The 113,027-nt window shown below is 67.3% G+C and carries 103 protein-coding genes, 4 tRNA genes and 1 riboswitch (2 of these 108 running past the window's edge); of the genes, 66 read left to right on the top strand and 41 right to left on the bottom strand.

Features of this window, described 5'->3' with window-relative positions; genetic code table 11:
- Together ACV4UZ_RS12775 and ACV4UZ_RS12770 are read left to right on the top strand one after the other, a co-directional pair.
- Window positions 1-702: the 3' portion of a cytochrome-c peroxidase gene (locus tag ACV4UZ_RS12775; RefSeq protein ID WP_491601197.1), read on the top strand. It extends 294 nt beyond the left edge of the window; the window shows 702 of its 996 coding nt (coding positions 295-996); the start codon falls outside the window, past its left edge; the stop codon is at window positions 700-702.
- Window positions 703-763: 61 nt separating this feature from the next.
- Window positions 764-1,873 carry a NapC/NirT family cytochrome c gene (locus tag ACV4UZ_RS12770; protein ID WP_491601196.1) on the top strand — a complete coding sequence of 370 codons (1,110 nt, stop codon included), beginning with the start codon at window positions 764-766 and terminating at the stop codon, window positions 1,871-1,873.
- Window positions 1,874-1,880: 7 nt separating this feature from the next.
- Here the strand turns inward: ACV4UZ_RS12770 and ACV4UZ_RS12765 are convergent, their stop codons facing one another.
- Both ACV4UZ_RS12765 and rpsU read right to left on the bottom strand, forming a co-directional pair.
- Window positions 1,881-3,926: a methyl-accepting chemotaxis protein gene (locus tag ACV4UZ_RS12765; RefSeq protein WP_491601195.1), complete on the bottom strand. Its 2,046-nt coding sequence runs from the start codon at window positions 3,924-3,926 to the stop codon at window positions 1,881-1,883.
- A gap of 189 nt (window positions 3,927-4,115) precedes the next feature.
- Complete coding sequence (gene rpsU / locus ACV4UZ_RS12760) at window positions 4,116-4,319, bottom strand: 30S ribosomal protein S21 (RefSeq protein ID WP_002726599.1); 204 nt, start codon at window positions 4,317-4,319, stop codon at window positions 4,116-4,118.
- Between the two features lie 161 nt (window positions 4,320-4,480).
- Here rpsU and ACV4UZ_RS12755 point away from each other — a divergent pair, with 161 nt between their 5' ends.
- Window positions 4,481-5,122, top strand: a complete 642-nt coding sequence (locus tag ACV4UZ_RS12755; RefSeq protein ID WP_491601194.1) for a COQ9 family protein — start codon at window positions 4,481-4,483, stop codon at window positions 5,120-5,122.
- On the opposite strand, the gene ACV4UZ_RS12750 is transcribed toward ACV4UZ_RS12755, so the two are convergent.
- Both ACV4UZ_RS12750 and ACV4UZ_RS12745 read right to left on the bottom strand, forming a co-directional pair.
- On the bottom strand, window positions 5,123-5,971 hold the full coding sequence (locus tag ACV4UZ_RS12750; RefSeq protein ID WP_491601193.1) for an EF-hand domain-containing protein: 849 nt from the start codon (window positions 5,969-5,971) through the stop codon (window positions 5,123-5,125).
- Between the two features lie 124 nt (window positions 5,972-6,095).
- On the bottom strand, window positions 6,096-6,737 hold the full coding sequence (locus tag ACV4UZ_RS12745) for an EF-hand domain-containing protein (protein WP_491601192.1): 642 nt from the start codon (window positions 6,735-6,737) through the stop codon (window positions 6,096-6,098).
- 375 nt (window positions 6,738-7,112) lie between these two features.
- Between ACV4UZ_RS12745 and ACV4UZ_RS12740 the strand changes: the two genes are divergently transcribed.
- The 7 genes from ACV4UZ_RS12740 to ACV4UZ_RS12710 all read left to right on the top strand — a co-directional run bounded on the left by ACV4UZ_RS12740 (window position 7,113) and on the right by ACV4UZ_RS12710 (window position 12,910).
- Window positions 7,113-7,709 (top strand): RNA polymerase sigma factor, encoded by a 597-nt coding sequence (locus ACV4UZ_RS12740; RefSeq protein ID WP_491601191.1) that lies wholly within the window; start codon window positions 7,113-7,115, stop codon window positions 7,707-7,709.
- Window positions 7,706-8,005, top strand: coding sequence for a hypothetical protein (locus tag ACV4UZ_RS12735; protein WP_491601190.1), 300 nt, complete (start codon window positions 7,706-7,708; stop codon window positions 8,003-8,005). Before ACV4UZ_RS12740 ends, ACV4UZ_RS12735 begins: the two co-directional genes overlap by 4 nt.
- The gene (locus tag ACV4UZ_RS12730) at window positions 8,005-8,472 is read left to right on the top strand and encodes a periplasmic heavy metal sensor (protein ID WP_491601189.1); all 468 of its coding nucleotides are present in this window, start codon (window positions 8,005-8,007) and stop codon (window positions 8,470-8,472) included. The genes ACV4UZ_RS12735 and ACV4UZ_RS12730 overlap by 1 nt, the downstream gene beginning before the upstream one ends.
- 178 nt (window positions 8,473-8,650) lie before the next feature.
- Complete coding sequence (gene prfB / locus ACV4UZ_RS12725; protein ID WP_491601188.1) at window positions 8,651-9,766, top strand: peptide chain release factor 2; 1,116 nt, start codon at window positions 8,651-8,653, stop codon at window positions 9,764-9,766.
- A gap of 177 nt (window positions 9,767-9,943) precedes the next feature.
- Complete coding sequence (locus ACV4UZ_RS12720; protein WP_491601187.1) at window positions 9,944-10,966, top strand: Tim44 domain-containing protein; 1,023 nt, start codon at window positions 9,944-9,946, stop codon at window positions 10,964-10,966.
- A gap of 236 nt (window positions 10,967-11,202) precedes the next feature.
- A complete protein-coding gene (locus tag ACV4UZ_RS12715; RefSeq protein ID WP_491601186.1) occupies window positions 11,203-12,543 on the top strand; it encodes an NAD(P)/FAD-dependent oxidoreductase in 1,341 nt (446 codons plus the stop codon).
- A 16-nt stretch (window positions 12,544-12,559) separates the two neighbouring features.
- Window positions 12,560-12,910 carry a DUF5368 domain-containing protein gene (locus ACV4UZ_RS12710; protein ID WP_491601185.1) on the top strand — a complete coding sequence of 117 codons (351 nt, stop codon included), beginning with the start codon at window positions 12,560-12,562 and terminating at the stop codon, window positions 12,908-12,910.
- 37 nt (window positions 12,911-12,947) lie between these two features.
- On the opposite strand, the gene ACV4UZ_RS12705 is transcribed toward ACV4UZ_RS12710, so the two are convergent.
- From ACV4UZ_RS12705 to ACV4UZ_RS12695, 3 genes are all read right to left on the bottom strand, one after another.
- Window positions 12,948-13,235, bottom strand: a complete 288-nt coding sequence (locus ACV4UZ_RS12705; protein ID WP_491601184.1) for a hypothetical protein — start codon at window positions 13,233-13,235, stop codon at window positions 12,948-12,950.
- 66 nt (window positions 13,236-13,301) lie between these two features.
- On the bottom strand, window positions 13,302-14,021 hold the full coding sequence (locus tag ACV4UZ_RS12700; protein WP_491601183.1) for a TetR/AcrR family transcriptional regulator: 720 nt from the start codon (window positions 14,019-14,021) through the stop codon (window positions 13,302-13,304).
- A 56-nt stretch (window positions 14,022-14,077) separates the two neighbouring features.
- Window positions 14,078-14,539 (bottom strand): SRPBCC family protein, encoded by a 462-nt coding sequence (locus tag ACV4UZ_RS12695; RefSeq protein WP_491601182.1) that lies wholly within the window; start codon window positions 14,537-14,539, stop codon window positions 14,078-14,080.
- Between the two features lie 88 nt (window positions 14,540-14,627).
- Between ACV4UZ_RS12695 and ACV4UZ_RS12690 the strand changes: the two genes are divergently transcribed.
- On the top strand, window positions 14,628-15,524 hold the full coding sequence (locus ACV4UZ_RS12690) for a DMT family transporter (RefSeq protein WP_491601181.1): 897 nt from the start codon (window positions 14,628-14,630) through the stop codon (window positions 15,522-15,524).
- A gap of 511 nt (window positions 15,525-16,035) precedes the next feature.
- Window positions 16,036-16,914 (top strand): RNA polymerase sigma factor RpoH, encoded by an 879-nt coding sequence (gene rpoH / locus ACV4UZ_RS12685; protein WP_491601180.1) that lies wholly within the window; start codon window positions 16,036-16,038, stop codon window positions 16,912-16,914.
- Window positions 16,915-17,017: 103 nt separating this feature from the next.
- Here rpoH and ACV4UZ_RS12680 read toward each other — a convergent pair whose 3' ends face one another.
- The 3 genes from ACV4UZ_RS12680 to gltX form a co-directional block, all read right to left on the bottom strand.
- Window positions 17,018-17,359 carry a cyclic nucleotide-binding domain-containing protein gene (locus ACV4UZ_RS12680; protein ID WP_491601179.1) on the bottom strand — a complete coding sequence of 114 codons (342 nt, stop codon included), beginning with the start codon at window positions 17,357-17,359 and terminating at the stop codon, window positions 17,018-17,020.
- A gap of 344 nt (window positions 17,360-17,703) precedes the next feature.
- Window positions 17,704-19,020: a citrate synthase gene (gene gltA, locus ACV4UZ_RS12675; protein ID WP_491601178.1), complete on the bottom strand. Its 1,317-nt coding sequence runs from the start codon at window positions 19,018-19,020 to the stop codon at window positions 17,704-17,706.
- 30 nt (window positions 19,021-19,050) lie between these two features.
- Window positions 19,051-20,505 (bottom strand): glutamate--tRNA ligase, encoded by a 1,455-nt coding sequence (gene gltX, locus ACV4UZ_RS12670; RefSeq protein WP_491601177.1) that lies wholly within the window; start codon window positions 20,503-20,505, stop codon window positions 19,051-19,053.
- Between the two features lie 176 nt (window positions 20,506-20,681).
- Here gltX and ACV4UZ_RS12665 point away from each other — a divergent pair, with 176 nt between their 5' ends.
- Window positions 20,682-22,823 (top strand): ComEC/Rec2 family competence protein, encoded by a 2,142-nt coding sequence (locus ACV4UZ_RS12665; RefSeq protein ID WP_491601176.1) that lies wholly within the window; start codon window positions 20,682-20,684, stop codon window positions 22,821-22,823.
- 63 nt (window positions 22,824-22,886) lie between these two features.
- Here the strand turns inward: ACV4UZ_RS12665 and ACV4UZ_RS12660 are convergent, their stop codons facing one another.
- The 3 genes from ACV4UZ_RS12660 to ACV4UZ_RS12650 form a co-directional block, all read right to left on the bottom strand.
- Entirely contained in the window at window positions 22,887-24,605 is a 1,719-nt protein-coding gene (locus tag ACV4UZ_RS12660; protein ID WP_491601175.1) for a sensor histidine kinase, read from the bottom strand.
- Between the two features lie 64 nt (window positions 24,606-24,669).
- The gene (locus ACV4UZ_RS12655; RefSeq protein ID WP_491601174.1) at window positions 24,670-25,086 is read right to left on the bottom strand and encodes a bacteriohemerythrin; all 417 of its coding nucleotides are present in this window, start codon (window positions 25,084-25,086) and stop codon (window positions 24,670-24,672) included.
- Between the two features lie 60 nt (window positions 25,087-25,146).
- A complete protein-coding gene (locus ACV4UZ_RS12650) occupies window positions 25,147-26,412 on the bottom strand; it encodes a D-amino acid dehydrogenase (RefSeq protein WP_491601173.1) in 1,266 nt (421 codons plus the stop codon).
- An 82-nt stretch (window positions 26,413-26,494) separates the two neighbouring features.
- On the opposite strand from ACV4UZ_RS12650, the gene ACV4UZ_RS12645 reads away from it, so the two are divergent.
- Window positions 26,495-27,949: an NAD(P)H-hydrate dehydratase gene (locus ACV4UZ_RS12645; RefSeq protein WP_491601172.1), complete on the top strand. Its 1,455-nt coding sequence runs from the start codon at window positions 26,495-26,497 to the stop codon at window positions 27,947-27,949.
- Window positions 27,942-29,357: a malonyl-CoA decarboxylase gene (locus ACV4UZ_RS12640; RefSeq protein ID WP_491601171.1), complete on the top strand. Its 1,416-nt coding sequence runs from the start codon at window positions 27,942-27,944 to the stop codon at window positions 29,355-29,357. Before ACV4UZ_RS12645 ends, ACV4UZ_RS12640 begins: the two co-directional genes overlap by 8 nt.
- 113 nt (window positions 29,358-29,470) lie before the next feature.
- Here ACV4UZ_RS12640 and ACV4UZ_RS12635 read toward each other — a convergent pair whose 3' ends face one another.
- A complete protein-coding gene (locus ACV4UZ_RS12635) occupies window positions 29,471-30,802 on the bottom strand; it encodes a protoglobin domain-containing protein (protein WP_491601170.1) in 1,332 nt (443 codons plus the stop codon).
- Between the two features lie 245 nt (window positions 30,803-31,047).
- Between ACV4UZ_RS12635 and ACV4UZ_RS12630 the strand changes: the two genes are divergently transcribed.
- From ACV4UZ_RS12630 to ACV4UZ_RS12595, 8 genes are all read left to right on the top strand, one after another.
- Window positions 31,048-31,132: transfer RNA gene (locus ACV4UZ_RS12630), tRNA-Leu, on the top strand.
- A gap of 84 nt (window positions 31,133-31,216) precedes the next feature.
- Entirely contained in the window at window positions 31,217-32,605 is a 1,389-nt protein-coding gene (tig, locus tag ACV4UZ_RS12625; RefSeq protein ID WP_491601169.1) for a trigger factor, read from the top strand.
- 110 nt (window positions 32,606-32,715) lie between these two features.
- Window positions 32,716-33,357: an ATP-dependent Clp endopeptidase proteolytic subunit ClpP gene (gene clpP / locus ACV4UZ_RS12620; protein WP_491601168.1), complete on the top strand. Its 642-nt coding sequence runs from the start codon at window positions 32,716-32,718 to the stop codon at window positions 33,355-33,357.
- 159 nt (window positions 33,358-33,516) lie between these two features.
- Window positions 33,517-34,782, top strand: coding sequence for an ATP-dependent Clp protease ATP-binding subunit ClpX (gene clpX / locus ACV4UZ_RS12615; protein ID WP_491601167.1), 1,266 nt, complete (start codon window positions 33,517-33,519; stop codon window positions 34,780-34,782).
- Window positions 34,783-35,033: 251 nt separating this feature from the next.
- Entirely contained in the window at window positions 35,034-37,445 is a 2,412-nt protein-coding gene (gene lon / locus ACV4UZ_RS12610; RefSeq protein ID WP_491601166.1) for an endopeptidase La, read from the top strand.
- A 225-nt stretch (window positions 37,446-37,670) separates the two neighbouring features.
- Window positions 37,671-37,943 carry an HU family DNA-binding protein gene (locus tag ACV4UZ_RS12605; RefSeq protein WP_008617506.1) on the top strand — a complete coding sequence of 91 codons (273 nt, stop codon included), beginning with the start codon at window positions 37,671-37,673 and terminating at the stop codon, window positions 37,941-37,943.
- A gap of 100 nt (window positions 37,944-38,043) precedes the next feature.
- Window positions 38,044-38,119 (top strand) — tRNA-Val (locus tag ACV4UZ_RS12600).
- Window positions 38,120-38,594: 475 nt separating this feature from the next.
- Complete coding sequence (locus tag ACV4UZ_RS12595) at window positions 38,595-40,709, top strand: tetratricopeptide repeat protein (protein WP_491601165.1); 2,115 nt, start codon at window positions 38,595-38,597, stop codon at window positions 40,707-40,709.
- A 3-nt stretch (window positions 40,710-40,712) separates the two neighbouring features.
- Here the strand turns inward: ACV4UZ_RS12595 and ACV4UZ_RS12590 are convergent.
- Window positions 40,713-40,788 (bottom strand) — tRNA-Lys (locus ACV4UZ_RS12590).
- 173 nt (window positions 40,789-40,961) lie between these two features.
- On the opposite strand from ACV4UZ_RS12590, the gene ACV4UZ_RS12585 reads away from it, so the two are divergent.
- Window positions 40,962-42,320: a TrpB-like pyridoxal phosphate-dependent enzyme gene (locus ACV4UZ_RS12585; protein WP_491601164.1), complete on the top strand. Its 1,359-nt coding sequence runs from the start codon at window positions 40,962-40,964 to the stop codon at window positions 42,318-42,320.
- 48 nt (window positions 42,321-42,368) lie between these two features.
- Here ACV4UZ_RS12585 and ACV4UZ_RS12580 read toward each other — a convergent pair whose 3' ends face one another.
- The 5 genes from ACV4UZ_RS12580 to argC form a co-directional block, all read right to left on the bottom strand.
- Window positions 42,369-45,011 (bottom strand): AsmA family protein, encoded by a 2,643-nt coding sequence (locus tag ACV4UZ_RS12580; protein ID WP_491601163.1) that lies wholly within the window; start codon window positions 45,009-45,011, stop codon window positions 42,369-42,371.
- A gap of 8 nt (window positions 45,012-45,019) precedes the next feature.
- Window positions 45,020-46,429: a hypothetical protein gene (locus ACV4UZ_RS12575; RefSeq protein ID WP_491601162.1), complete on the bottom strand. Its 1,410-nt coding sequence runs from the start codon at window positions 46,427-46,429 to the stop codon at window positions 45,020-45,022.
- Window positions 46,426-47,994, bottom strand: a complete 1,569-nt coding sequence (locus ACV4UZ_RS12570; RefSeq protein ID WP_491601161.1) for a hypothetical protein — start codon at window positions 47,992-47,994, stop codon at window positions 46,426-46,428. The genes ACV4UZ_RS12575 and ACV4UZ_RS12570 overlap by 4 nt, the downstream gene beginning before the upstream one ends.
- Window positions 47,995-48,071: 77 nt before the next feature.
- Entirely contained in the window at window positions 48,072-48,590 is a 519-nt protein-coding gene (locus ACV4UZ_RS12565) for a gamma carbonic anhydrase family protein (protein WP_491601160.1), read from the bottom strand.
- Between the two features lie 9 nt (window positions 48,591-48,599).
- On the bottom strand, window positions 48,600-49,643 hold the full coding sequence (gene argC, locus ACV4UZ_RS12560) for an N-acetyl-gamma-glutamyl-phosphate reductase (RefSeq protein ID WP_491601333.1): 1,044 nt from the start codon (window positions 49,641-49,643) through the stop codon (window positions 48,600-48,602).
- Window positions 49,644-49,715: 72 nt separating this feature from the next.
- Window positions 49,716-49,914: riboswitch (cobalamin riboswitch) on the top strand.
- Window positions 49,915-50,003: 89 nt separating this feature from the next.
- Here argC and cbpA point away from each other — a divergent pair.
- Both cbpA and cbpB read left to right on the top strand, forming a co-directional pair.
- A complete protein-coding gene (gene cbpA, locus ACV4UZ_RS12555) occupies window positions 50,004-50,120 on the top strand; it encodes a modified peptide precursor CbpA (RefSeq protein ID WP_082700568.1) in 117 nt (38 codons plus the stop codon).
- Window positions 50,117-51,496 (top strand): peptide-modifying radical SAM enzyme CbpB, encoded by a 1,380-nt coding sequence (gene cbpB / locus ACV4UZ_RS12550; RefSeq protein WP_491601159.1) that lies wholly within the window; start codon window positions 50,117-50,119, stop codon window positions 51,494-51,496. Before cbpA ends, cbpB begins: the two co-directional genes overlap by 4 nt.
- A 44-nt stretch (window positions 51,497-51,540) precedes the next feature.
- Here the strand turns inward: cbpB and ACV4UZ_RS12545 are convergent, their stop codons facing one another.
- The 5 genes from ACV4UZ_RS12545 to ACV4UZ_RS12525 all read right to left on the bottom strand — a co-directional run bounded on the left by ACV4UZ_RS12545 (window position 51,541) and on the right by ACV4UZ_RS12525 (window position 56,639).
- Window positions 51,541-52,830 carry a lipase family protein gene (locus tag ACV4UZ_RS12545; protein ID WP_491601158.1) on the bottom strand — a complete coding sequence of 430 codons (1,290 nt, stop codon included), beginning with the start codon at window positions 52,828-52,830 and terminating at the stop codon, window positions 51,541-51,543.
- Between the two features lie 189 nt (window positions 52,831-53,019).
- A complete protein-coding gene (locus ACV4UZ_RS12540; protein WP_491601157.1) occupies window positions 53,020-54,159 on the bottom strand; it encodes a hypothetical protein in 1,140 nt (379 codons plus the stop codon).
- The gene (locus ACV4UZ_RS12535; protein WP_491601156.1) at window positions 54,156-54,623 is read right to left on the bottom strand and encodes a putative periplasmic lipoprotein; all 468 of its coding nucleotides are present in this window, start codon (window positions 54,621-54,623) and stop codon (window positions 54,156-54,158) included. The genes ACV4UZ_RS12540 and ACV4UZ_RS12535 overlap by 4 nt, the downstream gene beginning before the upstream one ends.
- Window positions 54,620-55,990, bottom strand: coding sequence for a COG3014 family protein (locus ACV4UZ_RS12530; RefSeq protein WP_491601155.1), 1,371 nt, complete (start codon window positions 55,988-55,990; stop codon window positions 54,620-54,622). Before ACV4UZ_RS12530 ends, ACV4UZ_RS12535 begins: the two co-directional genes overlap by 4 nt.
- Before the next feature lie 19 nt (window positions 55,991-56,009).
- A complete protein-coding gene (locus tag ACV4UZ_RS12525; RefSeq protein ID WP_491601154.1) occupies window positions 56,010-56,639 on the bottom strand; it encodes an LpoB-related protein in 630 nt (209 codons plus the stop codon).
- Between the two features lie 180 nt (window positions 56,640-56,819).
- On the opposite strand from ACV4UZ_RS12525, the gene ACV4UZ_RS12520 reads away from it, so the two are divergent.
- Window positions 56,820-58,142 (top strand): sensor domain-containing diguanylate cyclase, encoded by a 1,323-nt coding sequence (locus ACV4UZ_RS12520; RefSeq protein ID WP_491601153.1) that lies wholly within the window; start codon window positions 56,820-56,822, stop codon window positions 58,140-58,142.
- A 139-nt stretch (window positions 58,143-58,281) separates the two neighbouring features.
- Here the strand turns inward: ACV4UZ_RS12520 and ACV4UZ_RS12515 are convergent, their stop codons facing one another.
- From ACV4UZ_RS12515 to ACV4UZ_RS12495, 5 genes are read right to left on the bottom strand one after another with little or no spacing between them, the layout of a single operon-like run.
- Window positions 58,282-58,608, bottom strand: coding sequence for a DUF6867 family protein (locus ACV4UZ_RS12515; RefSeq protein WP_491601152.1), 327 nt, complete (start codon window positions 58,606-58,608; stop codon window positions 58,282-58,284).
- Entirely contained in the window at window positions 58,605-59,318 is a 714-nt protein-coding gene (locus ACV4UZ_RS12510; RefSeq protein WP_491601151.1) for an ABC transporter ATP-binding protein, read from the bottom strand. Before ACV4UZ_RS12510 ends, ACV4UZ_RS12515 begins: the two co-directional genes overlap by 4 nt.
- Complete coding sequence (locus tag ACV4UZ_RS12505) at window positions 59,318-60,127, bottom strand: ABC transporter ATP-binding protein (protein ID WP_491601150.1); 810 nt, start codon at window positions 60,125-60,127, stop codon at window positions 59,318-59,320. The genes ACV4UZ_RS12510 and ACV4UZ_RS12505 overlap by 1 nt, the downstream gene beginning before the upstream one ends.
- Entirely contained in the window at window positions 60,124-61,371 is a 1,248-nt protein-coding gene (livM, locus tag ACV4UZ_RS12500) for a high-affinity branched-chain amino acid ABC transporter permease LivM (protein WP_491601149.1), read from the bottom strand. Before livM ends, ACV4UZ_RS12505 begins: the two co-directional genes overlap by 4 nt.
- A 1-nt stretch (window position 61,372) precedes the next feature.
- Window positions 61,373-62,287, bottom strand: a complete 915-nt coding sequence (locus ACV4UZ_RS12495; RefSeq protein WP_491601148.1) for an ABC transporter permease subunit — start codon at window positions 62,285-62,287, stop codon at window positions 61,373-61,375.
- Between the two features lie 234 nt (window positions 62,288-62,521).
- Here ACV4UZ_RS12495 and ACV4UZ_RS12490 point away from each other — a divergent pair, with 234 nt between their 5' ends.
- From ACV4UZ_RS12490 to ACV4UZ_RS12470, 5 genes are all read left to right on the top strand, one after another.
- Window positions 62,522-64,207, top strand: coding sequence for a methyl-accepting chemotaxis protein (locus ACV4UZ_RS12490; protein ID WP_491601147.1), 1,686 nt, complete (start codon window positions 62,522-62,524; stop codon window positions 64,205-64,207).
- A 225-nt stretch (window positions 64,208-64,432) separates the two neighbouring features.
- Window positions 64,433-66,607 carry a heavy metal translocating P-type ATPase gene (locus tag ACV4UZ_RS12485; RefSeq protein WP_491601146.1) on the top strand — a complete coding sequence of 725 codons (2,175 nt, stop codon included), beginning with the start codon at window positions 64,433-64,435 and terminating at the stop codon, window positions 66,605-66,607.
- Window positions 66,604-66,990 carry a Cu(I)-responsive transcriptional regulator gene (cueR, locus tag ACV4UZ_RS12480; RefSeq protein WP_491601145.1) on the top strand — a complete coding sequence of 129 codons (387 nt, stop codon included), beginning with the start codon at window positions 66,604-66,606 and terminating at the stop codon, window positions 66,988-66,990. Before ACV4UZ_RS12485 ends, cueR begins: the two co-directional genes overlap by 4 nt.
- A 503-nt stretch (window positions 66,991-67,493) precedes the next feature.
- A complete protein-coding gene (locus tag ACV4UZ_RS12475; protein ID WP_491601144.1) occupies window positions 67,494-68,606 on the top strand; it encodes a divergent polysaccharide deacetylase family protein in 1,113 nt (370 codons plus the stop codon).
- A 71-nt stretch (window positions 68,607-68,677) separates the two neighbouring features.
- A complete protein-coding gene (locus ACV4UZ_RS12470) occupies window positions 68,678-68,878 on the top strand; it encodes a heavy-metal-associated domain-containing protein (RefSeq protein WP_491601143.1) in 201 nt (66 codons plus the stop codon).
- On the opposite strand, the gene ACV4UZ_RS12465 is transcribed toward ACV4UZ_RS12470, so the two are convergent.
- The 3 genes from ACV4UZ_RS12465 to ACV4UZ_RS12455 form a co-directional block, all read right to left on the bottom strand.
- Window positions 68,875-69,444, bottom strand: a complete 570-nt coding sequence (locus tag ACV4UZ_RS12465) for a hypothetical protein (protein WP_491601142.1) — start codon at window positions 69,442-69,444, stop codon at window positions 68,875-68,877. The two genes, ACV4UZ_RS12470 and ACV4UZ_RS12465, sit on opposite strands and share 4 nt — an antisense overlap.
- A gap of 302 nt (window positions 69,445-69,746) precedes the next feature.
- A complete protein-coding gene (gene trpE / locus ACV4UZ_RS12460) occupies window positions 69,747-71,267 on the bottom strand; it encodes an anthranilate synthase component I (RefSeq protein WP_491601141.1) in 1,521 nt (506 codons plus the stop codon).
- 10 nt (window positions 71,268-71,277) lie between these two features.
- Window positions 71,278-73,149, bottom strand: coding sequence for a peptidyl-prolyl cis-trans isomerase (locus ACV4UZ_RS12455; protein WP_491601140.1), 1,872 nt, complete (start codon window positions 73,147-73,149; stop codon window positions 71,278-71,280).
- 278 nt (window positions 73,150-73,427) lie between these two features.
- Here ACV4UZ_RS12455 and ACV4UZ_RS12450 point away from each other — a divergent pair, with 278 nt between their 5' ends.
- From ACV4UZ_RS12450 to ACV4UZ_RS12290, 33 genes are all read left to right on the top strand, one after another.
- Window positions 73,428-73,829 carry a hypothetical protein gene (locus tag ACV4UZ_RS12450; protein WP_491601139.1) on the top strand — a complete coding sequence of 134 codons (402 nt, stop codon included), beginning with the start codon at window positions 73,428-73,430 and terminating at the stop codon, window positions 73,827-73,829.
- 25 nt (window positions 73,830-73,854) lie between these two features.
- The gene (locus ACV4UZ_RS12445; protein ID WP_011384221.1) at window positions 73,855-74,085 is read left to right on the top strand and encodes a sulfurtransferase TusA family protein; all 231 of its coding nucleotides are present in this window, start codon (window positions 73,855-73,857) and stop codon (window positions 74,083-74,085) included.
- A 104-nt stretch (window positions 74,086-74,189) separates the two neighbouring features.
- Window positions 74,190-75,329 carry an NAD(P)/FAD-dependent oxidoreductase gene (locus ACV4UZ_RS12440; RefSeq protein WP_491601138.1) on the top strand — a complete coding sequence of 380 codons (1,140 nt, stop codon included), beginning with the start codon at window positions 74,190-74,192 and terminating at the stop codon, window positions 75,327-75,329.
- Window positions 75,330-75,339: 10 nt separating this feature from the next.
- Window positions 75,340-75,885 carry a helical membrane plugin domain-containing protein gene (locus ACV4UZ_RS12435; protein WP_491601137.1) on the top strand — a complete coding sequence of 182 codons (546 nt, stop codon included), beginning with the start codon at window positions 75,340-75,342 and terminating at the stop codon, window positions 75,883-75,885.
- Window positions 75,886-76,035: 150 nt separating this feature from the next.
- Window positions 76,036-76,935, top strand: coding sequence for a hypothetical protein (locus tag ACV4UZ_RS12430; protein ID WP_491601136.1), 900 nt, complete (start codon window positions 76,036-76,038; stop codon window positions 76,933-76,935).
- 113 nt (window positions 76,936-77,048) lie between these two features.
- Window positions 77,049-77,804, top strand: coding sequence for a triose-phosphate isomerase (gene tpiA, locus ACV4UZ_RS12425; protein ID WP_491601135.1), 756 nt, complete (start codon window positions 77,049-77,051; stop codon window positions 77,802-77,804).
- A gap of 344 nt (window positions 77,805-78,148) precedes the next feature.
- Entirely contained in the window at window positions 78,149-78,484 is a 336-nt protein-coding gene (gene secG, locus ACV4UZ_RS12420) for a preprotein translocase subunit SecG (protein WP_491601134.1), read from the top strand.
- 92 nt (window positions 78,485-78,576) lie between these two features.
- Entirely contained in the window at window positions 78,577-80,202 is a 1,626-nt protein-coding gene (pyrG, locus tag ACV4UZ_RS12415) for a CTP synthase (RefSeq protein WP_491601133.1), read from the top strand.
- 11 nt (window positions 80,203-80,213) lie between these two features.
- Window positions 80,214-81,062, top strand: coding sequence for a 3-deoxy-8-phosphooctulonate synthase (kdsA, locus tag ACV4UZ_RS12410; protein ID WP_491601132.1), 849 nt, complete (start codon window positions 80,214-80,216; stop codon window positions 81,060-81,062).
- Between the two features lie 27 nt (window positions 81,063-81,089).
- Window positions 81,090-82,367 (top strand): phosphopyruvate hydratase, encoded by a 1,278-nt coding sequence (gene eno, locus ACV4UZ_RS12405; RefSeq protein ID WP_491601131.1) that lies wholly within the window; start codon window positions 81,090-81,092, stop codon window positions 82,365-82,367.
- A 680-nt stretch (window positions 82,368-83,047) separates the two neighbouring features.
- Window positions 83,048-83,124 (top strand) — tRNA-Asp (locus ACV4UZ_RS12400).
- 246 nt (window positions 83,125-83,370) lie between these two features.
- Window positions 83,371-83,736, top strand: a complete 366-nt coding sequence (locus ACV4UZ_RS12395) for an NADH-quinone oxidoreductase subunit A (RefSeq protein WP_491601130.1) — start codon at window positions 83,371-83,373, stop codon at window positions 83,734-83,736.
- Window positions 83,727-84,293 (top strand): NuoB/complex I 20 kDa subunit family protein, encoded by a 567-nt coding sequence (locus tag ACV4UZ_RS12390; protein ID WP_068435425.1) that lies wholly within the window; start codon window positions 83,727-83,729, stop codon window positions 84,291-84,293. The genes ACV4UZ_RS12395 and ACV4UZ_RS12390 overlap by 10 nt, the downstream gene beginning before the upstream one ends.
- 22 nt (window positions 84,294-84,315) lie before the next feature.
- On the top strand, window positions 84,316-84,915 hold the full coding sequence (locus tag ACV4UZ_RS12385; protein ID WP_491601129.1) for an NADH-quinone oxidoreductase subunit C: 600 nt from the start codon (window positions 84,316-84,318) through the stop codon (window positions 84,913-84,915).
- Window position 84,916: 1 nt separating this feature from the next.
- Window positions 84,917-86,095, top strand: a complete 1,179-nt coding sequence (locus ACV4UZ_RS12380; protein WP_491601128.1) for an NADH-quinone oxidoreductase subunit D — start codon at window positions 84,917-84,919, stop codon at window positions 86,093-86,095.
- Window positions 86,092-86,700: an NADH-quinone oxidoreductase subunit NuoE gene (nuoE, locus tag ACV4UZ_RS12375; protein ID WP_491601127.1), complete on the top strand. Its 609-nt coding sequence runs from the start codon at window positions 86,092-86,094 to the stop codon at window positions 86,698-86,700. Before ACV4UZ_RS12380 ends, nuoE begins: the two co-directional genes overlap by 4 nt.
- On the top strand, window positions 86,700-87,983 hold the full coding sequence (gene nuoF / locus ACV4UZ_RS12370; protein WP_491601126.1) for an NADH-quinone oxidoreductase subunit NuoF: 1,284 nt from the start codon (window positions 86,700-86,702) through the stop codon (window positions 87,981-87,983). Before nuoE ends, nuoF begins: the two co-directional genes overlap by 1 nt.
- Window positions 87,984-87,999: 16 nt before the next feature.
- Complete coding sequence (gene nuoG / locus ACV4UZ_RS12365; protein WP_491601125.1) at window positions 88,000-90,072, top strand: NADH-quinone oxidoreductase subunit NuoG; 2,073 nt, start codon at window positions 88,000-88,002, stop codon at window positions 90,070-90,072.
- Window positions 90,065-91,090 carry an NADH-quinone oxidoreductase subunit NuoH gene (gene nuoH, locus ACV4UZ_RS12360; RefSeq protein ID WP_491601124.1) on the top strand — a complete coding sequence of 342 codons (1,026 nt, stop codon included), beginning with the start codon at window positions 90,065-90,067 and terminating at the stop codon, window positions 91,088-91,090. The genes nuoG and nuoH overlap by 8 nt, the downstream gene beginning before the upstream one ends.
- A gap of 13 nt (window positions 91,091-91,103) precedes the next feature.
- Window positions 91,104-91,592, top strand: coding sequence for an NADH-quinone oxidoreductase subunit NuoI (gene nuoI / locus ACV4UZ_RS12355; protein WP_068435409.1), 489 nt, complete (start codon window positions 91,104-91,106; stop codon window positions 91,590-91,592).
- A gap of 13 nt (window positions 91,593-91,605) precedes the next feature.
- Window positions 91,606-92,214, top strand: coding sequence for an NADH-quinone oxidoreductase subunit J (locus tag ACV4UZ_RS12350; protein WP_491601123.1), 609 nt, complete (start codon window positions 91,606-91,608; stop codon window positions 92,212-92,214).
- On the top strand, window positions 92,214-92,525 hold the full coding sequence (gene nuoK / locus ACV4UZ_RS12345; RefSeq protein ID WP_068435407.1) for an NADH-quinone oxidoreductase subunit NuoK: 312 nt from the start codon (window positions 92,214-92,216) through the stop codon (window positions 92,523-92,525). The genes ACV4UZ_RS12350 and nuoK overlap by 1 nt, the downstream gene beginning before the upstream one ends.
- Before the next feature lie 4 nt (window positions 92,526-92,529).
- On the top strand, window positions 92,530-94,458 hold the full coding sequence (gene nuoL / locus ACV4UZ_RS12340) for an NADH-quinone oxidoreductase subunit L (RefSeq protein WP_491601122.1): 1,929 nt from the start codon (window positions 92,530-92,532) through the stop codon (window positions 94,456-94,458).
- A gap of 18 nt (window positions 94,459-94,476) precedes the next feature.
- Window positions 94,477-95,991: an NADH-quinone oxidoreductase subunit M gene (locus ACV4UZ_RS12335; RefSeq protein ID WP_491601121.1), complete on the top strand. Its 1,515-nt coding sequence runs from the start codon at window positions 94,477-94,479 to the stop codon at window positions 95,989-95,991.
- Window positions 95,992-96,005: 14 nt separating this feature from the next.
- On the top strand, window positions 96,006-97,469 hold the full coding sequence (nuoN, locus tag ACV4UZ_RS12330) for an NADH-quinone oxidoreductase subunit NuoN (protein WP_491601120.1): 1,464 nt from the start codon (window positions 96,006-96,008) through the stop codon (window positions 97,467-97,469).
- Complete coding sequence (locus ACV4UZ_RS12325; protein ID WP_491601119.1) at window positions 97,466-98,212, top strand: biotin--[acetyl-CoA-carboxylase] ligase; 747 nt, start codon at window positions 97,466-97,468, stop codon at window positions 98,210-98,212. The genes nuoN and ACV4UZ_RS12325 overlap by 4 nt, the downstream gene beginning before the upstream one ends.
- 12 nt (window positions 98,213-98,224) lie before the next feature.
- Window positions 98,225-99,007, top strand: coding sequence for a type III pantothenate kinase (locus ACV4UZ_RS12320; RefSeq protein ID WP_491601118.1), 783 nt, complete (start codon window positions 98,225-98,227; stop codon window positions 99,005-99,007).
- Window positions 99,004-100,653 carry a ribonuclease J gene (locus ACV4UZ_RS12315; RefSeq protein ID WP_491601117.1) on the top strand — a complete coding sequence of 550 codons (1,650 nt, stop codon included), beginning with the start codon at window positions 99,004-99,006 and terminating at the stop codon, window positions 100,651-100,653. Before ACV4UZ_RS12320 ends, ACV4UZ_RS12315 begins: the two co-directional genes overlap by 4 nt.
- Before the next feature lie 143 nt (window positions 100,654-100,796).
- Entirely contained in the window at window positions 100,797-101,279 is a 483-nt protein-coding gene (gene fldA / locus ACV4UZ_RS12310; protein WP_491601116.1) for a flavodoxin FldA, read from the top strand.
- A complete protein-coding gene (locus ACV4UZ_RS12305) occupies window positions 101,276-101,635 on the top strand; it encodes a DUF2023 family protein (protein WP_491601115.1) in 360 nt (119 codons plus the stop codon). The genes fldA and ACV4UZ_RS12305 overlap by 4 nt, the downstream gene beginning before the upstream one ends.
- Window positions 101,636-101,728: 93 nt before the next feature.
- Window positions 101,729-103,798, top strand: coding sequence for a methyl-accepting chemotaxis protein (locus ACV4UZ_RS12300; protein ID WP_491601114.1), 2,070 nt, complete (start codon window positions 101,729-101,731; stop codon window positions 103,796-103,798).
- Window positions 103,799-103,837: 39 nt separating this feature from the next.
- On the top strand, window positions 103,838-104,329 hold the full coding sequence (gene mobB / locus ACV4UZ_RS12295) for a molybdopterin-guanine dinucleotide biosynthesis protein B (RefSeq protein WP_491601113.1): 492 nt from the start codon (window positions 103,838-103,840) through the stop codon (window positions 104,327-104,329).
- A 418-nt stretch (window positions 104,330-104,747) separates the two neighbouring features.
- A complete protein-coding gene (locus ACV4UZ_RS12290) occupies window positions 104,748-105,383 on the top strand; it encodes a response regulator (RefSeq protein WP_491601112.1) in 636 nt (211 codons plus the stop codon).
- Window positions 105,384-105,439: 56 nt separating this feature from the next.
- On the opposite strand, the gene ACV4UZ_RS12285 is transcribed toward ACV4UZ_RS12290, so the two are convergent.
- The 8 genes from ACV4UZ_RS12285 to ACV4UZ_RS12250 are packed head-to-tail and all read right to left on the bottom strand — an operon-like array spanning window position 105,440 to window position 112,843.
- Window positions 105,440-106,114: an ABC transporter ATP-binding protein gene (locus ACV4UZ_RS12285; protein ID WP_491601111.1), complete on the bottom strand. Its 675-nt coding sequence runs from the start codon at window positions 106,112-106,114 to the stop codon at window positions 105,440-105,442.
- Window positions 106,114-107,361 carry an ABC transporter permease gene (locus ACV4UZ_RS12280; protein ID WP_491601110.1) on the bottom strand — a complete coding sequence of 416 codons (1,248 nt, stop codon included), beginning with the start codon at window positions 107,359-107,361 and terminating at the stop codon, window positions 106,114-106,116. The genes ACV4UZ_RS12285 and ACV4UZ_RS12280 overlap by 1 nt, the downstream gene beginning before the upstream one ends.
- On the bottom strand, window positions 107,362-108,372 hold the full coding sequence (locus ACV4UZ_RS12275; RefSeq protein ID WP_491601109.1) for an efflux RND transporter periplasmic adaptor subunit: 1,011 nt from the start codon (window positions 108,370-108,372) through the stop codon (window positions 107,362-107,364).
- On the bottom strand, window positions 108,369-109,688 hold the full coding sequence (gene bioA / locus ACV4UZ_RS12270) for an adenosylmethionine--8-amino-7-oxononanoate transaminase (protein ID WP_491601108.1): 1,320 nt from the start codon (window positions 109,686-109,688) through the stop codon (window positions 108,369-108,371). Before bioA ends, ACV4UZ_RS12275 begins: the two co-directional genes overlap by 4 nt.
- Window positions 109,685-110,302 (bottom strand): dethiobiotin synthase, encoded by a 618-nt coding sequence (gene bioD / locus ACV4UZ_RS12265; protein ID WP_491601107.1) that lies wholly within the window; start codon window positions 110,300-110,302, stop codon window positions 109,685-109,687. The genes bioA and bioD overlap by 4 nt, the downstream gene beginning before the upstream one ends.
- Window positions 110,299-111,033 carry a methyltransferase domain-containing protein gene (locus ACV4UZ_RS12260; protein ID WP_491601106.1) on the bottom strand — a complete coding sequence of 245 codons (735 nt, stop codon included), beginning with the start codon at window positions 111,031-111,033 and terminating at the stop codon, window positions 110,299-110,301. The genes bioD and ACV4UZ_RS12260 overlap by 4 nt, the downstream gene beginning before the upstream one ends.
- Window positions 111,030-111,668: an alpha/beta fold hydrolase gene (locus ACV4UZ_RS12255; protein ID WP_491601105.1), complete on the bottom strand. Its 639-nt coding sequence runs from the start codon at window positions 111,666-111,668 to the stop codon at window positions 111,030-111,032. Before ACV4UZ_RS12255 ends, ACV4UZ_RS12260 begins: the two co-directional genes overlap by 4 nt.
- Window positions 111,665-112,843 carry an aminotransferase class I/II-fold pyridoxal phosphate-dependent enzyme gene (locus ACV4UZ_RS12250; protein ID WP_491601104.1) on the bottom strand — a complete coding sequence of 393 codons (1,179 nt, stop codon included), beginning with the start codon at window positions 112,841-112,843 and terminating at the stop codon, window positions 111,665-111,667. The genes ACV4UZ_RS12255 and ACV4UZ_RS12250 overlap by 4 nt, the downstream gene beginning before the upstream one ends.
- A 141-nt stretch (window positions 112,844-112,984) precedes the next feature.
- Between ACV4UZ_RS12250 and bioB the strand changes: the two genes are divergently transcribed.
- Window positions 112,985-113,027, top strand: the beginning of a protein-coding gene (gene bioB, locus ACV4UZ_RS12245; protein ID WP_491601103.1) for a biotin synthase BioB. The gene runs 914 nt beyond the window's last position; only the first 43 of its 957 coding nucleotides appear in the window; it begins with the start codon at window positions 112,985-112,987; the stop codon falls past the right edge of the window.

Below are 113,027 nucleotides of genomic sequence, written 5' to 3'. Positions count from 1 at the left end.
AATCTGGCCCAGTTCTGGGATGGCCGGGCGCTGACCCTGCAGGATCAGGCGGGCGGCCCCATCGCCAATCCCGGCGAGATGGCCTCGACCCACACCCTGGCGCTGTCGGTGCTGCAGTCCATCCCGGCCTATGTGGACGAGTACAAGAAGGTGTTCAAGTCGGACAAGATCACCGTGGACGGCGTCACCAAGGCGATCGCTGCCTTCGAGGAGACCCTGGTCACCCCCAACTCCCGCTTCGACAAGTGGCTGAAGGGCGACAAGAAGGCGCTCTCCGCCCAGGAAGTGGCCGGCTACGAGCTGTTCAAGGACTCGGGCTGCACCGGCTGCCACAACGGCGCTGCCGCCGGCGGCAACACCTACCAGAAGATGGGCGTGGTCGAGCCCTACAAGTCCAGCAGCCCGGCCGAGGGCCGCGTGGCGGTGACCAAGGAGGAGGCCGACCGCTTCTTCTTCAAGGTGCCGACGCTGCGTAACGCCGAACTGACCTATCCCTACTTCCATGACGGCGAGGCCGCCACCCTGGCCGACGCGGTGGACACCATGGGCCGCATTCAGTTGGGCAAGAAGTTCACCAAGGACGAGAACGACAAGATCGTCGCCTTCCTCAAGAGCCTGACCGGCGACCAGCCCAGCTTCGCGCTGCCCATCCTGCCGCCGTCCAACGAGAACACCCCGCGTCCGCAGCCTTTCGACAAGTAAGGACTCTAATACAGGGGCCGGATCATCTCCGGCCCCTTCCTTATCGACGGGGGAGGCGGCGTTGCGCGGACTCTGGTGGTTCAGCCTGTTCTGGCTGGCGGCGGGCATCACGGCCTGGGGCGGCTTCAACACCCTGCTGGAGGCCACCAACACCACGTCGTTCTGTATTTCATGTCACGTGATGCGTGATACCGTCTACGTGGAATACCAGCAATCCCCCCATTTCCAGAACCGCTCCGGGGTGCGGGCGGGGTGCCCGGACTGCCATGTGCCCCGCGACTGGACGCACAAGCTGCTCCGCAAGGTTCAGGCCTCCACCGAGCTGTTCCACTGGGCGCGGGGCTCCATCGACACCCCGGAGAAGTTCGAGAGCCGCCGCCACGATCTGGCGGCGCGGGAATGGGAGCGCATGCGGGCCAGCGATTCGCGCGAATGCCGCAATTGCCATTCCTTCGAGGCCATGGCCTTCCACAAGCAATCCATGAAGGCGGCCCGCGCCATGCGGGAAGCCGCCAAGGCGGGCAAGACCTGCATCGACTGCCACAAGGCGATCGCCCACAGGATGCCCGACGTCACCCTGAAGCACCGGGCCATGTTCGCCGCCCTGTCGGCCGAGGCGCGGAACACGATTCCGGCGGTGGGTGACGTCGTCTATGCCCTCGAAGCCCGGCCTCTGCGGCCCCGGCCCGATTCCGAGCCGATGGGGGAACTGGCGGCGGCGGTTCCGGTGCGCGTGGTGGGCGTGGTGGGCGATGCGGTGAAGATCGAGATCGCCGCCTGGGCCCGTGACGACACGCCGGCCATCCTCTACGGCCGCTTCGGCAAGCGCATGACCGTCGTCAGCCTGAAGGAGGCCGCCCGGTCCCTGCTGGAAAGCGGGGAGACGAAGGAAGATACCGAGACGGGCCAGACCTGGACGGCGCAACGCCTGCGGGGCTGGGTGCCGGCGGCCGGCCTGCTGCGCGACCCGGCCCCCCTGTGGGCCTATGGCGAGCGCATGTATCAGGACAACTGCACCCTGTGCCACGTCCGGCGGCGGCCCGAGGAGTATACGGCCGATTCCTGGATCGGCCATTTCAACATGATGCGCCGCCTGGTGCCGCTGAACGAGTCCGAGGCCGCCTTCCTGCTGACCTACCTGCAGGGGCGGGCGGGGGACATGACGCCCTGACGGGCCGTCAGGCCCGCTCCACCCCCGCCAGGAAGCGCTGCACCGAGGTGCTGAGGGTCTCGGACTGGCGGCCCAGGGCGTGGACGGCGCCCAGCACGTCGGCGGCGGTCTTGCCGGTTTCCCCCGCCTCGCTGGTGACGTCGGAGACGTGGCGCGACACGTCGCGGGTGCCGTCGGCGGCCTCGGCCACGTTGCGGGCGATGTCGCGGGTGGTGGCGTCCTGTTCCTCCACCGCCGCCGCGATGGCCGACGAGACCTGATTGATGCGCTCGATGATGGCGCCGATGCTCTGGATGGCCGAGACCGCCTGATCGGTGGCCGACTGGACGGCGCTGACCTGCTCGGTGATCTGGCTGGTGGCCTTGCCGGTCTGGGTGGCGAGGTTCTTGACCTCGTTGGCCACCACGGCGAAGCCCTTGCCGGCCTCGCCGGCCCGCGCCGCCTCGATGGTGGCGTTGAGCGCCAGAAGGTTGGTCTGGCCGGCGATGTCGCCGATCATGGTGACCACCTCGCCGATGTTGCGCGCCGCGTCGGCCAGCCCGTGGACCAGGGCGTTGGTACGCTCGGCCTCGGCCACCGCTTCCTGGGATACCTGGGCCGAGGTGGCGACCTGCCGGCTGATCTCGTTGATGGAGGCGGCCAGTTCCTCGGCGGCGCCGGCCACGGTCTCGACGTTGATGCTGGCCTCCTCGGCGGCGGCGGCCACGGCGGCCGCGTGGCCCTCCATGCTCTGGGCCGAGGCGCCCAGCGAGTTGGCGGAATTGTCCAGAAGGCGGGTGGCGTCGCCCACCGCCGCCAGGGCGCCGTTGACCTCCTGGCGGAAGGCGGCGGTGAGCTGCTCGATGGCCTGGCGCCGGCGTTCCTTGGCCTCCTGCTCCGCCTTCTGCTCGGCGGCCAGCGCCTCGGCGGCGATGCGGTTGTTGCGGAAGACCTCGACGGCCCTGGCCATCTCGCCTTCCTCGGTCTCGAGGTCGAGGCCCTGCACCGATATGGAGGTGTCGCCGGTGGCCAGGCGGCTCATGGCCTGGGTGATGTGGGCGATGGGGCCGGTGATGCCCCGGGCCAGCACGCCGGCGGCGGCGAAGGTGATGCCCAGGCCGCCGACCACCGCGATGATCTGGCCCCACAGGAACAGCCGGGCATCGCTGCTGGTCTTGGTGGCCGAGGCCACCAGATCCGAGGCGATGCGGTCCTCGACCACCTTCATCAGGTCGATGCGCTTGGTGGTGGCCTCGAACCATTTGGGGGCGGGGACGCCCTCGCCGCCGGCCAGGGCCTTGGCGTGGGCGGCTTCCCGCATGGCGTTGACCTCGGCGACGATGGGGTCGCTCATCTTCTCGCGGAAGAAGGCCACCAGATCGGGCGACGCGGTGCGGATGAAATGGGAGAACAGCATCTCCTGGTCGGCGATCAGCGAGACCAGGCGGCGATAGATGACCGGATCGAAGGTCCCGGCGAAGCCGGCCGAGCCGGTGGCCCGCTCCTGGCCGGCCCGCTCCTTGGCCTCCATGAAGGCGAGATAGGCGCTGACCGCCTCGGCGGCCTTCTTGTCGGGAGTCTGGCGCGCCAGTTGGCCGACCATGTCCAGCTGGACCTTGATCATGGCGGTGTAGGACTGGAACACCACGTTGCGGTCCAGGGCACCCGCCTCGATGTCGGCGCGCAGCTTGGCGCGCCCGGCCAGCGCCTCCTTGGCCTTGGCCAGCGAGGCGGCGAAATCGGCGCCCAGCGCCGTGGCGGATTCGGTACTCTGCGTCTCGTAGCGCCCGATGGACTCGTCGGAGAGCTTGCGCTGGGCCTCGACCCGGTCGCCGAACTGCTTGCGGCCGCTGGCCACGTAAAGCGACGAGGCGCCGCGCTCCTTCTGCAGTTCATGGACGACGGCGCTGACGCTGTTGGCCATGGCGGCCATGCGGATCAGACCGCTGGTGTCATCGACCACCAGCCAGCGCAGGACGATCACGTAGCCGGAGAAGGCCATCAGGCCGAATACCGGAAGTAGAAAGGCCAGAAGAATTCGTCGCCCAATCCTAAGATTACGCAGAAATTCCATGGCCGAAAGCCCCCTAGATAGTCCAATCCCGTATTCAGGCTACTAGTATGAGGCTTCGGGAGCAAGGTGCCAAATTTGGCAAACATCAAGACCGAAAGGCGCCATGACACGAGGTCATGGCGCCAGCGATGGCGACGCTTGAATTTCCGGTCCGGCCGCGCCCTTTGACGGTGCGGCCGAAAGCAGGCTTTAGAAGCCTTCGCGCTCCAGGCGCTTGCGCTCCAGCTTGCGGGCGCGGCGCACGGCCTCGGCCTTTTCGCGGGCGCGACGCTCGGACGGCTTTTCGTAGTTCCGACGAAGCTTCATCTCACGGAAGACCCCCTCGCGCTGCATCTTCTTCTTGAGCGCCTTCAGGGCCTGATCGACATTGTTGTCACGAACGAGAACTTGCACGTTTCGCCACCGCTCCTCTACGCTTGAAAACCCTCCCGACGGTCGGCATCTCTGCCGTCCGGGGAGGTGGGTTGATAGCACAGTGCCGCCCCCTTGTGAAGGGGTTAGGCGCGGCCTATAACCCGGAAAGTGCTTTTGTCCGCGCCCGGGGAGATTTGGATATGGAAACACGCCCGCTCAAGGATGCCCTGGTGGGCGCCATGCTGCCCCATGCCGCCTTCGACGGCTGGTCGGCGGCCACCCTGGCGGCGGCGGCCGACGATCTGGGGGTGGAGCGGGCGCTGCTGCCGCGCCTGTTCCCCCAGGGGGCCGTCGACGCGGTGGCCCATTTCGTCGACCACGCCAACCGCGCCATGGAGGACGACCTGGCCGAGGCTGGCCTGGACGGGCGGGGCGTGGGGGAAAAGGTGTTCCTGGCGGTGAAGCTGCGTCTCGAGCGCTGGGGCGAGCATCGCGAGGCCATCCGCCGCGCCACCTCGCTGTTGGCCTTGCCCGGGAATCTGCCCCTGGCGGCCCGCCTGACCTGGGGCACCGCCGGCGCCATCTGGCTGGCGGTGGGCGACCGCTCCCATGATTTCTCGTGGTATTCCAAGCGCGCCACCCTGGCGGCGGTCTATTCCGCCACCCTGCTGTACTGGCTGGACGATGAGTCCGAGGGCTCGGCCGACACCTGGGGCTTCCTGCGCCGGCGGCTGGCCGAAATCCGCTCGTTGCCGCAATGGCGCCAGAAGCTCGAAGGGCTGGCGGGCGGCCCGAAGGCCGCCCTGTTGCGCCGGTTCAGATCGCCGCTGTCCGGCTGCTGATCACGCCACCGTGTCGATCAGGCCGCCCGATAGCAGCTTGGCCAGATAGGATGAGGTGGTATTGGCGTCCGAACTGTTCTTGGTCAGCGATTTGAGGATCGACTGCAGCGCGTCGGCGCTGGACGCATCCGCCTGACCATAGGTCACCGAGGTGGAACTGGAGCCGTCGGCGTATTTGGTGACGGTGGTCTTGGTGCCGTCGGGCGAGGTGGTGGTGGTCACCGAAACCACTTCGTCGGAGGATTGGCTCGACCCGACTCCCGCCGAACCGCCGCCGCCGCCGCCCGCCGGGGGAGCGCCGCCGCCGCCGGCCGGCGGTCCGGCGTTCTGCAGGCCGGTGGCGAACTGCTCCTGGCTGAGCCCGTTGGCGCCGTCGCCGCCGCTGTTTTCGGCGATCTTGTCGTAGAAGGCGCCGGCATCTTCCTCGCTGACCTCGTCGGGGCGGCCGGCGACGAATTCGTCGCGGGTCACCGTGCCGTCGCCGTCGCCGTCCAGCGTGGCGAACAGCTCTGACGGGTCGGGGCCGCCCCGGCCTCCGCTTGCCAGGCTTCCGCCAGGGCCGCCCGATTGCCGAATCCGGCTTTCGAATTCGTCCAGGGCCTGGATCACCGCATCGGCCTGCTCCTGGGTCAGGGAGCCCGAGGCGACATCCTCGGTCAACTTGGCCTCGATGGCGGCGCGCATGTCGGTGGGCGAGGGACGCTGGCCCGACGATTCCCGGGAACTGGCGATGGAATGGATTTCAGACTCGACCTGCGACGCCACGTCCGAGGACAGGCCGTTCTTCCTGAGGTCGTTCAGCAGCAGTGACTGGATGGAGGATTGGTTCCCCACGGAGGCGATGGACATGGCCGTTCTCCTTCTGAGACTTGTGTTCTGTCGGGTTCAACGGGAATGCGGCGGGATTCCCTGCGGAAAAAAGCGCCTCCATGCCGAAGGATATGGCCGGCATGGAGGCAGGGACCGCTTCCCGTCAGGCCGCCAGACTGGTATTGGCGACGCTCAGCAGGCTGGCCTTCTGATAGGAGCCGGTGGCCTTGAGCAGGTCCTGCAGCAGCAGGTCGCCGCTTGAGGATTGCGCCGAGGCCGTCTGGCTGGCTGTCGCCTGATCCGGCGGCCCGGCCTTCTTCATGCCTTCGGCCAGCTGGTCCTGGCTGAGGCCGGTGGCGGAATCCGCCCCGGCGGCCGAGGCGATCTTGTCGTAGAAGGCGCCGGCCTGCTCCTCGCCGACCTCGTCGGGCCGTTCCGCCACGAATTCGTCGCGGGTGACGGTGCCGTCGCCGTCGCTGTCCAGATCCTCGAACATCTCGTCCGGGTTGGGCGGGCCGCTCCGCCGGGCGCCCTGGACTTCCTGGGACTGCAGCAGCACCGCCTGCATGCCCGACGCCATCTGCCGGAAGGCGGAACTCAGCGCATCCTGGCCGAGCGACCCGCTGCCCGACGAATCCAGCTTGTCGAACAGGGCGCCGGCCTGATCCTCGCTGACGTCATCCGGCTTGCCGATAATGAACTCGTCACGGCTGACACTGTTGTCTGAGTTAGTGTCAAGCTTCTTGAATATGGAACTGATGTTCTGTTGGGATTGTGAGGCGGATGTACCTAGTCCGTGTAGCATGGTGACTCTCCATCAGTCATGAACTGATCGGATAAAACTCCGGTCGAGTCGTTCCACGCTTGGCTTGATGCTCTACATGCGTTGAAATATTAAAAATATTTCTTATCTTTTTCTTGAAAAGACATGCCGCACCGCTCTATTCCTATGCGGTGTCGTCCGATTCGTTCTGTTGCAAGGTGGAGGCCAGGGGCGGCGCCATCCATAACGCCTTGATTTGGTGCGAAATGCTTCTTGCCCGTGCTCCATCATCGCTCTTCACCCGGCAAGTCCTGCCGGGTCGGGCGGCAGTTTCTGCCGGGTGAGCGCATGATTTTCCGCATGGATCGCCTCTTCCGCGCCGTTCTATCCAGCGATGACGGTTGTCGCGGAGGTGGCGTGGACCAGGGCGGGCGGGCGTGTCCCCAAGGGGATGCGGCCAGTGACGACGATCTGCTGCGTTCCATCGCGGAAGGGGACCGCCGGTGCTTCCGGCGGCTGATGGAGCGGCATGTCCGCGCCATGCTGGCGCTTTCCACCCGGGTACTGCGCAATGCCGACGATGCCGACGAGGTGGTGCAGGAGGCATTCTTGAAGGTGTGGACCATGGCGCCCAGGTGGCGGTCGGACCGCGACGCCAAGTTTTCCACCTGGCTGTACCGGGTGGTGCTGAACGCCAGCCTCGACCGCCTGCGCCGTGCCCGCTACGTGGCGGAAGACGAGGCGGAAGAGCAGGCCGATCCCGCCCCGGGCGGGCTGGAGCGCGCCATGATCCGCCAGAGGGAGCGGCTGGTCTCGGCGGCCATGGCCGAGATGCCGTCCAGACAACGCCAGGCGTTGTCGCTATACTATTTCAGCGACTTGAGCGCCCCGGAGGCGGCGCGGGTGCTGGACCTGTCGCTGGGCGCCATGGAGGCCCTGCTGGTGCGGGGCAAGCGCAGCCTGAGGACCGCCCTGGCCCGCCTGGGCATCCGGGGCATCGGAGACGTGACATGAGGCCCGACGACGATCTGGATGAAGTGATGCGCAGGTTGACGCCGCCGCTGGAGGTGTCGCCCGATCGCGCCGAGCGCGTCATGCGGGGGGTGATGGCCCGCCTGGACCAGCGCCAACCGGCGGCGGGGCCGGGTCGATGGCTCGCCCGCCTGCTGCCGTTGTCCCGCTTCGCCCTGCCCATGGCCGCCGCCGCCCTGCTGGGTGTGGTGATCGGCCATGACCTCCGCGCCGAGAGCGAGGCCGTCGCCCTGGGCCGAGACCTTGTCACCACTTACTATTCGGGGCTGGGCTATTGATGGGGCGCGCATTCCTTTCCCGCTGGGCCTTGCCGGTTTCGCTGGCCCTCAACGTCTTTCTGGTCACCGTCCTGGTCATGCGCGAGCCGGGGCCGCCGCCACGCCCGCCGGGCGGCGGGCCACCCAGTCCGCTGCACATCGCCGAGCGGCTGGCCGCCGATCTGCCGGCGGCCGACGCCGCCATCCTGCGGGCCGCCATCGCCCGGCATGCCCGGGAGGTGGAGGTCCGGAACAGCATCTGGACCGGAGTTCCTGCACGGATCGGCACGGCGCTGGCCGCTCCCGATTTCGACGTGGACGGCTTGCGTGCCATATTGGCGGAGGGGCGCGAGGCCCATGCCGCCATGGATGAGGCCCTCGCCCGGGTGATTCTCGAGGCGGCGTCCGGCATGTCGGCGGAAGGCCGCCAGGCCGTGGCCCGCTGGCGTCCGCCCCATCCGCCCAAGGGCGGGCCGCCGCCGCGGTAAGTCATTATGTTTGCCCCTCTGCCTCAGCGCGGCCCTCCGGCCGCTTGGCCGCCGCCGCAATGGCGGCTGATCGCGATGCGCGCCGGATTTGGCGCGCATCGCTCCAATCTCTCGGGTTGCCAGTGCGGGCGGACTTCCTTACAAAGGGCGCCTCCATAATGCCTTTAGGGGAACAGCCATGCGGGCCGAGATCGAGGCGCTCGCCCAGGATATCCGGCGCTCCGCCGCCCTGTTGAAGCGTCATCTCAATTGGGACGAAGCCTTGATGCGGCTCGACGAGCTCAACGCCTCGGCCGAGAATCCCGATCTGTGGAACGACGCCGCCGCCGCCCAGAAGATCATGCGCGAGCGCACCGAGCTGGACAACGCCATCCAGGGCTGCCGCGCCCTGGAGCGCGAGCTGGCCGACCTGCTGGAGCTGATCGAGCTGGGCGAGATGGAGGGCGACCAGGGTGTGGTCGACGACGCCGAGGAGCAGGTCCGCGCCCTGAAGGAGCGCGCCGCCAAGATGGAGCTGGAGACCCTGCTCTCGGGCGAGGCCGACCACAACGACTGCTATCTGGAAATCAATGCCGGCGCCGGCGGCACCGAGTCCCAGGACTGGGCCGAGATGCTGCTGCGCATGTACACCCGCTGGGCCGAGAAGCACGGCTACAAGGTGGAATGGCTGGAAGAAAGCGCCGGCGAGCAGGCGGGCATCAAGTCGGCCACCGTGCGCATCCTGGGCCACAACGCCTATGGCTGGCTGAAGACCGAAAGCGGCGTCCACCGGCTGGTGCGCATCTCGCCCTACGACAGCGCGGCGCGGCGCCACACCAGCTTCTCGTCGGCCTGGGTCTATCCGGTGATCGACGACACCATCGACATCCAGATCAACGAGAGCGAGTGCCGCATCGACACCTACCGGGCGTCCGGCGCCGGCGGCCAGCACATCAACAAGACCGATTCGGCGGTGCGCATCACCCACATTCCCACCGGCATCGCCGTGGCCTGCCAGATGGAGCGTTCGCAGCATCAGAACCGGGCCCGGGCCTGGGACATGCTGCGCGCGCGGCTGTACGAGGCCGAGCTGCAGAAGCGCGAAGCCGCCGCCCAGGCGCTGGAGGACCAGAAGACCGACATCGGCTGGGGCCACCAGATCCGCTCCTACGTGCTGCAGCCCTACCAGATGGTCAAGGACCTGCGCACCAACGTGGAGACCTCGGACACCCAGGGCGTTCTCGACGGCGACCTGGACATGTTCATGGCCGCCTCGCTGGCCGCCAGGGTTCAGGGCGATTCCGATCAGGGGTAAGAGGTCGGGGGAAGATGCGGGCGTCCCGCCCGCCTTCCCGATGACGCCAAATCCCGGAGCGCGGGCGTCCCGCCCGCCTTCCCATTAGGTTAAATTTTCGTAGCCGGTTTGCTTTCTCCCCGGGGCACCCTATAAGAAGGGGGTGATTCCTTGGGAGGAACGATCGATATGAGGCATATGATGATTTCGGCCGCGGTGGCCCTGGTGCTGGTCCTGGCCGGCGCGGGCGATGCCCTGGCCAAGGCCGGCAAGTCGGGCGGCGGCGGTTTCGGGTCGCGCGGCTCCCGGACCCACGATGCGCCCATGGAGCGCACCCTGGCCCCGCCGCCGGCCCAGACCAAGCCCGCCGGCCCGCCGCCGCCGCCCCAGGCCGCGCCGCGTCCCGGCGCGGTGGATTCGGCGCCGCTGGCTCCGGCCGGCGCCGGCGCCGCCGCCATGCGTCCGGCGACCCCCATGGGGGCTCCCATGGGCCAGCCCAGCTTCTTTCAGCGCAACCCCATGATGGCGGGAATCGCCGGCGGCCTGTTGGGGGCCGGCATCGGTTCCATGCTGTTCGGCCATTCGCCGGCCCTGGCCGCAGCGTCGGAGGCCTCGCCCGGCGCCAGCATGCTGGGCCTGCTGCTCCAGCTGGCCATCATCGGCGGGCTGGTGTGGCTGGCTATCCGGCTGTTCCGCGGACGCTCGCAGCCGGCGGTGCCGGCGGGCAATCCCTACATGGCCCGGCATGCCGAGGGCCAGCATGTGGAGCCCATGATCGCCGCTCCCCCGGCCCAGCCGCGCATCGAGCGGGAATTCGACGCCTCGGGCAACGACCAGGATGCCTTCACCGAGATCCTGCTCGGCGTGCAGCAGGCGTGGAGCGAGGGCAACCTGATGCAGCTCAAGCGCTTCGCCACCCCCGAAGTGGTGTCCTACCTGTCCGAGGACATGAGCCGCAACGCCAGCGAGGGTCTGGCCAACAAGGTGGAGAACGTCACCCTGTTGAAGGGCGACGTCAGCGAATCGTGGAGCGAGGGCGGCTTCGACTACCTGACCGCCATCCTGACCTTCTCGTGCAACGACTACATGGTCCGCCTGGATACCGGCGCGGTGGCCGATGGCGACCCGCGCGCCACGGTGACCCATACCGAGGCCTGGACCTTCGTGCGCAGCTCCAACGGTGGCCGCTGGCTGCTGTCGGCGGTGCAGCAGGTGAACTGACGCGCCACGTCATCGTCGCGGCGCCACGTATCGCGGGGGAGGGCCTGGACGGGCCTTCCCCCGTTTGCCGTTCCAGGTCCTCTCGACGCAACCGCTCCTGAGTCCGGGGGTGTTTTGTAACGCAACCAAGAATTGTTCAAAAACCCTCTTCCTGACAACTTGCTTACACGCTAATATAAGCCAATCATTATGTATTGGCCCCCGGCGTGGGGATGGTGTGGTGAGGAGGGTGCTGAATGCCATTGGATTTTGATCCGCGCCTGGGACGGCGTGACCTGTTCCGGCTGTTGGGGCTTGGCGGCGCGGCTCTGGCCGGCAGCGCCGTGTCGTCGCCCGTCCGCGCCGCGTCTGTGGGACCCGTGGCGGCCAAGGGGGCGCGAATCGTCATCGTCGGAGCGGGGGCCGCCGGCCTGGCGACCGCCGCGCGTCTGAGCCAGCGGCTGGACGGGGCTTCCGTCACCATCATCGACGGGCGCAAGGCCCATTACTATCAGCCCGGATTCACCCTGGTGGCGGGCGGCATCAAGCCCCTGGACTACCCCGTCTCGACCACCGCCGAGTACCTGACGCGGGGCGTCGATTGGGTCGAGGAAGCCGTGGCCGAGATCGATCCCGAGGGCAACAAGGTGGTGACCGCTTCGGGCAAGGCGGTTCCCTACGACTTCCTGGTGGTGGCCTGCGGCCTGCATCTGGACTATGCCGCCATCGAGGGCATGGAGGTCGGGCGCATCGGCCAGGACGGGCTGGGCAGCGTCTATGCCGGACCGGAGGCGGCCTTCGCCACCTGGGGCGCCATGTCGAAATTCGCCGACCAGGGCGGTGTCGGGCTGTTCCTTCGCCCCAACACCGAGATGAAGTGCGCGGGCGCGCCGCTCAAATACGCCTTCATCACCGACGACCACCTGCGCCGCCGCGACAATCGGGCCAAGGCCGAACTGATCTATGCCGCCAACAACAAGGTATTGTTCTCGGTGCCCATCGTCTCGGAGAAGGTGCGGATGCTGTTCCGCGACCGGAATATCGGCGTGCGCTACGAGCATGTCCAGACCGGCATCGATCTGGGCCGCAAGACGGCGACCTTCAGCACGCCCAACGGCCCGACGGAAATCCGCTGGGATTTCATCAACGTGGTGCCGCCCATGCGGGCTCCGGCGGCGGTCCGCAACTCTCCGCTGGGCTGGCGGGAGGGTCCCTTCGCCGCCGACGGCTGGATGGAGGTGGACAAGGCCACCCTGCGGCACAAGCGCTATCCCAACGTCTTCGGGGTGGGCGACGTGGCGGGCGTGCCCAAGGGCAAGACGGCGGCCAGCGTCAAATGGCAGGTTCCGGTGGCGGTCGATCATCTGGTCGCTTCCATTTCCGGCGGCAAGTCGGACAGCGCCTACAACGGCTATACCTCCTGCCCGCTGATCACCCGTCTGGGCCAGGCCATGCTGGTTGAGTTCGACTACGACAACAATCTGGTGCCGTCCTTCCCCGGGCTCATCGCGCCCCTGGAGGAGCTGTGGATCACCTGGGTGATGAAGACCATGGCGTTGAAGCCGACCTATCTCACCATGCTGCGCGGCCAGGCCTGACGAGGAGACTCGAGCCATGAAGGATATGGATCCCATTGTTCTCCTGGTGGTGTTCCAGGAAATGCTCGGCCCGGTGCTGTGGCTGCTGCTGGCCCTGGCGGCCTTCGGCCTGATCGGCTTCGCCGTGGTCTTCCTGCGTGAGCGGCGGCTGGACAGCCGGCGTCTGGTCCGCTCCGAGCTGGTCGGCCTGATCGGCGGGGCGCTGGCCCTGGTCCTGGCGGCCAAGTTCACCGTCTCGGGCTTCACCGACGCGGGCGGCCCGGTGGACTGGCTGCTGGTCGGCCTGATCTGGGGCATCGGGCTGGCGGGCACCACCATCCTGGCCTACGCGGTCCAGGGCCTGTTCCGCCGGCGGGCCTGCGGCTGAGCTTTGGGAGGGGGGGCGGGTCCGGCCCGCCCCGTCCTCAGTATCCGAAGCCGTAGCGGCCGCAGCGGAAGGCGGCCACTTCCGGGGTGAGGACGCCGCACTTGAACGGCGCCCAGCTCTGGCCCAGCAGGCCGCGCACTTCCATGCCGGCGCCACGGCACTGGCGCTCGGCGATGGCGCGGACCTCCGCGGGCTCGGACAGCCACGAGCTGTAGCAGACATAGCTGGCCGGTCCCTCGGGCGTGTCGGGCACCAGCGGCTTGGGCGAGCTGGAACAGGCCCCCAGGGCCAGGGTCACGGTAACGGCCAGAACTGCCTTGCGCATGCTCGAAATCCCCCTTTGGACTGCCACCGACTGGTAGCCTTCCCGGGGTCGGCTTGGCAAGCGGTTTTACTTGGCGGGCGCCATGGCGAAGCGCCGGTAGCTGTCGGCGATGCCGGCCAGATAGGTGCGGACCAGTTCGGTGAACACCGGGACCAGATCGGCGGGGGTCTGGGCGTGATAGACCCAGCGGCGCACGCCCACATAGGCGATGGCCCCGTGCAGGCCGGCCACCATCTCGATCTCCTCCAGGCTGATCGGGGCATCGCTGGCGATACCGAGATGGGCGCGCAACTCGCGGCACATGGGAACGAAAAGCTGCTCGCGCACATGCAGCATGTAGCGGTTGGCGATGGAGCCGTCCTTCAGCCCGGCGAACATGAACAGCCGCACCCGCTCGTAGCTGAAATTCGCTTTGGTATATGCAAGATAGAAATCAATCAGGCGATCGACCAGGGGACGGGTGCGATCCTGCAGCGTGGCGATCCAGGCCGGCTCCCAGGTATTGAGGAAGACCTCCTTGTAGACCCGCTCGATCAGGGCCTCCTTGTCGGGAAAGTAGCGGTAGAGCAGGGGCTGGGTGACGCCCAGACGCTCGGCCAGCGCCCGGGTCTGGCCCTCGAAGCCCACCTCGGCGAAAAAGCGGATGGCTTCGGTGACGATCAGCTTTTCCCGCTCCTTGCGGGGCAGGCGGCGGCGAATCCTGTCGTCGGAGGAAGAGGTGGGGGCGGGGCGGGGCCGTTCCCGGTTGAAGGCCGATTCCTGGCCGGCGGTGCGTGTTTCCATCATCCCCCCTCGACGCCAACTGATGACGTAATGTAACAATATGTAATACGTAGCGATCCCTACCGCGAACTGCAATCGGGTTGCGACCCGAGTTTGGTGTTCAAACGAGAAAAAAACTCGTTCGCCGTCTTCACCGCGAATCCATGCAGCAGCCGCCCGCCCACCGAGGCCAGGCGGCCGCCGATTTCGCCGGCCGCCTTCCAGCGCAGCAGGGTCGCCTCTCCGTCATCCTCGAGCACGACGCGGGCCGAGCCCGACACGAATCCGGCCACGCCGCCCTGGCCCTGACCCTTCAGGGTGTAGGCCTGGGCCTCGACCACGTCGTCGAGGGTGAGGAGCCCGGAAAAGCGGGCCGACAGGGCACCGACCCGGATGGCCACCGTGGCGGTGTAGGCCCCGGGGCCGGTGGAGGCCAGGGTCTCGCATCCCGGTATGCAGGCGGCCAGCAAATCGGGATCGTTGAGGGCCTGCCAGACCGTTACGCGCGGCGCGGCGATGCGGTGCTCTCCGTCGAAATCCAACGCCTTTCTCCTTATCCGCCGGAAGTGATGGATCATGCCATGGCCGGCATGGCAAAGTCTGTCTCCGGAAACAGTGGTATGACCAGAGATGCGCGCATTTGTTCTGCTGGCCCTGCTGGTCCTGGTATGGGGCGGCAACTGGCCGATCATGAAGATCGGGCTGACCCACATCCAGCCCTTGTGGTTCTGCACCCTGCGGCTGGCCGTGGGGCTGGTCAGCATGGTGCTGATCCTGGCGCCCATGGGAAAGCTCCGCCTGCCGCCCCGGGGGGACTGGCCGGTGATGATCTCGCTGGGCCTCTTCAACATGGCGCTGTTCATGGTGCTGACCAACCTGGCGCTGCTGGTGGTGCCGGCCGGGCGCTCGGCCATCCTGGCCTATTCCACGCCCCTGTGGGTGGCGCCGGGGGCGGCCCTGTTCCTGGGGGAAAAGCTGACCCGGGGGCGTCTGGCGGGGCTGGCGCTCGGCCTGGGCGGCATCGTCGTGCTGTTCAATCCCCTGACCTTCGACTGGAGCGACCGGGCGGCGGTGGTCGGCAACCTGATGCTGCTGACGGCGGCGCTGGTCTGGGCGGGGGTGATCCTGCACATCCGGGGGCACCGCTGGCACGCCTCGCCCCTGGAACTGGTGCCGTGGCAGATGGTGATCGGTCTGGTGCCGGTGGCGGCGGCGGCGGCGCTGATCGAAGGCGCCCCGGCGCCCGACGGCAGTTTCGAACTGGCCTGGACCCTGCTCTACAACGGCACCCTGGCCACCGCCTTCGCCTATTGGGCGGCGGTGACCGTCAACCGGCTGCTGCCGGCCCTCACCGTGTCGCTCAGTTTCCTGGCGGTGCCGGCCTTCGGTCTGGTGATCTCGTCGCTGCTGCTGGGCGAGAGGCTGTCGCTCACCAATATGGGCGGGCTGGCCCTGATCGCCGGTGGAGTGGGGGTGGTCGCCCTGGCCGGCGCGCGGGAACGGGGCGGCGGCGGGAGCAAGGCCTGAAAACACACAACCCCGCCCCGGCAGGGAGGGCGGGGCGGGGTCCGTGTACACCGGCCATTCGGAGGGTTGGCCGGTGTCTTACCTTATCGTTCGTCCGGCGGAAACAACCTCTCCTCGCCGGGGGAGAACTCCATAATGACTCAGTTTTCGCCCGCCGGATTCGCAGGTTCGGAATGGCGGCCATGCAGCCGGCGAAGGTTGCCACATTCCCGCCACGATCGCCTGTTTAGCTGATCCCGTGAGCAAAAGGCGAAGCGGTTCGCCCCCTTGATTTCGGCCGGGTCTTGCCGCCATAATGGTGATGGTGGAATCGGCCGGTGCCCATGATGGGGCCGAGCCGACCGCCCGATCGGAGTGCTGCCGCCAAGGCGGGCTCCGGGTCATGTTGCTCGATGGAGGATGTGACGATGCGTATGAACATTCAGGGCTACGACTAGCGGTCTTTTCCGGTTTTCGGACTTTTTTCCGGCGTGTTGGACGCCGGGAAGGCACAAACTGGAGGGATCAGATCATGTCGCTTGCCAAACTTCCGGTCGTCGCCGATGACGACGGCCTTGCCAAATATCTCAGGAGCATCAAGGAATTTCCCGTCCTCGCGCCCGAGGAGGAATTCATGCTGGCCAAGCGCTGGGTGGATTACGGCGACAAGGACGCCGCCCATCGGCTGGTGACCAGCCATCTGCGTCTGGTCGCCAAGATCGCGCTGGGCTATCGCCATTACGGCCTGCCGGTGGCCGACCTGATCAGCGAGGGCAATATCGGCCTGATGCGGGCCGTCAAGAAATTCGAGCCTGATCGCGGCTTCCGCCTGGCCACCTACGCCATGTGGTGGATCAAGGCCTCGCTCAACGAGTTCGTGCTGAATTCCTGGTCCATGGTCAAGATCGGCACCCTGGCGGCGCAGAAGAAGCTGTTCTTCAACCTGCGGCGCATCAAGTCGCGGCTGCGTCTGCTGGAGGCGGGCGATCTGGCCCCCGAGCACGTCACCACCATCGCCCGCGAGCTGGATGTGGACGAAAGCGACGTGATCGCCATGAACCGCCGCATGGCGGGGCGCGATTCCTCGCTCAACACCCCCGTGGGCGAGGGCGGCACCGAGATTCAGGACCTGATGGCCGACGAGGCCGACAACCAGGAAACCGCCCTGGCCAAGCGCGAGGAGCTGTCCAAGGGCCGCGCCCTGATCGCCCGGGCGCTGGACACCCTGACCGAACGCGAGCGCGAGGTGTTCATCGAGCGCCGCCTCAGGGACGACCCCGTGACCCTGGAGGAACTGGGCGGCCGCTACGGCGTGTCGCGCGAACGCATCCGTCAGATCGAGGTCAAGGCCTTCGAGAAGGTGCGCGGGTTGGTGCAGGCCGGCTTCCTGCCGGCACCGGCGCGCGCCTGACCCTTGGGGATATTGCCCCGGACCCTTTTTGATATTCATCGAATGGGGTTCGGGGCCCACGGCCCCGAGCGGGTACGGGCGGCAGCCCGCGTTTTCTTCCCCCTCAGCCCAACTTGCCGGCCATGGACCGGACATTCTGGACCAGGATGCCCAGCAGCTTGGTGACGAAGGGATCGACGCCCTTTAGCTTGGACTCCACCACCGCGCGGGGAATGACGATCAGGGTGGTCTCGGTCTTGGCCCGTGCCGTGGCCATTCGGGGAGCGCCGTCGATCAGGGCCATCTCGCCGAAGATGGTGTTGACGCCCAGTTCGGCGAAGACCTTTTGGCCCTTCAGCAGTTCCACGGTTCCCGACTGGATGATGAAGGCCTGATCGCCGCTGTCGCCTTCCTTGAAGACGTGGCCGCCGGCATGGACGACGCGGCGGTCGAGGAAATTCATCATGGCGGCGTCTCCCGGCTTGGGCAAGAGCGGCGAGCCTCATACCTGAAACACAGTGTCATCCTGAGCGCAGCGAAGGATCTTTCAACCGCAATTGGTCGCCGGTGTTGGTGAAAGACCCTTCGGCCATGCCTCAGGGTGACAGACTGTTTCTGATTAAACGCACGACGCTCTAACGCCAGCCTGTCATACTTATGGCCAGGAGTGCCAGTGCGGAAAGGGCCAGGGCCGCCACGGCCATCATCAGGCGGCGTTTCGCCTCGGGATGGACGTTGTCGTTGGCGGGACGGGGAATGCGTTGGGGCGACGCCTTGCGGCGCCGCCCCTCCGGTTCTTTCTGACCTGCCTTAGTCACGCGCGGCGAGCGGGAGGAACGCCCGCTGCGCCGGGCCGACATACAGCTGGCGCGGACGGCCGATCTTCTGATCGGGGTCGGTCAGCATCTCGTTCCACTGGGCGATCCAGCCCACGGTGCGGGCCAGGGCGAACAGGCAGGTGAACACCTGGGTGGGGATGCCCATGGCGCGGAAGATGATGCCCGAGTAGAAGTCCACGTTCGGGAACAGCTTGCGGCTGACGAAGTAATCGTCCTCCAGGGCGATGCGCTCCAGCTCCATGGCCAGCTTCAGCAGCGGCTCGTCGTGGTTGCCCAGCTCGTTCAGCACTTCATGGCAGGTCTTGGCCATGATCTTGGCGCGCGGGTCGTAGTTCTTGTACACGCGGTGGCCGAAGCCCATCAGACGGAAGGGATCGTCCTTGTCCTTGGCCTTCTTGATGTACTCGGGGATACGATCCACCGAGCCGATCTCGTGCAGCATGGTCAGCACCGCCTCGTTGGCGCCGCCATGGGCGGGACCCCACAGCGAGGCGATGCCGGCGGCGATGCAGGCGAAGGGGTTGGCGCCCGACGAACCGGCCAGACGGACGGTGGAGGTCGAGGCGTTCTGCTCGTGGTCGGCGTGCAGGATCAGGATGCGGTCCATGGCCCGCGCCAGGACCGGGCTGACCTTGTACTCCTCGCACGGCGTGGCGAACATCATGTGCAGGAAGTTCTCGGCGTAGGAGAGCTTGTTCTGCGGATACATGAAGGGCTGGCCCTGGGAGTACTTGTAGGCCCAGGCGACGATGGTCGGCATCTTGGCGACCAGGCGGTAGCTGGCGATCATCCGCTGGTGCGGATCATTGATGTCGGTGGAATCGTGGTAGAAGGCGGCCATGGCGCCCACCACGCCGCACATCACGGCCATGGGGTGCGAGTCGCGGCGGAAGCCGCGGAAGAAGAACGAGATCTGCTCGTTCAGCATGGAGTGACGGGTGATGTCGCTCTCGAACTTGGCCTTCTGCTCGGCGTTGGGCAGCTCGCCCTTGAGGATGGCGTAGGCCACTTCCAGGAACGAGCAGTTCTCGGCCAGGTCGGAGATGGCGTAGCCGCGGTGCAGCAGAACGCCGGCATCGCCGTCGATGTAGGTGATGGCCGATTTGCACGAGCCGGTGGACATGTAGCCGGGGTCATAGGTGAAGATGTCCTGGCTGGCGTAAAGGGAGCGGATATCCGCCACCTTGGGGCCGATGGAGCCGGACAGCAGCGGGAATTCCGTGGTCTTGCCGGTGCTGTTGTTGATCAGCGTGACGGATTCCTTGGGAGTCTTGTTCTCGTTCGTCATGTCTTCATACCCCGTGGTCTACTTCACTGTTTAAACGTGTCCGGCGTCCCTCAGGCCGCCGATGATTCCGTGGGCCGGGTCGCGGCCGAGGGCGTCCTCGATGCGGCCCAGCGATTCCTCGCGGCCCAGCACTTCCATCACTTCGAAGATGGGAGGCGAGACCGAGGAACCGGCAAGCGCCGCCCGCAAGGGCTGGGCGATCTTGCCGAGCTTCTGCCCCCGCGCCTCGGCCAGGCGGCGGGCGGATTCCTCCAGAGTGTCGCGCGTCCAGGCGTCCACTCCCTTGACTTCGGCCATGTAGGCGGCGAGATCGGCGGCGGCGGTGGAATCGGCCATGGTCCTGGCCGCCTTCTCGTCGAGCGCCAGCGGCCGCTCGGTCACGTAGAACAGCGCCGAATCGGCCAGTTCCAGCATGGTCTTGGCCCGTTCCTTCAGGCCGGTCATGCCGGTGCGCAGACGGGCGACGGCCTCGCCGTTCAGAACCTTGCCGCTCTTGCTCTCCAGCAGGGGGACCAGCAGCTCGGTCAGGCGGCCATCATCGGCCTGGCGCATGTAATGGCCGTTGAGATTGGTCAGTTTGACGAAGTCGAAGCGCGACGGCGAACGGCCCACCGAATCCAGGTTGAACCACTCGATCGCCTGCTCGGTGGAGATGATCTCGTCGTCGCCGTGGCTCCAGCCCAGGCGCAGCAGGTAATTGCGCATGGCCTCGGGCAGGAAGCCCATGTCGCGGTAGGCATCCACGCCCAGGGCGCCGTGGCGCTTGGACAGCTTGGCGCCGTCGGGGCCGTGGATCAGCGGGATATGGGCGAAGACCGGAACCTCCCAGCCGCAGGCCTTGTACAGCTGGTACTGGCGGAAGGCGTTGGTCAGGTGGTCGTCGCCACGGATGACGTGGGTGATGCCCATGTCGTGGTCGTCCACCACCACCGACAGCATGTAGGTGGGCGTGCCGTCGGCGCGCAGCAGCACCATGTCGTCCAGCTGGTCGTTGGCGACGCGAACGTCGCCCTGGACCAGATCGGCGATGACGGTCTCGCCCTCGGTCGGAGCCTTGAGGCGGACCACGAAGGGGGCGCCGGCCGGAGCCTCGGAGGCGGGGCGGTCGCGCCAGATGCCGGGATAGCGCATGGGCAGGCCCTTGGCGCGCTGCTCCTCGCGGATGGCGGCCAGCTCGTCCTGGGTACAGTAGCAGCGATAGGCCTTGCCCTCGTCCAGCAGCTGGCGCGCCACCTCGGCATGGCGGCCGGCGCGGGCGAACTGCATCACCGCCTCGCCGTCCCAGTCCAGGCCCAGCCACCTGATGCCGTCGAAGATGGCCTCCACCGCCGCCTCGGTCGAGCGGGCGCGGTCGGTATCCTCGATGCGCAGCAGGAATTTGCCGCCGAAATGGCGGGCGAACAGCCAGTTGAACAGGGCCGTGCGCCCTCCGCCAATGTGGAGGTAGCCGGTGGGGGAGGGGGCGAAACGGGTAACGACGGTCATGACGGTGCTTTCGGCGTCCTTTATGCCGAGGGGGACAAGGCTGCCTTGTGTAGCATATCTTTATGCCCCTGACAGCCCGGTGTTGGGGGTGGATGGCAAAAAACCCGCCCGATTGGATAGGGGTTTTCCCGACCGCACGCTCCGGATCGGAGGCGGCGGCGAGTCTCCTGCGCGTAATGGAAGAGCGCCTGCTGGCCGAGCGGGGGCGCTGGCCCTTGTGGGCGCCGGTTTTCCTGGGGGTGGGGATCGGTCTTTATTTCTCCCTACCCGCCGAGCCCGCCCTGGCCTGGGGCATGGCCGGGGTGGCGGCGGCCCTGGGCGGAGTGCTGCTGGCCCGGCGCGGCTCCCTGGCCCTGCTGCTGGCGGCCGTATGCCTGCTGGCGGTGGCGCTGGGCTTCGCAATCGCCCAGTTCCGCAGCCTGCGCCTGGCCGCCCCGGTGGTGGAGCGCCCCACCGGCGCCCTGATGCTGGAAGGGGTGGTGGTGGAGGTGGAGGCCCTGCCCGATGGCGGCAGCCGCCTGACGCTGGACCGGGTGGCCCATGACCGCGACGACGTGCTGGTTCCCCTGAAGGCGCGCATCAAGGCCAAGGCCGGCCTTTCCCCGGCCGGCGTCGGCGACCGGGTGCGGGTGCGCGCCATGCTGATGCCGCCGGCCCAGCCGGCCATGCCCGGCGCCTTCGACTTCGCCCGTTTCGCCTGGTTCCGGCAATTGGGAGCCATCGGCACGGCCCTGGGGCCGGTGACGGTCATCGAGCCGGGAGCCGCCGGAGGTTGGCGGGCCGAGACGGCCATCGCCATCAACGACCTCCGCCACGCCATGGCGAGGCGCATCCTGGCGGTGCTGCAGGGCGACCGGGGCGCGGTGGCGGTGGCGCTGACCACCGGCGACCAGATGCCCATCTCGGCGCCCATGATGCAGGCCTACCGGGATTCGGGGCTGGCCCACATCCTGTCCATCTCGGGCCTGCACATCACCATGGCGGCCGGACTGGTGTTCGTGGGGCTGAGGGCGCTGCTGGCGCTGGTTCCGCCGGTGGCGCTGCGTTACCCCATCAAGAAATGGGCGGCGGCCCTGGCCATCGTCTTCGCCGGCTTCTACACCCTGCTGGCCGGGGCGCCGGTCCCGGCCCAGCGCGCCTTCTTCATGACCGGGCTGGTGCTGCTGGCCGTGCTGCTGGACCGCATGGCGCTGTCCATGCGTCTGGTGGCCTGGGCGGCGGTGGTGATCCTGCTGTGGGCGCCCGAGGAACTGATCGGTCCCAGCTTCCAGATGTCCTTCGCCGCCGTGGTGGCCATGATCGCCGCCTACGAGACGCTGACGCCCCGCCAGGGCGCCTGGCGGGCCGCCCATCCCGGCTGGCTGCCGCTGGTCGGGCTGTACGTCTTCGGCGTGGTGGCGAGCACCCTGATCGCCGGCTTCGCCACGGCGGTCTACGGCATTTTCCACTTCAACCGCTTCGCCGTGTGGTCGGTGGCCGCCAACATGATCGCCGTGCCGCTCACCGGCTTCTGGGTGATGCCCTGGGCGCTGGTGATGTTCCTGCTGATGCCCCTGGGGCTGGAGGCGCTGGCCCTGGCGCCCCTGGGCTGGGGCGTCGAGGGTGTCAACCGGGTGGCGCTGTGGGTGGCGTCGTGGCCCAGTTCGGCGGTGACCCTGCCCATCCTGCCGCTATGGGCCATGGTGACCTTCACCCTGGGCGGCAGCTGGCTGTGCCTGTGGCGGGGGCGGTGGCGCTGGTGGGGGGTGCTGCCCATGGCCGTCGCCCTGGCCTCCATGGCCTTGGCGCGGCCGCCGGACCTGCTGGTGGACGGCCGGGGCGAAGGCTTGGCGGTGCGGACCGGCGACGGCACCTTGTTGCTCAACGGCAAGGGCGGGCGGATTCTCAAGGAGACCTGGAGCCGCCGGGCCGGACCCGCGACGCCCGAACGCTGGCCGAAGAAAAGCTCGTCCCGCGACGGAAGGCTGCGCTGCGACGAGACCGGCTGCCTGTGGCGGGTGGAGAACCTGGTGGTCGCCCTGGTCAGGGACGAGGATGCCCCGGAAAAGGCCTGCGCCGGGGCCGACATCGTGGTCAGCAGCGTGCCGCTGCGCGGCGCCTGCCGGGGGCCGAAGGTGCTGATCGACCGCTTCGACCTGTGGCGGCGCGGGCCGCATGCCCTGTGGCTGGAGCCGGGGGGCGTGCGAGTGGAGACGGTGGCCGGATGGCAGGGCGACCGCCCTTGGGCCTGGCATCCCCATCCCCGCAGGAAGGCCAAGGCGCCGGCGCAGGCCGCCCCGCGCGAGCCGCAGGAACGCAAGGACGAAGAGGAGGAATAGGGGGAAGCGGGCGGGACGCCCGCGCTCCAACAATGCGGGAGCGCGGGCGTCCCGCCCGCATGTTCAATCGCCCTCGGCGTCGCGGGCGGTGAAGAAGAAGGTGGAGCCCTCGCCCGGCTTGGATTCGACCCAGATGCGGCCGCCCAGGCGGGTGACGATGCGCTGGCACAGCGCCAGGCCGATGCCGGTGCCCTCATAGGCGGAATCGGCGTGCAGGCGCTGGAAGATGACGAAGATGCGCTCGAAATGCTCGGGTTCGATGCCGATCCCGTTGTCCTTGACCGCAAAGCGCCAGATGGAGCTGGACAGCCGCACCGCCTCGATCCGGATGGCCGGGGGGCGGTCGGGGTGGCGATATTTCAGCGCGTTGCCCAGCAGGTTCTGGAACAGGCTGGACAGCTGGCTTTCATCGGCCTGGATGGTGGGCAGGGGGGCGATGGCCACCGAGGCGCCGCATTCCTCGATCACCGCCTTCAGGTTGGCTACGGCGATGTCGGCGGCGCGGGCCGCCGAGACCGGCTGCAGCGGCCGGGCCTGGCTGTTGATGCGCGAATAGTGCAGCAGATCGGTGATCAGCCGGTACATGCGCTTGGTGCCGGCGGTGAGGAAGGCGATGTATTCGTTGGCCTCGTCGTCCAGCTTGTCGCGGTAGCGGCGGTCGAGCATCTGGGCATAGCCGGTGATGACCCGAAGCGGCGTCTTCAGGTCGTGGGAGGCCACATAGGCGAAGCGCTCGAGATCGGCGTTGGAGCGTTCCAGCATCTCGGCGGTGGCGCGGCTGGCCTGTTCCGCCGCGCTCAGGCGGCGGTTGCGCGCGTCCAGCACCAGCACCAGCACGGCGAAGGCGACGATGGCCAGGGTGAACAGGGTGGTCTCGATCACCTCCGACTGCTCGGCCGCCTCCAGGCCGGCGGCGATGTCGGAATCGGCGAAGCCGATCACCGCCACCAGGGGGTAATCGGCAAGCCGCTTGTAGAGGAAGGTCCGCTCCACCCCGTCCAGCAGCGAGCGCTTGCGGAACCGGCCTTCCTCCCTGATCTCCGTCTCGGCCCAGATCTGCAGGTTCGAAAGCGGCGCCGCGTCGGCCACCGGTGGCGGCTGGCGGGCGATCAGGGTGCGGTCCAGGCCGAAGATGGCGGCCGAGGAGTTCGGCCCCAATGTCATGTCCCGGTAGAAGGCGGCGATCTGGCTGGCGTGGACGTTGAGGATGACGACGCCGGCCAGGGACTTGCCGTTCAGCAATGGCCGCGCCACGTGGAAGTACTGGCGGTCCGGCAAGGTGCTGATGTTGTTGGTTCCGATCAGCAGGTCGTCGCGGGGGGCGGCCTGGAAATGGAGGAAGATCGGCTGGTCGGAGACATCGGAGCCGCGCGGCTGGGCCGGATCTGTGCTGAAGGCGACGCGGCCGCGCTGGTCCAGGATGGTCAGGGTGCTGGAATAGAGATTCGACCTGGGCGGCGTCACCCGGTCGAGGAAGTCGCCGAGGCGGCCGATTCCCTCGCGCTCGACGAAATCACGCGCCGAGCGCAGATAGACGTCGGCCAGATCGAACAGCCGGACGGTATGGGTCTCGAAGGACAGCAGGATCTTGCGCGCCTGCAATTCGGCGAATGCGGCGCGTTCGCGCTCCAGCTGGCCGAGATTGCCGAGGATCACGCCGACATAGGTGCCGATCAGCACCACGGCGGCGGCGATGACGCCAATCCGGCGGATGTCGATGATCCGGGGCCTTTCGTCTTTTGCCGGGGGCGGTTTGGTCCTGCCGCGGAAACTCTGAAACAACGATGGCCTGCCTGTGGCGATGGCGAAGAATGGCGGCAAAGCTTATCGCGGAAATACGCCCCTGTCACGGGCGAGCCCGAAGGGGCCGGGACGGCGGCTGGTGGGGAGCGTAGCGGCGCAGCATGACGTCGCTTTGCACCATGTGGTGCGACACCCAGTCCTTGATCAGGGCGGCCAGGTCCCTGAGCATGGCGCCGTGGTCGGCCTTGTGGGGCGTCGCCTGATAAAGGTTCTGCAGGTCGGCCAGCCGGCCCAGCAGGGCCTGATGCTCACGGTGGTGGGCATCCTGGAACGGGAAGCCGTATTCCCGCTGGACCTTTTCCTCGCGGCCGAAATTGATGGACGCCTGTTCGTACAATCCGGTGAGGAACATGCCGATGGCGGCGTCCGCGCCCGAATTGCGCAGCGTCGTCTCGAATTCGTTCACATGGGCGATGAACTGCTTTTGCGCCTTGTCGACCTCCGGGTGTCCGGTGCTCATCGCCTCGCGCCACACCAACATTGCTGCCTCCGAGCGTGACCCTCACGCCCATGCCCTCTACTACAGGTAGGATGCGAAACGGGCGATGCCCAGTCCATCCATACCGATGTCCGGTTGCAGCCCCGACACAAGGTCGGCGATCACCCGCCCCGAGCCGCAGGACATGGTCCAGCCCAGCGTGCCGTGTCCGGTGTTCAGCCACAGGTTGGACAGCGGCGTGGCGCCCAGGAGCGGGACACTGTCGGGGGTGACGGGGCGCAGGCCCGCCCAGGGCTCGGCGCGCTCGAAATCGCCGCCGTCGGGAAACAGGCGCCGGGCATTCTCCAGGATCAGGCGGGCGCGCACAGGGTTGAGCGAGCGGTCGTAGCCGGCCATCTCGGCGGTGCCGGCGGCGCGCAGGCGGTCGCCCAGGCGGGAATAGACCATCTTGTGCTCGTCATCGGTGACCGAGACGAAGGGTGCGCCGGCATGGTTGGCCACCGGCACGGTGACGGAATAGCCCTTGGCCGGAATGATGGGCAGCTTCAGCCCCAGCGGCCGGGCCAGCAGGGGCGAGTCGCAGCCGGCGGCCAGGACATAGGCGTCGGCGGTGATGGTCTCGGCCCCGGCGACCAGGGCGCTCACCCGGCCGCCGTCGCGGAGCAGGCCCTGGATGGGGACGTTCCAGCGGAACTCCACCCCCCGGGCCGCCGCCAGTTCCGCCAGCCGGCGGGTGAATTTGTGGGCGTCGCCGCTTTCGTCGTCGGGGGTGTAGATGCCGCCGGCCAGTTCCCCCCCCACGGCGGCCAAAGCGGGCTCGATGCCGACGCATTCGTCCGCATTCTTGGGCTGGCGGCGCAGTCCGTGGCGGATCATCACCTCGGCGGCGCGGCAGGCGTGCTCGAACTCGGCGCCGTCGCGGTAGACGTGGAGGATGCCCCTGGTCTGCTGGTCGTAGTCGATGCCGGTCTCGGCCCTCAGCTCACTCAGGCAGGCGCGGGAATAAAGGGCGACGCGCAGCGTGCGCTCGGTGTTGATCTCGGCGCGCGAGCGCGGGCAATTGGCCAGGAAGCGCAGGCCCCAGGCCCACAGGGCGGGGTCCCAGCGGTTCCAGCGGAACAGCAGCGGCGCATCCTCGCGGCCCAGCCATTTCAGCACCTTGGGCAGGACGGACGGGTTGGCCCACGGCTCGGCATGGCAGGGCGAGATCTGGCCGCCGTTGGCGAAGCTGGTCTCGAGACCCGCGCCCTCGCGCCGGTCGACCACGGTTACCTCGTGGCCGGCCCTGGCGAGATACCAGGCGCTGGCGGTGCCGACCACCCCGGCTCCGATGACCACGACCTTCACTTCCGTCCTCCGTGCGAGCCCGAAACATCTAATGCAGCCGCTCTGCGTTGGCAAATGGGCAGTTGCGCATTACCCTTTGGGGATGGACGACGAGATCCTCAGCGTTGAGCAGATGTACCGGGCCGATGGCCTCGCCATGGCGGCGGGGGTCAGGGGCGAGCGGCTGATGGAGGCCGCCGGCTGGGCGGTGGCCCGCGCCGCGCGGCGCCTGCTGCCCAAAGGCCGCGTCGCCATCCTGTGCGGCCCCGGCAACAACGGCGGCGACGGCTTCGTGGCGGCAAGGCTGCTGGCCCGCGACGGCTGGGCGGTGCGACTCGCCCTGCTGGGCGATGTGGGGCGGCTGAAGGGCGACGCCGCCCTGATGGCCGGTCGCTGGCGAGGGCGGGTCGAGCCCCTGGGGCCGGCCATCCTCGACGGCTGCGCCGGGGTGATCGATGCCCTGTTCGGCGCCGGCCTGGCCCGGCCGCTGGAGGGCGAGGCCCGATCGGTCATCGAGGAGATCGGCCGGCGCAAGCTGCCGGTGATCGCCGTCGACGTCCCCTCGGGGGTGCATGGCGACAGCGGCCAGGTGCTGGGCATCGCCCCCGACTGCCTCGCCACCGTGACCTTCTTCCGCCCCAAGCCCGGTCATTGCCTGGTTCCCGGGCGGCTGAAATGCGGCGAGGTGGTCGTCGCCGACATCGGCATTCCGGCCGGAGTGCTGGACGAGATCAAGCCGACCCTTCGCCGCAACGGTCCCGGGGCCTGGGTACTGCCTTCCCCCGCCGCCCTGGGGCATAAATATTCCAGGGGCCATGCCCTGATCCTGGGCGGGGCGGACATGACCGGTGCCGCCCGGCTGGCGGCGCGCGCCGCGCGGCGGGTGGGAGCCGGCCTCGTCACGATCGCCGCTCCGCCCCAGGCGCTGGAGGTCTACCGCGCCGGCGATCCCGGCCTGCTGGTGGCTTCGGCCGAGCCCTTCGCCGCCCTGCTGGCCGATTCGCGGCGCAACGCCCTGGCTCTCGGCCCCGGCGGCGGAGTGGGGGAGGCCATGGCGGCCAAGGTGGAGGCGGCGCTGGCCACCGGGCGGCCCTGCGTGCTGGACGCCGACGCGCTTTCCAGTTTCGAGGGGCGCGGGCCGGACCTGTTCCGGCATCTGTCCGACAGGGTGGTTCTTACTCCCCATGACGGCGAGTTCCGCCGGCTGTTCGGCGAGGCGGCGGGCAGCCGTCTGGAGCGGGCGCGCTACGGGGCCTGGGTCTCGGGGGCGGTGGTGCTGCTGAAGGGGCCGGACACCGTGGTGGCCCATCCCGACGGGCGGGCCACCATCACCACCATTGCCCCGCCCTCCCTGGCCACCGCCGGGTCGGGCGACGTGCTGGCCGGGCTGGTCGTCGGGCTGCTGGCCCAGGGCATGGAGCCTTTCGCCGCCGCCTCGGCCGCCGCCTGGGTGCACGGGCGGGCGGCGGCGCGATTCGGCCCCGGCCTGATCGCCGAGGACCTGTCCGAACGAGTTCCCTTGATCCTGGCCGAGTTGGAGAGGAAGGCCCATGAATGAAGTCCAGGCCACCGCGGCCACCCTGCTGTCCCGGCTGAAGGGATTGTGGCGCGACATCGCCGGGGCGGATGGGGCGGGCAAGGTTCCCGCCCTGGCCCCTACCTTGCCCGAGGGCGATCTGGCCCGGCTGCGCGCCCAGATGGAGGCCTGTCTGGTGGCCAAGGGCGGCGAGGTGTCGGCCCGTGCCCGGGCGGCGGCCCTGGGGCGGGCCTATCTGTCGCTGTCGGCCGAGGGCCGCGTACGCTTCCTCACCCTGCTGGCCACGGAATTCGGGCCGGACCGCGCGTCGGTGGACGCCGCCGTCGCCGCCCTGGCCGGGGCGGCGGGCGGGGAGGAGCGCGCCCGGGCGGAAATGGCCCTGCGCCAGGCGCTGGAACCGCCCCGCCTCAAGCTGCTCACCCAGTTCAACGCCCTGCCCGAGGGCGTCAAGTTCCTGGTGGACATGCGGGCCGAGCTGATGGGTCTGACCCGCGAGCATCCCCAGCTGGCGCCGCTGGAGGGCGACCTCAGGGGGCTGCTGGCCTCGTGGTTCGACGTGGGTTTCCTGGTGCTGGAGCGCGTCACCTGGCGCTCTCCCGCCGCCGTCCTGGAAAAGATCATGCAGTACGAGGCGGTGCACGCCATCCAGGGCTGGGCAGACCTGAAGAACCGCCTGGATTCCGACCGCCGCCTCTATGCCTTCTTCCACCCCCGCATGCCCGACGAGCCGCTGATCTTCGTCGAGGTCGCCCTGGTCCGCGACATGGCCGGCAACGTCCAGGACCTGCTGGACCCCAATGCGCCCTTGGGCGACGTGGACAAGGCCGACACCGCCATCTTCTATTCCATCAACAACGCCCAGCGGGGACTGGCGGGAATCAGCTTCGGCAATTTCCTGATCAAGCGGGTGGTGGACGATCTGTCGCGGGAGTTCAAGCATATCCGGACCTTCGCCACCCTCTCGCCCATTCCCGGCTTCCGCCGCTGGCTCGACGGCCGCCTGACCCAGGGCGAGCCGGGTCTGCTGACCGCCGCCGAGCACAAGGCGCTGACCCGGGTCAGCGGCCTGGGAGCCAAGGGGGGCCTCAAGGCGCTGCTGGCTGAGCCCGACTGGACGGCGGAGCCGCTGCTGGCCGAGGCGCTGGAAGGGCCGCTGACCCGGCTTGCCGCCCGCTACCTCGCCCGCGAGAAACGCCCTGACGGCATGGCGGCGCTGGACCCGGTGGCCCATTTCCACCTGTCCAACGGCGCCCGCGTCGAGCGGATCAACTGGATGGCCGACATGTCGGCCAATGGTCTGGCGCAGTCGGCGGGGCTGATGGTCAACTACCTCTACGACCTGGACGACATCGATTCCAACCACGAAGCCTATTCGGCCAGCGGCAAGGTGGCGGTGTCGGGACGGGTCAAGGCGCTGATGAAAGGGTAGGATGCGGGCGGGACGCCCGCGCTCCGTTATTATGGGGAGCGCGGGCGTTCCGCCCGCATTCCCGACTCATCCGTTATTATAGGGAGCGCGGGCGTCCCGCCCGCATTCCCGACTCATCCGGCGCGGATCTGCGACACGAAGCGGTCCACCTGGGTTTCCAGCTGGGCGGAATCGCGCGACAGGGCGGAGGCGGCGTCCAGCACCTGGCGGGCCGCTCCGCCGGTTTCGGCGGCGGCGGTGTTGACGCGGGTGATGGTCTCGGTGACCTCCGAGGTGCCCTGGGCCGCCTGCTGGACGTTGCGGGCGATTTCGCCGGTGGCGGCGCCCTGTTCCTCCACCGCCGCGGCGATGGAGCCCGAGATCTGGTTGATCTGGCCGATGGTGCTGGCGATGCCGCCGATGGCGGTGACCGCGTCGCGGGTGGCCGACTGCACGGCGGAAATCTGGGCGGCGATCTCCTCGGTGGCCTTGCCGGTCTGGTTGGCCAGGCTCTTGACCTCGTTGGCGACGACGGCGAAACCTTTTCCGGCGTCGCCGGCCCTGGCCGCCTCGATGGTGGCGTTGAGCGCCAGCAGGTTGGTCTGCGACGCGATGTCGTTGATCAGCTTCACCACCTGGCCGATCTTGCTGGCGGCTTCCGCCAGGCTTTGCACCATCTGGTTGGTGCGGTCGGCCTCGACCATGGCGTTGGCGGCGATCTGGGCCGACTGGGCGACCTGACGGCTGATCTCGGTGATGGAGGAGGACAGCTCCTCGGCCGCCGCCGCCACGGTCTGGATGTTGACGGTGGCCTCTTCCGCCGCCGCCGCAACGGTGGTGGACTGGCGCGAGGTTTCCTCGGCGGTGGCGGTCATGGTCTTGGCGGTGGATTCCATCTGGCCGGCCGACGAGGCCACCGAAGCCACCAGCCCCTTGACCTCGCGCTCGAAGACGTCGGCCTTGGCCCCCAGCTCGCGGGCGATGATGGCGGCGGTGTTGGTCTCGATATACACCGAGGTGGCCAGATCCATGTCGAGGAAGGCGGCCTTGTTGACGGCGCTCAGCACCTGGGTCAGGCGGCGCGGGTCCTTGCGGTAGGTGTCAACCGCGACCGCGATCACCATGTTCAGCACGAAGCAGTAGCCGGCGGTGTACCACTTGGGCTCCAGGCCGATGCGCTGGTGGACCTTGCCGATCTCGGTGACCTGGGCGAAATAGCGGTCGTCGAACTGGCCGAGGAACACGCTTTCCATCCAATGCTTCTTCTGCATGGCGCGCGCGTGGGCCATGCGCTCGGGGCTGGCGAACATCTTGGCCGTGGCCGGATTGTTGCTCACATGGCGGTAGAAGGTATCCAGAACCCCGTCGATGTGTCGTGCCAGGACATCGCGGAACTCCCGCAATGCGCGCTTGGTCTCTTCGTCGATCTGCAGGAAGGCGATGCTTGAGGTGCGGTCGAGGTTCATTATGTCACCTGATCCCCAATAATACGTATGCTGCGAGTATGGGCCAGGGGGGAGTGGGTTTCAAACCGATTCCAGTCTCGGCCCAACGAAAGACTCGACTTTTTTCTCATCCCCGCCCCGGGTGGTGGGCTGTGCGGCTTTTCCCTGTTTCCCTGGAAACGAACATGCTATAGACAGGACCCTCCCGACGGGGCGGCCCCAGGGCGCGCTGTTGCGCGCGCGGGGCAGCCGGCGTGTTTGGCCGTGCGGGCGTGGTGGAATTGGTAGACACACTGGATTTAGGTTCCAGCGGCGCAAGCCATGGGGGTTCAAGTCCCTTCGCCCGCACCAGCCACCGTCGCCGCCGCCGCTTGAAGCAGGCCGACCGGCGGGAGCAGCGATTTCAACTCACTCGATTCGATTGGCGATAGACTGATGCAGGTAACCGAGATCAATGCCGAAGGCCTGAAGCGCGAATTCAAGGTCGTCGTTCCCGCCCAGCAGCTGGAAACCCGGATGCAGGACAAGCTGGCGGAGATCGCCCGCAACGTGGCCATGCCGGGCTTCCGCCCCGGCAAGGTGCCGATGAACATCGTGCGCAAGAAGTACGGCGGCGCGGTGATGGGCGAGATTCTGGAGAACGCCGTCAACGACGGCGCCGGCAAGGCCATCGCCGACGGCAGCCTGCGTCCCGCCATGCAGCCCAAGATCGAGATCACCAAGTACGAGGAAGGCTCGGACCTGGAGTTCACCGTGGCGGTGGAAGTGCTGCCCGAGATCAAGACCATGGATTTCGGCACCATCAACCTGGTGCGCGACAAGGCCGTGGTGCCGGATGCCGAGGTGGACGACGCCCTGGCCAAGATCGCCGAGCGCAACGAGACCTCCGAGCCGGTCAAGCGCGCGTCCAAGTCCGGCGACGTGGTGGTCATCGACTTCGTGGGCAAGGTGGACGGCGTGGCCTTCCCCGGCGGCACCGCCGAGGGCTATTCCCTGAAGCTGGGCTCCAACACCTTCATTCCCGGCTTCGAGGACCAGCTGATCGGCAAGAAGGCCGAGAGCGACGTCGAGGTCAACGTGACCTTCCCCGAGGGCTACGGCAACGAATCCCTGGCCGGCAAGCCCGCTTTGTTCGAGGTCAAGATCAAGGAAGTGCGCGCCCCCAAGGCCGCCACCGTGGATGACGAGCTGGCCAAGTCGGTGGGCCTGGAAAGCCTCGACGCCCTCAAGACCGCCATCAAGGACGAGATCGCCCGCGAACTGGACGGCGTGTCGCGCATCAAGCTGAAGCGCGCCCTGCTGGACGCCCTGTCGGCCGGCCACGACTTCCCGGTTCCCCCGGGCATGCTCGACGCCGAGTTCGAGGCCATCTGGAAGCAGGTGGAGGCCGACAAGGAAGCCGGCCGCGCCGATCCCGCCGACGCCGCCAAGTCCGAGGACGAGCTGAAGGCCGAGTATCGCACCCTGGCCGAGCGCCGCGTGCGCCTGGGCCTGCTGCTGGCCGAGGTCGGCCGGGTCAACGAGATCAACGTGACCCAGGAAGACCTCAACCGCGGCATCATGATGGAAGCCCGCCGTTACCCCGGCCAGGAGCATCTGGTGCTGCAGTACTACCAGAAGAACGCCGAAGCCCTGGAATCGCTGCGTGCTCCCCTCTACGAGGAGAAGGTGGTCGATTTCATCCTGGAGCTGGCCAAGATCACCGACAAGGAAGTGTCGGTGGACGACCTGCGCAAGGATCCCGACGAGGCCGGTTCCGAGGGCGAGGCCGCCCCGGCCAAGCCGAAGAAGAAGGCCGCCGCCAAGAAGAAGGCGGCCGAGTAGGTCCTAGACTCGATGTGCAAAGCCCGCGACATTCACCATATGTAATGTCGCGGGCGGCCAATCTCCTCGGCGTCCGCCCCCGCCGTTGCCAAATCCACAAAGGACGGAACATGCGCGAAAGAGACCCGATCGACCTCTACATGAACACCCTGGTTCCCATGGTGGTCGAGCAGACCAACCGGGGCGAGCGGTCCTACGACATCTATTCGCGCCTCCTGAAGGAGCGGATCATCTTCCTGACCGGACAGGTGTACGACGAGGTCGCCAGCCTGATCTGCGCCCAGCTCCTGTTCCTGGAATCCGAGAATCCCAGCAAGGACATCGCCTTCTACATCAACTCGCCGGGCGGCGTGGTGACGTCGGGCCTGGCCATCTACGACACCATGCAGTACATCCGCCCCGCCGTCTCCACCGTGTGCATCGGCCAGGCGGCGTCCATGGGCTCGCTGCTGATGACCGCCGGCGAGAAGGGCAAGCGCTTCTCGCTGCCCAATTCCCGCATCATGGTCCACCAGCCGTCGGGCGGCGCCCAGGGCCAGGCCACCGACATCGAGATCCAGGCGCGCGAGATCCTTGCGCTCAGGGCCCGGCTCAACAACATCTATGTGGAGCACACCGGCCAGCCGCTGGAAGTGATCGAGAAGGTGATGGAGCGCGACAAGTTCATGACCGCCGAGGAGGCCAAGGAATTCGGCCTGATCGACGAGGTGGTGAACAAGCGTCCCGCCGCCGAGGGCGACAGCGCGTCCTGAACTTATCCACGCGACAGCGGCCGGGCCGGTTCCTGACGGGGACCCGCCCGGCCGTTTGCTTATGCGCTCATGACAGAATTGTCGTTGTCTGGCGTGGCGGGCTGTGTCTAACATGACTTCGCGGGTGCGATGCGGCCGTTTTGATCCAATGGAGTTTCGATGACCAAGTCCTCTAGCGGCGATTCCAAGAACACCCTCTACTGCTCGTTCTGCGGCAAGAGCCAGCACGAGGTGAGGAAGCTCATCGCCGGGCCGACCGTGTTCATCTGCGATGAATGCGTCGAGCTGTGCATGGACATCATCCGCGAAGAGCACAAGACCCACATGGTCCGCTCGCGCGATGGCGTGCCGACCCCCAAGGACATCTGTGCCGTGCTCGATGACTACGTCATCGGCCAGGGCCATGCCAAGAAGGTGCTGTCGGTCGCCGTCCACAACCACTACAAGCGCCTTCAGCACGGCGGCAAGAACAACGAAGTCGAGCTGGCCAAGTCCAACATCCTGCTGATCGGCCCCACCGGCTGCGGCAAGACCCTGCTGGCCCAGACGCTGGCCCGCATCCTCGACGTGCCCTTCACCATGGCCGACGCAACCACCCTGACCGAAGCCGGTTACGTGGGCGAGGACGTGGAGAACATCATCCTCAAGCTGCTGCAGGCCGCCGAGTACAATGTGGAACGGGCCCAGCGCGGCATCGTCTACATCGACGAGGTGGACAAGATCAGCCGCAAGTCCGACAACCCCTCCATCACCCGCGACGTGTCGGGCGAGGGGGTGCAGCAGGCCCTGCTGAAGATCATGGAAGGCACCGTCGCCTCGGTGCCGCCCCAGGGCGGGCGCAAGCATCCCCAGCAGGAATTCCTGCAGGTGGACACCACCAACATCCTGTTCATCTGCGGCGGCGCCTTCGCCGGTCTGGAAAAGATCATCGGCTCGCGCGGGCGGGGCACCTCCATCGGCTTCGGCGCCGACGTGCGCGGCCCGGACGAGCGGCGCACCGGCGAGATCCTGCGCGAGGTCGAGCCCGAGGATCTGCTGAAGTTCGGCCTGATCCCCGAATTCGTCGGCCGCCTGCCGGTGCTCGCCACCCTCGAGGATCTGGACGTCGACGCCCTGATCGACATCCTGTCCAAGCCCAAGAACGCCCTGGTCAAGCAGTACCAGCGCCTGTTCGAGATGGAGGACGTGCGCCTCACCTTCTCCGACGACGCGCTGAAGGCCATCGCCGAGAAGGCCATCGCGCGCAAGACCGGCGCGCGCGGCCTGCGCTCCATCATGGAATCCATCCTGCTCGACACCATGTTCGACCTGCCCGGCCTCGACGCCGTGGACGAGGTGGTGATCAACAAGGAAGTGGTCGAGGGCCGCGCCAAGCCGCTCTACATCTACGCCGAACGGCGCGAGGACACCGGCGCCAGCGCCTGAGTCCGGAACGGGTGAAAAGCGGGCGGGTTTCCCTGATCGAGGGGCCCGCCCGTTGCTTTTCATACAATTCCTAGTGTTCCGCTACGGCCTAAGGCCAAAATCTGCATTGCTCTCCCCCCCGACAAGACACTAGAATCATCGGATGTGGCTTGACGAGGGGCGGAGTCCGCCCCAGCTAGAGCCTGTTACGGTTTTAAAGTCCAAAGACGGGCCGACCCGGTCGGGTGGCCCGCCGGCGTGAACGAGGCAGCATGGTCGATATTCCTTCTGGCGACGTCTTTCCGGTCCTTCCGCTCCGGGACATCGTCGTCTTCCCCCACATGATCGTCCCGCTGTTCGTCGGCCGGGAGAAATCCGTGCGGGCCCTGGAAGACGTGATGCGGGAGGACAAGCAGATCCTGCTGGTCGCCCAGAAGAACGCCGCCCAGGACGACCCCACCACCGAGGACATCTATTCGGTGGGCACGGTGTCCACGGTGCTGCAGCTGCTCAAGCTGCCCGACGGCACGGTGAAGGTGCTGGTCGAGGGCGGCAAGCGCGCCAGGATCACCGGCTTCACCGACAACGAGAACTTCTTCCAGGCCACCGCCGAGGTGGTTGACGAGCGCGAGGGCGACCAGCAGGAGCTGGAAGCGCTGTCGCGCTCGGTGGTCAGCCAGTTCGAGCAGTACATCAAGCTGAACAAGAAGATTCCGCCCGAGGTGCTGGTCTCGGTCAACCAGATCGAGGATTCGGCCAAGCTGGCCGACACCGTGGCGTCTCATCTGGCGCTGAAGATCGCCGAGAAGCAGGAACTCCTCGAGATCGAGGTGGTCTCCGAGCGGCTGGAGCGGGTCTATTCCTACATGGAGGGCGAGATCGGCGTCCTGCAGGTGGAAAAGAAGATCCGTAACCGCGTCAAGCGGCAGATGGAGAAGACCCAGCGCGAGTACTATCTGAACGAGCAGCTGAAGGCCATTCAGAAGGAGCTGGGCGAGGGCGACGACGGCAAGGACGAGACCGCCGAGCTGGAAGAGCGCATCGCCAAGACCAAGCTGACCGTCGAGGCCCGCGAGAAGGCCCTGGCCGAGCTGAAGAAGCTCAAGTCCATGAGCCCCATGTCGGCCGAGGCCACCGTGGTGCGCAACTATCTCGACTGGCTGCTGACCATTCCGTGGAAGAAGCGCACCAAGGTCAAGAAGGACGTGGTGCTGGCCGAGAAGGTGCTCAACGCCGACCATTACGGCCTGGAGAAGGTCAAGGAGCGTATTCTCGAATACCTGGCCGTGCAGATCCGCACCGACAAGGTCCGGGGTCCGATCCTCTGCCTGGTCGGCCCGCCCGGCGTGGGCAAGACCTCGCTCGGCAAGTCCATCGCCAAGGCGACGGGGCGCAACTTCGTGCGCATGAGCCTGGGCGGCGTCCGCGACGAGGCCGAGGTGCGCGGCCACCGCCGCACCTATATCGGCTCCATGCCCGGCAAGATCGTCCAGGGCATGAAGAAGGCCAAGTCGTCCAATCCGCTGTTCCTGCTGGACGAGATCGACAAGCTGGGCGCCGACTGGCGCGGCGATCCGGCCTCGGCGCTGCTCGAGGTGCTGGACCCCGAGCAGAACGCCACCTTCAACGACCATTACCTGGAGGTGGATTACGACCTCTCCGACGTGATGTTCGTCACCACCGCCAACACCATGCGCATGCCCCAGCCCCTGCTGGACCGCATGGAGATCATCCGCCTGTCCGGCTACACCGAGGACGAGAAGGTGGAAATCTCCAAGCGCCACCTGCTGCCCAAGGTGATCAAGGCCGCCGGCCTGAAGAAGGGCGAGTGGTCCATCTCGGACGAGGCGCTGCGCCACATCGTGCGCTACTATACCCGCGAGGCCGGCGTGCGCAACATGGAGCGCGAACTGGCCAACCTGGCCCGCAAGGCGGTCAAGGAGATCGTTTCCACCCGCAAGACCAAGGTGGCCGTCACGCCGCGCAATCTGGAAAAGTATGCCGGTGTCCACCGTTACCGCTTCGGCGAGGTGGAGGAGCAGGATCTGGTCGGCGTCGTCACCGGTCTGGCCTGGACCGAGGTGGGCGGCGAATTGCTGACCATCGAGGCGGTCAGCATGCCGGGCAAGGGCACCTTCAGCCATACCGGCAAGCTGGGCGACGTCATGCAGGAATCCGTGCAGGCGGCCCGCTCCTACGTGCGCTCGCGCTCGGTCAGCCTGGGCATCAAGCCGACCGTGTTCGAGAAGCGCGACATCCACGTCCACGTCCCCGAGGGCGCCACGCCCAAGGACGGCCCCTCGGCTGGCGTCGCCATGTGCACCACCATCGTCTCGGTGCTGACCGGCATTCCGGTGCGCCGCGACGTGGCCATGACCGGCGAGATCACGCTTCGCGGCCGGGTGCTGCCCATCGGCGGGCTGAAGGAAAAGCTGCTGGCGGCGCTCAGGGGCGGCATCAAGACCGTTCTGATCCCCAAGGAGAACGAGAAGGACCTGGCCGAGATTCCCGACAACGTCAAGAAGGGCCTGGACATCATTCCGGTCTCCACCGTCGACGAGGTCCTGGCCCTGGCCCTGGTCCGCAAGCCGGTGGCCATCGAGTGGGACGAGCCCGAGGACGTGGCCGAAGCCAAGCCGGCCAAGGACGGCGAGGCGGTGGCCGGCGGACTGGTCACCCATTGAACGTAATAAGGGGATTTCCCTAGCAAAAACCGGCGTATTCCTTCGGGAATCGCCGGTTCTGCATATGTGATCTCGTGGCCTCGGGAGCGTGGACGCCAGCAAATCCGCCATTTCTCGGCGATTGCGCATTGACGCTATCCAATGGGCTGAATTAGACTGGCCCCGTCTAATGCGATAGGCGGTGTTGCCGGCTATCAATGTCGGTATAACGAAGGGGGTCCTCAGGTGAACAAGAACGATCTCGTGACGGCCGTGGCGGGTGCCGCTGGTCTGTCCAAGGCCGATGCGGCTAAGGCCGTGGACGGTGTTTTCGAAGCCATCACCTCCGCGCTGAAGGGCGGCGACGAGGTTCGTCTGGTCGGTTTCGGTACCTTCGCGGTCGCGTCGCGCGCGGCGTCCGAGGGTCGTAATCCCCGCACCGGCGAGAAGATCAAGATTCCGGCGTCCAAGCAGCCGAAGTTCAAGGCCGGCAAGGGCCTGAAGGACGGCATCCAGTAAGGATGCCCTCACGGTTCATGCTGCCGGCCGCCCCATCGGGCGGCCGGTTCTGTTTTGGGGGCTTGCCCAAACGTCGTCGGCGTCCTAGAACCTGCCTATGGGGCGGTTAGCTCAGCTGGCAGAGCATCTCGTTTACACCGAGAGGGTCGGCGGTTCGATCCCGTCACCGCCCACCAAGCCTTCAAGGCCTTGATTTCACTGTGATCCCAAGTGTGGGGGTGTACTCCGTTAGCACAGGTTCACGTCACACGTGATGATGCGTGGCCGGCGCCCCGAGGCGTGGCCCCGCCGGTTTCTGACCTCGTGAACCGCAATCGGTTCATGGGGACATCGGTCAGAGGCCGTTGAACAGCGGATTGCGGCCCCCTAATACCAAACTGCGATGAGCGTGACTCATCGCAGTTTGGATAGGCCCAAAGGGCCGCGCCGCTTATGCGGCGGGAGCCCAGCCGCCACAGGTGGCGCCCGGCGATTGAGGGCGATGCACTGATCGGTTCCGATCAGTGCATCTTGGTATAAGATGGCGCGCCGCCCGACCTCTCCGACGTTGTCGCGAGGGTTCGCCGTTCGGGCCGTCCACGTCCGGGGGCATTTGGCGGTAGAACAGTATCGACCAACGACCTTTGCTGCGAAACTTTGGTTCGAGTACGAATGGGCGTCGTGGCGAACGATTCAAATGCTGTCGAGAACGACAGCCGTCGGCTGTTCGCCGCTGCTCTCGACCATCATCAGGCGGGGCGACTGGCGGATGCGGCCTCGCTCTACCAAATTCTTCTTGCTGAGGCCCCGGACCATTCAGACGCCCTCCATCTCCATGGGGTGATCGCCTACCAGCAAGGGGACGACGAGGCTGCCGAGGAGCGAATTCGTCGCGCCATTGCCCTGCGCGGCGACAGCGCCTCCTACCATTCCAATCTCGGCAATGTCCTGCGGCGCCGAGGCCGCCTGCAGGAGGCCGCCGAGCGCTATCGGCGCGCGGTGAACCTGAAACCCGATTTCACGGATGCTCACAATAATCTGGGAACCGTGCTGTTCGATCTCGGCCATTTCAACGAAGCCCGGCTGGCTTACCAGAACGCCCTCTCCCTACAGCCCGATCATGTGGAAGCCCTGAACAATCTCGGCAGTCTACTCCGAACCATGGGGCTGATGGACGAGGCCCGCCCGCTCTATGAGAGGGCGTTGTCGCTGCGCCCCGGGCACGTTGGAGCATCGGTCGGCCTCGGCGCGATCCTGCGTGAGAACGGCGATCCGCAGACCGGAGAGAGTCACTTCCGGGCGGCACTTGCCACCGAACCCAGGCAGGCCGAGGCATTGAACGGCTTGGGGAACTGCCTCTTGGCCAAAGATCGGCTGATGGAGGCCTCGGAGCTATACCGGCAAGCGCTGGCGATTCAGCCGGACTTTTTCGAGGCCCACTGCAATCTCGGCAAGGCCTGCCAGTCCCTGGGGCAATTGGATGAAGCGGAAGTTCTCCTGCGCCGGGCATTGGCGCTGCGCCCGTCTCAGCCGGAGGCCATGGCCAGCCTGGGACTGTTCTTGTTGCAGACGGGCCGGTTTGAGGAGGGCTGGCCGCTTTACGAGGCCCGATGGCGGAACAGGGGGATGAAGGGGCATGGCCTGACCCTGCCGCCCTGGGACGGTGGAGATCTGTCCGGCCGGACCATTCTGCTTCATTGCGAGCAGGGGCTGGGCGACAACATCCAGTTCATCCGCTACGCCCCCCTGATCAAGGCCAAGGGGGCCCAGGTCATCCTGCGCACCCCGTCTGCGCTGCTGGACCTGTTTCGTGGGGCGGAGGGGATCGACTCCTTGCTGTCGAATGGCGACGCGTCGCCCGAATGCCATTGCCGGGCGGCGCTGCTCAGCCTGCCCGGTCTCCTGGGCACCACCGTGGAGACCATTCCCGGCCGCGTCCCCTATCTGCGGGCGGACCCCGCTAAAATGACCCAGTGGAGGGGACGTCTCGCCGCCATGACCGGGCCTCGCATCGGCATCGTCTGGCGCGGCAATCCGACTCATCTCAATGATCGCAACCGATCCCTCTCCGCCGAGACGTTCTCTCAGTTTCTCCCCCAGGGACATGGCGTGGTGAGCCTGCAGAAAGAGGCGACGGCGGCCGAGATCGCCGCCCTGTCGGCGGCGCGGCCGGTCCTGAATGCCGGTCCCGACTTGGCCGATTTGACCGATACGGCGGCGTTGATCGCCTGCCTCGACCTGGTGGTGTCGGTGGATACCTCCGTCTGCCATCTGGCCGGGGCGCTGGCGGTGCCGGTCTGGACCCTGCTGCCGTTCTCGCCCGACTGGCGCTGGCTGCTGGGGCGGGGAGACAGCCCGTGGTATCCGACCATGCGGCTGGTCCGCCAGCCCCGGCCAGGGGATTGGGGGACGGTCATCAAGAGGGTCGGTGAGGATCTCGCCACCTTGGTCGGAGGAGAGGTCTCCGCCGGCCGGATGTACTCCCAGGCTCTCGCCCATCATGGCGAGAACCGCCTGGACGAGGCGCAAGCCCTTCTCGACCGTCTCCTGGCGAGCCAGCCAGGCCACTCGGACGCCCTTCACCTTTCCGGCCTCATCGCCTTGCGGCGTGGCCGCATGGAGGATGCCATCGCCCTCATCCGGCGGGCAATCATCGCCAGGGGCGATGTGGCCGCCTACCATTCCAATCTCGCCGAGGCGCTGCGATCCAAAGACAGCCTTGCTGACCAATCCTGGGCCGGCCCAAAAGTCAAAGGCCCCGGAAGCGCTGGCTTCCGGGGCCCCTGAATTTGGTGGGCGCACAAGGACTCGAACCTTGGACCAGCTGATTAAGAGTCAGCTGCTCTACCAACTGAGCTATACGCCCTCAGTGTCTCCGGTTTCGGCCGCAGCCCCCGCCGGAGGGCCGCTTTATAGGTCGAACGAGGGGTCTGTGCAAGCGGAAAATTCACTTAGCAGCGCACTCTTTGCAACGGCGTTCACACAGCGTAAAACCATCCCCGCACTATCACATCCCGCAAGGGGAGAGGGAACGCCGCCATGACCGAGAGCACCAAGTACCTGCTGTCCGAAGATCGCCTGCCCAAGGCCTGGTACAACCTCAACGCCGATCTGGCCGTCCCCGCGCCGCCGCCGCTGCATCCCGGCACCGGCCAGCCCATCGGCCCCGACGATCTGGCCCCCATCTTCCCCATGGCGGTGATCGCCCAGGAGGTGACGCAGGAACGCTGGGTCGAGATTCCCGAGCCGGTGCGCGAGGTCTACCGCCTGTGGCGGCCCAGCCCGCTGATCCGCGCCCGCCGTCTGGAAAAGGCCCTGGGCACGCCCGCCAAGATCTATTTCAAGTACGAGGGCGTCAGCCCCGCCGGCAGCCACAAGCCCAACACCTCGGTGCCCCAGGCCTTCTACAACAAGCAGGAGGGCGTCAAGCGCATCGCCACCGAGACCGGCGCCGGCCAGTGGGGGTCGTCCATGGCCTTCGCCGGCTCGCTGTTCGGCCTCGACGTCGAGGTGTTCATGGTCAAGGTCTCCTACGATCAGAAGCCCTATCGCCGGGCCCTGATGGAGACCTACGGCGCCAAGTGCATCGCCAGCCCGTCCAACCTGACCCATGCCGGCCGCGCCATCCTGGAGAAGGATCCCGATTCCAACGGGTCGCTGGGCATCGCCATCTCCGAGGCGGTGGAAGTCGCCGCCTCGCGCGACGACACCAAGTACGCGCTGGGCAGCGTGCTCAACCACGTCTGTCTGCACCAGACCATCATCGGCGAGGAAGCCATCCTGCAGATGGAGATGGCCGACGATTATCCGGACGTGGTCATCGCCTGCACCGGCGGCGGCTCCAACTTCGCCGGCCTGGCCTTCCCCTATATCCGCGAGAACCTGAAGGGGGGCAAGACCCGCGTCATCGGCGTCGAGCCGGCCTCCTGCCCGACCCTGACCAAGGGCCTCTATGCCTATGATTTCGGCGATACCGGCAAGCTGACCCCGCTGGTCAAGATGCACACCCTGGGCGCCACCTTCATGCCGCCGGGCTCGCACGCCGGCGGGCTGCGCTATCACGGCATGGCCCCCATGGTCAGCCATGTGAAGGAGCAGGGCCTGATGGAGGCGCGCGCCTATCACCAGACCGAGTGCTTCGCCGCCGCCGTGCAGTTCGCCCGGTCGGAAGGCATCGTCCCCGCCCCGGAATCGTCCCACGCCGTCAAGGGCGCCATCGACGAGGCACTGCGCTGCAAGGCCGAGGGCAAGGCCGAGACCATCCTGTTCAACCTGTCGGGCCACGGCCATTTCGACATGCAGGCCTATACCGACTTCTTCTCGGGCAAGCTGAAGGACAACACCTACACCCAGGCCGATTTGGACGCCGCCCTGGCGGAACTGCCCAAGGTGGGGTGAGGATCAGGCGGGCGGGACGCCCGCGCTCCGAAAAGGGGGGCGGGCGTCCTACTCCGCCTTCTTCTTGCCGAAGGCGGAGAACAGGCCGCGCAACGCGTCGCCGGCCTTGAGCTTCCTGGGGGCGTCGGAGTTCTCTCCGGCGCCCTTGGGATTCAGGGCCTTGCCCAATCCCTTTTCCACCAGCCAGCGCTGCAGGTCGTTGACGTCCACCGCCTTGACCGGCGCGGCCAGGGGGCCTTCCAGCCGCAGCCCCAAAGCGGGGGCGTCGGGGGCGGCCAGCCGGAAGGCAATCTTCGACGAGATGGTCTCCCTGGGCAGGTCAACCGTGGCGGTCCCGGTGGCGCCGCCGCCATCGGCCACCAGGGCGAGGTCGCGGCTGGCGACGATGCCCTTCTCGGCGGTGAAGGTGCCCGACAGGCTGGAAAAGCGCGAACTTCCCCCCGACAGGCCGGCCTGGACCAGTCCCAGCAGACTGCCCAGGTTCTCGATGTTGCGCATGCGGGCATCCATGGCGGCGAGGTCGAAGCCGCTGACCTCGCCATCGGCCACCGCCACCTTGCCGTTGCCCGACAGGCTGGCGGCCAGGGCGGCGGGCGAGGTTCCGGCGGCGGCAAGCCGCATCTCGCCCCCCATGCGGCCCTTCTCCAGCCGCAATCCTCCGGCGGCGGGCCTGATCTGGGCGAGGTCGGCGCCGTTCAGGGTGGCCGACAGGGTCATGGCGTTGGCGGCCAGGCGGCCGGCGGCGGCCAATTCGCCGCCCAGCAGGCGGCCGGACAGGCGGTCGAGGTCGAGGACACCCTTGGCCAGTCCCAGATGGGCGCGGAGCTGATCGAGCTGCCAGCCTTCCAGGCTGATCGCCTTGGCCTCCAGGGTGAGGTCGGCGTCCAGCCCCTGCAGCCATCCCAGGTCGAGCGGAACGCGCGACCAGGCGGTGCCGGACGAAAGCGCGGCGGGAATGACGGGCGGGGGCGGCGGGGCGGCGTATCCGGTCCGGCGGCGCGGCTTGGCCTCCTCCTTGCCCTCGGCGGGCAGGAACGGGGCCAGCGCGATGGAATTGCCCGAGAGGGTGGCGGTCAGCCTGGGCCGGTCGTCCAGGACCAGGGTTCCCTGGCCGGTGACCGTCGCCTCGCCGGCCTTGGCCTGGACGTCGCTGAAGGCGATGCGGCCGTCCCGGCTTTCGATGCGGGCGCTGGCCGCCAGTTCGCCGTTGCCGCGCGGGCGATAGCCGGGGGAAAGGGTGCGCAGGGCCTGGGCGAAGCCGGCGGCGCGCAGGGATGCGGCTCCCTCCACCCGTCCATTGTCCCAGATTCCGTCGAAGCCGAAGGCCAGCCCCGGCAGCCCCAGTTCCGCCATGACCGGCATCGGCCACGCCAACCCGGCCCCGATCATGCCGGTGACGCGGCGCTCGTCCAGGTCGAGCGTCAGGGCGTTGAGCGACAGCCGGTTGTCGGCAAGGCGCAGCTTGCCCTCGAGCCGGGCCTTGGCGGGGGAGGGCGAGGCGCCGAGTCCCAACCACTTTCGTAGTTCGGGCAGGTTGCGGCCCTCGGCCTTCAGATTTCCGTCGAAACGGGGCCGGCCCTCGGGCGTGGTCAGGGCGCCGGTCAGCTTGACCGAACCGCCGCCGGGCAGCCGGGCCGAGGCCTGGGACAGGGTCAGGCGTCCGCCGTCGAGCAGGGCGTTGAGCTGGATGCCGGAGACCGTCCCGCCCCGCCAGATCAGGCGCCCGATGCCGAGATCGATGTTGGCCGCCAGATCCGGCGGCAACTCGAAAGGCTGCGCGGCGGCGGGAACGGGCTGGCCCGGCGGTGTCTGGCCCGGCGGTGTCTGGCCCGGCGGTGTCTGGGCCGACGGCGGCGCGGCGGGGGCGGGGGCGGGTGCCTTGGCGGGTGCCGGGCCGGCCATGGGCGGCGGGCGGCGGGCGTCCAGGTCGAAGCTGTCGGCCCTGAGCGTCACGTCCATCAGGGCGGGGCTGCCGCCCCGGCTGGCCACCACGCTGCCGGTGATGGTGGACTCGCCCAGGATCACTCCCAGGTCCGAGATCACGACCTCGTCCGGGGTCAGGCGCAGTCCGGCCTGGGCCGACAGGGGGGCGTCGGGCAGCTGGCCCGATCCGGCGGCGCGGGCCAGGGAGTCCAGCGACACCTCGACCTTGCCGTCCAGCCCGGCCTTGCCGAAGGTGCCTTCGAACCCGGCGGTTCCATCCAGCGAGGGCAGGGCCAGGGTGGCCTTCAGCGTGCCGTTCCGGCGATCTCCGCCGGCCTCCAGGGTGACGGGCCTGCCCCACAGCAGGCCGCCGCCGCCGATGGTGAAGGACTCCCCCGCCGCCGAGGCGCGAAGGGTCAGCCCGCTCAGGGGGCCGGCGCGGCCGCCCTCGACGGCCACGTCGGACAGTTCGGGCTTGCCGGCCAGCAGGGCGCCCAGCGGCAGGCCCAGGCGCACCCGGTCCAGGGCGGCGGCATCCTCCACCGCCACCGCCGCCATGGTCACGGCGGGAGACGGCAGGAGACGCAGCGTGATGGGGCCGGCGACGGTGACCTTGCGGCCGACCAGGGCGGAGGCCTCGGCCTCGATGCGCCCGCGCCAGAGCTCGCCGTCCGTCAGCAGAGGGACGGCCAGGGCGAGCGCCAGCCCGGCGGCCGCGACTGCGGCGGCGACGGTGGCGACGGGCTTGGCGACCGGCAGGCGGGACAAGGGCGGCCTCACAGGATCAGGGACAGGGCCACCATCCATACTCCGAGAAGCAGGGCGCCGACCACAACGAACCGCCGGTTCCAGGTATGCGACACCGTCCTGACCGGCACTTCCGCCACCCTTGCCACCGACATCACCGCCGCTCCCACGGGCGTGGTGCAGATGGACAGCGCCCAGGCCCCCAGCATGCCGCTGGCCAGGACCAGGGGATCGATGCCGGTGGCGGCAAGGCTGCCCAGCGCGCTGCCCAGCAAGGTGATGGTGACCAGCTGCGAGATGCCCACATGGGCGGCCACCATCACGCCCCAGGCCAGCAGCACCGCCACGGCGACGGGGGGCAGGGGGATCAGGGCGATGGCCCGCGCCGTGTCCTCGGGGGTGACGAAGGCCGCCACCACGGTGCCCAGGAACATGGCCCCGCCCAGCATGGCCACCTCGGAACGGAAGCCGGGCAGGCTGTCGCCCAGATGACGGAGGAACAGACCGGCGGTCAGCCGCAAGCGGGGCGGCATCGCTCCCGCTTGCTGGGCGTACAGCCAGATCACCGCCGCGACGGGAACCACCACCATGGCGCCCACCACCAGGCGCACCTCCAGAACTTCGGCCAGGGCGACGGCGCCGGCCACCACGGCGGCCACCAGCAGGAACAGGCCGAGAAAGGGGCGGAACTCGGTCTTGTGCCGGTGGGGGGGCAGGCGGTGGGCATGGGGGGGAAAGTCCAGGCGGTCCAGCGCCCAGCCCCAGCCCATCAGGATCAGGGCCAGGACGATCTGCAACGGGACGAGGCGCCACCACGCCAGATCGGGCACCACCTGCTGGATCACGGCGAACGACACCGCCAGGGGCGACCACACAGTCATCAGGGCGAAGCCGCGCAGGATGGCGGTCATCATGCGGCGCTTGCGGATGCCCTTGACCACCTCGTCGCCGTTGGCGGCGCTCAAGGTGTTGCCCTTGGCGACCATCATGCCCAGAAGGGCCAGCACCCCGAAATTGAGCACCAGCGAGATCAGGTGGCTGCCCAGCGACAGCGCGGCATAGCGGCGGCCGGGGCGCTGGCGCACCATCTGCTCGCCGCAGCGGCGGATCAGGGGCGAGGTCCGGGCGCTGTCCCTCAGCATGCCCAGCGTGGTGAACAGCCCGACCAGGAAGACGGCTTCGGCGAGGCCGCGCCGCAGCACCGGAACCGGCTGGGGCAGCAATGTCGCCGCGGCCAGGGCGGCCAGCAGGGCGGCGGCCAGCATGCGCCGTCCGCCGGCCGAGATGCGGGACCATTCCAGCCCCACGTAGAGCAGCAGGGCGGCCCCGGCGGTATCGCTGGCCCAAGACCAGCGGAACAGCGCCCAGCCGATGGCGCCGTTGATGACCACGATGATGGCCAGGGTGGACAGCGCCACCCTGGACGCCTTGCCGGTCACGACGGGCCGGCGGCGAAGCGCGAGCGCGGCGCGGGCAGGACCTTGGCCGGACGGGGCAGGTCCTTCATCAGGCCCGGCCCGTTCATCATGGCGAAACCGCCCAGCACGGTGCCCACCACCACCTTGCGCCGCCGGACGCCCCAGACGCAGACTCCCAGGCCCAGGGCCTCCGCCTGACGGCGAAGCTGTTGCAACGCGGCCAGCAGGTGGTCGTCGTCGGTCTTGTCGGCGTTGGGCAATTCGGCCAGATCGATGCTGACCAGCCTTACCCCGGCCAGGGCCACGCGATTCAGGGCGGGATGGCCGAGCGGTTCGCGGATCATGATCTCGCGGCACAGGGGGCGGATGGCGGTGACCGCCTCGGACAGGGCGATGGGGGCCAGATTGGCGGGCAGGCCGAACAGGTCGATGATCAGCCCCCGACTGCGCGCCGCCTCGGGAATGTCGGCGAAGGGGGCCAGCACCGACATGCGGGCCGAGGTGCCGAGCGAGCCCCAATGCAGCGGCACCACCATGCAAGCGGGGCTGCCGTCGGACAGGGCCGCCTTGATGCCGCGCACCGCCGCGCCGGCCACGAAGCGGTCGAGCCGGACGATGGACTCGCCGTCGGTGGCGGGATAGGCGCGGCTGCCCTCGTAGGCGGGCTGGCCCGGCTCGTCCACCCGCTGCGCGTTGGCGCGGTAGGCGCCGATCACCTCGCCCTCTTCCATCCAGGTGGGGCGCCAGACCAGGGACAGGGCCGCGTCGCCGGGAAGCGGCGGCGCCATGTCCAGGCCGGGAGCGACGTCTTCGGCCGGGCGTCCGGCGGCGACCGGTTGCCAATTGGGGTCGCTCTTGCTCCGGGCGGCGCCGTCCACGGGGGCGTCGCGCCAGTTGGGATCGATCCGGTTGCGTTCGGCCACGCTCATGGCCTCCCATTGCGGTCCCCTGTCGCGCCGGGGGGCGTCCTCCTCGGGAGAGGCGATGGGAGGGCGGGCAGGGACCTGCTCGGCGATCACCGCCCGGGTTTCGGTCACGGCGGCGGCCAGGGCCTCCAGGTTCAGCTCGCCGTCGTCGTCCAGGGCGTCGGCCAGGGTGATCTCGGCCGCCAGCGCCAGGGGGCGGTCGTGCCCGGCGAACTGGCTGCCCACCAGCCTTGTGCCCAGGTCCTGGGCGATGCGCACGGCACGGCGGCGCGCCTCGGGCGCGGGGGTGTTGCGGAAGACCAGGACGAACAGGTCGGGGCCCTTGCGGCCGAAGACGTTGCCGGCTCCCAGATGCAGGTTGATGACGCCCTCGGCGATCAGCATGACCTTTTCGGCGATGCGGGCCCATTTGTCGCCCACCGCCTCGTGGAACTCCACCAGCGAGATCAGGTGCAGCTTGGTCTGGTACTGGCCGTCATCCTCGGCCAGCAGCCCTTCCAGCGCCAGGGTGAAGGAATCGTCCACCAGGGAGGTCGGGGCGGTCTCCCTGGCCTTGGCGGCGGGCGCCGGCTTGCCGCCGCCGCCCATCAGCCGGCCGAGAACCGCCAGAGGGCGGGCCAGCGCCGTCTTCAGGCCACCCTTGTTCCGCTTCTCAGCCATCACCACCCCATCTCGTCCCCAGGCCGGCAAGAGTAGGAGGGCGCCAGTCCCTGCGCAAGTATGGCGCCGGGCCAGCCTCAGCCCTTGATATACTTGGCGGCGAGTTCCACGTACTTTTCAGCCGAGACCGGGAAGAAGGCGATCTCCTCGTCGCTCAACCGGCGCAGCATCCTGGCCGGGTTGCCGCCCCACAATTCGCCCTTCTGAACCCGCTTGCCCGGCGTCACCACCGCGCCCGCCGCCACCATGGCCCCCGATTCCACCACGGCGCCGTCCAGCACCACGGCGCCCATGCCGATGAAGCAGGCGTCTTCCAGGGTGCAGGCGTGCAGGATGGCGCCGTGGCCGATGGTGATGTCCGAGCCGATATAGGTGCCCAGCTTGCCGCCGGTGACGTGGACGATGGTGCCGTCCTGGATGTTGGTGCGTTCGCCGATGCGGATCTCGTGGACGTCGCCGCGGATGACGCAGTTGAACCACACCGAGGTGCCGGCGCCGATCACCGTGTCGCCGATCACCGTGGCGGTGGGCGCGATGAAGACGTTTTCGCCGATGGTCGGGCTGACGCCCTGGAAGGGCATGACGTTGCCGCTCATTTCAGGTCCTCACGGGAACAGGGGTTGCTGTTCGAGACCCAGGGTCTCGGGCAGGCCGAACATCAGGTTCATGTTCTGCAGCGCCTGACCCGAGGCGCCCTTGACCAGATTGTCGATCACCGAGGTGATGATGATCCGCCCGGGCACCCGGTCGTCGAACACGCTCATCAGGCAATGGTTGGAGCCGCGCACGTGCCGCGTGTGGGGCACCACGCCCTCGGAACACACCCGGACGAAGGCCTCGTCCTTGTAGGTGGCGGCCAGCCGGGCGCGCAGGTCGGCGGCCTTGGCCCCGCCCCTGGTCTTGACGTAGATGGTCGACAGCATGCCCCGGCTCATGGGGATCAGGTGGGGGGTGAAGGTCACCAGCACCGGAGCGCCGGCGGCCTCGGACAGGCCCTGCTCGATCTCGGGGGAATGGCGGTGGCTGGCCACGCCATAGGCATGCATGCCCTCGGTCACCTCGGTGTAGAGGTTGGCCTCCTTGGCGGCGCGCCCGGCGCCCGACACGCCCGACTTGGCGTCGATGACGATGTCGGTGGCCTCGATCAGCCCGGCGCGGAGCAGCGGAATCAGGGGCAGCTGCACCGAGGTGGGATAGCAGCCGGGATTGGCCACCAGCCGCGCCTTGGTAACCGCGCCGCGCGCCAGCTCGGTCAGGCCGTAGACCGCCTGCTTCTGGAGTTCCGGCGCCCGGTGCTCGTGGCCGTACCACTGGGCGTAGGTGTCCACGTCGAACAGCCGGAAATCGGCCGACAGGTCCACCACCTTGACCGAAGCGGGCAGGGCGGCGATCACCTCCTGGGTGGTGCCGTGGGGCAGGCAGCAGAACACCGCGTCCACACTCTTGAAATCCACCTGGTCGATGGCGACCAGATCGGGAAGCTTCAGCCCGCCCAGATGGGGGAAGACCGAATCCATGGACTGGCCCGCCTTGCGGTCGCCGGTCATCACCTTGATCTTGAAGGCCGGATGCAGCGCCAGCAGGCGCACGAGCTCGGCGCCGGTATAGCCGCTGGCTCCCAGGATGGCGACGGAGACGTCCTTCATGATGACCCTGCTTCCTTGAATATGGGGGAGCGGACGATAGCAGGCCCCATTCGGCGCGACAACCGCCGGAACTTGACGTCTCCATTGCGGTATTGTAGAGCCATGTTCGTCCTGCATCCCGGAACACGGTGAAATTCCGTGGCGGTCCCGCCGCTGTAATCGGGGACACGGACCACAGGGCCCTTGCGGGCCCGGCCACTGGCGACGAGCCGGGAAGGCGTGGTTTCGTGGCTGATCCGAAAGCCAGAAGACCTGCAAGACGATGGTTGAACGAGGGGCGAAATCCGATGGCAAAGGGTTTCGGCTGGTGCGCGTCCGCGCCCCGGCCGGAAAGCCCCTTTGGCATACGCAAGGATTATCGCCATGACCAAGACCGACACCAAGAAGCGTCCCTCCGTCATCGCCGTTCGCAAGACCTGCGACGCCGAGGGCACCGGCCTGTCCCATTACGTCCTGATGGATAAGCAGGTGAAGCGGTGAACCAGGCGGCCCCCTTTCGTGGGGGCCGTCTTCCCGACGGCCTCCAGACCTTCGAGATCGGCCACGCCGATTACACCGCCCTGATCGACGCGGACACCGCCTTCTGGGCGCTGGTGCGCAGGGACGAGATGGACACCGTCCTGGACGACGGCGCCTTGGAGCGCGACTGGCGGGCCAAGCGCGGCGATTTCGTCCGCGAGATGGACATGCTGCGCTTCCATCTCAAGCCCTCGGCGGTCTATTTCAACCCCACCGAACGCTGCAACCTGGATTGCTCGTACTGCTACATCCCGCCGAAAATGCGCAAGAGCGGCGAGCATATGAGCCGCGACAGGATGATGGAGGCCATGGCGCGCCTCGACGCGTACTTCGCCCGCACCGTGCCGGAAGGCAGGAAGCCGCAGATCATCTTCCACGGCGCCGAGCCGCTGCTCAACCGTGACGCCATGTTCGCGGCAATCGACCGCTATTCCGACCGTTTCCGCTTCGGGGTGCAGACCAACGCCACCTTGCTGGACGACGAGGCGGTGGCGTTCCTGACCTCGCGCGGCTGTGGCATCGGCCTGTCGCTGGACGCGCCGACGCCAGAGGTGGCCGACCGCTCGCGCAAGCGCTGGAGCGGCGACGGCGTCTTCGCCTCGACGGTGGACGCCATCCGCCGCCTCAAGGGCTATGCCGGCTTCAACGTCATCTGCACCATGAACCGCGAGAATCTCGGCCAGCTGACCGAGATGGTGGAGTTCCTCCACGCCGAGGAGGTGCCCGCCTGCATGCTGAACGTGGTCCGCTGCACCCAGCCGGGCGGGCAGGACTCGTGGGCCGAGGATCAGGCGGTGTCCAGGGCCTATCTGGTGGCCTTGGACCGCACCCACCAGCTCTACCGCGAGACGGGGCGCAAGCTGGTGGTGGCCAATTTCGTCAACATCCTGATCTCCATCCTGGCGCCGACGGCACGGCGGCTGATGTGCGACATCTCGCCCTGCGGCGGCGGGCGGTCGTTCTTCGCCCTGGCCCCCGACGGCTCGCTGTTTCCCTGCTCGGAATTCATCGGCCTGCCCGCCTTCGCCAGCGGCAACCTGTTCACCGATAGGGTGGAGGACGTGCTGGACAGTCCGGCCTTCAAGCTGGTGACCGGGCGCAAGGTGGAGGACATCAAGGCCTGCTCCACCTGTCCGGTGCGGCATTTCTGCGGTTCGCCCTGTCCGGCCGAGGCGCATGAGGCCAATGGCGGCATGGCGGAGATCGGGGCCTATTGCGGCTTCTATCTCGATCAGGCCCGCTACGCCTTCCGCCTGATCGCCGACGGCATCGCCGAGGATTACATGTGGGACGGCTGGGACGACGGCACCGAGACCGCCTTCGCCTTCGGCTGCTGAACCAACAGGCCCCCGGAGGAATCCGGGGGCCTGCCTTGGTCCGGCTACAGGCTGCCGGCGGTCTGCACCGGGGCACCCAGGATGGCTTCGCCATAGGCGTGGGTGTGCTGGAAGCCGATCTGCTCCAGCCAGGGCAGCAATTGCGGGTTGGCGATCTGCTGGGAATTGGTGGTGTTGTAGGCGGCGATCTGGGCCTCGGTCATGGTCAGGACCGTGTTGATGCCGGGAATGGCCGCGTTGTAGGCCAGGGAATTGTTCCACGAGCTTCCGGGACCGAATCCCGTGTTGAACGACGCCCGCAGCGGCCCCCAGGAGCCGTAGAGGGCCGTCCAGTCGCCGGCCGCCTTGATCACCGTCCCCATGACATCGTTGAAATCACCGATGCCGACGGCTCCCGAATAGGCCGAATCGTAGTTGGACTGGATGGTGTTCAGGGTCGCCGGGACCCAGGCGTTGGGCACCAGATCGTAGGTGTTGTAGATCACGGCATTCCAGGTTTGCCAGGGTTGGCTGCCGCCGCTCACCGGCTTGAAGGTGCCGTCGAACAGCGACGCCAGGGCGGCGTTGCCGGGCGTGGCTCCGGCGGTGGCGTAGACCTGGACCTGGGAGGCGCCGAGGCCGGTCAGCGGGCCGGCGGTGTTGCTGGAGGCGAATTCCTTGGCCTGGGCCACCAGGGCGAGCGCCAGGGTGGGCGACAGGGCGCCGCCCAGGGAGTGGCCGGTGACCGTCAGGGTCTGGCCGGTGGTCAGCTTCAGCTTGTTCTGCAGGTAGGACAGCAGGGTGGTCTGGCTGGCGGGATCGACCAGCGACAGCACGTTCATCACCCCCAGGACCGTGCCTTTGGTCAGGCTGGGCGCCGCCGCCAGGCCGTCTCCCAAAGTGGGCAACTGGGCCAGGGTGCCGTTCCAGTAGCGCATGGCGGTGTAGTAGCCGTAGGCCGGAACGATCTGGAAGTCCTCGTTCACCCAGTCGAAGGTACTGAGCGGGTCGGTGGCGGCAATGGCCAGCACGTAGCGCTCCAGGGACGGGCTGAAGGCCACGTAGGCGGCGTTGGCCGCCAGATAGCTGCCGGCCAGATTGGCACCCTCCACATAGACCGCCGGCCCCCAGGTCACCGTCCAGTCGCTGGCCATCAGGCCGGACGCCTGGGCCAGCCCCAGGCCGTTGCTGATCTTGGATGCCAGCATGTCGGCCAGGATGATCTGGGAATCGCCCACCGCCGTCGAATTGGGCGCCAGCGGGAAGGTTACCGGGATGGCGATGTCCGATACCGCATTGGCCAGGTTGGAGAGAAAGAAGGTGGTTTGCCACTGATCGTATGGTGTAGTTGCCATGACGCGACCTCGCAAAGAGTCATAGGAAGTGACTATGCGTGCAAAGATCATGTCAAACTGCAACAAGTGCAATCTATCCGATAGTAATGTCGCGAGTAATATCCTCTATCATTCAGATAAATACACGGAAAAGTCGTTGTTGCGGCCCGGGTGCTCACACGCCGTCGGCGCCGCTGCCGGCCTTTCGCTTCAGTCCCGTGTCGGTTTGGGCATGGGCGGTTCCTCGCCCTCGCCCCCCGCCTTGGCCGCCTTGCCGGGGGCGGGCAGGGGCTTGGTTTCCACCTCGGGCAGCGGCACGGCGCTGTCGTTGGGAACGGGTTTGGCCGTGGGCGCCGGGGCGGCGGGCGGTGGCGTGATGGGGGTAGGAGCGGCCGGCTCGGCCTTGGCCACCGGCTGCACACCGCCTTCCAGGCGCGGCAGCATGGCGCTCATCACGTTGGTGGCCAGGTTGTGGGCGATCACCGCAGGCTTGGGCGGCTTGCGTTTCCGCTCGAAGCCCGACGGCGTCGCCTTGTAGCGCTGGTCGGCGCGTTCGGGGCCGAAGCTCTCGTCGTCCTCGTCGGGCAGGTCGAAGCCCTTGGAGGTGGCGGTGGCCTTGTCGCCCTTTTGCCATTCCTTCAGGCCCCGGCTGTTGACCATGGCCAGCACCCGTCCGGTCCTGACGTCCAGGATGCGGGCGCGCAGTTCGTAGCCGGTGGTGGACTGGGCGGAATCGGCCACCAGCACCTCGACCAGCAGGTCGGCCATGGTCTGCATGGCCATCACCTCGACGGTCTTGGGGTCGATCTCCTCGGCCCCGGCGCCCATGATGCGGGTAATCATGGTTCGGTCGACCACCTGCGCGTCGGCCTGCAGGAAGGGGGCAAGGAAGCCGTCCTGGAACTCCCATTCCCAGGTCTCGCCCCGAGAGGGACGTTCGGCCGAATCGCCGGAGCGGCGTTGGGTCTCGGTGACGCTTTGCTTGCCGCCCGATTGCTTGAGGGTGAGGTCGCCCTCGGTGGAATTGCGGGTCTTGTCGGCGGTGACGGTGCGGGTCTCGGAATACCACTGGGCCAGGGTGTCCGACAGCTGCCGGTTCCACCACAAGGCCAGGCGCGGCCGCCCGCCCTGGACGTAGGCATCCCTGAAGCGGGCGATGACGTCGTCCTGGGGCTTGAACGGGTTGGGCCTGGCCGTTGCGGTGTCCAGGGCCTCGGTCCCGTCGCGGGCGGGCGGGGCGACCTTGGCCGGGGCCTGATAGGGCGGAACCTTGGGCCCGACGGTCTGGGCCTCGGCCATGACGGGGACCAGCAAGGCGAGGGCCGATACGGCCAGGAGACGGGTGATCATTTGCCTTCCCTCATCTCGATCATGTAGCCGTCCACGGCCTTGTCGCCCAAGGACAGCTCGCGGTAGGTGACCGACGTGCGCGGCCCGAACTGCATGCGGCGCCAGGCGCTGACCGGCTCGGACGCCGCGCCGTCGGCGGCGTAGAACTGGGTGCGGGCCTCGGCGTTCTGCGGGTAATCGGTGCAGTTGACCACCTGGGCCAGCACCTCCACCGTTCCCGTCTCGGTTCGCCTTGCGGCGATGGAGCGCACGTAGAGCTTCCGGATGATGTTGGGATCGGTGATGTTCACCGAGTTCATGGGCATTTCCTTCAAGGGCGAGGACGCCCCCTCCACCATGGCCGGACCGGCGACCAGATCGCGCTGGCCGGCGACGCGGCTCATGTCGCAATGGGGCGCGGGGTCCAGCGAGGCGCAGCCGCCCAGCAGCAGCACTCCGAAGGCGGGAACGAGCAGGCGCTTCATGGCGATGACTCCTTGGATTTGGACTCCGGGGCTTTGGCTTCGGCCGCCGGAATGATGACCGGGGACACCATCACCTCGGCGGGAACGGAATTGGGGGCGCGCGGGTTGCGGGGAACGGCCGAGCCGTGCCGCGCCCACACCAGGCCGCATCTGCCCGCCCGCTGGATGGGCCGTTCCACCGTTTCCAGCGGCGTGCCGCCGGGGGATTGGAATGTGATGGTCAGGGTGGCGACCTTGTCGGGCAGAGCCAGGGTCAGGCCCTGCACCCGGTCGGAAAGGTTGTCCCAGTAGCGGGTGTCGGCCTGGGCCTCGATGGTGCTGGCGAACAGCTTGGACAGGCCGCCGATCACCGCCAGCCCGGCTCCCACCAGGGCGGCGCCGGCCTGGGCCTGCTGGCGGGCCTCGCGCTGTTCCCTGGTCTCGCGGCGCCTCGGGCGTTCGGTGGCGACCTTGGCGGCCACCGCCGCGCCGATCAGGGCGACGTTGCCCACGGTGTCGGCGGCGTCCTTGTATTCGGCCTTGCCCTCCAGGATGGCGTCGAAGGGCCGCCCGCCCCGGGTCGAGGCCTGGCGGAAGATGTCCTCCAGCAGCACGGCGTTGCCGCTGGGATGGTCCTTGGGGCGGTCGGGATCGCTCCAGGCGATGCTGGCCGTCTCGGTGGCGCCGCTGCGCTTGATCTTGAGGCGCGGCCCGTCGGAGATCTTCACCGGGGCGGCGCCGGTCTCCACCAGCACCAGCACGTTGTCGTGATCGCGCGGCAGGGGCGCGTCCTTGTTGATGGCGCGGAATTCCCTGAAATCCTCGGCGGCCAGCGATTCGTTGCCCGAGCAATGGGCGGCCCAGCCCTGCAGGAAGGGCATCAGGGCGAAATCGGCGCGGTACTGGTCCTCCTCGGCGAAGGCATCCTGCAGCAGGCCGCCCTTGAAGCTGGCCCGCGCATTCTCGTAATCGCCGGCCTTCAGGTAGAGCAGGCCGCGATAGTAATAGGCCATCACCCGCTCGTAGGGCTCGCCCTTGAAGTCCTTGACCGCTTCCTTGACCCACAGGCCGCGCGCCTTGCGGGCTTCCTCGTTGTCGGCGTAGATGGCCTCGATGCCGGCCAGGGCGTCGTCGAACAGCTGTTCGGCCAGCCGGTCGCGGCCCATGGCGAAGCTGGCCAGCCCCAGGCGCATGTGGTTGAGCACCCGGTTGCGGTCGCCTTGGGCCTGGGCGATGAAGAAGTGACGGCGCAGCTCCGCCGGCTTGTCGTCCAGATAGGCCTGGACCACCGAGGGGGCCGGGCTGACCTCCTGCTCGCGGGCCGTCACGCAGCCGGACAGCAATCCGGCGGTGACGATCACGCTCAACCAGGAAGGCCGGGCGGCCATGGGAGTGTTTCCCCTCGGGCTAGCGATAGATGATGTCGTCCTGGGCGGCCTTGGCGAATTCGTAGATGCCGCTCCAGACGATTTCCGAGGTTTCCAGATCGACCATCTCGAAGACGATCTGGTTGTAGCGCTGCATCATGCCGCTCTTGGGGTCGCGGGAATCCAGCGAGGTGATGCGTCCGCCCAGACGGTAGTCGCCGCCCTTGGGGGCGCGGGCGGCGGGCAGGGTGGCCTTGTCCACCACACCCTGGCGCTTCAGGTCGCGCTCCTTGGCCACCATGTCGGCGTAGTTGCGCCCGACGAACTGCATGCGGCCGGCGGCGGCGCGGTTCAGGCCCACCCGCAGGCGGTCGGTGATGGAGTTCTTGTTCAGGCGCGACGAGCTTTCGTTGTAGAAATATTCCGAATCGATGATGACGTTGGGCGGCGTCTGGGCGTTGGCCAGGCGCGGCTGGCTCAGCATGTCGCGCATCATCTGGTCGGTCATGCCGATGATGTCCTGGGATTCGATGCCCACGCCCTTCACCGGCCCGACGCTGCCCGGATCGATATAGACGCTGGGACTGCCGGCGGTGTTGTCGACGTTCTGGCAGGCGGCGAGGGCCAGTCCCGCGAGCAGGACGGAGGCGAGGGCGGGCAGGCTGCGCATGGTGGAAGTCCTCGAGGCTCAGGGAACCGATGATAGAATCACCCGGAATTGGGGCGATGATATGGCATTCCTCCGTAACACGCATCACGCTTCCGCAAACCGACTTAGCCGGTTAGTATTGCGGCAACGGACCAGGGCGAGTCCGGTACTTTCGGGGATGGCCTTACCTTGTCGGAAACCATGTTCGCACTGCTGGTCGAGGATTCGCCGACCCAGGCCCTGCTGACTCTTGCCGAGCTTGAAAAGGTTCCCAACGTCAAGGTCGATCACGCCGTGTCGCTGGCCTCGGCGCTGGAATTCATCCAGCGCAAGCGCTACCACGTGATCTTCCTCGACCTGACCCTGCCCGATTCCGTCGGGGACGAGACGGTGCGCCGCTTTTGCGGCGCGGCGCCGGAACTGGCGGTGGTGGTGCTCACCAACCACGACGACGACCAGCAGGCGCTGATGGCCCTGGAGCAGGGCGCCCAGGATTATCTGCTGAAGGCCAAGATCGACGCCGCCTCGCTGTCGCGCTCGTTCCGCTACGCCATTCACCGCAAGCGCGCCGAGATTCTGGTGCGCGAGGCCCGCGACGCGGCGCTGGAGGCCAATCGCCAGCTGGAACGGCGCATGCGCCAGATCGACTGCATGTACGGCGTGTCGCGCATCCTGGAATCGCCCGAACTGCCGCTGCAGGTGGCGCTGGAGCAGGTGGTGGCCAAGGCCCCCGCCGCCTGGCTGAAGCCGGAGACCATCTGCGTCCGCCTGACCTGTCTGCCGGGCCTGCTGCCCAGCGGCATCGTCCAGACTCCCGGCTTCGTCGAGACCGCCTGCCGCCTGGAGGCCCAGGTGTTCGCCGGTTCCCGTCCGGCCGGGCGCATCGAGATCTGCTGGACCGAAACCCCGCCGGCCGAGGGTGACGAGGCCTTTTCCACCTCGGAGCGGGAACTGGTGCGCGAACTGGCGCGCCGCATCGGCCTTGCCCTGGAGCGGGCCTGCGTCCAGAAGGAACTGGTGCAGCTGGCCACCACCGACTTCCTCACCGACGCCTGCAACCGGCGGCATTTCATGCAATCCACGGCGGCGGAGATTCAGCGGGCGGGACGTTACGGCCGGCCCCTGTCGCTGCTGATGATCGATCTCGACCACTTCAAGCGCATCAACGACGAACGCGGCCACGCCGCCGGCGACGAGGCGCTGAAGGCCTTCGTGGTCATGGCCCGCGACCTCTTGCGCGATCAGGACATCATCGGCCGCATGGGCGGCGAGGAATTCGCCATCGCCCTGCCGGAAACCTCGCTCAATCCCGCCCTGGTGGTGGCCGAGCGGCTGCGTATCCGGCTGGCCGGGCTGCAGGTGCCGGTGGGCGGCGGCGAGCCCATCACCCTCAGCGCCAGCTTCGGCGTCGCCGAATGCCGGGTGGGGGCGGGCGAGGGGCTGGAAGCCTGCCTGGGCCGCGCCGACGCGGCGCTCTACCGCGCCAAGGCCATGGGCCGCAATCGGGTCGAACCCGCCGAGTAGCTCATGCCAGCGGTTCGAAAGAACCGACTCTTCCTGTCATCCCGAGCGAAGCCGAGGGATCTTTCAGCCGCTTGCCGCTGAAAGATCCTTCCTCCCTGCGGTCGTCAGGATGACAGGTCGGTTCAAATGACGGCCGGTATCAGAGCTTGCGCAGGCTGAACGGTCCGGTCCTGACGTAGAGCCAGGGATACTGGTCGGCCATGCGGCGCACCTGGGTGTATCGCCAGGCGACCAGTCCGATGGCCACCAGGATGGCGCTGTCCAGTACCCAGCCGGCCGGCGACAGCAACTCGCCGCCGAACAGGGCGAAGCCGAGGAAGCGGTCGGCGGCGCCCAGCATCAGCGCATAGGGGATCACCTGCCACGCCGGCCGCCAGGTGTTTGCCAGGGCCTGGCCGGTCATGTAGGCGCAGCCGCCGAACAGCACGAGGGTCAGGCCGATGAAGACGGGGACCGAGGTGATCATCCGTGGCCTCCTCCCAGGTAGTGGGCGCGGATTTCCTCGTTGGCCAGCAATTCGGCGCCGGTGCCGCTCAGGGTGACCCGCCCGTTGACCATGACGTAGCCGCGATGGGCCAGTTTCAGGGCATGGAAGGCGTTCTGCTCCACCAGGAAGACGGTGACGCCCTGCTCGCGGTTGATCTCGGCGACGATCTCGAAGATCTGGCGGACCACCAGGGGGGCCAGCCCCAAAGACGGCTCGTCCAGCAGCAGGATCTTGGGGCGGCTCATCAGGGCGCGGCCGATGGCCAGCATCTGCTGCTCCCCCCCCGACAGGGTGCCGCCGCGCTGGGACAGGCGTTCGGCGAGGCGGGGGAACAGGCCCAGCACCCGCTCCAGGTCCTGGTCGAAATGGGCGGGGTTGGCGCGCGCCGCCCCCATCTGCAGGTTTTCCAGCACGCTCATGCGCGGGAAGATGCGGCGCCCCTCGGGCGAATGGGCCAGGCCCCGGCGCATGATGTGGTGGGTGGCAAGACCGGTGATATCCTCGCCGGCCAGCCAGACCTTGCCGGCACTGGCCCGCGGATTGCCGCAGATGGTCATCAGAAGGGTGGTCTTGCCCGCCCCGTTGGCGCCCACCAGGGCGACGATCTCGCCCTCGGCCACGTTGATGTCGACGCCGTGCAGCGCCTGGATGCGGCCATAGCCGGAGTGAAGGCCCTCGATCCGGAGCATCAGCCGGCCTCCTCTTCGTCGGGCTCGCCCAGATAGGCGCGGATCACCGCCGGGTCGGCCTTGACGGCGGCCGGCGGGCCTTCGGAAATCTTGCGGCCGTAATCCAGCACGACGATGTGGTCGGAAATCTCCATCACCACGCTCATGTCGTGTTCGATCAGCAGCAGGCCGATACCGTTCTCGGCGCGGATGTCCAGCAGCAGGCGGTTCAGTTCCGCCGATTCCTTGGGGTTGAGGCCGGCGGCGGGCTCGTCCAGGCACAGCAGCACCGGTCCGGTACACATGGCGCGCGCGATCTCCAGGCGGCGCTGATGGCCGTAGGGCAGGCTGCCCGCCTCCTCGTCGGCGAAGGCGGTCAACCCCACCTTGTCCAGCCAGTGCCGCGCCCGCGCCACCGCCCTTGCCTCGGCCTGGGCGTAGCGGGCAAGGCCCAGCAATCCGGCCAGCGAGAAGGACGAGGCGCGCATCAGTTCGGTGTGCTGGGCGACGATCAGGTTTTCCAGGACGCTCATGCGGGCGAACAGGCGGATGTTCTGGAAGGTGCGCGCCACCCCGGCCTTGCGGGTGATGGTGTAGTCGTCCAGGCGCTCCAGCAGCATCGGTCCCGACGGGTGGTTCAGAGTGATGCGCCCCACCTGCGGCTTGTAGAAGCCGGTGATGCAGTTGAACAGGGTGGTCTTGCCCGCCCCGTTGGGGCCGATCACCGCGGTGATCTCCTTGGGCCGGGCGGAGAACGACAGGTCGTTGACGGCGAACAGGCCGCCGAAGCGCATGGTCACGTGCTCGACGTTTAACAAAGGCGCGCTCATTTCGCCTCTCCCAGGCGAATGGTGGGCTCGCGCGTCGAGAGCAGGCCGCTGGGCTTCCACAGCATGATCAGCACCATGGCGGCGCCGAAGGCCAGCATGCGGAACTGCTGCAGCTCGCGGAACCATTCCGGCAGGCCCACCAGCAGCAGGGCGGCCAGCACGATGCCGATCTGGCTGCCCATGCCGCCCAGCACCACGATGGCCAGGATCACCGCCGATTCGATGAAGGTGAAGCTTTCCGGGCTGATGAAGCCCTGCCTGGTGGCGAAGAACGACCCGGCGAAACCGGCGAACATGGCTCCGGTGGCGAAGGCCGACAGCTTGACGGTGGTGGGGTTGATGCCCAGCGAGCGGCAGGCGATCTCGTCTTCCCGCAGCGCCTCCCAGGCGCGGCCCACCGGCAGGCGGCGGATGCGCAGCGTGAAGAGGTTGGTGAGCAGCGCCAGCGCCAGGATCAGGAAGTAGAGGAAGATCACCCGGTGGTCGGCGGAATAGTCCAGGCCGAAGAACTCGGCGAAGCCCTGCTGTCCCTCGGGCGGGACCATCTTGAACGACAGGCCGAAGAAGGACGGGCGCTCGATCCCCGAGATGCCGTTGGGGCCGCCGGTGACGTCCTGCCAGTTCTGCAGCACCACGCGGATGATCTCGCCCAGGCCCATGGTGACGATGGCGATGTAGTCGCCCCTAAGGCGCAGCACGGGAAAGCCCAGGATCATGCCGAACAGGGCGGCCAGCACTCCGGCCAGGGGCAGGCAGACCCAGAACGACAGGCCGAAGGTCTGGCTGAGCAGGGCGTAGGAATAGGCCCCCACGGCGTAGAAGGCGACGAAGCCCAGGTCCAGCAGTCCGGCCAGCCCCACCACGATGTTGAGCCCCCAGCCCAGCATGACGTAGATCAGCACCAGGGTCGCCTTGTCCACCACGTTGCGGCCGGCGAAGGGCAGGAAGGGCAGGACCAGGGCGAAGGCCACCATGGCCCAGCCCACATAGACCATGACGGCGCGCGGCGGGGCCGGCGGACTGGGAACCTTTCCGGCCAGCGCATGGCGGAAGATGCCGATCAGGAACCGGCCGCCGGCGACGATGGCCACCGACCACAGAACCCAGTCCATGCGGCTGGACAGGCTGAGCCCGCTGGCCGAATCCTCCAGGCGCACGCCCAGCATGGGCAGCGCCATGGCGGCGGCCACCAGCCCGCCCAGGCCGGCATCTACCAGAGCCGCGCGCAACTCGGCCGCCCGCATCTCAGATCTTCTCCACGTCGGGCTTGCCCAGGAGCCCGGTGGGACGGAAGACCAGCACCGCCACCAGGATGGAGAAGGTGGCGACGTCCTTGTATTCGATGGAGAAATAGGCCGACCAGAAGGCCTCGATCAGGCCGATCAGCAGCCCGCCCAGCATGGCGCCGGGCAGCGAGCCGATGCCGCCCAGCACGGCCGCCGTGAACGCCTTGATGCCGGCCAGAAAGCCGATGTAGAAGTCGATCACCCCGTAATAGAGGGTGACCATCATGCCGGCCACCCCGGCCAGCCCGGCGCCGATGACGAAGGTGGTGGAGATCACCCGGTCCACGTCGATGCCCAGCAGCGACGCCATCTTCATATCCTGCTCGCAGGCGCGCTGGGCGCGGCCCAGCGCGGTCCGCGTGATCACCCAGGTGAACACCGCCATCAGGCCGAGCGTCAGGGCCATGATGACCATCTGCATCCAGCTGAGGCTGACCACGAAATCGCCGCCCTCCATCAGGGTGATGCCGCCCCGGAACACGGGGGGCAGCGGCTTGGCGCGCGCGCCCTGGGCCTGGGCGACGAAGTTCTGCAGGATGATGGACACCCCGATGGCCGAGATCAGCGGCGCCAGCCTGGGGGCGGCGCGCAAGGGGCGATAGGCCACCCGTTCCGCCGTCCAGCCCCACAGGGCGGTCAGCCCCATGGCGGCGAACAGGGTGGCCACCAGGGCCAGCGGCACCGAGGTGCCCAGGACGGTGGTGCAGGCCAGGAAGGTGATCAGGGAAATGAACGCACCCACCATGTAGATCGTGCCGTGGGCGAAATTGATCATGCCCAGCACGCCGTAAACCATGGTGTAGCCAAGGGCGACCAGACCATAGATGGCGCCCAGCGTTAATCCATTTATCAATTGCTGGAGAAAATACTCCATTCCCCCACCCTGGCCCCACCTTGGCCGATGAATTCAATTCAATCGAGTCGCAAGAAACCTACTCGGACGGGCGGGCGTGTCAACTGCCAAGGCGGCCAGGGGGCAGGATGACCGCGCTTTTTACCGACGCTTGCGAATCCGGTAATCCCCCCCATTTCGATAGCGCTCGTATTGCTTAGGTCGAGAAATGTAGCGGTCGTTGATGGAGAGGCCGCTTTGCAGATAGGAGACATCATGAGGGCGCTTGATCGCTATGACGTCGCTCAGAAGCTCTTGATTTCCTTTGGAATGGTTCTTGCGGTGGTGGCCGGTCTGTCGGCTTTCGCCGTCAACCGCATGGCGGCCATGAACCTGGCGACGCTGGAGGTTGCCGAAGTCTGGCTGCCGGGCCTTGACGCCGCCCGCGAGGTCGACGGATTGCTGGCCAAGCAACGGGCCACCTTATTTCGCCACGTTCTGACCACCGACGAGAAGCAGATGGCCGAGGTGGAGCGGCTGCTGGAAGGGCAGATGAAGGACTACAATGCCGCCAAGCAGCGCTACGCCGATCATCTGGTCACCCCCGAGGAGCGGGCCAATTATGAAGCCTGGACCAAGGTGATGGCCGATTACGATTCCATGGTCGCCAAGGTGCTGGAGTTGTCGCGCCGGAACCACAACGACGCCGCCCGCGATCTGGTGCTGGCCAACATCAGGCTCTACTACGATTCCCAGACCCACGCCGCCAAGGCGGTGCGGATCAATGAGGACGGCGCGAAGCAGGCGTCCCGGACCGCCGCCGACCTCTATTCCTGGTCGCGGGCGGTCCTGATCGGCGCGGTGGTGGTGGTGATCGCCCTGGTGGCGGTATTCGGCCTGATGCTGCGCAACAGCATCGCCACTCCCGTCATCGCCATGACCGCCGCCATGAACCGGCTGGCCGACAAGGACCTGTCGGTGGAAATTCCGGCACAGGGACGGACCGACGAGGTGGGCCGCATGGCGGCGGCCATGCAGACCTTCAAGGAGAACATGATCCGCTCGGAACAGCTGGAAGCCGAGCAGAAGGCGGCGCAGGAGCGCAATCTGGCGCGTGGCCGCGCCATCGAGGCCCTCACCCGCGATTTCGATGCCGCCGTTTCGCGCATGCTGGGCGAGGTTTCCACCGCGTCCCACAGCATGGAGCAGGCGGCCCAGGGTATGAGCGCCACGGCGCAGCAGACCAGCCGCCAGGCCATTCTGGTGGCTGCCGCCACCGAGGAGGCGTCGTCCAGTGTCCAGACCGTGGCCTCCGCCGCCGAGGAACTGGCCGCTTCCATCCACGAGATCGGCCGTCAGGTCACCCAGTCCTCGACCGTGGCCCGTCAGGCCGCCGACGAGGCGTCGCAAACCAACCAGACGGTCACGGGTTTGGCCGAGAGTTCCGCTCGCATCGGCGACGTGGTCAAGCTGATCAACGACATCGCCAGCCAGACCAACCTTCTTGCCCTCAACGCCACTATCGAGGCGGCCCGGGCCGGGGATGCCGGCAAGGGCTTCGCCGTGGTGGCCGGCGAGGTCAAGAACCTCGCCAATCAGACGGCGCGGGCCACCGACGAGATCAGCCAGCAGATCGCCGCCGTGCAGCAGGCCACTCTTCAGGCGGTCGACGCCATCGGCGGCATCGTCAGGCGCATCGAGGATATCAACCAGATCTCGGCGGCCATCGCCTCGGCGGTGGAGGAGCAGAGCGCCGCCACGGCGGAAATCGCCCGCAACGTCCAGCAGGCGGCGTCCGGCACCCAGGAGGTGTCGGCCAATATCGGCGGCGTCACCCAGGCCGCCGAGGAGACCGGCGAGGTGGCGAGCTCGGTGCTGACCTCGGTCCAGGCGCTCAACCGTCAGGCCGATACCCTGAAGGGCGTGGTGGCCGACTTCCTCGGCAACGTCAAGTCGGCCTGAGACGGTCCGCCGATAAAACCTTCATGTCATCCCGAGCCGTGGCGAGGGATCTTTCACGCGAAGACGGCCGCCGCCTCAAGCTGAAAGATCCTTCCTCCCTGCGGTCGTCGGGATGACACGCCAATTCAAGTGACGGCCAGCATGAGACCGTTGAAAACAGGTGTTGACCTTCCAGTCGCTGGAAGGTCAACACTGGCGGCACCCTATGAAGTGCGAGGTGCCGCCATGACCAGCCAAAGCCTGTCCCTGCCCGTCAAGGGGATGACCTGCGCCGCCTGCTCCACCCGGCTGGAGCGGGTGCTGGGCAAGGTGGCCGGCGTCGAGCAGGCGCTGGTCAGCCTAGCGGCCGAGCGCGCCGACATCCGCTTCGACGCCGAGCGGGCGCGGCCCGAGGACCTGGTTTCGGCCATCGTCAAGGCCGGGTTCCAGGCCGATCTCGCCCACAGCGGCGACGAGGACCTGGACCGGGAAGAGGCCGAGCATGCCGCCGAATCCGCCCGCCACCTGCGCCTGCTCATCCTTTCCACCCTGCTGACCCTGCCGCTGGTCGGCCAGATGGTCCTCGACCTGGCCGGGCTGCACATCATGATTCCGGGGGAAATCCAGCTGCTGCTGGCCGCTCCCGTACAGTTCTGGATCGGGGCGCGCTTCTATTCCGGCGCCTGGGCCTCGCTGAAGGGCGGGGCGGGCAACATGGACGTGCTGGTGGTGCTGGGCACCACCGCCGCCTTCGGCCTGTCGGCCTGGCATGTGCTCACCGGCGAGGCCCATCACGGCAATCTCTATTTCGAGGGCGCTTCGGTGGTGATCACCCTGGTGCTGCTGGGAAAGCTCCTGGAAGGCCGTGCCAAGCGCTCGGCGGCCGGCGCCATCCGCGCCCTGATGCGGCTGAAGCCCGACACCGCCAGGGTGGAGCGCGACGGGCTGGTGATCGAGGTTCCCGCCGCCCTGGTGGCGGTGGGCGAGGTGGTGCTGGTCCGCCCCGGCGAGCGTGCCCCCGTCGATGGCGTGGTGGTGGACGGCGACTCCCAGATGGACGAATCCCTGATCACCGGGGAAAGCCTGTCGGTGGCCAAGGGCGCCGGCGACGAGGTGGTGGCCGGCGCGGTCAACGGCGAGGGGCTGCTCCGCGTCGAGGCGACGCGGGTCGGCGCGCAGTCCACCATCAGCCGCATCATCCGCATGGTCCAGGGCGCCCAGGCCGCCAAGGCCCCGGTGCAGAAGCTGGTGGACCGCATCTCGGCGGTGTTCGTGCCGGTGGTGACGGTGATCGCCGTGTTCAGTTTCCTCGGCTGGTGGCTGATCGGCGGTGACATTCAGACCGCCTTCGTGGCGGCGGTGTCGGTGCTGGTCATCGCCTGCCCCTGCGCTCTCGGCCTCGCCACCCCCACCGGCATCATGGTCGGCACCGGGCTGGCGGCGCGGCACGGGATTCTCATCAAGGACGCCGAGGCGCTGGAACTGGCCCACAAGGTCCAGGTGGTGGTGTTCGACAAGACCGGCACCCTGACCGAGGGCCGCCCGGCGGTGGCCGCCATCACGTCCGCCGATGGGGACGAGGCCGCTCTGCTGCGCCTTGCCGCCTCGGCCCAGCAGGGCAGCGAGCATCCCCTGGCCCGCGCCCTGCTGGCCGCGGCCGGTGAAGGGCTTGCGCCGCTGGGAGCCTTCCGCTCGCTGCCCGGCCGGGGCCTGGAGGCCGAGGTGGAGGGCCGCGCCCTGCTGATCGGCAGCCGCCGCCTGATGAATGAGCGCGGCATCGATCCCGGCTCCCTGGCCGAGACGGCCGAGGCCGAGGAGGCCCGGGGCCGCACCCTGATGTGGGTCGCCGAAGGCGCCCGCATGCTGGGCTTCGTCGCGGTGGCCGATCCGGTCAAGCCCAGCGCGGCCCAGGCGGTGGCGCGGCTGAAATCCCTGGGCCTCGAGACGGTGATGCTGACCGGCGACAACGCCCGCGCCGCCGCCGCCGTGGCCGGGGCGGCCGGGGTGGACCGGGTGCTGGCCGAGGTGCTGCCCGAGGACAAGGAGGCGGAAATCCGCCGCCTCAAGGACGAAGGCAAGGTGGTGGCCATGGTGGGCGACGGCATCAACGACGCCCCGGCCCTGGCCGCCGCCCATATCGGCATCGCCATGGGCACCGGCACCGACGTGGCCATGCAGGCGGCGGGCATCACCCTGGTCAAGGGCGACCCCGCCCGGCTGCCCGAGGCCATCGGCATCTCGCGCGCCACCACGTCCAAGATCCGCCAGAACCTGTTTTGGGCCTTCGCCTACAACGTGGTGGCCATTCCCGCCGCCGCCCTGGGGCTGCTGACTCCGGTGATCGCCGGGGCGGCCATGGCCATGTCGTCGGTGTCGGTGGTCTCCAACTCGCTGCTGCTGCGCCGCTGGAGGATGAAATGAACATCGGCGAGGCGGCCCGGCGCTCCGGCGTCTCGGCCAAGACCATCCGCTATTACGAATCCGTCGGCCTGATTCCGGCGGCCGGGCGCACGGCCTCGGGCTATCGCGCCTATACCGCCAACGAGGTGGAGACCCTGCGCTTCATCCACCGGGCGCGGTCGCTGGGCTTTTCGGTGGGCGACGTGAGCGGCTTGCTGGAACTGTGGCGCGACCGTTCGCGGGCCAGCGCCGACGTCAAGGCCATCGCCCTGAAGCACGTGGCCGACATCGAGCGCAAGATCGCCGAACTGGACACCATCCGCCGCACCCTGCTGGACCTGACCACGCGATGCTGCGGCGACGACCACCCGGAATGCCCCATTCTGGAAGAACTGGCGACATGAATGGAGTGTCATCCCGAGCATGGCGAGGGATCTCCGTCTGACGGGGAGGTGCCAATTCTGAACGGGCGGAGCAGGAGGAGATCCTTCCTCCCGCAGGTCGCACTGCCATTCGGTTCAATTGCCTGGGTGCTGGCGGACGGGATTTTTCACCACCAAGACACCAAGGACACCAAGAGGACATTCCAGGTGCGTCGTGCCCGGACTTGTTCCGGGCATCCACGCCCATCCGCAGGGACTATTGTGTCATAAGGCATTCCAGCGGATCCGCGTGGATGGCCGGGACGATGCCCGGCCATGACGATGAGGTTGGGCGGGGCGATCCGCTCCGTCCTCTTGGTGTCCCTGGTGTCTTGGTGGTTGAAGAGGCTTTTCCGTATCCCCATTCCGGTGGAGCCATCTCAAACCAAGCCCGGGCAAGGCGTCAGGATGACGGGTGGCATAGCCTTTGCGCCCCCGGCCATTTGGCCTTACAACGGGGGCGGCTTCAACTGGGGTGGTGAGACGTGGGTCGGCGAGACGTCAGGCGCATGCTGATGGGCAACAGGACGCCCCTGTGGGAGCGTCCCGCCGTGCTGGTCGGCCTGATGGTCGCCGTGCTGGTGCTCGGCGTCGGCATCGGCATGGCGCTCGGCCTGTGGTCGGGCAAGTCGTCCAAACCGCTCCCCGGCGCCGAGCAGGCGCCCGCCCCGGTGATCGCCGCCACTCCCCCGCCGCCGCCATCGCCTTCCGCCGCTCCCGATGACGACGAGGGCCGGCCGCTGCTGGCCCCGCCGCCGCCGCGCCCCGATCCCGGTTCGTCCGAGGCCCTGGAATTCAGTCACGCCTCCGACGTGGTGGCACTGGCTCCCGTGCCGCCACCGCCCATGCCCGAGGCCAAGCTGCCCCCGGCCGGGGCGGCGGTGTGGCTGCGGAACGCCCTGCCGACCCCCAAGACCGGCGGGCGGCCGGTGATCGCCATCGTCATCGACGACCTGGGCGTCGATCGCCGCCGCAGCGAGCGCATGGCCCAGCTGAAGGGGCCGCTGACGCTGTCCTACATGACCTATGCCGAGGATGTGGCGCGTCAGGCCCACGACGCCAGGGCCAAGGGCCACGAGCTGATGGTCCACGTGCCCATGCAGCCGCAGAGCCACAGCTATGACCCGGGGCCGGAAGTGCTGGAGGTCGGCCTCCCGGCCGAGGAAATCCGCCGCCGCCTGGATTGGGGCCTGTCGCGTTTCGACGGCTATGTGGGCATCAACAACCACATGGGCTCGCGCTTCACCTCGGACCCGGCGGGCATGCGGGTGGTGATGGGGGAATTGCGCCGGCGCGGTCTGGCCTTTCTCGATTCGGTGACCTCGGAGCGCACGGTGGGCGCCCAGACGGCGCGCCATTACGGCGTGCCCTTCGCCGCCCGCCACGTCTTCCTCGACAACGACCAGGGCGTCGCCCATGTGAGGGCCCAGCTGGCCAAGACCGAGGCCTATGCCCGCAAGCACGGCGCCGCCATCGCCATCGGCCATCCCCACGACGGCACCATCGAGGCCCTGGCCGGATGGCTGCCCGGACTGGAAGCCCGGGGCTTCGTGCTGGTGCCGGTCAGCACCATCATCCGCATGGGGAATGGGGGATGAATCCCCCTTGACCTTCCATCGGCTGGAAGGTTCACACTTTCGCCAGCGCAATCCTCATGGAGAAACACACCATGTCCACCACCTATCGCGTCACCGGCATGAGCTGCGGCGGCTGTTCCAAGTCGGTGACGGCGGCCATCCAGGAACTGGCCCCCAACGCCAAGGTCGAGGTGGATCTGGGCAACAAGGCGGTGACCGTGGACGGCGCCGACGAGGCCCAGGTCAGGCAGGCGGTGGACGCGGCCGGCTTCGGCTTCGAGGGGCGGGTTTAGCCCTCGGCCATGGCGGCGCCCTCGGCCCGCGCCAGGCGGCGCAGCACCTCGGCGGTTTCCTCCAGCGCGTCCACCTGATGGTCCAGCCACACCCGGCCCAGCGCGCCGTTCAGCGCCCAGGCCGGGCAGGACGAGGTGCGGGTGGACAGCTCGCAATCGCATGAGCGCAGCAGGGCATCGATCTGGCGCCGGCGCACCGCCGGCGGGACAAGGTCGAGGAAGGCCAGCTTGAGGCGGATGCCCACCTGGCCGAAGGTGGAAAGCGGGGCGGCGAGGGGCTGGGCGATCAGGTCGTGCAGCCGCCGCCGTCCGTCGCCGGTGATGGCGAGGCGCGACGAGCGCTCCACCGGATTGAGCAATCCCTCCTCCAGCATCTGGTCCATGGCGTCGAACACCAGCTGCGACACCGGCGCCCAGGCCGGGCCGGTCAGGGCGCCGACCGCCCCGATGGCGTCGTCCACGGACAGGGGCGCGCGCTCGACGGCGCCCAGCACCGCCAGCCAGATGTAGTCCCTGGCGGTCATGGCCTGCCGGTTCAGGATCGTCCGGCCCTCGATGAACCCCATCACGCCCTCCAAATGCAAATGCGAATGACTCGCAATATGCGGGAGAGCGAGACGGATTGCAACCTCTTCGTTGGAAAAGAGGGCAACGGGTCAGAATTTCAAATTGCTAGATTCCTTCGTCCTGGCCGGGCTTGTCCCGGCCATCCACGCCCACCCGTCTGGCAGGATGCCGCCGTAACGGCGTGGATACGCGGGACAAGCCCGCGCATGACGGCTATCGCCGGCTGGCGCAGCGTTCGCTTCGAGCGAGGCAGTGCCCCGCCAAACCTGGCGACGTTGCCGTGGTCTGGAAAAGGGGCGGCCTACTGCTTGACCAGGGTGTAGTCGATGGCGTCCTCGGCGGCGCGCACCAGGGCGCGGGCCTTGTTCATGCACTCCTCGTGCTCGGAGAGCGGCACCGAATCGGCGACGATGCCGGCACCGGCCTGGACGTACATGGTGCCGTCCTTGACCAGGGTGGTGCGGAGCGCGATGCAGGTGTCCATGTTGCCGTTGCCGTCGAAATAGCCGATGGCCCCGGCATAGAACGAGCGCCGCTCGGTCTCCAGCTCGTCGATGATCTCCATGGCCCGGATCTTGGGGGCGCCCGAGGTGGTGCCCGCCGGGAAGCCGGCCATCAGGGCGTCCATGGCGTCGCAGCCCTCGCGGATCTTGCCCTCGACGTTGGAGACGATGTGCATGACGTGGGAATAGTATTCCACCGCCATCTTCTTGGTGACCTCCACCGAGCCGATGGAGGCTACCCGGCCCACGTCGTTGCGGCCCAGATCCAGCAGCATCAGGTGCTCGGCCAGCTCCTTGGGATCGGCCAGCAGGTCGGCGGCCAGTTCCTCGTCCTCGGCGGGCGTCTTGCCCCGGCGGCGGGTGCCGGCGATGGGGCGGATGGTGACCTTTTGGTCGCGCAGGCGGACCAGGATTTCCGGGCTGGAGCCCACCAGCTGGAACTCGCCCAGGTCCAGGAAGAACAGGAACGGGCTGGGGTTGAGCCGGCGCAGCGAGCGGTACAGCGAGAAGGGCGGCAGCCGGAAGGGGACCGCCAGGCGCTGGGACAGCACCACCTGGAAGATGTCGCCGGCGGCGATGTATTCCTGGGCCTTCTCCACCATGCGGCAGTAATGCTCGGGCGACACGCTGGGTACCGGCACGGGCTGGTGCTCGTTCCGGGGGAAGCCGAGATAGGTGTGGGGCAGGGGGGATTCCAGGGATTCCACCACGTGCTCGAGCCGCTCCCAGGCCAGGTCCCAGGCCGCCTGGGCGTCCATGCCGGGACGCGGCCAGACCGGGGCCACGGCGGTCAGCGTGCCGTTGACGTTGTCGAACACCGCCATGATGGTGGGGCGCATGAAGATGCCGTCGGGCACCTGGATGGGGTCGGGATTGTTGTCGGGCAGCTTTTCGGCCAGCCGGACCATGTCGTAGCTCATATAGCCGATCAGGCCGGCCGACATGGGGGGCAGGTGGGGCGGCGTGTCGATGCCGCATTCGGCCACCAGGGCGCGCAAGCTGTCCAGGGCGCCCGACTTGGCCGCCACCGGGCAGGGCTGGTACGTCCCGGTCTTGGAGCGGGCGTTGCGGTTGATCCACGCCTGGTTGCCCACGCACTTCCACAACAGGTCGGGCTTCATGCCGAGGATGGAATAGCGTCCGCGCACCGCGCCGCCTTCCACCGATTCCAGCAGGAAGGCGTTGGGCTGGCCGCTGGCCAGCTTCAGGAAGGCGGAAACCGGCGTCTCCAGATCGGCCACCAGGACCCGCCAGACCACCTGGGGCCTGCCGCTGTCATAGGCTTCGGCGAAGGCGGAGAAGTCGGGCTGATGGCTCATGATGGGACGATTACTCTTCGCGGGTCAGCTGGGGACGATCGACCTTGACGCCGATGGAGGCGTTCAGCGCGGCGATGTACTGGTCGGCGATGTCGGTGGCCACCGCCTGCGACACCCGCTGGCGGGCCGCCTGGGTGACGGCGGGATTGGCGTTGACGTCGAAGGTCATCACGCTGGTCAGGCGGGCCACCAGGGTGCCGCCCTGGACGGGGGCCAGCGCGACGCCGCCCGGCTGGGCCTTGAACAGCTCGGCGATGACGCTGACCGGCAGGGTGGTGCCTTCACCCGGCTCGCGGACGAAGGGCTTGGAGGTCTCCAGCTTGGCTCCGGCCGACTGGGCCACCTGGGCGGCGCTCTCGCCGGCCTTGATGCGGTCGGCCAGCTTCTGGGCCTTGTCGCGGGCCTGTTCCTGCCGGCGTTCGGCCTGCCAGGTGGCGACCACCTCGGCCTTGATGTCGGCCAGGGGCTTGGGAGCCGGCGGGGTGACGCCATCGACGCGCAGCAGGAAATAGCCGTTGTTGGGCACTTCGGTCAGCGGGCTTTCGGTGCTCTGGTCGGTGTGGAAGGCCACGTCGAGGAACTGGTCCGACTTGGGCAGGTCGGCCACCGGCTTGCCGTTCAGGCCGCGTCCCTGGGCGTCGACCGCCGGAAAGGTGACGGTCTTGAGGTTGTGGCGCTTGGCCGCCTCCTCCAGGGTGGCGCCGCCGCCCAAGGCATCCTCAACCTTGTTGGCCAGTTCGGCCAGGCCGTCCATGGACTTTTCCTTGCGCAGGTCCTGCTCCAGCTGGGCCTTGACCTCGGCGAGAGTGCGGGTGCGGCCCGGCTGGACCTGGGTCACCTTGACCACGTGCCAGCCCAGCGCCGACTTGACCGGCTGGCCGGTGGCGCCGGCCGACAGCTTGAACACCGCCTCGGCCAGCCCCTCGGGCAGGTCGCCCTTTTCCACCGTGCCCAGATCGATGATCTCGGCATTGAGCGCCTTGGCCACGGCGGCGAGGTCCTTGCCCTGGGTCACCATGTCGGTGGCCTTGGCGGCGGACGAGGATTCGTCGAAGACGATCTGCGACACGGCGCGGCGCTCGGGCGTGGAGAACTCGTCCTGGCGCTGCTGATAGGCCTCCTGCACCATGGCCTCGTCGATGTCGATGCCGCCGGCCACGTCGGCGGGGCGCAGCAGCAGCACGGTCAGCGCCCGGTATTCCGGGGCCATGAAGCGGCTGACGTTGTCCTTGTAATAGGCTTCCAGATGGGCCGCGTCGGGGGCGGGGGGCAGCGGGGTGGACTCGTCCTTGATCACGAAGGTCTCGGCCACCCGGCGTTCCTCGCGCCAGGCCAGCAGCGGGTTGGTCAGCGCCGCCGGCGCGCCGATGCCGGCGGCGACGGTCTCCACCATCTGGTTGCGCACCAGGTTGGTGCGCTCGGTCTTCATGAATCCCTCCTCGGTGAAGCCGAGGCGGGAGAGGCGCGCGCGGAAGACGTCGCGGTCGAACTGGCCGGTGGGGCCCTTGAAGGCCGGATTGGAGGCCACCCAGCGCAGGATGGTCTCGTCGGTGGCGGCCAGCCCCAGGGCGCGCGCCGCCTCGTCGATCAGGGTTCGCGCGATCAGGGAATCGATGGTGCGGTCCAGCATCCCCATCTTGCGGGCGTCCTCGGGCGTCAGCTTGCCGCCGAACAGCGGCTGCAGGCGCTCGACCTCGCGCTTGAACTCGGCCATCACCTCGGCCGCCGACATGGAGGTCTTGCCGATCTCGATGGCCGGGCTGCGGCCGACGCCGCCGCGCACCACGTCGCCGGCGCCCCAGGCCACGAAGCTCAGGGCCAGCAGGGCGAACAGCAACCTGACGATCCAGGTCTTCGAGGCGGAGCGGAATACGTCGAGCATGGAATCGCCTGAGTCCGAAAATGATGGTGGGACGCGCCGAAAGTCCGGCCGTCCCGGGCAGCGCGCATAATAAGGAGGGGGCAGGGGGGCCGCAACATGGAAGTGGCGCACCGCATGCCGCTTCTCGCCTCGCGGCGGGCCGAGGCCGAAAGGCATATTCGATACGGAACCGGCGGAATGTTGTTGCGGAAAAACCCTGGAATCTGTGTATATAATAAAAACCGAAGGTAAGCCGGTTCTTATAAGCCGGCGCCAACCATAAGAATGCAGGGGAGCCGATGTCGTCCAAGCCGCTCTACATGATGCTGTGCTCCGGCGAGCACGAAAAGATTCAACTGGCCGCCATGGTGGCCTCGGTGGCCGCCGTCTCCGACCGGCCGGTCGAGGTGTTCGTCACCATGAACGCCGTCCTGGCCTTCGAGCGGGGCAAGAGCCCGGCGGAGCGTTACCAGGGAGGCCACTTCCACGAGATGTTCAAGACTCAGAACGTCCCCGACGCCATCGAGCTGTTCGGCCAGGGCAAGATGCTGGGCGAGATGAAGATGTGGGCCTGTTCCATGGTGCTCGACCTCAAGCACTGGGAGTGCGACAAGCACCTGACCGAGGACCTGTTCGACGGTCCCATGGGGCTGGCCAAGTTCCTCGCCGACGCCGAGTCGGGCGAGCTCATCACCATCTGACATCTCTTCAGGAAGGAACGACATCATGGCTGAACGCCAGAAGATCGACGCCCGCGGCGCCTTTTGCCCCGGGCCGCTGATGGAACTGATCGCCGCCCTCAAGCTGGCTTCCATCGGCGACGAGGTGGACGTGTGGTCGTCGGACAAGGGCTCCGCCTCGGACATTCCCGCCTGGTGCGCCAAGGTCGGCCACGCCGTGGTCGAGACCTCCGAGCACGACGGCTACTGGAGTGTCGTGGTTCGCAAGGCCAAATAGGCGTATCGTACCGAGAATAAGGACACCCAAAGGGTGCTGGAAGTGCCGCGAAGACGGCATGGGGGAATAATCAAAACACCAATACTCTCGTAGGGAGGGAGTTCATGTCGAAGACGATTCTGATCGTCGGCGGGGGGCTTGCGGGCACCATCGTCGCCAATGGCATCTGTCGTCAGATGGGTGCCGAACTGCGTTCCGGCGCGCTCAACATCACCATGCTGGGCACCAGCGAGACCCACATGTACCAGCCGGGTCTGCTGTACATCCCCTTCGGCCGCATGCGCGAGGCGGAGCTGTTCCGCGACCAGCGCAAGGTGCTGGACAAGCGGGTCAACTTCTTCGTCGATCCCGCCAAGAACATCGACGTGGAGAAGAATCAGGTCACCACCGAGGCGGGCCGCACCTTCAAGTACGATTACCTGGTGCTGGCCACCGGCTCGCGCATCATGCCGCAGACCATTCCCGGCATGGTGGAAGGCGGCCACTGGTTCTACGACCTGGACGGCGCCCGCAAGCTGCGCAAGGCGCTGAACGAGTTCCAGGGCGGCAAGATCGTGGTCAACGTCAACGCTCCCCACAAGTGCCCGGTGGCGCCGCTGGAAGTGGCGTTCATGCTGCACGACTTCCTCAAGGCCAAGGGCCTGTGGGACAAGACCGAGCTGACCTACACCTATCCCATCGGCCGCCTGCACGCGCTCGAGCCCGTGGCCCATTGGGCCAAGCCGGAATTCGAGAAGCTGGGCATCAAGTCCGAGACCTTCTTCAACACCGAAAGCGTCGATCCGGAAAAGAAGATCATCAAGTCCATGGAAGGCTCCGAGCTGCCCTACGACCTCTTGATCACCGTGCCGCCCCACCAGGGCGCCCAGGTCATCGACGAGTCCGGGCTGGGCAAGGGCGGCTGGGTGCCGACCAACACCAAGACCCTGCATCGCGAGGGCTCGACCAACGTCTTCGTGGTCGGCGACACCACCAACATCCCCATCTCCAAGGCCGGCTCCACCGCCCATTTCGAGGCCGACGTCACCATCGACAACCTGGTGTCGCTGTGCCAGGAGAATACCTTCGCCCGCGAATACGACGGCAAGGTGTTCTGCTTCGTCGAGACCGGTCTGGGCAGCGGCACCTATGTGTGGTTCAACTACACCACGCCGCCCAATCCCGGGCCGCCGTCGCAGATGATTCACTGGTTCAAGCTGGCCTATAACCGGCTCTACTGGCTGTCGGCCCGCGGCCTGCTCTAGGAGGGGCGCCATGAACGAGATCCCGAAGATCGAGGTGGATTCCGGCGCCGCCGAAATGGCCCGCCTGGCCCAGGGCGTGCGCGAGGCCCTGTCCGATTCCATGGTCGAACGCCTGACCAGCACCGCCGGCAACGCGCTGGAAGTGGTGGACAAGCTCAACGAACCCGACGTCAAGGAGGGGATCATCTCCCTGCTCGACGCCGTCGGCACACTCCAGCGCACCGGGGCGCTGCAGACGGTGATCGACGCTTTGTTCATGCTGCACGCCATGCGCTCGGCGGCCACTGATTCCATGGTGGACCGCGCCTTCTCCTTCATCGAGCACATGGCCAACAACCTGGGAACCGAGGACCTCGCCACCCTGGCCCACGAGGCCAAGGGCGCCATGGAGGACGCCATCGATTCCTGCAACATCCCCGGCGGCGGCGGCGGCCTGTTCGGCACCATCCGCATGCTGTCCCAGAAGGAGACCCAGGAAGCGCTGCGCTTCATGCTGTCCTTCTCGTGCTCGCTGAAGAAGCGCGCCGTCTACCTGGCCAAGAGCCCTCAGGTCTGAGCGCAAGGCGAGGCGACATTCCAGGGGCGGGGCCGGAAACGGCTCCGCCCTTTATTCTATGGGCGGCCGCCCCTTTTGCGTGTTAATATATTTTCAACCAATAAGATAATGGGATATTTTCCCTGGCGATATAATACTTGCAGATCAAGAGTGTGTGAGGAGGTGGGGTTGGCAAATAGAATAGAGAAGCTTCCACTAACTACATATGATATTCTGGGGTATTTTGTTCCTGGTTTGATCTCTGTCGTGTTGTCTCTGGTGTTTTTTCATGGGGTTGACGCTTTTGATGTCGGCATATCAGGTGGTGATACGTTGACATTATACCATGCTGCGGCGTTTATTGCTATTGTTGTATTTTCATATGTGTCTGGTCATGTTGTTGCTCTGGTTTCTGCAATAGCAATTGAGAGAATTGTTATTGTTGCGTATGGTTACCCATCTAATTTTTTGCTGAGGCGATATAATGCGTTGTCTGACTTTTCTGATAGTATAGGTGTGTTTTCAAATCTAAAGTCGGCAATATCATTTCGCGATAGATTTTTTAAGAGCATTATTCTTTTTGCGATATATGTATTATTCCTGCCGCATATTTTGCTGGCTATTGCTCTTGATTATTTTGGTTTTAGTAGGGCAATAATAAAGCCGTTGCCGGCGTTTGCGGTGTCAAAATTCTGCGAAAAATTTAAAAAAATATTTTCGGATGATCCTGTGACAGTTGAGTCTGAAGGGTGGTTTTTTATTGCGCAACACTTCATTATAACGGGTGGTGGTAGTGCTTCGTTAAGGATGTATAATTATTTGAATCTGTATGGGTTTTGTAGAAATATGTCTCTTGTATGTAATTTTGGGTTCTTGGTGTTTTTGTATTATTGTTGGCGCTACCCTGTGAGTAAGCATTATCTTCCGGCCGCATTGGTATTTTGTGCATTTAGTGTAATATTGTTCTTTGGATTTATAAAGTTCTATAGAAGATATAGCTCTGAGGTGATTATGGGGGTTGGCGTGTATGAGGCCTCGACCGATAAAAGTGAGAAGAGCCCGGCCGATTAGATAGTCCCATGTAAAGGGTGGCGGGCTGAGGTCCATCTTTCCCCTACATACCCGCCCATTCAGGTGGTATATGGCTGCGCAGCGTTTTCCGTCAGGCAAGGGGAGATTCCGCCATGACCACTCGTCGCAAGCTGATCGCCGGTAACTGGAAGATGAACGGGCTGAAGGCCGACGGTCTGGCGCTGGCCAAGGGCGTCGCCGAGAAGCTGGCGTCGGCGTCTCCCAATTGCGACATGCTGGTCTGCCCGCCCTTCACCCTGATCGCCCCGGTGGCCGATGCGGTGGCCGGCTCGAAGCTGGCGGTGGGCGGCCAGGATTGCCACGCCAAGACCTCGGGCGCGCACACGGGCGACACCTCGCCGGCCATGCTGGCCGATCTGGGCTGCAAATACGTCATCGTCGGTCATTCCGAGCGCCGCACCGACCATGCCGAGACCGACGCGGTGGTCAAGGCCAAGGCCCAGGCCGCCCTGGCCGCCGGTCTGGTCGCCATCGTCTGTATCGGCGAGACCCTGGCCCAGCGTGACGCGGGGCAGACCATCGAGGTCAACCGCTCGCAGCTGAACGGCTCGCTGCCCGAGGGCGCCACCGCCGCCAACACCGTCATCGCCTACGAGCCGGTGTGGGCCATCGGCACCGGCCGCGTCGCCACCCCCGCCCAGGCGCAGGAGGTGCATGCCGCCATCCGCGCCGAGCTGGTCAAGCTGGTGGGGGCGGACGAGGCAGGCAGGATGCGCATCCTCTACGGCGGCTCCATGAAGCCGGACAATGCCAAGGAACTGCTGGCCCTGCCCGACGTGGACGGCGGCCTGATCGGCGGCGCGGCGCTCAAGGTGGCCGATTTCTGGGCCATCGCCGAGAGCTGCTGATCTCATCGGTCCGAGGGAAACGGCTCTGGCCGTTTGACCACGAAGGCGCGAAGGCACGAAGAAACACGAAGAAGATATCCTTCCCCTTATCCTTCGCGCCTTCGCGCCTTCGTGGTGAACCTGGTGGTTGGGATATCGGGGCATCAGCCGTAGGGAGACCATCGGCAGTCGCCCAGGACGGCACGATGTGTGCGAAAGCTGAGGATAAGAGGTGCGGGGAAGGAACTTTGCACTAGCCTTCCTGCCTTTCGGAGGCTAAAAACGCCTGCAACAATTCCTTCGCGCCCGGGGCCGGTTCCGTTTGGGACCCGGCTGCGGGCGGCTAATTTTCCGGTGACTTATCCATGGACGTCTTTCCGATCATCCTCGTCATTCACCTGATCCTCGCCGTGGCGCTGGTGGGCGTGATCCTGCTGCAGCGGAGCGAGGGGGGCGCGCTCGGCATCGGCGGCGGAAGTGGCGGCGGGCTGATGACCGGCCGGGCGGCGGGCAACCTGCTGACGCGGACCACCGCCATCCTGGCGACCTCGTTCTTCGTCACCAGCCTGGTTCTGGCCCTGCTGGCCAATTCGCGCTCCGGGGGTGGTTCGCCGTTCGACAAGCTGAACGACGTTCCCGCCGCGGCGGCTCCCGCGGCGCCGGCCGAGCCTGCCGCGCCCAGCGCGCCGCTGTCGCGCTAGGGTCCTTCGCGGACCGAAATCAGAAGGGGGCGCCGCCCGGCCAACGGGCGTGGGCGGCGTTTGGGGAAACGAAAAGCGAGGGCGAAAGTCCGATGACCCGTTTCATCTTCATCACCGGCGGTGTGGTTTCCTCGCTCGGCAAGGGCCTGGCCTCGGCGGCGCTGGGGGCGCTGCTCCAGGCGCGCGGCTTCAAGGTCCGCCTGCGCAAGCTCGATCCCTATCTCAACGTCGATCCGGGCACCATGAGCCCCTATCAGCACGGCGAGGTCTACGTCACCGACGACGGGGCCGAGACCGACCTGGATCTGGGCCATTACGAGCGCTTCACCGGCGTGGCGTCGAGGAAGAGCGACAACATCACCACCGGGCGCATCTATTCCAACGTCATCGCCAAGGAGCGGCGCGGCGACTATCTGGGCGCCACCGTCCAGGTGATTCCCCACGTCACCGACGCCATCAAGGAATTCGTCAAGAGCGATCTCACCGACGAGGATTTCTGTCTGTGCGAGATCGGCGGCACGGTGGGCGACATCGAGAGCCTGCCGTTCCTGGAGGCCATCCGCCAGCTGGGCAACGAGCTGGGGGCCGAGCGCACCATGTTCGTGCACCTCACCCTGGTGCCCTACATCCCCTCGGCCGGCGAGTTGAAGACCAAGCCGACCCAGCACTCGGTCAAGGAGCTGCTGTCGGTGGGTATCCAGCCCGACATGCTGATGTGCCGCTGCGACCGCGAGATCCCCGAAGGCGACCGCCGCAAGATCGCCCTGTTCTGCAACGTGGCGCCCGACGCGGTGATTCCGGCTCTCGACGTGGACACCATCTATCAGGTGCCCATCGCCTACCACCAGCAGGGCATGGACGCCGTGGTCTGCCGCCACTTCAAGGTGGACGCGCCCCAGCCCGACCTCAAGCGCTGGTCGACCATCGTCGATCGCATCCGGCAGCCCGAGGGCGAGGTCACCATCGCCATCGTCGGCAAGTACATCAGCCTCTTGGACAGCTACAAGTCCCTGGCCGAGGCCCTGCACCACGGCGGCATCGCCAACAACGTGCGTGTCAACCTCAACTGGATCGACAGCCAGATCTTCGAGCAGGGCGACGTGGTCCAGCATCTGGAGCCCTGCCACGGCATCCTGGTGCCCGGCGGCTTCGGCGAGCGCGGCGCCTTCGGCAAGGTCGAGGCGGTGCGCTTCGCCCGCGAGCGCAAGGTGCCCTATTTCGGCATCTGTTTCGGCATGCAGATGGCGGTGATCGAATCGGCCCGCAATCTGGCCGGCTACAAGAACGCCAGCTCCACCGAGTTCGGCCCCTGCGACAATCCCGTGGTCGGCCTGATGACCGAGTGGATGAAGGGCAACATGCTGGAGAAGCGCGCCGAATCCGGCGATCTGGGCGGCACCATGCGCCTCGGCGCCTATGAATGCGACCTGAAGCAGGGCTCGCGGGTGCGCGAGATCTACGGCCAGGGCCGCATCTCCGAGCGCCACCGCCACCGCTACGAGGTCAATATGGGCTTCAAGGCCGATCTGGAGAAGACCGGCCTGTCGTTCTCGGGCCTGTCGCCCGACGGCCTGCTGCCCGAGATCGTCGAGATCCCCGACCATCCGTGGTTCGTCGGCGTGCAGTTCCATCCGGAACTCAAGTCCAAGCCCTTCGACCCGCACCCGCTGTTCACCAGCTTCATCGCCGCCGCCGTCCGCCAGTCCCGTCTCGTCTAGAGGCTTTCGTCATGACCCAGACCCGCCATCACGTTGCCGTCAATGATGTCATTCTCGGCAACGATCTGCCGTTGGTGCTGATCGCGGGCCCCTGTCAGATGGAAAGCCGCGACCACGCCCTGGAATGCGCCGAGGCGCTGAAGACCATCGCCGCCGAGGCGGGGATCGGCCTGATCTACAAGTCCTCCTTCGACAAGGCCAACCGCACCTCGCTGGCCGGCAAGCGCGGCATCGGCCTGGACAAGGCCATTCCCGTGTTCGCCGAGATCAAGGCCAGGTTCGGCCTGCCGGTGCTGACCGACGTCCATACCGAGGAACAGTGCGTCCAGGCCGCCAAGGTGGCCGACGTGCTGCAGATTCCCGCCTTCCTCTGCCGCCAGACCGACCTGCTGGTCGCCGCCGGGCGCACCGGCGCGGTGATCAACGTCAAGAAGGGCCAGTTCCTGGCGCCCTGGGACATGGCCAACGTCGCCGCCAAGATCGAAAGCACCGGCAATTCGCGCATCCTGCTGACCGAGCGCGGCGCCAGCTTCGGCTACAACACCCTGGTCACCGACATGCGCGGCCTGCCCATCATGGCGCGCACCGGCTGGCCGGTGATCATGGACGCCACCCACGCGGTGCAGGCCCCGGGCGGGCAGGGCAATTCCTCGGGCGGCGACCGCCGCTTCGCCCCCGTCCTGGCGCGGGCCGCCGTCGCCATCGGCATCGCCGGCGTCTTCGTGGAATGCCATCCCGATCCCGATCATGCGCCGTCCGACGGCCCCAACATGATCGCCATGAAGGACATGCCGGCGCTGATCGAGGTTCTGATGAAGCTCGACGCCACCGCCAAGTCGTTTCCCGTTTCCATAGACTGATCCCAGTCGTTCCAGGGGAGTTTACCGATGACCGCCATTATCGATATCCATGGCCGCGAGATTCTCGACTCGCGCGGCAATCCCACCGTCGAGGTCGACGTGGTGCTGGAAACCGGCGTGATCGGCCGCGCGGCCGTTCCGTCGGGGGCCTCCACCGGCGCCCACGAGGCGTGCGAGCTCAGGGACGGCGACAAGAAGCGCTATCTCGGCAAGGGCGTGCAGAAGGCCTGCGATTCGGTCAACGGCGAGATCTATGACGCCCTGTCGGGCATGGACGTCGAGGACCAGATCCTGCTCGACAAGACCATGATCGACCTGGACGGCACCCCCAACAAGTCCCGCCTGGGCGCCAACGCCATCCTGGGCGTGTCGCTGGCCGCCGCCAAGGCCGCCGCCGAGGAATCGGGCCTGCCGCTGTACCGCTATGTGGGCGGCGCCTTCGCCTCCACCCTGCCGGTGCCCATGATGAACATCATCAATGGCGGCGCGCACGCCGACAATCCCATCGACATCCAGGAATTCATGATCATGCCGGTGGGCGCCGGCTCGTGCTCCGAGGCCATCCGCATGGGCGCCGAGGTGTTCCACGCCCTGAAGAAGACCCTGAAGGACGCCGGCCACAACACCAATGTGGGCGACGAGGGCGGCTTCGCCCCCAATCTCAAGAGCGCCGAGATGGCTCTCGACTTCATCATGAAGTCCATCGAGACCGCCGGCTACAAGCCGGGCGACGACATCATGCTGGCGCTGGACTGCGCCTCCTCCGAGTTCTTCAAGGAGGGCAAGTACGTCATGGAAGGGGCGAAGAAGACCTTCGACCAGAAGGGCCTGGTCAAGTTCTACGCCAAGCTGGTGGCCAACTATCCCATCATCTCCATCGAGGACGGCTGCGCCGAGGACGACCTGGTGGGCTGGGAACTGCTGACCGACAGCCTGGGCGCCAAGTGCCAGCTGGTGGGCGACGACCTGTTCGTCACCAACCCCGAGCGCCTGTCCATGGGCATCGACAAGGGCCTGGCCAATTCCATCCTGGTCAAGGTCAACCAGATCGGCTCGCTGTCCGAGACCCTGGAAGCCGTCGACATGGCCCACAAGGCCGGCTACACCGCCGTGATGAGCCACCGTTCGGGCGAGACCGAGGATTCGACCATCGCCGATCTGGCGGTCGCCACCAATTGCGGCCAGATCAAGACCGGCTCGCTGTCGCGCTCGGACCGTATCGCCAAGTACAACCAGCTGATCCGCATCGAGGAACTGCTGGGCTCGGCGGCGCGCTACGCCGGCACCTCCATCATGCGGCGCTAACGATTGTTTGAGTTTGGTGGGATCGCTTTTCCGTTTCGTCACCCTCGGGCTTGACCCGAGGGGGGCCGGATTACTTCGGCCAGCACTGGTCTCTTGCCTTGCCCAGGCTTGGTTTGAGATGGCTCCACCGGAATGGGGATACGGAAAAAGCCTCTTCAACCACCAAGACACCAAGAGGACGGAGCTGATCGCCCCGCCCAACCTCACCGTCATGGCCGGGCATCGTCCCGGCCATCCACGCGGATCCGCTGGAATGCCTCATGAAACAATAGTCCCTGCGGATGGGCGTGGATGCCCGGAACAAGTCCGGGCACGACGCACCTGGAATGTCCTCTTGGTGTCCTTGGTGTCTTGGTGGTGAAAAAACCCGTCCGCCAGCACCCAGGCAATTGAACCGGACGGCAGTGGGCTTGACCCGTCGGCGTATACGCCGACCATGGATAGCCGGGTCAAGCCCGGCTATGACGGGGAGAGAGGGCATTTCCGCCTAAACCGGGCAGTTTATTTAGGACGAACGGGGAAGGGGGCCTGCGGGCCCCCTTTTTCATGGGCGGTGCCGGCCGGAATGCCTGTTTCCCGCCTCGGCGCAAGGGGCAAATTTCGCTGCAATGCGGCCTTGTTTGCTTGACAGCCCATGGGGGGTGGATTACACCACGCCTACCCACGCGGGTGGCTGCGGAGGGGGTGTAGCTCAGTTGGTCAGAGCGCCGGCCTGTCACGCCGGAGGTCGCGGGTTCGAGCCCCGTCACTCCCGCCATCCCGCCTGATACCGATCGCCGAGCGAGGGGCTGGTGCGGTCGCGGGCGGGATTGTCTGCGGTCTATTGGTATGTTGCAGGAGGGGGTACCCGTTCGGCGCGTTCGCTTGCAGTCGCTCATCCGTCCGATCCCAATAGGTCGATCTCTTCGCTTTGCAGCTATGGATTCCGGCCGGTGACGGGCGTGCGACGACACGAAACGCCGGGGCTTCCTCCGATCGGACACCTCTTGGTAGGGCAGGGACGATGGAAGCTTGGCTGCTCGAATATCTGCCGATCCTGATTTTCCTCGGTATCGCCATCGTCATTTCGGCGATCTGCGTCGGGGCATCGTGGGTCGTGGCGCGCCAGAAACCCGACACCGAAAAGGCCACGGCCTATGAATGCGGCTTCGACGCCTTCGGCGACGCCCGTTCCAAGTTCGAGGTCCGGTTCTACCTCGTCGCCATCCTGTTCATCATCTTCGACCTGGAAGTGGCCTTCCTGTTCCCGTGGGCGGTGGCCCTGGGCAAGATCGGCATGTTCGGCTTCTGGTCCATGATGGTGTTCCTGGGTGTTCTGACCATCGGCTTCATCTACGAATGGCGAAAGGGAGCCCTGGAATGGGAGTGACCCCGTCCACCGGCGGCATCATGTCGCCCGATCACGCGGCAGCGCTGCCTCCTGGCCCGGCCCAGGACGCGCTGCTGAAGGCCGTTACCACCGAGATTTCCGACAAGGGCTTCGTGCTGGCCAGCGTCGACGCGGTGGTCAACTGGGCCCGCACCGGCTCGCTGTGGCCCATGACCTTCGGTCTGGCCTGCTGCGCCGTGGAAATGATGCATGCCGGCTGTTCGCGCTATGACATGGACCGCTTCGGCGTCGTGTTCCGCCCCAGCCCGCGCCAGTCCGACCTGATGATCGTCGCCGGCACGCTGACCAACAAGATGGCTCCGGCGCTGCGCCGCGTCTACGACCAGATGGCCGAGCCGCGCTGGGTGATCTCCATGGGCTCGTGCGCCAATGGCGGCGGCTATTATCACTATTCCTACTCGGTGGTGCGCGGTTGCGACCGCATCGTGCCGGTGGACATCTATGTGCCGGGCTGCCCGCCCAGCGCCGAGGCGCTGATGTACGGCATCCTGCAGCTGCAGAAGAAGATCCGCCGCACCGGCTCCATCCTTAGGTAGCGCCGAAGAGGGAAACCCCAAGATGACGCAAGCGCTGAAGGATCTGGGTGAATACATCGCCCAAGCCCTGCCCCAGGATGTGCTGGGAACCGAGGTCAACCGCTGCGGCGAGCTGTCGCTCACCGTCAAGGCCGCCTCCATCGTCAAGGTCCTGAGCTTCCTCAAGGACGATTCCGGCTGTCTGTTCAAGCAGCTGGTGGACGTGTGCGGCGTGGACTGGCCGGGGCGCGAGCAGCGCTTCGACGTGGTCTACCACCTGCTGTCCATGAAGCATAACCAGCGGGTCCGCGTGAAGGTCGCCACCGACGAGGAGACCGCCGTGCCGTCGGTCACCGGCGTGTTCAGCTCGGCCGGCTGGTTCGAGCGCGAGGTGTGGGACATGTTCGGCGTGCTGTTCTCGGACCACCCCGATCTGCGCCGCATCCTCACCGATTACGGTTTCGAGGGCCATCCGCTGCGCAAGGACTTCCCGCTGACCGGCTATGTGGAGATGCGCTACGACGACGAGACCAAGCGCGTGGTCTACGAGCCGGTGAAGCTGACCCAGGATTTCCGCAGCTTTGACTTCCTGTCGCCCTGGGAAGGGCCGGGGATGCTGCCCGGCGATGAGAAGGCGAACTGACATGGCCGAATCCCAGATCCAGAGCTACACCATCAACTTCGGCCCGCAGCATCCGGCGGCGCACGGCGTGCTGCGCCTGATCCTCGAGATGTCGGGCGAGGTGGTCGACCGCGCCGATCCCCATGTGGGCCTGCTGCACCGTGGCACCGAGAAGCTGATCGAGCACAAGACCTACGTCCAGGCGACGCCCTATTTCGACCGTCTCGACTACGTGGGCACCATGAACCAGGAGCATGCCTTCGTGCTGGCCACGGAGAAGCTGCTGGGCATCGACATTCCCATCCGTGCCAAGTTCATCCGGACGCTGTACGATGAGATCGGCCGCATCCTGAACCATCTGCTCAACGTCACCGCCTTCATCTTCGACGTGGGCGGCATGACTCCGCTGCTCTACGGCTTCGAGGAGCGCGAGAAGCTGATGGAGTTCTACGAGCGTGTCTGCGGCGCCCGCCTGCATGCCAATTACTACCGTCCGGGCGGTGTCGCCGCCGATCTGCCGGCCGGCCTGCTGGAAGACATCGCCGAGTGGTGCGAGACCTTCCCCAAGGTCCTGGACGACATCGAGACCCTGGCCACCGACAACCGCATCTTCAAGCAGCGCGTGGTCGATATCGGCGTGGTCAGCCCGGAGCAGGCCCTGGACTGGGGCTTCACCGGCCCCAACCTGCGCGCGTCCGGCATCGCCTGGGACCTGCGCAAGGCCCAGCCCTACGACGTCTACGACCAGATGGAATTCGACATTCCGGTGGGCAAGAACGGCGACGGCTACGACCGCTATCTGGTCCGCGTGCTGGAAATGCGCGAATCGGTGAAGATCATGAAGCAGTGCATCGCCAAGATGCCCGGCGGTCCGGTCAAGGTCGAGGACAACAAGATCACGCCGCCCCGGCGGGCCGAGATGAAGACCTCGATGGAATCGCTGATCCATCACTTCAAGCTGTTCACCGAGGGCTTCCGCGTTCCGGCCGGCGAGGTGTACGCCGCCATCGAGGCGCCCAAGGGCGAATTCGCCGTCTATCTGGTCTCGGATGGCACCGGCAAGCCCTACCGCTGCAAGATCCGTCCGCCGGGATACGTTCACCTGCAGGCGCTGGACATGATGTCCAAGGGACACATGCTGGCCGACGTGGTGGCCAATATCGGCTCCATCGACATCGTTTTCGGCGAGATCGACCGATGAGCAATCATTCCTACGAACCGGAAAGCTTCGCTTTCACTCCCGAGTACCTGGAGAAGGCCAAGGCTTTCATCGCCAAGTACCCCGCCGGCCGCCAGCAGAGCGCGGTGATGCCGCTGCTCGATCTGGCCCAGCGCCAGGAAGGCTGGGTCAGCCGCGCCGCCATGGAAGTCATCGCCGAGATGCTGGACATGGCTCCCATCCGGGTGGAGGAGGTGGCGACCTTCTACACCATGTACAACCGGAAGCCCGTGGGTAAGTTCCACGTGCAGGTCTGCACCAATCTGCCGTGCATGCTGCGGGGCTCCGACGACGTGGTGGCCGCCGCCAAGGCTGCCCTGGGCGTGGATTTCGGCGACATGACCGGCGACGGGCTGTTCACCCTGTCCGAGGTGGAGTGCCTGGGGGCCTGCGTCAACGCGCCCATGATGCAGATCAACGACGATTACTACGAGGACCTGACGGCCGAGACCACCAAGGCGGTGCTCGAGGCCTTGAAGCGCGGCGAGACGCCGAAGCCCGGTCCCCAGAACGGTCGTCAGTTCTCGTGCCCGGCCGGTGGCCCCACCAGCCTGACCGAGTTGAAGTTCGAGGGGGGGAAGGCCTGATGCTGCGCGACTCCGATAGGATCTTCACCAATCTCTACGGCTTCCACGACTGGCGCCTGAAGGGCGCCATGTCCCGTGGCGACTGGGACGGCACCAAGGACATCCTGGCCAAGGGCCGCGACTGGATCATCGAGGAGATGAAGAATTCCGGTCTGCGTGGCCGTGGCGGCGCCGGTTTCCCCACCGGCGTGAAGTGGTCCTTCATGCCCAAGACCGAGGGGCCGCGCCCCCATTACCTCGTCATCAACGCCGACGAGGGCGAGCCCGGCACCTGCAAGGACCGCGAGATGATGCGCTTCGATCCGCATAAGCTGATCGAGGGCGCGCTGATCGCCTCCTTCGCCATCGGGGCGCATGCCGCCTACATCTACATCCGCGGCGAATTCGTCCGCGAGGCCGAGCACCTGAACATCGCCATCGACGAGGCGCGGGCCGCCGGTCTGATCGGCCCCAACGCCTGCGGGTCGGGCTGGGACTTCGAGTGCTACGTCCATCGCGGCGCCGGTGCCTATATCTGCGGCGAGGAATCGGCGCTGATCGAAAGCCTGGAGGGCAAGAAGGGCCAGCCGCGCCTGAAGCCGCCGTTCCCGGCCGGCGTGGGCCTCTACGGCTGCCCCACCACCGTCAACAACGTCGAATCCATCGCCGTGGCCCCGACCATCCTGCGGCGCGGCGCCTCGTGGTTCGCCGGCCTCGGCAAGCCCAACAACACCGGCACCAAGGTGTTCTGCATCTCCGGCCACGTGAACACGCCGTGCAACGTGGAAGAGGAGATGGGCATTCCGCTGAAGGAACTGATCGAGAAGCATGCCGGCGGCGTGCGGGGCGGCTGGGACAACCTGCTGGCCATCATTCCCGGCGGGTCCTCGGTCCCCATGCTGACCAAGAGCCAGTGCGAGGAAGTCACCATGGACTTCGACGCCCTGCGCGCCATGCGCTCGGGCCTGGGCACGGCGGCCGTGATGGTGATGGACAAGTCCACCGATCTGGTGCGCGCCATCCACCGCCTGTCGCGCTTCTACTGGCACGAGAGCTGCGGCCAATGCACGCCGTGCCGCGAGGGCACCGGCTGGATGAGCCGCATGATGGGCCGCATGGTGACCGGCGATGCCGAGATCGCCGAGATCGATCTGCTGGAGGAAATCTCCCGCCAGATCGAAGGCCACACCATCTGCGCCCTCGGCGACGCCGCCGCGTGGCCGATCCAGGGCCTGATCCGCGCCTTCCGTCCCGAGATGGAGCGCCGGATCCTGGAACGCCAAGCCAAGACCCAAGCGGCCTGAGAAGAGAGAAGCCCCAATGCCCAAACTGACCATTGACGGCAGGGAAATCGAAGTCGAGGCCGGGACGACCATCATCCAGGCCGCCGATCTGCTCGGCATCGAGATTCCCCGTTTCTGCTACCACGAGCGCCTGGCCATCGCCGGCAATTGCCGCATGTGCCTGGTGGAAGTGGAAAAGATGCCCAAGCCGGCGGCCTCCTGCGCCATGCCGGTGGGCGAAGGCATGGTGGTGAAGACCAACACCCCGGCGGTGCGCAAGGCGCGCCAGGGCGTGATGGAATTCCTGCTGCTCAACCATCCCCTGGACTGCCCCATCTGCGACCAGGGCGGCGAGTGCGACCTGCAGGACCAGGCCATGGCCTACGGTTCCGACAAGAACCGCTGCAAGGAAGGCAAGCGCGCCATTCCGGACAAGGATTACGGTCCGCTGGTCCAGACCATGATGACGCGGTGCATCCAGTGCACCCGCTGCGTCCGCTTCATCTCGGAAATCGCCGGCACCCCGGTGCTGGGCGGCCTGGGCCGTGGCGAGCATCTGGAGATCGGCCGCTACGTGGGCGCGGCGGTGTCCTCCGAACTGTCGGGCAACCTGATCGACCTGTGCCCGGTGGGGGCGCTGACCAACAAGCCGGCCAGCTACACCTACCGCGCCTGGGAACTGAAGAAGACCGAGAGCATCGACGCCATGGACGCGCTGGGCTCGGCCATCCGGGTCGATACCCGTGGCAACGAGGTCATCCGCATCCTGCCGCGCGTCGCCGAGGACGTGAACGAGGAATGGCTGTCCGACCGCTCGCGCTTCGCCTGCGACGGCCTGAAGCGCCAGCGCCTCGACAGGCCCTATGTGAAGAAGGACGGCAAGCTGGTCCCCGCCACCTGGAACGAGGCGTTCGCCGCCATCGCCGCCAAGGTGAAGGCCGCCGGCACCAAGATCGCCGCCATCGCCGGTGATCAGGCCGATGCCGAGACCATGGTGGCCTACAAGGATCTGCTGGCCGCGCTGGGCTCGCAGGCCATCGACTGCCGCCAGGACGGCGCCAAGCTGGATGCCTCGGTCCGCGCCTCGTACCTGTTCAACAGCACGGCGGCCGGCATCGAGGAGGCCGACGCCCTGCTGATCATCGGCTCCAATCCGCGCAAGGAGAACCCGGTCCTCAATGCCCGCATCCGCAAGCGCTGGCAGAAGGGCGGCTTCAAGGTGGCCCGCATCGGCCACAAGGGCGACCTGACCTACAAGTACGAGCACCTGGGCGACGACGCCTCCATCCTGAAGGCCATCGCCGAGGGCAGCCATCCCTTCTTCGAGGTGTTGAAGAACGCCAAGAAGCCGGCCCTGATCGTCGGGCAGGGGGCGCTGTCCCGCAAGGACGGCGCCGTGATCCTGGGCCTGGCCCGCAAGCTGGCCGACGCCGCCGGTCTGGTGCGTGACGGCTGGAACGGCTTCAACGTGCTGCACACCGCCGCCGCCCGCGTCGGCGGCCTGGACCTGGGCTTCGTGCCGGGCCAGGGCTGGCGCGACGTGGACCACATCGCCGACGGCGCCCACAAGGGTGACATCCAGGTGGTGTTCCTGATCGGCGCCGACGAGGTGGACATGAAGGGCCTGGGCGACGCCTTCGTGGTGTACCAGGGCTCCCACGGCGATGCCGGCGCTCATCGCGCCGACGTCATCCTGCCGGGCGCCGCCTACACCGAGAAGAGCGCCACCTTCGTCAACCTGGAAGGCCGCGCCCAACAGACCCGCCTCGCGGTGTTCCCGCCGGGCGAGGCCAAGGAAGACTGGCGCATCGTCCGCGCCCTGTCCGAGGTGCTGGGCAAGGCTCTGCCGTACGACAGCCTCAAGGCGGTGCGCGAGCGCCTCGCCAAGGCCAGCCCGGTGTTCGCCGCCCTGGGTTCCGTCACCCCCGCCGCCTGGGGCGCCGCGTTCGGCGCCGAGGGCAGCCTGGAGGGCGGCGCCCTGGTGAGCAACATCGACAACTTCTATCAGACCGACCCGATCAGCCGCGCCTCCAAGACCATGGCGGAATGCACGGCAGCCTTCGGCGGTGGTTGCAACCACAAGCACAAGAAGACGGGGACCCATGGTTGACCTTCTGACCGGGCTGCTGCCCCCCTTCGTGTGGCGTCTGCTGATCATCGTTCTGCAGATCGTCGCCATCGTCCTGCCGCTGTTGATCGCGGTGGCCTACCTCACCTACGCCGAGCGCAAGGTGATCGGCGCCATGCAGCTGCGCAAGGGCCCCAACGTGGTCGGCCCGCTGGGCCTGCTGCAGCCCATGGCCGACGGCCTGAAGCTGTTCGTCAAGGAGACGGTGCTGCCGACCTCGGCCAACCGCGCGGTGTTCGTCGGCGCGCCCATGCTGACCTTCTTCCTGGCGCTGGTGGCCTGGGCGGTGATCCCCTTCGACAAGGGCTGGGTGCTGGCCGACATCAATGTCGGCGTGCTGTACCTGTTCGCCATCTCCAGCTTGGGTGTCTACGGCATCATCATGGCGGGCTGGGCGTCCAACTCGAAATACGCCTTCCTGGGCGGCCTGCGCTCGGCGGCGCAGATGGTGTCCTATGAAGTCTCCATCGGCTTCATCCTGATCTCGGTGCTGCTGACCGTCGGTTCGCTGAACTTGAGCGACGTGGTGATGGCGCAGTCGAAGATGTGGTTCATCATCCCGCACTTCCCGCTGTTCATCCTGTTCATCATCTCGGGCCTGGCCGAAACCAACCGCGCCCCCTTCGACCTTCCCGAGGCGGAAGCCGAGCTGGTGGCCGGCTACAACGTCGAATACTCGGCCATGACCTTCGCCCTGTTCTTCCTGGGCGAGTACGCCAACATGCTGATGATGGGGGCGATGACCTCCATCCTGTTCCTGGGCGGCTGGATGGCGCCGTTCGGCCTCTCGTGGCTGCCCATCCCCGGCGTGCTGTGGTTCGTCATCAAGATCTGCCTGGTGATGTTCGTCTTCCTGTGGGTGCGTGCCACCTTCCCGCGCTATCGCTACGACCAGCTGATGCGCCTGGGCTGGAAGGTGTTCCTGCCGTTCTCGCTGTTCTGGCTGGTGCTGACCGCAAGCGTGCTGACCGCTTTCGGCTGGCTGCCGAACCAGGGTTAAGGAGAGAAAAGCGATGTCGTTCCTCGACCGCACCGCGCGCGCCTTTCTGCTGACCGAGCTCGTCCAGGGCTTGGCGCTGACGCTGCGCTACATGTTCAAGCCCAAGGTGACCATCAACTACCCCTATGAAAAGGGGCCGCTGTCGGTCCGCTTCCGGGGCGAGCACTGCCTGCGCCGTTATCCCAACGGCGAGGAGCGCTGCATCGCCTGCAAGCTGTGCGAGGCCATCTGCCCCGCCCAGGCGATCACCATCGAGGCCGAGCCCCGGCCCGACGGCTCGCGCCGGGCGCGCCGCTACGACCTCGACATGACCAAGTGCATCTATTGCGGCCTGTGCCAGGAGGCCTGCCCGGTGGACGCCATCGTCGAGGGTCCGAACTTCGAGTACGCCACCGAGACCCGGGCGGAACTCATGTACAACAAGTCCAAGTTGCTCGCCAACGGCGACCGCTGGGAGGCCGAGCTGGCCTACCGCATCGCCGCCGACGCGCCCTACCGGTGACGGGAGACCATCCATGTTCACGGCTCTGATCTTCTACATGTTCGCCGCCATCGCGGTGGCGAGCGGCGTGATGGTGATCTCATCGCGCAATCCGGTGCATTCGGTGCTCTGGCTGATCCTGGCGTTCTTCAACGCGGCGGGCCTGTTCCTGCTGCTGGGCGCCGAGTTCCTGGCCATGGTGCTGGTGGTGGTCTATGTGGGCGCCGTCGCGGTGCTGTTCCTGTTCGTCGTGATGATGCTCGACATCAACATGGTGGAGATGAAGGAAGGCTTCCTGCAGTACCTGCCCACCGGCGCGCTGATCGGCGTGGTGCTGCTGGTCGAACTGCTGGCCATGTTCGGCGGCTGGGCCTTCGCCCCCGACGTCGAGGCCATGGTCAAGGCGCCGACGCCCACCCTGGACCAGGCGTCCAACACGGTGGCGCTGGGCAAGCTGATCTACACCAACTACGTCTACCTGTTCCAGGCGTCGGGTCTGGTGCTGCTGGTCGCCATGATCGGCACCATCCTGCTGACCCACCGCAAGCGCGAAGGCGTCAGGAAGCAGGTCATCGCCGAACAGGTCGGCCGCTCGCGCGATTCCGTCGAGCTCAAGAAGGTCCAGTCGGGGAGGGGCATCTGATGCTCGAGATCGGTCTGTCCCACTACCTGACGGTGGCCGCCATCCTGTTCACGCTGGGCGTGATGGGCATCTTCCTCAACCGGAAGAACGTCATCATCATCATGATGTCCATCGAACTGATGCTGCTGGCCGTCAACATCAACATGGTGGCCTTCTCGTCCTATCTGAACGATCTGGTCGGCCAGGTGTTCGCCATGTTCATCCTGACCGTGGCCGCCGCCGAGGCCGCCATCGGCCTGGCCATCGTCGTCGTCTTCTTCCGTAACCGCGGCACCATCGCGGTGGAAGAAATCAGCCAGCTCAAGGGGTAAGCGGATGATCACTGCAACCGTATTCCTGCCGCTCCTTGGCGCCGTGGTGGCCGGCCTGTTCGGCCGCTTCATCGGCGACCGTGGCGCGCAGATCGTCACCTGCACCCTGCTGGTGGCCTCCGCCGTGATGGCCGGGCTGATCTTCCAGAAGGTCGCCATCGGCGGCGAGGCCCAGACCGTGGTGATCGCCGAGTGGATCCGGTCCGGCACCATGGCCGTCAACTGGTCGCTGAAGGTCGATACGCTCACCGCCGTGATGCTGATCGTCGTCACCTGGGTGTCGGCGGCCGTGCACATCTACTCGGTCGGCTACATGAGCCACGACCCCTCCATCTGGCGGTTCCAGAGCTATCTGTCGCTGTTCACCTTCGCCATGCTGATGCTGGTGACCTCGGACAACCTGGTGCAGATGTTCTTCGGCTGGGAAGGCGTCGGTGTCGCCTCCTACCTGCTGATCGGCTTCTGGTACGAGAAGCCCTCGGCCTCGGCCGCTGCCATCAAGGCCTTCGTGGTCAACCGCGTCGGCGATTTCGGCTTCGCGCTCGGCATCTTCGGCGTCTACGTGCTGTTCGGCTCGGTGGGCTTCGACGCCATCTTCGCCGCCGCCGCCGACAAGGCCAACGCCACCGTCAACTTCTTCGGCGTCGAGTGGCACGCCATCACCATCTGCTGCCTGCTGCTGTTCGTCGGCGCCATGGGCAAGTCGGCCCAGCTGGGCCTGCATACCTGGCTGCCCGACGCCATGGAAGGCCCGACCCCGGTCTCCGCCCTGATCCACGCCGCCACCATGGTGACCGCCGGCGTGTTCATGGTCGCCCGCATGAGCCCGCTGTTCGAGTTCTCGGACACCGCGCTCACCGTGGTGACGGTGATCGGCGCCGCCACCGCCATCTTCGCGGCGACGGTGGGCTGCGTGCAGAACGACATCAAGCGGGTGATCGCGTACTCCACCTGCTCGCAGCTGGGCTACATGTTCTTCGCCATCGGCGTGTCGGCCTACCAGGCCGCCATCTTCCACCTGATGACCCACGCCTTCTTCAAGGCCCTGCTGTTCCTGGGCGCCGGTTCGGTGATCCACGCCATGAGCGACGAGCAGGACATCCGCCGCATGGGCGGCATCTGGAAGCACGTCAAGGTCACCTGGGTGCTGATGTGGATCGGTTCCCTGGCGCTGGCCGGCATTCCGTTCTTCGCCGGCTACTACTCCAAGGACACCATCCTGGAGGCCGCCTGGGCGTCGCAGACCATCGCCGGCCAGGGCGCCTACTGGCTGGGCTGCACCGCCGCCTTCCTGACCGCCTTCTACTCCTGGCGTCTGCTGCTGCTGACCTTCCACGGCCGTCCGCGCGCCGACGAGCACGTCATGGCCCACGTCCATGAGAGCCCGGCGGTGATGCTGATCCCGCTGCTGTTCCTGGCCTGTGGCGCCCTGTTCGCCGGCTGGGCGGGCTACGAGATGTTCGTCGGTCACCATCAGGCGGATTTCTGGCGCTCGTCCATCCTGGTCACCGCCGCCCATCCCAGCCTTGAGAACGCCCATCACGTTCCCTCCTGGGTGGCCCTGCTGCCCACGGTGGTGGCGGTGTCGGGCATCGCGCTGGCCTATCTCTTCTATGTGTTCGCTCCGGGTCTGCCGGTGGCGCTGGCCAACGCCTTCCAGGGCGTCTACCAGTTCCTGCTGAACAAGTGGTATTTCGACGAGCTGTACGACTGGCTCTTCGTGAAGCCCGCCTTCAAGCTCGGCCGCGGTCTGTGGCAGGGTGGCGACGGCGCGCTGATCGACGGCGTCGGTCCGGACGGCGTGGCGGCGGCGACCCGCGCGGTGGCGGCCAAGGTGGCTCGCGCCCAGAGCGGCTACCTCTACCACTACGCCTACGCCATGCTGATCGGCGTGGCGGCGTTCGTCACCTGGTACATTTTCAACGCGCGCTGAGGACGAGGAAGACGCCCCATGAACGACTGGCCCCTTCTCTCGCTGACCACGTTCCTGCCCCTGGCCGGAGCGCTGTTCATCCTCACCATCCGCGGCGAAACCGAGGTGGTGGCGCGCAACGCCCGCAACGTGGCGCTGCTGACCTCCATCGCCACCTTCGTGGTGTCGCTGTTCATCCTGGCGAAGTTCAACGGCGCCTCGCCGGACTTCCAGCTGAAGGAGACCGCGCTGTGGTTCCCCGGAACCACCATCGCCTATTCCATGGGCGTTGACGGCATCTCGGTGTGGTTCGTGCTGCTCTCCACCTTCCTGACCCCCATCTGCATCCTGGCCGCCTTCGGCTCGGTGGAGAAGCGGGTCAAGGAATACATGGTGGCCTTCATGATCCTCGAGACCATGATGATCGGCATGTTCTGCGCGCTGGATCTGGTGCTGTTCTACATCTTCTTCGAGGCCGTCCTGATCCCGATGTTCATCATCATCGGCGTGTGGGGCGGGGCGCGCCGGGTGTACGCGGCGTTCAAGTTCTTCCTCTACACCCTGCTGGGCTCGGTGCTGATGCTGGTCGCCATGCTGGCCATGTATTTCGACGCCCACACCACCGACATCCCGTCGCTGATGGCCCACTCGTTCCCCTTCAAGATGCAGCTGTGGCTGTGGCTGGCCTTCTTCGCCTCCTTCGCGGTGAAGGTTCCCATGTGGCCGGTCCACACCTGGCTGCCCGACGCCCACGTGGAAGCGCCCACCGGCGGTTCGGTGATCCTGGCCGGCGTGCTGCTGAAGATGGGCGCCTACGGCTTCATCCGCTTCTCCATTCCCATGCTGCCGGACGCGTCGGTGTACTTCACGCCGCTGATCTACACGCTCTCCATCGTCGCGGTGATCTACACCTCGCTGGTGGCCCTGGTGCAGGACGACATGAAGAAGCTGATCGCCTATTCGTCGGTCGCCCACATGGGCTACGTCACCATCGGCATCTTCTCCATGACCACCCAGGGCGTGGAGGGTGCGCTCTACCAGATGCTGTCCCACGGCATCGTGTCGGGCGCGCTGTTCCTGTGCGTCGGCGTGATCTACGACCGCATGCACACCCGCGAGATCGCCCGCTACGGCGGCCTCGCCACCCGCATGCCCAAGTACGCGGCGGTGTTCATGCTGTTCACCATGGCCTCGGTGGGCCTGCCCGGCACCGCCGGCTTCGTCGGCGAGTTCCTGGTGCTGATGGGCGTGTTCCAGGTCAACACCTGGGTGGCGTTCTTCGCCGCCACCGGTCTGGTCCTGGGTGCCGCCTACATGCTGTACCTCTATCGCCGCGTGGTGTTCGGCCGGCTCACCCGCGAGGACCTGAAGGGCATCCTCGACATGAGCCCGCGCGAGATCGCGGTGTTCGCGCCGCTGGTGATCATGACCATCTGGATGGGTGTCGCTCCCGGCACCTTCCTCGAGCCGATGCATGCGTCGGTGACCAAGCTGATCTCCAATTACGAGCTTGCTCGGGCCGCCCATGACGGCCTGACGCTGGCTGCCCGCTGAGGGGGACCTAAGACGTGATCAAGACTCTCGACCTCGTCCCGGTCCTGCCGGAAATCTTTCTGGCGGTGGCCGGTCTGGCCCTGCTGATGCTGGGCGTGTTCCGCAAGGAGGACAGCACCAAGTCGGTGTCGGTCCTGGTGATCCTGGCGCTGGGCGCCGCCATGGTGCTGGTCTCCAGCCTGGGCGGCGAGCGGCTGGTGGCCTTCGGCGGCCTGTTCGTCGCCGACCGCTTCGCCGGCTTCGCCAAGGGCATGGTGCTGGTGGCCTCGGCCATCGCGGCGGCCATGTCGCTGCCTTACCTCGAGCGCGAGAAGATCGGCCGCTTCGAATACCCGGTGCTGGTGCTGTTCGCCACGCTGGGCATGATGATGATGATCTCGGCCAACGATTTCATCGCTCTCTACCTGGGTCTCGAGCTGCAGAGCCTGTCGCTCTACGTGCTGGCCGCCTACAACCGCGACAACGCCCGGGCCACCGAGGCGGGCCTCAAGTACTTCGTGCTGGGCGCCCTGGCCTCGGGCCTGCTGCTCTACGGCGTCTCGCTGATCTACGGCTTCGCCGGCACCACCTCGTTCGACACCCTGGCCAACCTGTTCTCGGGCGGCCACGAGCACCCGGTGAAGCCCAATCTCGGCGTCATCGCCGGTCTGGTCTTCGTGCTGGCGGGCCTGAGCTTCAAGGTCTCGGCGGTGCCGTTCCACATGTGGGCGCCGGACGTCTACGAGGGCGCGCCCACTCCGGTGACCTCGTTCTTCGCGGTGGCCCCCAAGATCGCCGCCTTGTGCCTGCTGGTGCGCGTCATGACCGGCCCCTTCGCCGATCTGGTGGAGCAGTGGCGCCAGGTGGTGACCTTCATCGCCATCGGCTCCATGTTCGTCGGCGCCTTCGCCGCCGTGGTCCAGACCAACATCAAGCGTCTGATGGCCTATTCGTCCATCGGCCATGTGGGCTTCGTGCTGGTGGGCATCGCCGCCGGCTCGACCCTGGGCATCCAGGGCGTGCTGATCTATCTGGCCATCTACCTGTTCATGAACGTGGGCACCTTCGCGGTGATCCTGTCCATGCGCCAGAAGGGCCGCATGGTCGAGGGCATCGACGATCTGGCCGGCCTGTCCAAGACCCACCCCATGATGGCCTTCGTCATGGCGGTGCTGATGTTCTCCATGGCGGGCGTGCCGCCGCTGGCCGGCTTCTGGGGCAAGTTCTACGTGTTCATGGCCGCCGTCGAGTCCGGCCTCTACACCCTGGCCATCATCGGCCTGCTGTCCTCGGTGGTGAGCGCCTACTACTACCTGCGCATCATCAAGGTCATGTACTTCGACGAGCCGGTGGAAGCCTTCGACAAGCCGGTGGGCGCGTCCATGTCCCTGATCATGGCGGTGTCCACCCTGGTGATCCTGGCCTTCACCCTGATCCCGGCGCCGCTGGTCACCAGCGCCAAGGCGGCGGCCCAGGTGCTGTTCCCGGCGGCGGGATGACCACCATTCAACTGCCGGCGCCGTTCAGCCATGTGGGCCTGGACAGCGTCGGCAGCACCAACGACGAGGCGCGGCGGCGGGTCGAGGACGGCACCGCCGCCGATCTTTTGGTGGTGACCGCGGCTCGCCAGACCGCGGGGCGCGGCCGGCGCGGCCGGGCCTGGGAAAGCCCCGAAGGCAATCTGCACGCCTCGTTGGCCATTCGCATCCATCGGCCGCTGGCCGAGGCGGCCCAGATCGGCTTCGTGGCGGCGCTGGCCCTGGCCGAGGCCCTTGACGAAGTGGTGCCGGGTCACGATGTGCGCTGCAAGTGGCCCAACGACGTGCTGATCGACGGCCGCAAGGTGGCGGGCATGCTGCTGGAAAGCGCCGGCGACGGCTGGCTGGTGCTGGGCATCGGCGTCGATGTGGCGGCGCGGCCCGCGCCGGGCGAGACCTTGTATGCGACCATGGCGCTGGTGGAACTGGGCTATGGCGGCGATACTGTGCCGGTCCTGACCGCCCTTTGCCGGCATTTCGGCCCGTGGCTGGCCCGCTGGCGGAGCGAGGGATTCGCGCCGGTGCGTGCCGCCTGGCTGGACCGGGCGCGGGGATTGGGCGAGGCGGCGGTGGTCCGCCTCGAGGCCGGGACGCTGTCCGGCGTGTTCAAGGGCCTCGACCAGGAGGGCGGCATGCTGCTCGACCAGGGCGAGGCCGGTATCCGCCGGGTGCTGGCCGGCGACGTGTTCTTTCCGGGATTGTGACGGAGCTCATCCATGCTGTTGGCCATCGATTCGGGCAACACCAACATCGTCTTCGCCGTCTATGACGGCGACACCCTGCGCGGCGAGTGGCGTGCCTCGACCGATTCCGAGCGCACCGCCGACGAGCTGGGGGTCTGGCTCACCCAGCTGCTGACCATCGAGGGGCTGAACCGCCTGGACATCACCTCGGCGATCATCGCCTCGGTGGTGCCGGCCATGGTGTTCGGGCTGAAGACGCTGTGCCGCCGCTACTTCAAGTGCGAGCCGCTGGTGGTGGGGGACGAGGGCGTCGATCTCGGCCTCTCCATCCTGCTGGACCGCCCCGAGGAAGTGGGCGCCGACCGTCTGGTCAACGCCGTGGCGGCGCACAAGTACTACAAGGGGCCGCTGATCGTCATCGATTTCGGCACCGCCACCACCTTCGACGTGGTGGACGCCGAGGGCAATTACTGCGGCGGCGCCATCTCGCCCGGCATCAACCTGTCGCTGGAGGCGCTGCACATGGCCGCCGCCAAGCTGCCGCGCGTCGCCATCGGCCGCCCGCGCCAGGTGATCGGCCGCGCCACGGTGCCGGCCATGCAGTCGGGTATCTTCTGGGGCTATGTCGGCCTGATCGAGGGATTGGTGAAGCGTATCAAGGAGGAGTTCGGCTCCGACATGCTGGTGGTGGCCACCGGCGGGCTGGCGCCGCTGTTCGCCGAGGCCACCAAGGTGATCAACGCGCTGGACGCCGACCTCACCCTGCGCGGCCTCCTCGAGATCAACCGCCGCAATACCGCCCCGGTGCGGGGATGAGCCAGGGCGAACTCCTCTTTCTGCCGCTGGGGGGCGTCGGCGAGATCGGCATGAACCTGGCGCTGTACGGCTACGGCGGCAAGTGGCTGATGGTCGATTGCGGTGTCTCCTTCGGCGACGAGACCATGCCCATGGTCGACGTGGTGATGGCCGATCCCGCCTGGATCGAGGAGCGCCGCGACAAGTTGGCGGGCATCGTGCTGACCCATGGCCACGAGGACCATCTGGGCGCCATCCAGTACCTGTGGGACCGCCTGCGCTGTCCGGTGTGGGCGACGCCGTTCTCGGCCTCCATCCTGAAGAACAAGCTGCACGAGACCGGCCTGCACACCCAGGTGCCTCTCAACGTAGTTGAGCTGGGGTCGCGCTTCGCGGTGGGTCCGTTCGAGATCGAAATGATCTCCATCACTCATTCCATCCCCGAGCCGAATCTGCTGGCCATCCGCACGCCGCTGGGCACCGTCGTCCATACCGGCGACTGGAAGTTCGACCCCGATCCGCTGCTGGGCCTGCCCACCGATGCCGAGGCCCTGCGCCGGGTGGGCAAGGACGGCGTCCTGGCCCTGATCGGCGATTCCACTAACGTCTTCACCAAGGGCCATTCGGGCTCGGAATCCCAGGTGCGCGGCAGCCTGATCGAGCTGCTGGGGCGCTTCGACGGCCGTATTGCGGTATCGTGCTTCGCCACCAACGTGGCGCGGCTGGAAAGCATCGCCGTGGCGGCCATGGCCAACGACCGCAACGTCGCCCTGGTGGGCCGCAGCCTGTGGCGCATCGACAAGGCGGCGCGCGAGAACGGCTATCTCGCCGATCTGCCGCCGTTTCTCACCGAGCACGACGCCGGCTACCTGCCCAAGGACAAGGTGGTCTACATCTGCACCGGCAGCCAGGGCGAGCCCCGCGCCGCCCTGGCCCGCATCGCGTCCGGCGACCATCCCCACGTCAAGCTGGGCAAGGGCGACGTCTGCATCTTCTCGTCGCGCATCATTCCCGGCAACGAGAAGGACATCTTCAGGCTGCAGAACGATCTGGTCCGCCTGGGCGTCGAGGTGGTGACCGAGAAGGACGAGTTCGTCCACGTCTCGGGCCATCCGGCCCGCGAGGAGATGGAGGAGATGTACCGCCTGCTGCGTCCGCGCCTCGCCGTGCCGGTGCATGGCGAGGCCCGCCACCTGCAGGAGCACGCCCGGCTGGCGCGGGCCTGTGGGGTGGAGGAGGCGGTGGAGACCGCCAACGGCGCCATGCTGCGCCTGGCCCCCGGCCCGGTCGAGGTGGTGGACCACGTTCCCACCGGCAAGCTGTGCGTGGACGGGCCGCGCATCGTGCGCCTCGATTCCGAGATCCTGCGCAACCGGCGGCGCATGGTGTTCAACGGCTCGGCCGTGGTCACCGTGGTGCTGGACAAGGTGGGCAAGCTTCTGGGCGACCCGCAGCTGACCGCGCTGGGCCTGCTCGACGCCGCCCACGAGGCGGAGGAGCACGACGCCGTGGTGGAAGCGGTGAGGGACGCCATCGAGGAACTGCCCTTGAAGGTCCGCCGCGACGACGGCGTGGTGCGCGAGGCCGCCCGCCTGGCGGTACGCCGTTCGCTGCGCGATACCCACGGCAAGAAGCCCATCACCGACGTGCATCTGGTTCGGGTTTGAGGCTATCTTCGGGGGCTGCGCCTCCGAATGGGTCTGGACGATAGGTCAGCCGCGTCGGCGAGTGTCCACGGCGCCCAAAGATATTGCGACTCATTATCAATCGCAGTATGATGCTCCATCAACCACAGGCCGGGAGCAGCCCAATGAACGTGACCGTGATTTTCGGATCGGATGCGGGAGCCACCAGGGAGGTGGCGGCCCGCATCGCCAAGCGGATCGGCGGCCAATTGCTCGACGTCCAGGAGGCGCGGACCGAGGATTACGAGGCGTGCGACCTGTTGATCCTGGGCAGCCCCACCTATGGCATGGGGGAGTTGCAGACCGACTGGGACCTGCACCTGGGCCAGCTCGAGGCGGCGGATCTGTCGTCGCGCAAGGTGGCGCTGTTCGGTACCGGCGACCAGTTGACCTATCCCGACAGCTTCGTCGATGCCATGGGCATCCTTTACGACAAGGTGGTGGCGCGGGGAGGCGAGGTGGTCGGCTTCACCGATATTGCCGGCTATGACTTTACCGGCTCCACGGCGCTCAGGGACGGGCGGTTCGTCGGCCTGGCCCTCGACGAGGACACCCAGTCCCACCTGACCAACGGCCGGATCGACGCATGGCTGGAGCAACTGCGATGAGGTCACAGGTCATGGGAGACCTCGTCCACCGGCTCTACGAGCACCGCAAGGGGGTCCGCCAGCTGTTCATGATGACCATGGGCGCCCAGGAGGCGCTGCTGGTGGTCAACCGGCTGCGCTATGAAGGCATCGAATACCACGTCCAGACGGTCAGCCCGAAAAAGGTCAACGTCTTCTTCGGCCGCGAGGCCTGCGTCGAGTTGGTGCGCCACGTGGTGACCAAGCCGCTGTGCCGCCTGACGCCCGAGGAGGATTTCATCCTGGGCACCTTGCTCGGCTATGACCGCGAGCAGCAATGCCTGCGTTTCCTGTCCATGACCCGCGAGGGACGGGGGGCGGTGGCGGCCACGGGCTGAGTCACCAAACCGTAACCGCCCTGACACGGAAGAGTCCCGCTTGGCTCTTATGATCCCGCCCAGGGGGAAGGGGGATCATCGAGCCTCGAGGACATGATCGTGAAGCAGGATGCCGTTACAGCCGACGTGTTCGGTCTTCGCCCCCCTTCCTGGACCTGGGCCTGGGCCTGGGCGCGTGAAGGTCTCAAGGCCGGCGAGGTTCCATTCCTGGCCGACCTTCCCATCCGTGGCCGCTTCATTCTCCTGGTCGTCCTGGCCCTGGCGGCCGCCGTGGTGTTCGGCAGCGTCTATCTCGCCGCCGGGCAGCGCATCGAGGCCATGCTGCAGGACCAGGATTCCTATCGCCGGCTCAACGATCTGGCCGGCGACGTGCGGGCCCGCTCGGCGGTGGCCCAGAACCTGATGGAGGTGTTCGCCCGCGAGCACGACGCCGCCACCGCCCAGGCCCTTCGCCACGACCTCGACCAGATCCGCGAACGGCTGGACGCGGTGGCCGAGCTGTCGGCCGGAGGCCCCATGGCCCAGGCGGTGGGCGAGGCCCAGGTTGGGGTCGAGGCCATCGCCCTCTCCTTCGCCCGGCTGGAGGAGGAGATGACCCGTCTCGGCCTCTCGCCGTCTTCGGGATTGCGGGCCCGCCTCACCGAATCCTCGCGCGCCGTGGAGCAGGAACTGGCCATGTGGCCGTCCTCGGCGCCGCTGTCGCTGGCGGTGACCAGGCTGCGGCTGGCCGAGCGCGATTTCATGCTGGACGGGCAGGGGGACGCCCTGGGGCGGCATCAGGCCGCCCTCGGCCAGCTGGACATGGCCCTGGACAGCTCGATCCTGCCCGCGTCCACCCGCGACGATCTGCGGCGCCTCAGCGCCACCTATGGCGAGGACCTCCAGGCCTTCGCCGCCGGTGCCCGGGCGGTCAGGGCCGAGCTGGCCGAGGTCCGCGCCGGTTTCCAGTCGCTGCAGCCGGTGATGCAGCGGGTCCTGGCCTTCGCCCGCGAGGGCATGGCCCAGGCCATCGCCGCCCAGGAGGCCGAACGCCGCGCCACCGGGCGTCAGGTGGCCCTGGTCGGCATGCTGGCCGGCCTGTCCTTCCTGGCCGCCTGCCTGGTGATCGCCCATTCCATCACCCGGCCGGTGCGTCTCATCCAGGATGCCATGGAGCGGCTGTCCCACGGCGACCACGCCGTCGCCGTGCCCGGCACCGGGCGAAAGGACGAGATAGGCGACATGGCCCGCGCCGTGGGGGTGTTCAAGGAGAACGCCATCGCCATGGTGCGGCTGCAGGACGAGCAGCACTCCATCCGGGCCAAGGCCGATGCCGCCAACCGGGCCCATCTGCTGGCCCTGGCCGAGGGCTTCGAGCAGGCGGTGAAGAGCACCGCCGATCTGGTCGCCTCCAACGCGGTGGGCATTCGCGACACCGCCGAGCGCATGACCTCGGGGACCGACAGCGGCAAGAGCAGCGCGCTGTCCGTGGCCGAGGCCGCCCGCCAGTGCCGGGCGACGGTGCGCTCGGTGGCCGAGGCCACCACGGAGCTGGGGGGCTCGGTGCGGGAAATCTCGGCCGGGGCGGAGGGCGCCGCGGCCATCGCCCAGGACGCGGTGGTCCGCCTCAATGCCGCCACCGGGCGCATTCAGAGCCTGTCCGAGGTGGCCGGGCGCATCGGGCGGGTGGTGACCATGATCGAGGAGATCGCCCAGCGCACCAACATGCTGGCCCTCAACGCCACCATCGAGGCCCAGCGGGCCGGCGAGGCGGGCAAGGGCTTCGCCGTGGTGGCGGGCGAGGTCAAGCACCTGGCCCACCAGACCGCCCGCTCCACCCGCGAGATCGCCTCCCAGGTGGCGGAGATCCAGGGGGCCACCGCCGACACCGCCCTGGCCATCGACGGTATCGGCGAGGCCATCCTGCGCATGGACCGCATCGCCGGCGAGGTGGCCGGGGCCGTGGCCCGCCAGCGCGAGGTCACCGGCCGCATCGAGCAATGCGTCGAGGAGATGGACGGCGACGCCGCCGTGGTGGGCGACGGCGTCGCCTCGGTGACCCAGGCGGCGGTGCGCTACTGCGCGGCGGCCATCCGGGTGATCTGGGCGGCCAAGGACCTGTCGCGGCCCGCCACCGCCCTGAACCACGAGGTGGATTCCTTCCTGGCGACGGTTCGGCGATAGCCCCTTGCCCATGGCGGCCGGTTTGATAGGCTGGCCGTCATGAAAGTCTTCGGAATCGCCGGCTGGAGCGGCAGCGGCAAGACCACCCTGCTCGTCCGGCTGATCCCCGCCCTGGTCGGGGCCGGGATCAGGGTCGCCACCGTTAAGCACACCCACCACGACCCCGCCGTGGGTGACGAGGAGTGCCGGGCCCTGGCCCGCGCCGGCGCGGTGGAATGCGTTGTGGCCTCGCCGCACCGCTTCGCCCTGATCCATGAAATCCATCCGGGCGAGACGGAGCCGCCCCTCGACTGGCTGATGGAACGCTTCGCCGGAATCGATCTGTTGCTGATCGAGGGCTATAAATGGGCATCCCATCCCAAGCTGGAAGTTTGGGATCCGTCCCTGGGCAAGTCCATGCTGGCTCCCGCCGAAACAAGCATTGTCGCGCTAGCTTCCGACGAGCCGGTGAACGCCGTCCCGCTGCCGCGATTTCATCGTGACGATATCGCCGGGATAGCCACCTATATTTGCCAGTATTGCCAAATTTGATTTGTGATTATTTGTAGCGATTGAAGTTTTACCCATTGGAATAATGGGTTCTGCTAAGGAAACTGCCAGAAAAAATGCGGAATGTGCCTGCCGGCGTAGGGTGTCGGCCTGATGGGCTGTGCTTATGCATTTCGACAGATTCAACTTATGCTGATAAATGTGTTTCACACCCGGGAGTGATATTTTAAATTGGCGAATATCTGTCATGCTCTTGCATATCCGGCGTTGCTCCCTGGACCAAAGCATGATTAAAGTATTACGGGTTCTGGGGTTGCCGGTTGGCCGGGCTCGCCATGGGGGCGGTTCGGTTGCCGGAGGGAAGAAGTGGTTCGCGTCGACTGTGTGACGCGCCTCCCGCGTGGGCAGGCCGAAGGGGTTCGGGCTGGCCGGGCGGCTGACTTATTGGGGATTTTGTGCAATGAAGGTTCTTCTTGCCGACGATCATGCGTTGTTCCGTGAAGGCGTGCGCATGGTTCTGGAAAGCCTGTCCGACGAGTCCCTCGACATCATCGAGGCCTCGGATTTCAATCAGATGCTCAATCTGGTGCGTGCCAACGGCGACATCGACGTGGCGTTGATGGATCTGTCCATGCCCGGAATGGATGGATTTTCCGCCATCGGGGCGGTCCGGCGCTCGGCGCCCGACATCTATCTGGTGGTGGTCTCCGCATCCGAGGAACCGCAGACGGTCAGGAAGGCGCTGGACAGCGGCGCCCACGGCTACATCTGTAAATCCGCCGGCAGCGCCTCCATGATGGCGGGCATCCGTTCGGTGCTGGCGGGCGACACCTTCGTCAGCCCACATATCGTCGTTCCCGATTCTCCCGCTCCCGCGGCGGGCGACATCAGCGGCGAGCAATTGCATTCGCTGCTGACGCCCCGCCAGCGCGACGTGCTGGCCATGCTGCGCCAGGGCAAATCCAACAAGGAAATCGCCCGCGATCTCACCCTGGCCGAGATCACCGTCAAGCTGCATGTCACCGCCATCCTGCGGGCGCTGGGCTGCGAGAACCGCACCCAGGCGGCCATCCTTGCCGCCAAGATGGGGGTCTGACCCCTTTCGCGGCCGGCAGCGCAGCGGGCAGAAGGCCCGCTCATCCCGGACACCGGCTAATCGACGATCCGCCCGTCCACCAGATGGATGCGGCGATCGGCGGTCTGCGCCAGTTCGGCATCGTGGGTGACCACCACCACCGTGCGGTTCTGCCGTTGGGCAAGATCGCGGAACAGTTCGAACACCAGATGGGCGGTGCGGGTGTCCAGGTTGCCGGTGGGCTCGTCGGCCAGGATCAGCGGCGGGTCGTTGGCCAGCGCCCGGGCGATGGCGACCCGCTGGCGCTGGCCGCCCGACAGCTGGTCGGGATACTTGCGCCGGTGGTCGGCCAGTTCCAGGGAGTCCAGCAGCCCGCTGGCCCGCTTGGCCGCCTGGGAATCGCTCAGGGCTCCCAGGCGGCGGATGGGAATTTCCACATTGGCCTGGCAGGTGAATTCCGGCAGCAGGAAGTGGAACTGGAAGACGAAGCCGATGGAGGCCAGGCGCAGGTCGGCCATGGCATCGGGCGACAGGCCGCCGGTATCCTTGCCCTGCAGCCACACCGACCCGGCGGTGGGGATGTCGAGCAGCCCCAGCAGGTAGAGCAGCGACGACTTGCCCGAGCCGGACGGCCCGGTCACCGCCACGAACTCGCCCCGTCCGATGGTCAGGTCGATGTCGCGCACCAGGGTGACCGGCACCGGGCCGGGCAGTTCGCGGGTCACGCCTCTCGCCTCGATGGCCGCGTCCATCAACCGGCTCCCCGCACGATGTCCACCGGATTGAGGCGGGAGGCGCGGCGCGCCGGCACCCAGGCCGCCAGGGTGGCCGAGGTGATGGCCATCAGGGCGCTGATGGCGTAGTGCCTGGGCGTGCGGTAGAGCACGAAGCCCTCGGCCTTGACGAAGCCTTCCATCTTGAAGTCGATGGAGGCCATGAACTCGATCAGGCCCCAGCCCATCAGCCAGCCGATCACCGTGCCGATCAGGCCGACGATCAATCCCTCCAGGACGAAGATGCGGCGGATGTCACGATCCCGGAAGCCCATGGATTTCAGGATGCCGATGTCCCTGGTCTTCTCGAACACCACGGTGGAGATGACGTTGAAGATGCCGAAGCAGGCGACGATCAGGATGGCGCTGACCGTGGAATACATGATGGCGTTCTGGATGACGAAGATGCCCAGCACGTTGCGCGACTGCTCCATCCAGGGCTCCGAGCGGTAGCCGAAGCGCCGCTCGATCTCGGCGGCCAGCGGCCCGGCCTGCTCCACGTCGTCGAGGCGAAGATTGAGGCGGTTGATGACGTTGGGACGGTTCTGGAGGATCTGCGCCTTCTTCAAGAGGGTGTAGACCTCGAAATTATCCATCAGCGTGATGTTGCTGCGGAAGATCCCCACCACCTTCATCTTCAGCATCACGCCCTGGGGCGACACCGCCGAGATCAGGTCGTCCTTGCGGATGCCGGCCTTGGCCGCCACGCCTTCGCCCAGGATGATGCCGTTCGACGTGGTGTAGAGCGCGTCCAGCGAGCCCGACAGCAGGTCCTTTTCCAGATGGGTGACGTGGCGCTCCCGTTCGGGCTGGATGCCGGTGACGTTGACCGAGACGTCCTTGCCGCCGAAGCGCAGCAGCAGGTTGCCCGACAGCGCCGGGGCGACGTGGACGCCGGGCACCTCCTCGAGCGTCGCCAGCATGTTGCGGGCGCCCCGGATGCCGCGCACCTCTTCCCGGGGCTTCAGGCCGTGAAGCGCGACGGCACCGTCGGGATAGGCCCGCTCCACCGCCTGTTTCGGCGCGGCGCGCACCTCGTCCTTGACGATGATGTGGGGCTGCACGTCGATGATCCGCGCGATGAAGTCGCGCTGGAAGCCCTGCATCATGGCCGAGATGCCGATGAAGAAGGCGACGCCCAGCGACACGCCCAGCAGCGACACCAGGGTCTGGCGCCGCCGGTGGCGCAGATGCTGGAGCGCGATGGCGAGGCCGAGCGGCAGCACCTATTTCACCCGGACGCGGTCGCCGGGCTTCATCCCGGCGGGAGGCGAGGCGATGACCGGCTGGCCGGACTCGAGCCCGCCGGTCACCTCCACCATGGTACGGCCGCGGATGCCGATGGCCAGGGGAAGGGGGGCCACCCGCCCGTTCTCCACCACCAGCGCCGTGCTGCCGTCCTTGAGCGCGGTGACCGGCAGCAGCAGGGCTTCGGCGTGCTCGGCGGTGATGATGTTGATCTCGGTGGTCATGCCCACCAGCAGCGGGGTGTCGTCGGGAAGCGCCACGCGGACGCGGAAGGTCTTGTTGACCGGGTCGCCCTTGGGCGTGACGCGGTCGACCCGGGCTTCCAGCACCTTCTCGGCGAAGGCGTCGGCCTTGATCAGCACCTTCTGGCCGATCCTCACCCGGGCGATGTCCTCCTCGTCCACCTCGGCGGTGATGCGCAACGGGCGCGGCGCCCCCACCCAGAACAGGGCGTCCTTGACCTCGGCCAGTTCGCCGATCTCGCCGTCGCGCTTCAGGACCACGCCGTCCATGGGCGAGGTGACCAGCAGGTCCGAGCGCTTCTGCCGCGCCGCGTTGATGGCGGCGGTGATCTGGGCGTATTCGCTCCGCGCCTTCTGGGTGGCCTCGGTGGAGCGGTAGCCGCGCTCGGTCAGCGCCGCCGAGCGGTTCATCTCTTCGCGCCAATAGGCGGCCTTGGCCTCCAGCTCGGCGATGCGGGCGCGGGCCTCGCGGTCGTCCAGGCGGGCCAGCGGCTGGCCCTCCTTCACCGTGTCGCCCTCGGCGGCCAGAATCTCGGCGATGCGTCCCGGCGCGACGGGGGCGATGCGCGCCCATTTCTCCGCCTCCACCGTGCCGGTGGCGTAGATGGCCTCCACCGCCGGGCCGCGCTTGGGCGGCACCAGCACCACTTCCGGAGCGGAAACGCGCCACCACCACCAGAAGCCGGCGGCGGCGAGGCCCACGAGGATCAGCAGCAGCGGCAGCTGGCGGAGGAGGCGCCGGTTCATTTGCTCAGTGTCCGCAGCACCTCGTCCACCGCGTCCCAGGCGCGGTGCAGTTCGGCATCGGTGATGCAGTAGGGGGGCAGCAGGTAGAGCACGTTGCCCAGGGGGCGCAGCAGCAGGCCGCGTTCCAGGAAGGCGGCCTTCATCCGGGGGCCGATGCCCGCCTCGTAGCCCTTGCCGCCGCCGATGACGTCCAGCGCCGCCACCGTGCCGGTCAGCCGCGTGTGGGCGACGTTGGCCAGCGCCTTCAGTCCGTCCAGGCGCTCCCGGTGGATGGCCTCGATGGCCGCGATGCGCTGCTGGCAGTCGGGGCCTTCCAGCAGGTCGAGCGAGGCCAGCCCGGCGGCGCAGCCGATGGGATTGGCGGTGTAGGAATGGCCGTGCAGGAAGGCCCGGGACAGATCCTGGCCCAGGAAGGCCTCGAAGATGCCGTCCCTGGCCACGGTCATGGACAGCGGCAGGAAGCCGCCGGTCAGCCCCTTGGACAGACAGATCAGGTCCGGGGTGATGCCGGCCTTGGCGCAGGCGAAGACGTCGCCGGTGCGCCCGAAGCCGGTCATCACCTCGTCGAGGATCAGAAGCGAACCGTGCTCGCGCACCTTGGCCTCCAGCTTCACCAGGAAGTCGGGGCGGCACATGCGCATGCCGCCGGCACCCTGGATCAGCGGCTCGATGATCACGGCGGAGACGCGGTCGGGTTGGGTGACGAACACCATGTCGATGGCGTCCAGCGCCGCCTGCTCCTTGGCCTCCACCTCGGCGTCGCCGTCCCAGGTGGCGGGGAAGGGCACGGTCTGCACCGGGAACAGCATGTCCTTCCAGGCGTTGAAATAGCCCGAGGAATGCCCGGCCGACATGGCCCCGGCGGTATCGCCGTGATAGCCGCCCTCGAAGGCGATGTAGGTCTTGCGCTGGCTTCCCTGGTTGCGCCAGTACTGGTGCGCCAGCTTCAGCGCCACCTCGACGGCGGTGGAGCCGTCGTCGGAATAGAACGCCCGGTTGAGGTCGCCGGGCAGGCGCCGGCACACGCGGGCGGCGAGGCGGGCGGCGGGCTCGTGGGTGAAGTCCGCGAAGATCACCTGCTCCAGGCGTCCGGCCTGGTCGGCGACGGCCTGGGCGATGGCCGGGTTGGCGTGGCCGTGCAGGTTGACCCACCACGACGACACCATGTCCAGATATTCGCGCCCGTCGGCGGCGAAGATGGTCGTCCCCCTGGCGCCCAGGGCCAGGATGGCCGGCTTGGCGGTGCCGGCCTGGGTGAAGGGATGCCAGACATGGCGGGCGTCCAGCGCCCGGAGATCGTCATAGGACAAGGTCATGGTTCACCCGGACAGGAAAAGGTTGGCGGCGGCAGGCCGGCGATGATGGCGGCGGTGACGGCGGGCAGGGCCTCGATCTCGGCCAGCACGCGGATGCCGCCGTAATGTTCGATGGCCTCGCGGTTGGCGGGGTTCTTCTGGCCGTTCATCACCACGCCCAGGATGGGCACCTGGCGGCGGCGCAGCATCTCCAGGGTCATCAGGGTGTGGTTGATGGTGCCCAGGCCCGAGCGGGCCACCACCAGGGCGGGCAGGGCGAGGCGCTCCATCAGGTCGATCATCAGCGCCACCTCGTTGATGGGCACCAGGACCCCGCCGGCCCCTTCCACCACCAGGGGGCGGTCGGTGGCGGGCGGCACCAGGGAGGTGAGATCGATGCGGGTCTTCTCGCGCCGCGCCGCCTCGTGGGGCGACAGGGGCGCGGCCAGCACGACGCCCGAGGGATGGATGCGGGCGGCGGGGGCGAGACGGGCGACGGAGTCGAAATCGGTGCCCTGGGCCGATCCGGTCTGGACGGGCTTCCAGTAATCGGCCGCCCAGTGCTGGGCCAGCCAGGCGGAGACCAGGGTCTTGCCCACGTCGGTGTCGGTGCCGGTGACGAAGACGCCCCTCATACGCGGTAGTCCAGCAGCAGAATGTCCCAGGTGACGGTGCAAGGTTTCCCCATGGCCCTGATGATGCGCCGGAGTTGGCCCGGCGGCAACGGGCGATGGCCGGGCCTGGGGGTCTGGGCGCCCAGTGCTTCCAGGGATTTGAGGAAATCCCGTCCGTCGGCGTAGTCCAGGGTCACGGGGCGCGATTCCACCCGGGCGCCGGGCAGCATGGCGGCCAGCTTCCGCGCGTCGGGATAGTCGGGCACGCCGGAGACCAGACCCAGGGCGCGGTGGGCCTCCTTCCACTGGGCGAAGGTGCCGTCGCCCAGGGTGGCGAGCAGCAGCCGCCCGCCGGGGGCCAGCAGCCCGGCCAGCCGGGCCAGGGCGCCCGGCAGGTCGGCGAACCACTGGGCCGCCAGGGAGGAGGCGATCAGGTCGAACGGCCCGCTGACATGGGGGGCCTCGGCATCCATCACCGCGAATGAGACGGTCGGGAGGGCCTTGACGGCCGCCGCGACCATGGCCGGGCTGAGATCGGTGGCGAGGATGGCGGAACCGGCGGGCAGGGCGGCGGCGAGGCGGCGGGTCAGCAGGCCGGTGCCGCATCCCAGTTCCAGCACCCTGAGGGGGGCGGAAAGCGGCCCCAGTTCCTCCACCAGGGCGTCGGCGGCCCGGACCTGGGCGCGGGCGGCGGCCTCGTAGCTGCCGGCGGCGGCGGAAAAGGCCCCGGCGATGGCCGTCTTGCGGCTCATGCCTCCAGCCTCGCGGCGAGGAGACGGACCTGCGACGCCACCCAGTCGGGATGGGTGAGGGGCAGCAGATGGCCTCCGCCCTCGGCCAGAATCAGGTCCTCGGGCGCGAAGCTGGCGAGGCTCATGCCCTGGGGGACGATGGGGTCGCCGGTTCCGGCCAGGGCCAGCACCGGGCAGGGCAGCATGCGCAGCGCGGTGCGCTCGTCGCAACGGGCCAGCCAGGACAGGCTTTCCTTGAGCGGCTCGGCGGCAATCATCGAAACGTCGGGTGACTGGATGCCGCAGCGGAGGAGAAAATCGGCGGTCACCTGCTGGGGCGCCTCGTCGAAGCGGGCCAGCATGCGCTCCACCAGCCGGGGGGGAACCCCATCGATGAAACTGGGGGCGCGGGTGAAGCGGGGAAAGGCGTTGACCGCCAGCAATCCCGCCCAGGGGCGCGGAATGTTGGCCAGCGCCCAGGCCAGCCCCATGGAATGGGCCAGGATCAGCGGGCGCGGCACCTTGGGGCGCTTCGGCCGGCCGTAGAAGCCCATGTCGACGCAATCGCCCCTGAAATCGGGCAGCCGCTCCAGCACCGGCATCCAGAACCCGGCATCGAAGCCCCAACCGTGGACGGCGAGCAGCGGCGGGCTCACTTGGCGGCCTCCACGCACTCCACGATGGCGGCCAGCAGCCGGTCGATGTCGGCGTCGGAATGGACCGCCGACAGGGCGAAGCGGATGCGGCTGGTGCCCGGCGGCACGGTGGGCGGGCGGATGGCGATGCCCAGCAGGCCGCGCGCCTCCAGCGCCCTGGCGATGTCGAGGGTGCGCCGCTCGTCGCCGAGGATGAGGGGCACGATCTGGCAGGCCGAGGGGCCGGTGTCCAGTCCCGCCGCCCGCAATCCCTCGCGCAGGCGCCGGGCCATCATCTGCAGACGGGCACGCTCGCCCTCCAGGCGCGGCACCAGATCCATGGCGGCGTCGATGGCGCCCAGGGTGGCCGGCGGCAGGCCGGTGGCGTAGATCAGCCCCGAGGCGCGGTTGATCAGCAATTCCCGCAGCCGGGCCGAGCACGCCACGTAAGCGCCGAAACTGCCCATGCCCTTGGAGAAGGTGCCCATGGCGATGTCGGCGCCCATGCCCGGCGACAGGCCGAAGCCCTGGGGCCCCAGAACGCCGGTGGCGTGGGCCTCGTCCACGTAGAGGAAGGCGTTCCAGCGCTTGGCCAGGGCCGACAGGGCTTCCATGTCGGTGACGTCGCCGTCCATGGAGAACACCGTCTCGGTGACGATGAAGCGTGGACCGGGCTTGTCGGCGTGGGCCTCGAGCAGGCTTTCCAGATGGTCGAAATCGTCGTGGCGATAGCGGTGGCGCCGCGCCCCCGACAGCTCCAGCCCGGCATGCAGGCTGGCGTGGATCAGCTTGTCGGCGAAGACCAGGGGCTCGGCCCCCCACAGGGCCTTGTCCAGCAGCGCGGGCAGCACCGAGGCGTTGCACTGCCAGCCGCTGGCCAGGATCAGGGCGGCCTCGGTCTGCTTGGCCCGGGCGATCTTGGCCTCCAGCGCCTCCATGGCGGCCAGGTGGCCGGTGACGAGGCGCGAGGCGCCCGAACCGGCGCCGTATTCGTTCAGCCAGCGCCGCGAACGCTCCACCACTTCCGGGTGGCGGGACAGGCCGAGATAGTCGTTTGAGGAAAAGTTGACCAGCTCGCGCCCGCCCACCCGCACCCGGCCGGCGGGCAGGGGTTCGACCGGGCGCAACACCCGTCTGCGCCCGGCCTGGTCCAGGCCGTCGAGGAAGTGTCCGATGCTGTCGTCCAAGCCCATCATCACCGCGACTTGCCCTTTCTTTCCGCGATTTGATAGAGGGTTTTCGCTCCTGTTGCAAAGGGCGCATGCGGGGGACTACATTGCGGCCCCCGCAAGGCATCATAAGAGGACACGGCGGTGACGGTTCAGGCAGCAGTTGACATGGCGGCGAAGGACGACGGGCTCCGGCACGACTGGAGCACCG

It is taken from the genome of Paramagnetospirillum sp. (assembly GCF_058402745.1).
Note: the sequence above shows the minus strand (reverse complement) of the source record. Positions and strands in the feature narration are given on the sequence as shown.

Bases quoted from the DNA above. Each gene is read 5' to 3' on its own strand.
- ACV4UZ_RS12765 (WP_491601195.1), bottom strand. From the start codon at position 3,926: ATGGAATTTCTGCGTAATCTTAGGATTGGGCGACGAATTCTTCTGGCC.
- ACV4UZ_RS12755 (WP_491601194.1), top strand. From the start codon at position 4,481: ATGGAAACACGCCCGCTCAAGGATGCCCTGGTGGGCGCCATGCTGCCC.
- ACV4UZ_RS12750 (WP_491601193.1), bottom strand. From the start codon at position 5,971: ATGTCCATCGCCTCCGTGGGGAACCAATCCTCCATCCAGTCACTGCTG.
- ACV4UZ_RS12745 (WP_491601192.1), bottom strand. From the start codon at position 6,737: ATGCTACACGGACTAGGTACATCCGCCTCACAATCCCAACAGAACATC.
- ACV4UZ_RS12735 (WP_491601190.1), top strand. From the start codon at position 7,706: ATGAGGCCCGACGACGATCTGGATGAAGTGATGCGCAGGTTGACGCCG.
- ACV4UZ_RS12730 (WP_491601189.1), top strand. From the start codon at position 8,005: ATGGGGCGCGCATTCCTTTCCCGCTGGGCCTTGCCGGTTTCGCTGGCC.
- prfB (WP_491601188.1), top strand. From the start codon at position 8,651: ATGCGGGCCGAGATCGAGGCGCTCGCCCAGGATATCCGGCGCTCCGCC.
- ACV4UZ_RS12720 (WP_491601187.1), top strand. From the start codon at position 9,944: ATGATGATTTCGGCCGCGGTGGCCCTGGTGCTGGTCCTGGCCGGCGCG.
- ACV4UZ_RS12715 (WP_491601186.1), top strand. From the start codon at position 11,203: ATGCCATTGGATTTTGATCCGCGCCTGGGACGGCGTGACCTGTTCCGG.
- ACV4UZ_RS12710 (WP_491601185.1), top strand. From the start codon at position 12,560: ATGAAGGATATGGATCCCATTGTTCTCCTGGTGGTGTTCCAGGAAATG.
- ACV4UZ_RS12705 (WP_491601184.1), bottom strand. From the start codon at position 13,235: ATGCGCAAGGCAGTTCTGGCCGTTACCGTGACCCTGGCCCTGGGGGCC.
- ACV4UZ_RS12700 (WP_491601183.1), bottom strand. From the start codon at position 14,021: ATGATGGAAACACGCACCGCCGGCCAGGAATCGGCCTTCAACCGGGAA.
- ACV4UZ_RS12690 (WP_491601181.1), top strand. From the start codon at position 14,628: ATGCGCGCATTTGTTCTGCTGGCCCTGCTGGTCCTGGTATGGGGCGGC.
- rpoH (WP_491601180.1), top strand. From the start codon at position 16,036: ATGTCGCTTGCCAAACTTCCGGTCGTCGCCGATGACGACGGCCTTGCC.
- ACV4UZ_RS12680 (WP_491601179.1), bottom strand. From the start codon at position 17,359: ATGATGAATTTCCTCGACCGCCGCGTCGTCCATGCCGGCGGCCACGTC.
- gltA (WP_491601178.1), bottom strand. From the start codon at position 19,020: ATGACGAACGAGAACAAGACTCCCAAGGAATCCGTCACGCTGATCAAC.
- gltX (WP_491601177.1), bottom strand. From the start codon at position 20,505: ATGACCGTCGTTACCCGTTTCGCCCCCTCCCCCACCGGCTACCTCCAC.
- ACV4UZ_RS12665 (WP_491601176.1), top strand. From the start codon at position 20,682: ATGGAAGAGCGCCTGCTGGCCGAGCGGGGGCGCTGGCCCTTGTGGGCG.
- ACV4UZ_RS12655 (WP_491601174.1), bottom strand. From the start codon at position 25,086: ATGAGCACCGGACACCCGGAGGTCGACAAGGCGCAAAAGCAGTTCATC.
- ACV4UZ_RS12645 (WP_491601172.1), top strand. From the start codon at position 26,495: ATGGACGACGAGATCCTCAGCGTTGAGCAGATGTACCGGGCCGATGGC.
- ACV4UZ_RS12640 (WP_491601171.1), top strand. From the start codon at position 27,942: ATGAATGAAGTCCAGGCCACCGCGGCCACCCTGCTGTCCCGGCTGAAG.
- ACV4UZ_RS12635 (WP_491601170.1), bottom strand. From the start codon at position 30,802: ATGAACCTCGACCGCACCTCAAGCATCGCCTTCCTGCAGATCGACGAA.
- tig (WP_491601169.1), top strand. From the start codon at position 31,217: ATGCAGGTAACCGAGATCAATGCCGAAGGCCTGAAGCGCGAATTCAAG.
- clpP (WP_491601168.1), top strand. From the start codon at position 32,716: ATGCGCGAAAGAGACCCGATCGACCTCTACATGAACACCCTGGTTCCC.
- clpX (WP_491601167.1), top strand. From the start codon at position 33,517: ATGACCAAGTCCTCTAGCGGCGATTCCAAGAACACCCTCTACTGCTCG.
- lon (WP_491601166.1), top strand. From the start codon at position 35,034: ATGGTCGATATTCCTTCTGGCGACGTCTTTCCGGTCCTTCCGCTCCGG.
- ACV4UZ_RS12595 (WP_491601165.1), top strand. From the start codon at position 38,595: ATGGGCGTCGTGGCGAACGATTCAAATGCTGTCGAGAACGACAGCCGT.
- ACV4UZ_RS12585 (WP_491601164.1), top strand. From the start codon at position 40,962: ATGACCGAGAGCACCAAGTACCTGCTGTCCGAAGATCGCCTGCCCAAG.
- ACV4UZ_RS12570 (WP_491601161.1), bottom strand. From the start codon at position 47,994: ATGGCTGAGAAGCGGAACAAGGGTGGCCTGAAGACGGCGCTGGCCCGC.
- ACV4UZ_RS12565 (WP_491601160.1), bottom strand. From the start codon at position 48,590: ATGAGCGGCAACGTCATGCCCTTCCAGGGCGTCAGCCCGACCATCGGC.
- cbpA (WP_082700568.1), top strand. From the start codon at position 50,004: ATGACCAAGACCGACACCAAGAAGCGTCCCTCCGTCATCGCCGTTCGC.
- ACV4UZ_RS12545 (WP_491601158.1), bottom strand. From the start codon at position 52,830: ATGGCAACTACACCATACGATCAGTGGCAAACCACCTTCTTTCTCTCC.
- ACV4UZ_RS12540 (WP_491601157.1), bottom strand. From the start codon at position 54,159: ATGATCACCCGTCTCCTGGCCGTATCGGCCCTCGCCTTGCTGGTCCCC.
- ACV4UZ_RS12535 (WP_491601156.1), bottom strand. From the start codon at position 54,623: ATGAAGCGCCTGCTCGTTCCCGCCTTCGGAGTGCTGCTGCTGGGCGGC.
- ACV4UZ_RS12530 (WP_491601155.1), bottom strand. From the start codon at position 55,990: ATGGCCGCCCGGCCTTCCTGGTTGAGCGTGATCGTCACCGCCGGATTG.
- ACV4UZ_RS12525 (WP_491601154.1), bottom strand. From the start codon at position 56,639: ATGCGCAGCCTGCCCGCCCTCGCCTCCGTCCTGCTCGCGGGACTGGCC.
- ACV4UZ_RS12520 (WP_491601153.1), top strand. From the start codon at position 56,820: ATGTTCGCACTGCTGGTCGAGGATTCGCCGACCCAGGCCCTGCTGACT.
- ACV4UZ_RS12515 (WP_491601152.1), bottom strand. From the start codon at position 58,608: ATGATCACCTCGGTCCCCGTCTTCATCGGCCTGACCCTCGTGCTGTTC.
- ACV4UZ_RS12510 (WP_491601151.1), bottom strand. From the start codon at position 59,318: ATGCTCCGGATCGAGGGCCTTCACTCCGGCTATGGCCGCATCCAGGCG.
- ACV4UZ_RS12505 (WP_491601150.1), bottom strand. From the start codon at position 60,127: ATGAGCGCGCCTTTGTTAAACGTCGAGCACGTGACCATGCGCTTCGGC.
- livM (WP_491601149.1), bottom strand. From the start codon at position 61,371: ATGCGGGCGGCCGAGTTGCGCGCGGCTCTGGTAGATGCCGGCCTGGGC.
- ACV4UZ_RS12495 (WP_491601148.1), bottom strand. From the start codon at position 62,287: ATGGAGTATTTTCTCCAGCAATTGATAAATGGATTAACGCTGGGCGCC.
- ACV4UZ_RS12490 (WP_491601147.1), top strand. From the start codon at position 62,522: ATGAGGGCGCTTGATCGCTATGACGTCGCTCAGAAGCTCTTGATTTCC.
- ACV4UZ_RS12485 (WP_491601146.1), top strand. From the start codon at position 64,433: ATGACCAGCCAAAGCCTGTCCCTGCCCGTCAAGGGGATGACCTGCGCC.
- cueR (WP_491601145.1), top strand. From the start codon at position 66,604: ATGAACATCGGCGAGGCGGCCCGGCGCTCCGGCGTCTCGGCCAAGACC.
- ACV4UZ_RS12470 (WP_491601143.1), top strand. From the start codon at position 68,678: ATGTCCACCACCTATCGCGTCACCGGCATGAGCTGCGGCGGCTGTTCC.
- ACV4UZ_RS12465 (WP_491601142.1), bottom strand. From the start codon at position 69,444: ATGGGGTTCATCGAGGGCCGGACGATCCTGAACCGGCAGGCCATGACC.
- trpE (WP_491601141.1), bottom strand. From the start codon at position 71,267: ATGAGCCATCAGCCCGACTTCTCCGCCTTCGCCGAAGCCTATGACAGC.
- ACV4UZ_RS12455 (WP_491601140.1), bottom strand. From the start codon at position 73,149: ATGCTCGACGTATTCCGCTCCGCCTCGAAGACCTGGATCGTCAGGTTG.
- ACV4UZ_RS12450 (WP_491601139.1), top strand. From the start codon at position 73,428: ATGTCGTCCAAGCCGCTCTACATGATGCTGTGCTCCGGCGAGCACGAA.
- ACV4UZ_RS12445 (WP_011384221.1), top strand. From the start codon at position 73,855: ATGGCTGAACGCCAGAAGATCGACGCCCGCGGCGCCTTTTGCCCCGGG.
- ACV4UZ_RS12440 (WP_491601138.1), top strand. From the start codon at position 74,190: ATGTCGAAGACGATTCTGATCGTCGGCGGGGGGCTTGCGGGCACCATC.
- ACV4UZ_RS12435 (WP_491601137.1), top strand. From the start codon at position 75,340: ATGAACGAGATCCCGAAGATCGAGGTGGATTCCGGCGCCGCCGAAATG.
- tpiA (WP_491601135.1), top strand. From the start codon at position 77,049: ATGACCACTCGTCGCAAGCTGATCGCCGGTAACTGGAAGATGAACGGG.
- secG (WP_491601134.1), top strand. From the start codon at position 78,149: ATGGACGTCTTTCCGATCATCCTCGTCATTCACCTGATCCTCGCCGTG.
- pyrG (WP_491601133.1), top strand. From the start codon at position 78,577: ATGACCCGTTTCATCTTCATCACCGGCGGTGTGGTTTCCTCGCTCGGC.
- kdsA (WP_491601132.1), top strand. From the start codon at position 80,214: ATGACCCAGACCCGCCATCACGTTGCCGTCAATGATGTCATTCTCGGC.
- eno (WP_491601131.1), top strand. From the start codon at position 81,090: ATGACCGCCATTATCGATATCCATGGCCGCGAGATTCTCGACTCGCGC.
- ACV4UZ_RS12395 (WP_491601130.1), top strand. From the start codon at position 83,371: ATGGAAGCTTGGCTGCTCGAATATCTGCCGATCCTGATTTTCCTCGGT.
- ACV4UZ_RS12390 (WP_068435425.1), top strand. From the start codon at position 83,727: ATGGGAGTGACCCCGTCCACCGGCGGCATCATGTCGCCCGATCACGCG.
- ACV4UZ_RS12385 (WP_491601129.1), top strand. From the start codon at position 84,316: ATGACGCAAGCGCTGAAGGATCTGGGTGAATACATCGCCCAAGCCCTG.
- ACV4UZ_RS12380 (WP_491601128.1), top strand. From the start codon at position 84,917: ATGGCCGAATCCCAGATCCAGAGCTACACCATCAACTTCGGCCCGCAG.
- nuoE (WP_491601127.1), top strand. From the start codon at position 86,092: ATGAGCAATCATTCCTACGAACCGGAAAGCTTCGCTTTCACTCCCGAG.
- nuoF (WP_491601126.1), top strand. From the start codon at position 86,700: ATGCTGCGCGACTCCGATAGGATCTTCACCAATCTCTACGGCTTCCAC.
- nuoG (WP_491601125.1), top strand. From the start codon at position 88,000: ATGCCCAAACTGACCATTGACGGCAGGGAAATCGAAGTCGAGGCCGGG.
- nuoH (WP_491601124.1), top strand. From the start codon at position 90,065: ATGGTTGACCTTCTGACCGGGCTGCTGCCCCCCTTCGTGTGGCGTCTG.
- nuoI (WP_068435409.1), top strand. From the start codon at position 91,104: ATGTCGTTCCTCGACCGCACCGCGCGCGCCTTTCTGCTGACCGAGCTC.
- ACV4UZ_RS12350 (WP_491601123.1), top strand. From the start codon at position 91,606: ATGTTCACGGCTCTGATCTTCTACATGTTCGCCGCCATCGCGGTGGCG.
- nuoK (WP_068435407.1), top strand. From the start codon at position 92,214: ATGCTCGAGATCGGTCTGTCCCACTACCTGACGGTGGCCGCCATCCTG.
- nuoL (WP_491601122.1), top strand. From the start codon at position 92,530: ATGATCACTGCAACCGTATTCCTGCCGCTCCTTGGCGCCGTGGTGGCC.
- ACV4UZ_RS12335 (WP_491601121.1), top strand. From the start codon at position 94,477: ATGAACGACTGGCCCCTTCTCTCGCTGACCACGTTCCTGCCCCTGGCC.
- ACV4UZ_RS12325 (WP_491601119.1), top strand. From the start codon at position 97,466: ATGACCACCATTCAACTGCCGGCGCCGTTCAGCCATGTGGGCCTGGAC.
- ACV4UZ_RS12320 (WP_491601118.1), top strand. From the start codon at position 98,225: ATGCTGTTGGCCATCGATTCGGGCAACACCAACATCGTCTTCGCCGTC.
- ACV4UZ_RS12315 (WP_491601117.1), top strand. From the start codon at position 99,004: ATGAGCCAGGGCGAACTCCTCTTTCTGCCGCTGGGGGGCGTCGGCGAG.
- fldA (WP_491601116.1), top strand. From the start codon at position 100,797: ATGAACGTGACCGTGATTTTCGGATCGGATGCGGGAGCCACCAGGGAG.
- ACV4UZ_RS12305 (WP_491601115.1), top strand. From the start codon at position 101,276: ATGAGGTCACAGGTCATGGGAGACCTCGTCCACCGGCTCTACGAGCAC.
- ACV4UZ_RS12300 (WP_491601114.1), top strand. From the start codon at position 101,729: ATGATCGTGAAGCAGGATGCCGTTACAGCCGACGTGTTCGGTCTTCGC.
- mobB (WP_491601113.1), top strand. From the start codon at position 103,838: ATGAAAGTCTTCGGAATCGCCGGCTGGAGCGGCAGCGGCAAGACCACC.
- ACV4UZ_RS12290 (WP_491601112.1), top strand. From the start codon at position 104,748: ATGAAGGTTCTTCTTGCCGACGATCATGCGTTGTTCCGTGAAGGCGTG.
- ACV4UZ_RS12285 (WP_491601111.1), bottom strand. From the start codon at position 106,114: ATGGACGCGGCCATCGAGGCGAGAGGCGTGACCCGCGAACTGCCCGGC.
- ACV4UZ_RS12275 (WP_491601109.1), bottom strand. From the start codon at position 108,372: ATGAACCGGCGCCTCCTCCGCCAGCTGCCGCTGCTGCTGATCCTCGTG.
- bioA (WP_491601108.1), bottom strand. From the start codon at position 109,688: ATGACCTTGTCCTATGACGATCTCCGGGCGCTGGACGCCCGCCATGTC.
- bioD (WP_491601107.1), bottom strand. From the start codon at position 110,302: ATGAGGGGCGTCTTCGTCACCGGCACCGACACCGACGTGGGCAAGACC.
- ACV4UZ_RS12260 (WP_491601106.1), bottom strand. From the start codon at position 111,033: ATGAGCCGCAAGACGGCCATCGCCGGGGCCTTTTCCGCCGCCGCCGGC.
- ACV4UZ_RS12250 (WP_491601104.1), bottom strand. From the start codon at position 112,843: ATGATGGGCTTGGACGACAGCATCGGACACTTCCTCGACGGCCTGGAC.